General features: G+C 65.7%; 107 protein-coding genes and 1 tRNA gene (1 of these 108 only partly in view). 31 read left to right on the top strand and 77 right to left on the bottom strand.

All coding sequences use genetic code 11. The annotated features are described in order from the left end of the window. Positions 1-555, bottom strand: partial view of a serine/threonine-protein kinase gene (locus ABIB49_RS12375; protein WP_354157123.1) — the beginning only. The gene continues 1,098 nt to the left of window position 1, outside the view; the window shows 555 of its 1,653 coding nt (coding positions 1-555); it begins with the start codon at positions 553-555; its stop codon lies off the left edge, out of view. A gap of 107 nt (positions 556-662) precedes the next feature. Here ABIB49_RS12375 and lipB point away from each other — a divergent pair, with 107 nt between their 5' ends. The 4 genes from lipB (at position 663) to ABIB49_RS12355 (ending at position 3,680) form a co-directional block, all read left to right on the top strand. Beyond that, positions 663-1,331, top strand: coding sequence for a lipoyl(octanoyl) transferase LipB (lipB, locus tag ABIB49_RS12370; RefSeq protein WP_226773304.1), 669 nt, complete (start codon positions 663-665; stop codon positions 1,329-1,331). Next, positions 1,328-2,335 carry a lipoyl synthase gene (gene lipA, locus ABIB49_RS12365; protein ID WP_226773305.1) on the top strand — a complete coding sequence of 336 codons (1,008 nt, stop codon included), beginning with the start codon at positions 1,328-1,330 and terminating at the stop codon, positions 2,333-2,335. Before lipB ends, lipA begins: the two co-directional genes overlap by 4 nt. 89 nt (positions 2,336-2,424) lie before the next feature. After that, complete coding sequence (locus ABIB49_RS12360; RefSeq protein ID WP_354157122.1) at positions 2,425-3,186, top strand: DUF4191 domain-containing protein; 762 nt, start codon at positions 2,425-2,427, stop codon at positions 3,184-3,186. Between the two features lie 131 nt (positions 3,187-3,317). Continuing rightward, entirely contained in the window at positions 3,318-3,680 is a 363-nt protein-coding gene (locus ABIB49_RS12355) for a DUF3817 domain-containing protein (RefSeq protein WP_354157121.1), read from the top strand. Between the two features lie 93 nt (positions 3,681-3,773). Here the strand turns inward: ABIB49_RS12355 and ABIB49_RS12350 are convergent, their stop codons facing one another. Then, a complete protein-coding gene (locus ABIB49_RS12350; RefSeq protein ID WP_283480650.1) occupies positions 3,774-4,211 on the bottom strand; it encodes an RDD family protein in 438 nt (145 codons plus the stop codon). A gap of 297 nt (positions 4,212-4,508) precedes the next feature. On the opposite strand from ABIB49_RS12350, the gene glnA (ABIB49_RS12345) reads away from it, so the two are divergent. Continuing rightward, positions 4,509-5,933, top strand: coding sequence for a type I glutamate--ammonia ligase (gene glnA / locus ABIB49_RS12345; RefSeq protein ID WP_354157120.1), 1,425 nt, complete (start codon positions 4,509-4,511; stop codon positions 5,931-5,933). A 120-nt stretch (positions 5,934-6,053) separates the two neighbouring features. Here glnA (ABIB49_RS12345) and ABIB49_RS12340 read toward each other — a convergent pair whose 3' ends face one another. Beyond that, positions 6,054-7,124 carry a tyrosine-type recombinase/integrase gene (locus ABIB49_RS12340; protein WP_282359858.1) on the bottom strand — a complete coding sequence of 357 codons (1,071 nt, stop codon included), beginning with the start codon at positions 7,122-7,124 and terminating at the stop codon, positions 6,054-6,056. Between the two features lie 2 nt (positions 7,125-7,126). Further along, a complete protein-coding gene (locus ABIB49_RS12335; protein ID WP_282359859.1) occupies positions 7,127-7,618 on the bottom strand; it encodes a helix-turn-helix transcriptional regulator in 492 nt (163 codons plus the stop codon). A 119-nt stretch (positions 7,619-7,737) separates the two neighbouring features. On the opposite strand from ABIB49_RS12335, the gene ABIB49_RS12330 reads away from it, so the two are divergent. The 5 genes from ABIB49_RS12330 (at position 7,738) to ABIB49_RS12310 (ending at position 11,620) form a co-directional block, all read left to right on the top strand. Further along, a complete protein-coding gene (locus ABIB49_RS12330; RefSeq protein ID WP_282359860.1) occupies positions 7,738-7,962 on the top strand; it encodes a helix-turn-helix domain-containing protein in 225 nt (74 codons plus the stop codon). A 130-nt stretch (positions 7,963-8,092) separates the two neighbouring features. Continuing rightward, positions 8,093-8,794, top strand: coding sequence for a hypothetical protein (locus ABIB49_RS12325; RefSeq protein WP_282359861.1), 702 nt, complete (start codon positions 8,093-8,095; stop codon positions 8,792-8,794). Between the two features lie 343 nt (positions 8,795-9,137). Next, complete coding sequence (locus ABIB49_RS12320; RefSeq protein WP_282359862.1) at positions 9,138-9,857, top strand: hypothetical protein; 720 nt, start codon at positions 9,138-9,140, stop codon at positions 9,855-9,857. Continuing rightward, positions 9,854-10,090 carry a hypothetical protein gene (locus tag ABIB49_RS12315; RefSeq protein ID WP_282359863.1) on the top strand — a complete coding sequence of 79 codons (237 nt, stop codon included), beginning with the start codon at positions 9,854-9,856 and terminating at the stop codon, positions 10,088-10,090. Before ABIB49_RS12320 ends, ABIB49_RS12315 begins: the two co-directional genes overlap by 4 nt. A 354-nt stretch (positions 10,091-10,444) precedes the next feature. Further along, positions 10,445-11,620 (top strand): phage major capsid protein, encoded by a 1,176-nt coding sequence (locus ABIB49_RS12310; RefSeq protein WP_282359864.1) that lies wholly within the window; start codon positions 10,445-10,447, stop codon positions 11,618-11,620. A 184-nt stretch (positions 11,621-11,804) separates the two neighbouring features. On the opposite strand, the gene ABIB49_RS12305 is transcribed toward ABIB49_RS12310, so the two are convergent. Then, on the bottom strand, positions 11,805-12,515 hold the full coding sequence (locus tag ABIB49_RS12305) for an HIRAN domain-containing protein (RefSeq protein WP_282359865.1): 711 nt from the start codon (positions 12,513-12,515) through the stop codon (positions 11,805-11,807). 210 nt (positions 12,516-12,725) lie between these two features. Next, positions 12,726-12,968, bottom strand: a complete 243-nt coding sequence (locus ABIB49_RS12300) for a helix-turn-helix domain-containing protein (RefSeq protein ID WP_282359866.1) — start codon at positions 12,966-12,968, stop codon at positions 12,726-12,728. A 172-nt stretch (positions 12,969-13,140) separates the two neighbouring features. On the opposite strand from ABIB49_RS12300, the gene ABIB49_RS12295 reads away from it, so the two are divergent. Further along, positions 13,141-14,028, top strand: a complete 888-nt coding sequence (locus tag ABIB49_RS12295; protein WP_354157119.1) for a hypothetical protein — start codon at positions 13,141-13,143, stop codon at positions 14,026-14,028. Between the two features lie 26 nt (positions 14,029-14,054). Here the strand turns inward: ABIB49_RS12295 and ABIB49_RS12290 are convergent, their stop codons facing one another. The 8 genes from ABIB49_RS12290 to glnA (ABIB49_RS12255) form a co-directional block, all read right to left on the bottom strand. Next, on the bottom strand, positions 14,055-14,846 hold the full coding sequence (locus tag ABIB49_RS12290) for a hypothetical protein (RefSeq protein ID WP_282359868.1): 792 nt from the start codon (positions 14,844-14,846) through the stop codon (positions 14,055-14,057). A gap of 297 nt (positions 14,847-15,143) precedes the next feature. Next, positions 15,144-15,344: a death domain-containing protein gene (locus ABIB49_RS12285; protein ID WP_226773310.1), complete on the bottom strand. Its 201-nt coding sequence runs from the start codon at positions 15,342-15,344 to the stop codon at positions 15,144-15,146. A gap of 74 nt (positions 15,345-15,418) precedes the next feature. Further along, positions 15,419-15,934, bottom strand: coding sequence for a GNAT family N-acetyltransferase (locus tag ABIB49_RS12280; protein WP_226773311.1), 516 nt, complete (start codon positions 15,932-15,934; stop codon positions 15,419-15,421). A 51-nt stretch (positions 15,935-15,985) separates the two neighbouring features. Continuing rightward, positions 15,986-16,402 (bottom strand): VOC family protein, encoded by a 417-nt coding sequence (locus ABIB49_RS12275; RefSeq protein WP_226773312.1) that lies wholly within the window; start codon positions 16,400-16,402, stop codon positions 15,986-15,988. A gap of 64 nt (positions 16,403-16,466) precedes the next feature. Beyond that, the gene (locus ABIB49_RS12270) at positions 16,467-17,216 is read right to left on the bottom strand and encodes an amino acid ABC transporter ATP-binding protein (RefSeq protein WP_226773313.1); all 750 of its coding nucleotides are present in this window, start codon (positions 17,214-17,216) and stop codon (positions 16,467-16,469) included. Then, positions 17,213-18,643 carry an amino acid ABC transporter substrate-binding protein/permease gene (locus tag ABIB49_RS12265; RefSeq protein WP_354157138.1) on the bottom strand — a complete coding sequence of 477 codons (1,431 nt, stop codon included), beginning with the start codon at positions 18,641-18,643 and terminating at the stop codon, positions 17,213-17,215. Before ABIB49_RS12265 ends, ABIB49_RS12270 begins: the two co-directional genes overlap by 4 nt. A 202-nt stretch (positions 18,644-18,845) precedes the next feature. Then, positions 18,846-21,857 carry a bifunctional [glutamine synthetase] adenylyltransferase/[glutamine synthetase]-adenylyl-L-tyrosine phosphorylase gene (locus ABIB49_RS12260; protein ID WP_354157118.1) on the bottom strand — a complete coding sequence of 1,004 codons (3,012 nt, stop codon included), beginning with the start codon at positions 21,855-21,857 and terminating at the stop codon, positions 18,846-18,848. A 9-nt stretch (positions 21,858-21,866) separates the two neighbouring features. Beyond that, positions 21,867-23,207: a type I glutamate--ammonia ligase gene (glnA, locus tag ABIB49_RS12255; RefSeq protein ID WP_226773315.1), complete on the bottom strand. Its 1,341-nt coding sequence runs from the start codon at positions 23,205-23,207 to the stop codon at positions 21,867-21,869. A 253-nt stretch (positions 23,208-23,460) separates the two neighbouring features. Between glnA (ABIB49_RS12255) and panB the strand changes: the two genes are divergently transcribed. Continuing rightward, positions 23,461-24,366 carry a 3-methyl-2-oxobutanoate hydroxymethyltransferase gene (gene panB / locus ABIB49_RS12250; RefSeq protein ID WP_226773316.1) on the top strand — a complete coding sequence of 302 codons (906 nt, stop codon included), beginning with the start codon at positions 23,461-23,463 and terminating at the stop codon, positions 24,364-24,366. Between the two features lie 165 nt (positions 24,367-24,531). Here panB and ABIB49_RS12245 read toward each other — a convergent pair whose 3' ends face one another. Further along, positions 24,532-24,696, bottom strand: coding sequence for an SPOR domain-containing protein (locus tag ABIB49_RS12245; protein ID WP_253033137.1), 165 nt, complete (start codon positions 24,694-24,696; stop codon positions 24,532-24,534). A gap of 74 nt (positions 24,697-24,770) precedes the next feature. Between ABIB49_RS12245 and map the strand changes: the two genes are divergently transcribed. Then, a complete protein-coding gene (gene map, locus ABIB49_RS12240; protein WP_226773318.1) occupies positions 24,771-25,649 on the top strand; it encodes a type I methionyl aminopeptidase in 879 nt (292 codons plus the stop codon). 84 nt (positions 25,650-25,733) lie between these two features. Continuing rightward, positions 25,734-26,537: a polyphosphate--glucose phosphotransferase gene (gene ppgK / locus ABIB49_RS12235; protein WP_283480641.1), complete on the top strand. Its 804-nt coding sequence runs from the start codon at positions 25,734-25,736 to the stop codon at positions 26,535-26,537. Positions 26,538-26,682: 145 nt separating this feature from the next. Here the strand turns inward: ppgK and nrdR are convergent, their stop codons facing one another. The 3 genes from nrdR to ABIB49_RS12220 form a co-directional block, all read right to left on the bottom strand. Further along, positions 26,683-27,174: a transcriptional regulator NrdR gene (gene nrdR / locus ABIB49_RS12230; RefSeq protein WP_226773320.1), complete on the bottom strand. Its 492-nt coding sequence runs from the start codon at positions 27,172-27,174 to the stop codon at positions 26,683-26,685. A gap of 137 nt (positions 27,175-27,311) precedes the next feature. Next, the gene (gene hisD / locus ABIB49_RS12225) at positions 27,312-28,703 is read right to left on the bottom strand and encodes a histidinol dehydrogenase (RefSeq protein WP_283480638.1); all 1,392 of its coding nucleotides are present in this window, start codon (positions 28,701-28,703) and stop codon (positions 27,312-27,314) included. 64 nt (positions 28,704-28,767) lie between these two features. Further along, entirely contained in the window at positions 28,768-29,406 is a 639-nt protein-coding gene (locus tag ABIB49_RS12220) for a hypothetical protein (protein ID WP_283480636.1), read from the bottom strand. A gap of 209 nt (positions 29,407-29,615) precedes the next feature. Here ABIB49_RS12220 and ABIB49_RS12215 point away from each other — a divergent pair, with 209 nt between their 5' ends. Continuing rightward, positions 29,616-30,074 carry a flavin reductase family protein gene (locus ABIB49_RS12215; RefSeq protein ID WP_226773332.1) on the top strand — a complete coding sequence of 153 codons (459 nt, stop codon included), beginning with the start codon at positions 29,616-29,618 and terminating at the stop codon, positions 30,072-30,074. Between the two features lie 27 nt (positions 30,075-30,101). Here the strand turns inward: ABIB49_RS12215 and dnaE are convergent, their stop codons facing one another. From dnaE to dinB, 23 genes are all read right to left on the bottom strand, one after another. Then, positions 30,102-33,659: a DNA polymerase III subunit alpha gene (dnaE, locus tag ABIB49_RS12210; protein ID WP_283480634.1), complete on the bottom strand. Its 3,558-nt coding sequence runs from the start codon at positions 33,657-33,659 to the stop codon at positions 30,102-30,104. Positions 33,660-33,739: 80 nt separating this feature from the next. Beyond that, positions 33,740-34,828 (bottom strand): RluA family pseudouridine synthase, encoded by a 1,089-nt coding sequence (locus ABIB49_RS12205; protein WP_283480633.1) that lies wholly within the window; start codon positions 34,826-34,828, stop codon positions 33,740-33,742. Next, entirely contained in the window at positions 34,818-35,402 is a 585-nt protein-coding gene (gene lspA / locus ABIB49_RS12200) for a signal peptidase II (protein ID WP_283480632.1), read from the bottom strand. Before lspA ends, ABIB49_RS12205 begins: the two co-directional genes overlap by 11 nt. 140 nt (positions 35,403-35,542) lie before the next feature. Then, complete coding sequence (locus ABIB49_RS12195; protein ID WP_283480631.1) at positions 35,543-36,238, bottom strand: DivIVA domain-containing protein; 696 nt, start codon at positions 36,236-36,238, stop codon at positions 35,543-35,545. 137 nt (positions 36,239-36,375) lie between these two features. After that, the gene (locus tag ABIB49_RS12190) at positions 36,376-36,684 is read right to left on the bottom strand and encodes a YggT family protein (protein ID WP_226773327.1); all 309 of its coding nucleotides are present in this window, start codon (positions 36,682-36,684) and stop codon (positions 36,376-36,378) included. Positions 36,685-36,822: 138 nt separating this feature from the next. Further along, positions 36,823-37,353, bottom strand: coding sequence for a cell division protein SepF (locus tag ABIB49_RS12185; RefSeq protein WP_226773328.1), 531 nt, complete (start codon positions 37,351-37,353; stop codon positions 36,823-36,825). 87 nt (positions 37,354-37,440) lie between these two features. Next, positions 37,441-38,223 carry a YggS family pyridoxal phosphate-dependent enzyme gene (locus tag ABIB49_RS12180; protein WP_283480628.1) on the bottom strand — a complete coding sequence of 261 codons (783 nt, stop codon included), beginning with the start codon at positions 38,221-38,223 and terminating at the stop codon, positions 37,441-37,443. After that, positions 38,216-38,956, bottom strand: a complete 741-nt coding sequence (locus tag ABIB49_RS12175) for a purine nucleoside phosphorylase YfiH/LACC1 family protein (RefSeq protein ID WP_226773333.1) — start codon at positions 38,954-38,956, stop codon at positions 38,216-38,218. Before ABIB49_RS12175 ends, ABIB49_RS12180 begins: the two co-directional genes overlap by 8 nt. Before the next feature lie 92 nt (positions 38,957-39,048). Beyond that, entirely contained in the window at positions 39,049-40,269 is a 1,221-nt protein-coding gene (gene ftsZ / locus ABIB49_RS12170) for a cell division protein FtsZ (protein WP_226773330.1), read from the bottom strand. Between the two features lie 195 nt (positions 40,270-40,464). Next, the gene (locus ABIB49_RS12165) at positions 40,465-41,181 is read right to left on the bottom strand and encodes a cell division protein FtsQ/DivIB (protein ID WP_309485665.1); all 717 of its coding nucleotides are present in this window, start codon (positions 41,179-41,181) and stop codon (positions 40,465-40,467) included. A 139-nt stretch (positions 41,182-41,320) separates the two neighbouring features. After that, entirely contained in the window at positions 41,321-42,796 is a 1,476-nt protein-coding gene (gene murC / locus ABIB49_RS12160; RefSeq protein WP_282468114.1) for a UDP-N-acetylmuramate--L-alanine ligase, read from the bottom strand. 59 nt (positions 42,797-42,855) lie between these two features. Further along, the gene (gene murG, locus ABIB49_RS12155; RefSeq protein ID WP_226774310.1) at positions 42,856-43,959 is read right to left on the bottom strand and encodes an undecaprenyldiphospho-muramoylpentapeptide beta-N-acetylglucosaminyltransferase; all 1,104 of its coding nucleotides are present in this window, start codon (positions 43,957-43,959) and stop codon (positions 42,856-42,858) included. 6 nt (positions 43,960-43,965) lie between these two features. Beyond that, the gene (ftsW, locus tag ABIB49_RS12150; protein ID WP_354157117.1) at positions 43,966-45,501 is read right to left on the bottom strand and encodes a putative lipid II flippase FtsW; all 1,536 of its coding nucleotides are present in this window, start codon (positions 45,499-45,501) and stop codon (positions 43,966-43,968) included. A 2-nt stretch (positions 45,502-45,503) separates the two neighbouring features. Next, a complete protein-coding gene (gene murD, locus ABIB49_RS12145; RefSeq protein ID WP_283480625.1) occupies positions 45,504-47,105 on the bottom strand; it encodes a UDP-N-acetylmuramoyl-L-alanine--D-glutamate ligase in 1,602 nt (533 codons plus the stop codon). Further along, entirely contained in the window at positions 47,087-48,196 is a 1,110-nt protein-coding gene (mraY, locus tag ABIB49_RS12140; protein ID WP_253033150.1) for a phospho-N-acetylmuramoyl-pentapeptide-transferase, read from the bottom strand. Before mraY ends, murD begins: the two co-directional genes overlap by 19 nt. Further along, positions 48,193-49,758 (bottom strand): UDP-N-acetylmuramoyl-tripeptide--D-alanyl-D-alanine ligase, encoded by a 1,566-nt coding sequence (locus ABIB49_RS12135; RefSeq protein ID WP_354157116.1) that lies wholly within the window; start codon positions 49,756-49,758, stop codon positions 48,193-48,195. The genes mraY and ABIB49_RS12135 overlap by 4 nt, the downstream gene beginning before the upstream one ends. Positions 49,759-49,764: 6 nt before the next feature. Then, positions 49,765-51,423 (bottom strand): UDP-N-acetylmuramoyl-L-alanyl-D-glutamate--2,6-diaminopimelate ligase, encoded by a 1,659-nt coding sequence (locus ABIB49_RS12130; RefSeq protein ID WP_283480622.1) that lies wholly within the window; start codon positions 51,421-51,423, stop codon positions 49,765-49,767. Between the two features lie 104 nt (positions 51,424-51,527). Next, positions 51,528-53,330, bottom strand: coding sequence for a peptidoglycan D,D-transpeptidase FtsI family protein (locus ABIB49_RS12125; protein ID WP_226774316.1), 1,803 nt, complete (start codon positions 53,328-53,330; stop codon positions 51,528-51,530). Positions 53,331-53,371: 41 nt separating this feature from the next. Beyond that, on the bottom strand, positions 53,372-54,043 hold the full coding sequence (gene ftsL, locus ABIB49_RS12120; RefSeq protein WP_282359873.1) for a cell division protein FtsL: 672 nt from the start codon (positions 54,041-54,043) through the stop codon (positions 53,372-53,374). Continuing rightward, positions 54,040-55,038, bottom strand: a complete 999-nt coding sequence (gene rsmH / locus ABIB49_RS12115) for a 16S rRNA (cytosine(1402)-N(4))-methyltransferase RsmH (protein WP_253033153.1) — start codon at positions 55,036-55,038, stop codon at positions 54,040-54,042. Before rsmH ends, ftsL begins: the two co-directional genes overlap by 4 nt. 196 nt (positions 55,039-55,234) lie before the next feature. Continuing rightward, positions 55,235-55,663, bottom strand: a complete 429-nt coding sequence (gene mraZ / locus ABIB49_RS12110) for a division/cell wall cluster transcriptional repressor MraZ (RefSeq protein WP_226774319.1) — start codon at positions 55,661-55,663, stop codon at positions 55,235-55,237. A 435-nt stretch (positions 55,664-56,098) separates the two neighbouring features. Then, entirely contained in the window at positions 56,099-56,473 is a 375-nt protein-coding gene (locus ABIB49_RS12105) for an SCO2097 family morphological protein (RefSeq protein WP_226774320.1), read from the bottom strand. A gap of 277 nt (positions 56,474-56,750) precedes the next feature. Beyond that, complete coding sequence (gene dinB, locus ABIB49_RS12100; protein WP_354157137.1) at positions 56,751-57,911, bottom strand: DNA polymerase IV; 1,161 nt, start codon at positions 57,909-57,911, stop codon at positions 56,751-56,753. A gap of 176 nt (positions 57,912-58,087) precedes the next feature. Between dinB and ABIB49_RS12095 the strand changes: the two genes are divergently transcribed. Continuing rightward, positions 58,088-58,621 carry a hypothetical protein gene (locus tag ABIB49_RS12095; RefSeq protein WP_226774321.1) on the top strand — a complete coding sequence of 178 codons (534 nt, stop codon included), beginning with the start codon at positions 58,088-58,090 and terminating at the stop codon, positions 58,619-58,621. Then, entirely contained in the window at positions 58,618-59,712 is a 1,095-nt protein-coding gene (locus tag ABIB49_RS12090; protein WP_226774322.1) for a polyprenyl synthetase family protein, read from the top strand. The genes ABIB49_RS12095 and ABIB49_RS12090 overlap by 4 nt, the downstream gene beginning before the upstream one ends. A gap of 116 nt (positions 59,713-59,828) precedes the next feature. On the opposite strand, the gene ABIB49_RS12085 is transcribed toward ABIB49_RS12090, so the two are convergent. Then, positions 59,829-60,182 carry an Rv2175c family DNA-binding protein gene (locus ABIB49_RS12085; protein ID WP_226774323.1) on the bottom strand — a complete coding sequence of 118 codons (354 nt, stop codon included), beginning with the start codon at positions 60,180-60,182 and terminating at the stop codon, positions 59,829-59,831. Between the two features lie 278 nt (positions 60,183-60,460). Here ABIB49_RS12085 and ABIB49_RS12080 point away from each other — a divergent pair, with 278 nt between their 5' ends. Together ABIB49_RS12080 and ABIB49_RS12075 are read left to right on the top strand one after the other, a co-directional pair. Beyond that, a complete protein-coding gene (locus ABIB49_RS12080; RefSeq protein ID WP_282468111.1) occupies positions 60,461-61,852 on the top strand; it encodes a lytic transglycosylase domain-containing protein in 1,392 nt (463 codons plus the stop codon). Between the two features lie 119 nt (positions 61,853-61,971). Beyond that, positions 61,972-64,083 (top strand): Stk1 family PASTA domain-containing Ser/Thr kinase, encoded by a 2,112-nt coding sequence (locus ABIB49_RS12075; protein ID WP_226776013.1) that lies wholly within the window; start codon positions 61,972-61,974, stop codon positions 64,081-64,083. A gap of 129 nt (positions 64,084-64,212) precedes the next feature. Here ABIB49_RS12075 and ABIB49_RS12070 read toward each other — a convergent pair whose 3' ends face one another. Further along, positions 64,213-65,586, bottom strand: a complete 1,374-nt coding sequence (locus tag ABIB49_RS12070; RefSeq protein ID WP_226776017.1) for a class II 3-deoxy-7-phosphoheptulonate synthase — start codon at positions 65,584-65,586, stop codon at positions 64,213-64,215. A 139-nt stretch (positions 65,587-65,725) separates the two neighbouring features. Continuing rightward, positions 65,726-66,469 carry a lysophospholipid acyltransferase family protein gene (locus ABIB49_RS12065; protein WP_226776012.1) on the bottom strand — a complete coding sequence of 248 codons (744 nt, stop codon included), beginning with the start codon at positions 66,467-66,469 and terminating at the stop codon, positions 65,726-65,728. Positions 66,470-66,579: 110 nt separating this feature from the next. On the opposite strand from ABIB49_RS12065, the gene ABIB49_RS12060 reads away from it, so the two are divergent. From ABIB49_RS12060 to ABIB49_RS12050, 3 genes are read left to right on the top strand one after another with little or no spacing between them, the layout of a single operon-like run. Continuing rightward, entirely contained in the window at positions 66,580-67,404 is an 825-nt protein-coding gene (locus ABIB49_RS12060) for an alpha/beta hydrolase (RefSeq protein ID WP_354157115.1), read from the top strand. Further along, a complete protein-coding gene (locus tag ABIB49_RS12055; protein WP_226776010.1) occupies positions 67,401-68,204 on the top strand; it encodes an alpha/beta hydrolase in 804 nt (267 codons plus the stop codon). Before ABIB49_RS12060 ends, ABIB49_RS12055 begins: the two co-directional genes overlap by 4 nt. Next, positions 68,197-68,796 carry a hypothetical protein gene (locus ABIB49_RS12050; protein WP_354157114.1) on the top strand — a complete coding sequence of 200 codons (600 nt, stop codon included), beginning with the start codon at positions 68,197-68,199 and terminating at the stop codon, positions 68,794-68,796. The genes ABIB49_RS12055 and ABIB49_RS12050 overlap by 8 nt, the downstream gene beginning before the upstream one ends. On the opposite strand, the gene ABIB49_RS12045 is transcribed toward ABIB49_RS12050, so the two are convergent. After that, positions 68,793-69,884, bottom strand: coding sequence for an ROK family glucokinase (locus tag ABIB49_RS12045; protein ID WP_226776008.1), 1,092 nt, complete (start codon positions 69,882-69,884; stop codon positions 68,793-68,795). The two genes, ABIB49_RS12050 and ABIB49_RS12045, sit on opposite strands and share 4 nt — an antisense overlap. A gap of 173 nt (positions 69,885-70,057) precedes the next feature. Here ABIB49_RS12045 and ABIB49_RS12040 point away from each other — a divergent pair, with 173 nt between their 5' ends. Beyond that, the gene (locus ABIB49_RS12040) at positions 70,058-71,878 is read left to right on the top strand and encodes an AMP-dependent synthetase/ligase (protein ID WP_282359880.1); all 1,821 of its coding nucleotides are present in this window, start codon (positions 70,058-70,060) and stop codon (positions 71,876-71,878) included. 74 nt (positions 71,879-71,952) lie between these two features. Here ABIB49_RS12040 and ABIB49_RS12035 read toward each other — a convergent pair whose 3' ends face one another. Continuing rightward, positions 71,953-75,348: a pyruvate carboxylase gene (locus ABIB49_RS12035; RefSeq protein ID WP_282359881.1), complete on the bottom strand. Its 3,396-nt coding sequence runs from the start codon at positions 75,346-75,348 to the stop codon at positions 71,953-71,955. A gap of 336 nt (positions 75,349-75,684) precedes the next feature. On the opposite strand from ABIB49_RS12035, the gene ABIB49_RS12030 reads away from it, so the two are divergent. Next, the gene (locus ABIB49_RS12030) at positions 75,685-76,533 is read left to right on the top strand and encodes a ParA family protein (protein WP_226776005.1); all 849 of its coding nucleotides are present in this window, start codon (positions 75,685-75,687) and stop codon (positions 76,531-76,533) included. Between the two features lie 101 nt (positions 76,534-76,634). On the opposite strand, the gene ABIB49_RS12025 is transcribed toward ABIB49_RS12030, so the two are convergent. The 5 genes from ABIB49_RS12025 to gcvH all read right to left on the bottom strand — a co-directional run bounded on the left by ABIB49_RS12025 (position 76,635) and on the right by gcvH (position 79,750). After that, the gene (locus tag ABIB49_RS12025; protein WP_226776004.1) at positions 76,635-77,231 is read right to left on the bottom strand and encodes a MerR family transcriptional regulator; all 597 of its coding nucleotides are present in this window, start codon (positions 77,229-77,231) and stop codon (positions 76,635-76,637) included. 261 nt (positions 77,232-77,492) lie between these two features. Further along, entirely contained in the window at positions 77,493-77,996 is a 504-nt protein-coding gene (locus ABIB49_RS12020) for a bifunctional nuclease family protein (protein ID WP_226776003.1), read from the bottom strand. After that, positions 77,996-78,712, bottom strand: coding sequence for a transcriptional regulator FtsR (ftsR, locus tag ABIB49_RS12015; protein WP_226776002.1), 717 nt, complete (start codon positions 78,710-78,712; stop codon positions 77,996-77,998). The genes ABIB49_RS12020 and ftsR overlap by 1 nt, the downstream gene beginning before the upstream one ends. 23 nt (positions 78,713-78,735) lie before the next feature. Next, complete coding sequence (locus tag ABIB49_RS12010; protein WP_282468110.1) at positions 78,736-79,212, bottom strand: FHA domain-containing protein; 477 nt, start codon at positions 79,210-79,212, stop codon at positions 78,736-78,738. 151 nt (positions 79,213-79,363) lie between these two features. Continuing rightward, positions 79,364-79,750: a glycine cleavage system protein GcvH gene (gene gcvH, locus ABIB49_RS12005; RefSeq protein ID WP_226776001.1), complete on the bottom strand. Its 387-nt coding sequence runs from the start codon at positions 79,748-79,750 to the stop codon at positions 79,364-79,366. A gap of 145 nt (positions 79,751-79,895) precedes the next feature. Here gcvH and ABIB49_RS12000 point away from each other — a divergent pair, with 145 nt between their 5' ends. After that, positions 79,896-80,765, top strand: a complete 870-nt coding sequence (locus ABIB49_RS12000; protein ID WP_226776000.1) for an Fpg/Nei family DNA glycosylase — start codon at positions 79,896-79,898, stop codon at positions 80,763-80,765. Between the two features lie 105 nt (positions 80,766-80,870). On the opposite strand, the gene ABIB49_RS11995 is transcribed toward ABIB49_RS12000, so the two are convergent. The 10 genes from ABIB49_RS11995 to ABIB49_RS11950 form a co-directional block, all read right to left on the bottom strand. Continuing rightward, positions 80,871-80,947 (bottom strand) — tRNA-Pro (locus ABIB49_RS11995). A 140-nt stretch (positions 80,948-81,087) separates the two neighbouring features. Next, entirely contained in the window at positions 81,088-82,638 is a 1,551-nt protein-coding gene (der, locus tag ABIB49_RS11990; protein WP_226775999.1) for a ribosome biogenesis GTPase Der, read from the bottom strand. Next, positions 82,635-83,315, bottom strand: coding sequence for a lysophospholipid acyltransferase family protein (locus tag ABIB49_RS11985; RefSeq protein WP_283480614.1), 681 nt, complete (start codon positions 83,313-83,315; stop codon positions 82,635-82,637). Before ABIB49_RS11985 ends, der begins: the two co-directional genes overlap by 4 nt. A gap of 73 nt (positions 83,316-83,388) precedes the next feature. Further along, positions 83,389-84,117: a (d)CMP kinase gene (gene cmk, locus ABIB49_RS11980; protein WP_283480613.1), complete on the bottom strand. Its 729-nt coding sequence runs from the start codon at positions 84,115-84,117 to the stop codon at positions 83,389-83,391. Further along, positions 84,117-85,226, bottom strand: a complete 1,110-nt coding sequence (locus ABIB49_RS11975) for a prephenate dehydrogenase (RefSeq protein WP_354157113.1) — start codon at positions 85,224-85,226, stop codon at positions 84,117-84,119. The genes cmk and ABIB49_RS11975 overlap by 1 nt, the downstream gene beginning before the upstream one ends. A gap of 1 nt (position 85,227) precedes the next feature. Then, on the bottom strand, positions 85,228-86,448 hold the full coding sequence (locus ABIB49_RS11970; protein ID WP_283480612.1) for a pseudouridine synthase: 1,221 nt from the start codon (positions 86,446-86,448) through the stop codon (positions 85,228-85,230). A 111-nt stretch (positions 86,449-86,559) separates the two neighbouring features. Further along, positions 86,560-87,168 carry an SMC-Scp complex subunit ScpB gene (gene scpB / locus ABIB49_RS11965; protein ID WP_226776015.1) on the bottom strand — a complete coding sequence of 203 codons (609 nt, stop codon included), beginning with the start codon at positions 87,166-87,168 and terminating at the stop codon, positions 86,560-86,562. Between the two features lie 104 nt (positions 87,169-87,272). Beyond that, the gene (locus ABIB49_RS11960) at positions 87,273-88,121 is read right to left on the bottom strand and encodes a segregation and condensation protein A (protein ID WP_226775994.1); all 849 of its coding nucleotides are present in this window, start codon (positions 88,119-88,121) and stop codon (positions 87,273-87,275) included. 8 nt (positions 88,122-88,129) lie between these two features. Then, positions 88,130-89,029: a ParA family protein gene (locus tag ABIB49_RS11955; RefSeq protein WP_226775993.1), complete on the bottom strand. Its 900-nt coding sequence runs from the start codon at positions 89,027-89,029 to the stop codon at positions 88,130-88,132. A gap of 252 nt (positions 89,030-89,281) precedes the next feature. Further along, positions 89,282-90,637 carry a cation:dicarboxylate symporter family transporter gene (locus tag ABIB49_RS11950; RefSeq protein WP_283480611.1) on the bottom strand — a complete coding sequence of 452 codons (1,356 nt, stop codon included), beginning with the start codon at positions 90,635-90,637 and terminating at the stop codon, positions 89,282-89,284. A gap of 138 nt (positions 90,638-90,775) precedes the next feature. Between ABIB49_RS11950 and ABIB49_RS11945 the strand changes: the two genes are divergently transcribed. Together ABIB49_RS11945 and ABIB49_RS11940 are read left to right on the top strand one after the other, a co-directional pair. Then, a complete protein-coding gene (locus ABIB49_RS11945; protein ID WP_354157112.1) occupies positions 90,776-92,464 on the top strand; it encodes a sensor histidine kinase in 1,689 nt (562 codons plus the stop codon). Then, the gene (locus ABIB49_RS11940; RefSeq protein WP_354157111.1) at positions 92,461-93,180 is read left to right on the top strand and encodes a response regulator; all 720 of its coding nucleotides are present in this window, start codon (positions 92,461-92,463) and stop codon (positions 93,178-93,180) included. The genes ABIB49_RS11945 and ABIB49_RS11940 overlap by 4 nt, the downstream gene beginning before the upstream one ends. Positions 93,181-93,209: 29 nt before the next feature. Here ABIB49_RS11940 and ABIB49_RS11935 read toward each other — a convergent pair whose 3' ends face one another. Beyond that, the gene (locus ABIB49_RS11935; RefSeq protein WP_354157110.1) at positions 93,210-95,114 is read right to left on the bottom strand and encodes an AMP-binding protein; all 1,905 of its coding nucleotides are present in this window, start codon (positions 95,112-95,114) and stop codon (positions 93,210-93,212) included. Between the two features lie 174 nt (positions 95,115-95,288). On the opposite strand from ABIB49_RS11935, the gene ABIB49_RS11930 reads away from it, so the two are divergent. The 4 genes from ABIB49_RS11930 (at position 95,289) to ABIB49_RS11915 (ending at position 99,567) form a co-directional block, all read left to right on the top strand. Next, positions 95,289-95,930, top strand: coding sequence for a GntR family transcriptional regulator (locus ABIB49_RS11930; RefSeq protein WP_226775988.1), 642 nt, complete (start codon positions 95,289-95,291; stop codon positions 95,928-95,930). A 12-nt stretch (positions 95,931-95,942) separates the two neighbouring features. After that, a complete protein-coding gene (locus ABIB49_RS11925; protein WP_226775987.1) occupies positions 95,943-97,463 on the top strand; it encodes an MmgE/PrpD family protein in 1,521 nt (506 codons plus the stop codon). Further along, positions 97,463-98,365, top strand: coding sequence for a methylisocitrate lyase (gene prpB / locus ABIB49_RS11920; RefSeq protein ID WP_226775986.1), 903 nt, complete (start codon positions 97,463-97,465; stop codon positions 98,363-98,365). The genes ABIB49_RS11925 and prpB overlap by 1 nt, the downstream gene beginning before the upstream one ends. 62 nt (positions 98,366-98,427) lie before the next feature. Then, positions 98,428-99,567 (top strand): bifunctional 2-methylcitrate synthase/citrate synthase, encoded by a 1,140-nt coding sequence (locus ABIB49_RS11915; protein WP_354157109.1) that lies wholly within the window; start codon positions 98,428-98,430, stop codon positions 99,565-99,567. A gap of 65 nt (positions 99,568-99,632) precedes the next feature. Here ABIB49_RS11915 and ABIB49_RS11910 read toward each other — a convergent pair whose 3' ends face one another. From ABIB49_RS11910 to ABIB49_RS11840, 15 genes are all read right to left on the bottom strand, one after another. Next, positions 99,633-100,505 (bottom strand): hypothetical protein, encoded by an 873-nt coding sequence (locus tag ABIB49_RS11910; RefSeq protein ID WP_226775984.1) that lies wholly within the window; start codon positions 100,503-100,505, stop codon positions 99,633-99,635. A gap of 41 nt (positions 100,506-100,546) precedes the next feature. Beyond that, complete coding sequence (locus ABIB49_RS11905) at positions 100,547-101,065, bottom strand: 8-oxo-dGTP diphosphatase (RefSeq protein WP_226775983.1); 519 nt, start codon at positions 101,063-101,065, stop codon at positions 100,547-100,549. An 88-nt stretch (positions 101,066-101,153) separates the two neighbouring features. Continuing rightward, positions 101,154-102,161 (bottom strand): hypothetical protein, encoded by a 1,008-nt coding sequence (locus tag ABIB49_RS11900; protein WP_282468109.1) that lies wholly within the window; start codon positions 102,159-102,161, stop codon positions 101,154-101,156. Continuing rightward, entirely contained in the window at positions 102,158-102,631 is a 474-nt protein-coding gene (locus ABIB49_RS11895; protein ID WP_226775981.1) for an RNA polymerase sigma factor, read from the bottom strand. The genes ABIB49_RS11900 and ABIB49_RS11895 overlap by 4 nt, the downstream gene beginning before the upstream one ends. Positions 102,632-102,846: 215 nt before the next feature. Then, on the bottom strand, positions 102,847-103,773 hold the full coding sequence (locus ABIB49_RS11890) for a hypothetical protein (RefSeq protein ID WP_354157108.1): 927 nt from the start codon (positions 103,771-103,773) through the stop codon (positions 102,847-102,849). A gap of 1 nt (position 103,774) precedes the next feature. Continuing rightward, positions 103,775-104,311 carry an RNA polymerase sigma factor gene (locus ABIB49_RS11885; protein WP_226775979.1) on the bottom strand — a complete coding sequence of 179 codons (537 nt, stop codon included), beginning with the start codon at positions 104,309-104,311 and terminating at the stop codon, positions 103,775-103,777. Positions 104,312-104,406: 95 nt separating this feature from the next. Continuing rightward, the gene (gene xerD / locus ABIB49_RS11880; protein WP_354157107.1) at positions 104,407-105,468 is read right to left on the bottom strand and encodes a site-specific tyrosine recombinase XerD; all 1,062 of its coding nucleotides are present in this window, start codon (positions 105,466-105,468) and stop codon (positions 104,407-104,409) included. Positions 105,469-105,470: 2 nt separating this feature from the next. Further along, positions 105,471-106,133, bottom strand: a complete 663-nt coding sequence (locus ABIB49_RS11875; protein ID WP_354157106.1) for an NUDIX domain-containing protein — start codon at positions 106,131-106,133, stop codon at positions 105,471-105,473. 27 nt (positions 106,134-106,160) lie between these two features. Continuing rightward, the gene (gene pyrG / locus ABIB49_RS11870) at positions 106,161-107,939 is read right to left on the bottom strand and encodes a CTP synthase (RefSeq protein WP_354157105.1); all 1,779 of its coding nucleotides are present in this window, start codon (positions 107,937-107,939) and stop codon (positions 106,161-106,163) included. A 78-nt stretch (positions 107,940-108,017) separates the two neighbouring features. Next, on the bottom strand, positions 108,018-109,757 hold the full coding sequence (recN, locus tag ABIB49_RS11865; RefSeq protein WP_283480598.1) for a DNA repair protein RecN: 1,740 nt from the start codon (positions 109,755-109,757) through the stop codon (positions 108,018-108,020). 3 nt (positions 109,758-109,760) lie between these two features. Further along, a complete protein-coding gene (locus tag ABIB49_RS11860) occupies positions 109,761-110,813 on the bottom strand; it encodes an NAD kinase (protein WP_283480597.1) in 1,053 nt (350 codons plus the stop codon). 22 nt (positions 110,814-110,835) lie between these two features. After that, positions 110,836-111,648 (bottom strand): TlyA family RNA methyltransferase, encoded by an 813-nt coding sequence (locus tag ABIB49_RS11855; RefSeq protein ID WP_282359895.1) that lies wholly within the window; start codon positions 111,646-111,648, stop codon positions 110,836-110,838. Beyond that, positions 111,645-111,914: a hypothetical protein gene (locus tag ABIB49_RS11850; protein WP_283480596.1), complete on the bottom strand. Its 270-nt coding sequence runs from the start codon at positions 111,912-111,914 to the stop codon at positions 111,645-111,647. Before ABIB49_RS11850 ends, ABIB49_RS11855 begins: the two co-directional genes overlap by 4 nt. 10 nt (positions 111,915-111,924) lie before the next feature. Beyond that, positions 111,925-112,914 carry an HAD-IIA family hydrolase gene (locus ABIB49_RS11845; RefSeq protein WP_283480595.1) on the bottom strand — a complete coding sequence of 330 codons (990 nt, stop codon included), beginning with the start codon at positions 112,912-112,914 and terminating at the stop codon, positions 111,925-111,927. Between the two features lie 6 nt (positions 112,915-112,920). Next, positions 112,921-114,324: hypothetical protein (locus tag ABIB49_RS11840; protein ID WP_354157104.1), on the bottom strand; the 1,404-nt coding region annotated here is incomplete at its 5' end.

Here is a 114,324-nt window from a genome sequence, read left to right as displayed (position 1 = left end):
GCTGAAGCCCGCGGTCCCGGCCCCGGCCACAGCCCTCGCGTCGGCAACCATACGCGCTACCCCCAGATCAGCCAGCAGCGGTTTACCGTGCGCCGTGAACAGCACGTTGCCCGGTGAAACATCACCGTGGGTGAAACCAAGACCGTGCAGGTAGGCGAGGGCCTGGGCAATCGGCGTCAGCACCGTCACAGTCTCCCCCGGCCCCAACGTTCCCCGTCCGGCCACAAGCTGCCCCAGTGAGCCGCCCGCCGCGTAGTCCATCGTCAGCCCCAGGCTGCCGTCCGCCGCGCCGTCCAGCCGGACAACACCGTGTGCCTTCACCAGGTGCCCGTGATCCAGGACGGAGAGTATCCGGATCTCGCGCCGGACCGCGTTCTCCATCTCACTTGGGCCAAGGCCGTCGCCGGCATCAAAGCACTTCAGAGCGAACTCGCGTCCGGTGGACTGTTCATTGACCAGCCACACCGTGGCATTGCCCCCGCGCCCCAGGCAGCGGCCGACGTCGTATCCGGGAACCGCCGGGGCACACGTGCCAGACCAGGTGTGATCTTCCATAGTCTAGGAATAGCGCAGACCGCAGAATCCTGCAGAAGTTATCCACAGGAGCGAGAGATTCGACACAGAATCGGCGCCCGGGGCGGCCGGGGTCTAAGCTGGATGCCATGGCTCTTGAGTTCTCCCGCCTGGGTTTCGCCCCGGAATTCGTCGAATATGCCCGAGGCTGGGACATCCAGCGCAACCTCCATCAGCGGGTCCTCGCCGGAACCGCACCCAGTACGGTCCTGTTGCTTGAACACGCCGCCGTTTATACCGCGGGTAAACGCACCGAAGACCACGAACGCCCGTTTGACGGCACCCCGGTGGTTCCCGTGGACCGTGGCGGCAAGCTCACCTGGCACGGGCCCGGGCAGCTCATCGGCTACCCCGTTATCAAACTCAGGAACAAAGCCGGCATCCGCGATTATGTGGAACGGCTGGAGGCTGTGATCATCGCCGTCCTGGCCGACTACGGAATCAATGCCGTCCGGATCAAGGGCCGCGCCGGGGTCTGGATCGAGCAGGACCGGAACGGACCGGCGCGCAAAATCGCGGCGATCGGCATCCGTGTCCACGAGGGCGTCACGATGCACGGCTTCGCCATCAACTGCAATAACGATCTCGCCCCCTACGGCCAGATCGTTGCCTGCGGCATCAGCGACGCCGGCGTCACCACGATCTCGCAGGAGACGGGCCGGGACGTCTCCCCCGCCGACCTCGTGTCGCGGATCATCGAAGAACTGCGCAACAATGAAGAAGCGCTAGTTGCAACCCATGAAGGAGCTCTACTGTGACCCTGGCACCAGAAGGCCGGAAAATGCTGCGTATCGAGCAGCGCAATGCGGCCACCCCGGTGGAACGCAAGCCGGAATGGATCAAGGCCAAGGTCCAGATGGGCCCGGAGTTTGTGCAGCTCAAGAAGCTCGTCAAAAAGGAAGGCCTCCACACCGTGTGTGAAGAGGCCGGCTGCCCCAACATCTTCGAGTGCTGGGAAGACAAAGAAGCAACTTTCCTGATCGGTGGCTCCGAGTGCACCAGGCGCTGCGACTTCTGCCAGATCGACACCGGCAAGCCCTCCCCTGTGGATGTTTTCGAACCAACCAAGGTGGCCCGCTCGGTCCTGGCGATGCAGCTCCGCTATGCCACCGTCACGGGGGTCGCCCGCGATGACCTCGCCGATGAGGGCGTCTGGCTCTACGCCGAAACGGTCCGCAAGATCCACGAACTCAACCCGGGCACCGGCGTCGAACTCCTGATCCCGGATTTCTCCGGCAAGCCCGAGCACATTGCTGCGATCTGTGACTCCAAGCCAGAGGTGTTTGCCCACAACGTTGAGACCGTCCCGCGGATTTTCAAGCGCATCCGTCCGGCTTTCCGCTACGAACGCTCGCTGGATGTTATCACGCAGGGCCGCAAGCTCGGCATGGTGACGAAGTCCAACCTGATCCTGGGCATGGGCGAGACCCGCGAGGAGATCTCCGAGGCGCTGCGTGACCTGCACGATGCCGGCTGCGACCTGATCACCATCACCCAGTACCTGCGCCCGTCCGAACGGCACCTCCCGGTGGACCGGTGGGTCAAGCCGCAGGAGTTCGTGGACCTGCAGCAGGAGGCCGACGAGATCGGTTTCCTCGGTGTGATGAGTGGACCGCTGGTGCGTTCCTCGTACCGGGCCGGCCGGCTCTGGGCCACCGCGATGCGCAAAAAGGGCTGGGAAATCCCGGCCGCGCTCGCCCACATCGAGAGCTCCGGCAGCACCCGCCAGGAAGCCAGCTCGCTGCTCGCGGCGCATTCCTGAGCCAGCGCCGACGAAGGCCGTTCACGGCCGGCACCGGGGAAATCCGGCGTCCGGCCCTCCGGCGCAGATCACGTAGAATGTAAGGCACTATGGCGAATTCCCCTGATCCCAGCAACTCCACTCCGGCTTCCGACACCCCGAAGCGTGGCCTTTTTTCGCGCAAGCCCAAAGTGGCCAAGGTCAAGAAGCCGAGCCGCCTGAAGCAAATCGGCGAGGTCTTCCAGATGACCCGCCAGCACGATCCGATGGTCCAGTGGCTGATGCTCCTGGCATTCCTCGGCGTCATCGCTGTCAGCTTTTTTGTCGGGTTCCTGCTGGATAACTGGATTACCGGGCTGATCATCGGCATCCCGCTGGGCGTCCTCGCGGCCACCCTCATCCTCTCGCGCCGCGCCGAACGTGCCGCGTTCGCGCGGATCGAAAACCAGCCAGGTGCCTCGGGCGCGGCTATGGGCACGCTCAAGCGCGGCTGGATCGTCGAAGAGCAGCCTGTTGCGGTTAACCCCCGCACCCAGGACGCCGTCTTCCGCGCCATCGGCCGTCCCGGTGTTGTACTCGTCAGCGAGGGCCCCAGCGCCCGCGTCAAGCCCCTGCTCGACGCCGAACGCAAGCGCCTGAGCCGCATCCTGCCCAACGTCACCATCCACGTTATTGAAAGCGGCCGCGGCGAAGGCCAGGTTCCGATCAGCCAGGTCGCCAAGAAGATGACCAAGATGAAGAGCGAACTGACGAAGCTCGAGGTCAGCACGGTCTCCAAGCGCATCTCGTCGCTGGGCAGCCGCCTGCCGATCCCCAAGGGCATTGATCCCTACAAGGCCCGCCCGGACCGCAAGGCATCCCGCGGACGCTAAGCCACACGCCAAAGACCAGGGACGCCCCGGTAACCGCCGTTAAGGCCGGCCGCCGGGGCTTTTCCGTTTTACCAGACTTCCCTGACCAGACTTTCCCCTGTCCCGCCGGGACCGAACCTGGAGATTCCGCCATGAAACTGCCCTCCACTCCTGCCGTGATCCGCCTCTTCCGGGCGCTGGCCATCGCCGAAGCTTTTAGCTGGGCCGCTCTGCTGATAGGCATGTTCCTCAAGTGGGTCACCCGGACCACTGAGCTCGGTGTGGAGATCGCGGGTCCGATCCACGGTGCCTTCTTCATCGGCTACGGAATCTCAGCGCTGACGCTATGGAAGATGCAGCGGTGGCCGTTCCTGGCGGCCCTGTTCGCCGGGTTGTCCGCGGTGTTCCCTTTCGCCACGATCGGCTTTGAGCGCTGGGCCGGACGCCACGGTTACCTGGACGTGCCCGCCGGTAAAGGCACGCCGACGCCGGCACGCCAGACGGCCGGCACGTAGCCTTACTCCCCCGTCCGCTCCGTCGCTCGCGGGTTAGGGGCGTCGAGTCCGCACGGAAGCCGCGAGCCGTCAGCCGCAGCGTCCCGCAGATGGCTACATCCGGACCAGGACTGTGTTCATGGCCTTGTCGTGGAGTCCGCGGTGGTCAGGGTCGAAGATGACAGCCGGGATCACCAGGCACAGGAGGACGCTTCGGGCCAGGGCGGCCAAGGGGCCTGCGGGGCCGCCGCCGAGCCGGATCACATGGATCCCCACGATGCGGTGGCCGATGCTGTAACCAAGGGTGCCCACCAGCAGCGCCTGCTCGATCGCGAAGACGGCAAGCGTAGCCCAGGAATCCCCGGCGAACGCGAAGTTGCTGATCAGCAACGCGATTCCCCAGTCAAGGCAGATGGCCAGAATGCGTCGGCCGGCGCGGGCAATCGACCCCGGTCCGGACTCGGGCAGGCCCAGTCGCTCCCCCGGGTACTTCGAAATGCCGGAGGTGTCCGGCCCGCTGAGCCATGAGCCTATGTCTTTACGATCAACCACGCTCCAAGCCTATCGGCATTGGGCGGCCGCGCCGCTCTGTTCAGAGTGTGGACCTTCCGAGGCCACACTCTGGTCACGGATAGGCCACGTTGTGGACAGCGACTACCGTTTACCTGTCAGGGCATTCTGTAACGTGCCGGAAACAAAGCGGACACCATGGGGAAATCCCGTGTCCTTAGGGTGGTAACAGTTGCCGGCGGCACAGGAGCGGGGCACACCATTGTGTTTTCCCCGCTGCCGGACTGCGCTGGACCACGCGGCCTATGGCCGGATCTTTCACATGCATAAGGAGCATAGATGTTCAAGACTGCGGACGAAGTCCTCAAGTTCATCAAAGACGAAGACGTAAAGTTCGTCGATATTCGCTTCACCGACCTCCCCGGCGTTCAGCAGCACTTTAATGTGCCGGCCAAGAGTGTCGACGCGGACTTCTTCGTCAACGGCCAACTCTTCGACGGTTCGTCGATCCGTGGCTTCCAGGGCATCGCCGAGTCGGACATGCAGCTCATCCCGGACGTTACGACGGCGTTCCTGGACACGTTCCGCATGGAGAAGACTCTTGCGTTGAACTTCTCGATCGTCAACCCACGCACGGGTGACCCGTACCACCGCGATCCCCGCGGCGTGGCTGAGAAAGCCGAGGCCTACCTGGCTTCCACCGGCATCGCCGACACCGCCTTCTTTGCGCCGGAGGCTGAGTTCTTCGTCTTCGACAACGTCCAGTACCAGTCTTCCCCGCAGGGCAGCTTCTACAAGATCGACTCCGAGGAAGCTCACTGGAACACCGGCCGCGAGGAAGAGGGCGGAAACCTCGGGTACAAGACCCCGATCAAGGGCGGCTACTTCCCGGTCTCCCCCACCGACAAGCAGGCCGACCTCCGCGATGCCATGTGCATCGCCCTGGACGAAGCCGGCCTTGAGGTTGAGCGCAGCCACCACGAGGTCGGTTCCGCCGGCCAGGCTGAGATCAACTACAAGTTCACCACCCTGACCCACGCAGCTGATGACCTGCAGAAGTTCAAGTACGTCATCAAAAACACTGCCGATGCCTGGGGCAAGTCGGTCACCTTTATGCCGAAGCCGGTTTTTGGTGACAACGGTTCGGGCATGCACTGCCACCAGTCGCTGTGGACCGATGGCGAGCCGCTGTTCTACGACGAAAAGGGTTATGCGGGACTCTCGGACATGGCGCGCTGGTACATCGGCGGCCTGCTCAAGCACTCCTCTGCCGTGCTCGCGTTCACCAACCCGACGGTGAACTCCTACCGCCGCCTGGTCAAGGGTTTCGAAGCCCCGGTCAACATGGTTTACTCGCAGGGCAACCGCTCCGCCGGTATCCGGATCCCGATCACGGGCTCCAACCCCAAGGCCAAGCGCATCGAGTTCCGCGCACCGGACCCCTCCTCCAACCCGTACCTGGCCTTCGCGGCCCAGCTGATGGCCGGCATCGATGGCATCCGCAACCGCATCGAGCCGCCCGCTCCGATCGACAAGGACCTTTACGAGCTCCCCGCCGAGGAAGCCAAGGACATCCCCAAGGCGCCCGGCACACTCGAAGAGGCCTTGGATGCCCTGGCCGAGGACAACGAGTTCCTCCAGGCCGGCGGCGTCTTCACCCAGGACCTGATCGACACCTGGATCGAATACAAGTACGAGAACGAGATCCGTCCGCTCTCGCTGCGACCGAACCCCTACGAGTTCGAGCTGTACTACGGCGTCTAGCCAGATCACGCGGCAGAAGCGGGCATAGTCCGCGGAGAGTCCGCAAGAATTCGGAAACAGCAAAGGCCGGTCCCAGGTTGCACCACCCCGGGACCGGCCTTTTGTTGTGCCGGGCTCCGCTTAGCCGTGGTGCTCAGTCCGCGAGCTCAGCCGCTCCCCCAGAACTTGGGCGACTGCCGCCCTCGCTGATTCCTCCTTGTCTGGCCACATGTGCCCGTACGTGTCCAGCGTCGTCTTCGCTGATGAGTGCCTGAGGCTCTTCTGCACCACCTTCACGTCAAGGCCCTGGGCAATGAGCAGCGAGGCGAAGTAGTGCCTGAGGTCATGGAACCTGAACCCCTCCGGCAGGCCCTTGACCGTTGCCCGCGCCTCACGGAAATAGTGCTCCAGCCGGTGTGGCGAGATCCCACGCCCCCACTCGTTGGTGACGAGCGTTTCACTGCCCCACTTTGTGTGGTTCATCGACAGCTCGAGGCACATATTCTGAGGGATCGGGATCGGCGTCTTGGATTCTGCAGTCTTGAGTTCCACCCCCGGATACTGGATGGCCGGCGCGATAATGCCGCGCATGAAATCCACGTCCGAAACACGCAGCGCCACAGCTTCCGCGATCCTCAGACCAGCGAACGCCGCCAGAAGAATGGCCGGTCGCAGGCCATCAGGCATGGCGTCATGTAAGCTCCAAACCTGTTCTGTGGTGCCGACGTATGGCCTTTGCTTGCCCGCCTTCGGGGCTGTTCTACGACTTACTGGCGACTTCGCCAGCAAGCCATCATGTACGGCGTCGCTGTAGAGCTGCCCCAGTCGAGAATGAAGTGCGTAGACGGTTGAGTCCGCCAAGCCGTCAGCCCTCAGCTTGGCTGTCCATGCCTTTACCTCGGAAGGCCGCACGCCATTGAGCGCACGGCGACCGAATGCACCGTTGATTCGTTTGATATGAGTCCTCGCCTGCCGGACTGTTGAGGGGCGATTGTTCTCGTAACCGCGGAGCCACACTACAGACCATTGCTCCATGGTCATAAGCGCCGTCTTCGGATCCACATAGGTCCCACTAAGGACGGACGCGGTGACTTCATCAAGCCACTTCTGAGCATCGATCTTCCGCGGGAAGTGCCGGGCATGTTCCTTGCCCGCCCCATCGCGGTACCGTGCCCGCCAGGATCCGTTGTCACGCTTTTGGATGTTTGCCATGGCTAGTCCGTTTCGTCAAAGAAAATTTCGGGGAGTCCCAAGCCGGATTTGGCCCTCGTGACTGCAAGATCGAACGTGGATCTCTCTAGCGTGTCTTTTGCGAGCTTCGTGATCGGCGCGAGGCGATCATCATCCTTCAGGCTGGAGTCCGACGCGCGGTCCTGGAGTAGCTGATGTGAGCTGCGCAATTTCTGAAGTTGCGTCACGGCGGCGTCATGGTCACGCTTCACGTTCAGGACCAGTTCTTTGATTTCCTTCTCAATGCTGAGGATTGCCGGTTCCTGGAACAGATCCATCAGTTCAATGCCGAGAACTTCGGCCAGCTCCTTTGCCTCCCTCACCTTTAGCGGCCGGTCTCCTCGCTCGATGCTCCACATGGTCGCCTGGGACCATTTCCAGCCGCGGAGTCGCATCTCATCGGCAACGGACTTCTGGCTGCGCTCTCCCCGGAGTTGCGCGACTCGCATGCCCATGAGGCCATCTTCATCAACCATAACCAAGACCATACTAGAAAACCCGGTGATCCGTCCACTAGAAACTTGACACCTCACCAAAACCCATGCACATTGAGGAACGTAGTCATCATCCAACTAGAAAATATAGGAAGGAAACTATGCAACCAATAACTGCCGTTCAATGGCCAGATGGCCGGGCGGTGAACCTGCTCACTCTCGATGAATCAGCCGAAATCCTCAGGAAGTCCCCCGCACAGCTTCGCTGGATGATCCACAGCGGCACCGCTCCGCAGTCTGCGCGCATCGGGGGACGCCGAATGTTCCGGAGGTCTGACATCGAGGAATTCATAAGCAAGGCCTTTGACGACCAAAAATCCGCCTGATGCTTCCAATTATGGAGAGGAGGGGCGACATAAGGGCAGAAAAATGGGACCGCTCCGCTGGTAACGGCTCGGGCCCTAAGGTGAAGCATCCTGCCCTGACTCTACGCGACGGCGTGCCGGCCGTGACGGCATGACTGACGTACGGCTCCCGGAACGGTGGCTCAACGACCGCCGGATTCGGAAGCTTTCCGCTGACGAGCTCCGGACGTTCGTTTTCGGGCTGCTCTGGGTAGTAGGCAACAGGACAGATGGCGACATAGATGCCGCGGACCTGGAACTGATCCCGGACGCCGGGCCCGGCCACGCCGTTCGGCTCGTGGACCTGGAGCTCTGGTCCAAAACCAAAACCGGCTGGCGCATCGTGGATTTCGAGCTGACGCAAACGAGCCGCGGCCAACTCGAAGGGCTGGAGCTCCGGAAGCGCCAGGACGCTGACCGGCAGCGTGCCAAACGGGACCGGGACAGGGACGACGAGGACGCGGTTCCTCCTGGGCCGGACGCGGTGGGGGCGCGGGACGGTCACGCTCCGGAATCACGTGACGTCACGCCGGATCCGTCACGTGACGGATCACGTGACGAATCACGTGACGACATAGGCAAGGAAAGGACAGGCAAGGACAGGACAGGAAAGGAATCTCTAGAAGAAGAAGCTTTAAAAGCTTTGTCCGTTTCGTCTAACTTTCGTGATCCGTCGTCTATGGAGCTTTGTCACGGTTGCGGTGTGGAGCTGGACAACTGGTCCACCGGCTCGCTTGCCGGGCACTGCCAGGACTGCTCCGGTGACTGTTCCAACTGCATGGATGTTCCGGACTCCGCGGCGGTGCTGGCATGAGTGAGGACGCGGCCCGGCGGCAGGATCTCGGGCTCCCCGTTCTTCCGGCGTCTGACCAGGTGCCGGTGGCGCATATCTGCCGGGACGGGTGGCTGCAGGATAAAAACGGGCTCCCGGTGCCGTGTCTGCGGTGTAAGCCTCATTTGTCGCGGGGCCGGTCGCCGGATGGTCAGGCCACTTGGAAGGCGAAGCGGTGACGCGGGCCCGGCCCCCGCCGTGGCACCTTGTGGGGGCGTCGGGGACGTTTTGGGGGAACCGGCGGGAGACGGGCCCGGGAGGACGGCAGGACGGCGCATAGGGCGCTGACGGAAGACAAACGCAAAACACAACGAAGGGCAGATCCATGATCCAGGAATCGGAACAGACAGCACTTCAGAACGCGATCAGGGACGCAGTGGACGGGATAGACGACGCCCAAGGGCTCCTGGACCAGTCCTACCCGATCGGCTCAGCTGATGGTGAGACAAAGACCCTCCGGAACTGGACGGGGGATGACTTCCAAACATCCGTCCGGATGGCATACCGGAGATCTGCTGAGGCTGTAACGGCTGCGCGGGAACATGAGGAATGGGTGCAGGAAGCCGTCCAGTCAATGCGGTTCCGTGGTGTTGATCGGTTCGGGGGGAACCGGCGGGGGCCGGGAGGACAGCAGGACGGCGCACAGTGCGCTGACCATGGCGGAAACGCCGACGAAAACCAACGAAGGACGAACAAAATGGACAACGACAACAGGACGGCACTTGAGAACGCGATCCGGGCCGAAGTGGAACGGATAGACGAGGCCCAGGGGCGGAGCGTGAACACGGTTCTCGCCCGGACGATCCGGGGGGAAGCCGCCGATATGGACACCGTCTGCACGATCGGCGACGACCGGCGGAAGTCCTGGCGGCACATGACAGCCGATGACCTGAGCGAAATGTACGACCTCCGGGCCGAGAGCATGAACCGCGAGGACGAGGCGCTGGAACAGTTCCAGGCGGATTATCTGGCGTTCCTTCCGGTCCTCAGGGAATTCGGGACGGTCCAGGAAGCGGTCACGGCGGGCGCGGTGCCGATCAAATGATCCAGCCAGCCAGCACGAAGCAGACAGCGCGTCTCGAAGCGATCGCCGTTACTGAGCTCATCGACGGGGGCGACCTGGACGGGGCCGAGGTCATCCTCAACGGATCAGAGGATCCCCTGCAGCTCGCGGCCGCGGCGTGTGCCCTGGCCGCGTCCATGCTGATCTCGTTGCATCCGGATCGTCGGGGCCAGGTCCTGGATCACTGCCGGCGCACGGCGCTGAACGGGTTCTGACGTTCCCGGGCGCAGCGGCGGGGACGGGATCCTCGCCGCTGCGCCCGAGGGCACGCGAGGTACTCTGAAACCAACGCAGCGGGCCCGTCGCAAACGGGCCCGGCGCAGGGATCATCGGCCAGCGGTCATACCGGATTTCTTTCCGGCTCAATCCGTCCGTCGAACAACGATCCCGCCAGGACAGTGTGCCCGCCAGCCGCGGCACCGGGACCGGGTCAAGACCGAGGACGCCCTTTTGCGGGGCGTCAAGGTCGAGGGCCCAGGACCCGGGCCCGGACCGTGGAGCCCGCCCGGTGTACTCCCTCACTCACTCGTGCCGGGATCCGGCGCACACCTGCCCTGGAGGGCTGACTCATGACGACCACACGAATTGATAATCTGCGGATTTCCGCTGCCACTGAAGCGAAATCCGCCCGGGCCATTGCCGAAAAGGCCATGGCCGCGGGACGGGACCTTTCCGCCGCTGAACAGTCCACGTTCGACGGGCACATGGCGAAAGCCTACGACCACCTGGACTCCTTGAAATCGGCGAAGTCTGACCGGGATATCCTCGCTCAGGCCCGGGCCCTCGCGGACGAAATCGACGGCGGCGGATCCGGACGCCGGAAAACGGGCCGGAGCCCCTGGGCGAAGTCCACGGCTGACCTCATGGACAAGGCCCTGACCGGCGGAATCGACGGGGAAAAGTCCCTGGTCAGTGGTTCAATCGGCGTGGCCGTTCCCCTGGTCACTGACATTGTCGCGCTCTCGGAAGCGCCGCGGACCCTCCTGGACCTGATCCCGGTCAAGCCCCTGGCCGGCGGCTTCGGGACGGGCAACAGCTTTTCCTATCTGAAGCAGACCGTACGGACGAACAACGCGGCCCCCGTCGCGGACAACGCCGTGAAACCAACGTCGGTGTACACGATCGCGGAAGTCGAGGACCGCTGCCGCGTGATCGCACACCTGACCGAACCGACGCCGATCCGGTACTTCGCGGACCACGAGAACCTCGAGCGCTTCCTGGAAACGGAACTCGAGGCCGGGCTGTATCAGGCACTCGAAACGCAGATCGTCTCCGGTGACGGGCTCGGGGAGAACTTCGAGGGCATCCTGGCGACGTCCGGAATCATCACCCAGGCATTCGCCGTCGACGCGCTCACATCGATCCGCAAGGCGATCACGAGCCTGGAAGTCATCGGCGTGATCCCGACGGCGCTGGTCCTGAATCCCACGGACGCCGAGGCGCTGGACCTGCTCCGGGACTCCGGGGCAACGGGCCGGTATCTCCTCGCGGATCCGGCAGGAGACGGCGGACAGAATCTCTGGTCCATCCCGCGGGTCCGGTCGAACGCGGTGGCCGCCGGCACGGCGATCCTCGCTGACTGGACACAGTCCGAGCTGGTCGTCCGTGAGGGCGCGACTCTGGCCGTGGACCGTTCCGGCGTGCTGTTCACCAAGAACCAGGCAATCCTCCGGCTCGAAGGCAGGTTCGGGTTCGCGGCGCACCGGCCCGGGGCACTCGCCGAAATCCACCTGGCCGCAGCCTAGCCAGGGACGGCGTCAACCTCACTCCCGGGGATCAGTCCATGATCCTGGAGAAGGATGGAGAAGCGGGGCCCCCTGGCATGGAGGGCCGTGACGCTCTCCAGCGCCAACCTGATGACGGGCCGGAATGCCTCCTCAAGAAGATCCCGGCCCGTCATCCATCACCTGCGTCCTTCGCTGACAGTATCTAGGGCCGGCGGAGGTGGGCGAGAATTTCCGGCGTGGTCAGCAGAACCCGGGGTGACGCAGCTTTCGATTGAAGGACGATCCCCTCCAGTTTTTGTCCGCTGTCCAGCAGCTGTGCCACCCATTTGGCGCGCTGCTTGTTCACGTAACCGACCTTGGTGGCGGAACGGCCAATCGTGATTGCGACGGCGTTTGCATCGTGCTCGTTGTCCGCTTCACGGCACATCCCGACGCTTTGGCCGTTCCGGAACTTGAACGGTTTGTCCAGATCCTCGTAGTAGGCCATGCCGACGACGCGGAACGCGAAGATCTGGTAGTGGCGCAGCGCAAGATTCTTATAGTCCATGAGCTGTCCGTCGGGAAACGCCAGGTCCAAACCATTATTCGACGACACAAGCCTGAGGGGCGGCAGGCCGTCAGGCCCGGCCTCCAGCTGCGCTTTCGCCTCGGCGTCCGGCATGTACCCGGCGCGGTATCCCTTGACGGTCTGGCCGGCGGCCTTTGCCCGGACCCTCTCAGCGGCATAGAACCTAGCCGTTGCCTCGGACTGCCTGAAGGATTCGGCGGACGGCGCTGGCTCCGCTTCCTGCTGTCTGGCCGGTTCCGGAACCGGCTCCGCGTCGCGGCGAATGGACGGGTCCAGGACCGGCTCCCGCGACTCGGTGGACTTCGTGCTCACTAGTGCCGATTTGAACCGCTCCCATATCCCCATGGCCTGACTATAACCGGAGCACCATCTCCCGACGGGTAAGGGCGCAGGAGGGGCCACCGCTCACGATTTGCGGCCCCCTCCGCCGATAGCAGGCCATATCCCCCCGAAAGGGTAGCCGGGGTCGGGCGCGCGTGCCGGACCCTGCCTAAGTCGTCTAGTCACTATGTACGGCGCGTGACGGGCGCGAGGTGCGCCGGACGCCGTCGTTCCCTAGCCGGCTAGGCGGGCATCTGCCCGTTGCAACAGAACATGCGGAGCAACATCCAGGGATTCAGCGACCTTGAAGAAGGTCGGCAACGGAATGCTGCGGTGGCCCTTCAGATATCGGCTCAGTGTGGCGGCTTCGATGCCGACGGCGTCGGCCAGGTCTTTCTGTTCCATGCCGCGCTCGGTGAGCTCCACTCTGATCTGTCTCGAAAGTGAGGCCTCGAGGCGTTCGGCGTAAGTGTTCATATGACCAAGAACAATACCGCTTTCCCGCACGAGCACCGGCTCTTGCGGGTCTGCGAGATCGCGCCGACCCTCCACTCACAATCCGCCAACGTGGGCCCGGCCAGTTGTCATGATTGGCCGGGCCTTCCCCTTAGGTCTGTCTAACACTGATGCGGCGGCTAGGATCCAAGGCATGGGGATACTCGATCGATTTAAGAAAAGTTCCAATCCGCTGGCGGAAACCGCAACCGCCATATTGGGTTGGGGTAACCAGAAACTCGTTGCTTCTACTACCGGAGGCCCACCTGTTCGCGCCACGGGAAGTAGGACTGAGGCCGTGGAGCTTCCTTACGCGCGCCCAGGAATATCATGCGCGGGGACGGCCTACTTCTTAGACACGGTGGCGAAAATGCCGCTGGGAGAAACGGAAATCACCTTCGAAGTGAGGACGAACTCGAAAGACTTTCATCCTCCGCTGACGAGCGCCCACATCTTCTGGAAGGGCAAGCCCATTGGCTACATGGGTTCGGTCGAAGACGACGCCCTGTCGAAGGTCCTCCAGTCCGCCGGCCCAGTCGGACAGGCTTTCACAGCCAAAGCCTTCGTGGGCACGAGAAAAGTCATGGAACTCAGCGCTGCCAACAGCGAGATTGAAGACCGCAAAACAGTTAGGGCCATGATCCCCGCCCCGGATCTACTACGTGAGTGGTTCAAATCCACGCCACAGCAGCGCGCGCAAATGGAACTCGACAGCCTGCAAGAAAACGTCTCGCTCAAGGAAAAGCAGAAGTATCAGGCCCAATTGTCGGCGCTGTCCCGGAAGTACAGGGAAGGGACTTTTACTGCGGTGATAGATATTGAGCTCGAGCCTTCAGGTAAGTACAAGGGCCAAGAATGCCTGGTGTTCAGCGCCGAAGGTCTCCCATTTGGAAAGATTGGGGCGCGGTACACGGACCAACACGCAAACTTGTTCGACTCCGTCCTACGGCATGGCACCAAGACCTGCTTGGCGCGGGTACTGACAAGCAACTATGAACCCAACGATCTCTATGCCACGGCTTCCATCAAGGTCTTCTCCTGAGGTAGCGCTCGCCGCGTCCCCTGGAACTAAGAGGCCGCGGGGCCCGTAGCTCCTGCGCCCTGGCGTTGCGCCAGCCATGAGCCGTCTGTTGGGATCTGGAGTCGCTCAAGGAACTCGTTTGCCAGTGGGCCCTTGGTGTACACCGGCCTGTACTTGGAGCCTCCACTGACGCCCCATCGGGCCCGATCGTGTGGGGTGAGCTCTTCGTAAGGTATTTCCCGAAGCAATCCGACGGATATCAGCGTGTTCAGAAGGATATTCACTGTTGCGGATAATCCCAGGCGCCCTCGGAGCTCACTCCGGTTCCACAACCGGGCATACCCCTGTCCTGGATATTCGGGATCCATCTCAAAGAGAGCCAGTACCAAGCGGACGTGCGGCGCTTCAATTTGGGAGAACAGATCTATCCAAATGGCAGATTCGTCCACGAGCGCGTCGTCCCTGGCCAAGTCACCAACTGCCCGGCCAAGCGCCTTGATCTTTTCGTCTAGTGCTGTCCTCCGCGCCGCGTCGCATGCGGCCACAAAGCTAAGCAGGCGTTCGGGATCGTTCTCGACGGTTGCAGTGAAGTCTTCGAACTCCATACCTGAAGAAAGGCGAGCCTGACCCATCATCGTGTCGAGGTTTATTTGCTGATGGGCGTAGAGCCGCGGCCCCATAGCCTTGATGAAAGTTGCCCCGCCAGCCACCCAGGGGGCGAGGGGCGGCGCTGCTCCACCGATCGCAGCCGCTACGGTATCGATGGCAGTGTCGACGACTATTTTCGAGATGCCCGTGGTTCCTACCTGGCCGCCCGCACCGGGGTCATGTTCAGTCACCTGCCAAGGATAGCCATCCTTGGAAGACTCCATCGGGAAGCGCGACGAGCTCTGGCTTTGAGTCCGCAGAAAGTCCGCAGGAAGTCCGCAAGAGCCCAGTCTGCACCCATCGCCGACAACCACTAATTCCCCGGAATCTGGCGGATTCCAACGCTTCTCAAGCATGGCCAATAACCGTTGTTTAGTTCGAGCTGTACTACGGCGTCTAGGGCTTCCCGGCTTTCCGCAGTCCAGACGACGGCCCCCACCTTCCGGTGGGGGCCGTCGTTGTTTAATCAATTGCCGCCCGTTTGTCGGTCAGCGCTTGCCGTACTTCCTGTGCACTGCCTGCTTGCTCACGCCAAGGCAGGTTGCTATGGCTTCCCACGAGAGTCCCGCCCGGCGGGCGCGCAATACCGTTTCCGTCTCGGTGCGTGCCACCTCCTTGCGAAGTTCGGCCACAGCGTACAGCGCCTCCGCCGGACCCTTGCCGTCCATTGAACCGATCAGTGTTTCCATCAGACACCTCCTGGCGTCGAAGTTAGTTGACGAAGGCCCAAAAGTCAATGAAAGTTGACAAGAGGCTGCGACCATCAGAACGATCGGTAGAAGGTCCGCTGCGGTCCCGCGTCGCCGCCCAGATACTGGCCGTGGTCCGTGAAACCCGCGTTGCGGTAGGCGGCCCGGCCTGCGGGGTTAGCGTTGTTGACGGACAGCACCACGCCGGCCTGCGCGCCGCCGAGGGTGGCGGTGAGATGAGCTGCCGCCCGGACGGCCGCCGCAGCCGCCGCGGTGCCCAGGCCGCGGCCCTGCCGGTAGCGGTCGATCAGGAAACCGCGCAGCAGCCAAACGGAGTCGTCGTCGGCCCAGCCAGCCAGGGTCGCGGCCCCGCTCTGCAGCGTCAGGACCCCGACGGCGGCTCCGTTCCAGTCAATCGCGTACGGGTGCCGGGAGTCCTCTTCGAGCGCGATCAGCACCATCCGCAGCGGGTCACCAACGAACCTCTGCTGCTCTTCGGTGACGTTCAGTTCGGCGATTTCGCCCAATTTGATGGCGCGCGCGTCGTCGTCGAGGTTCTTCAGTGGCAGCAGCCACACAAGTTCAGGCATACCAAAAGCGTACCCACCCTGGCCGGATAGCAGCCGGGAGCCCGGATCGCCTCAGAGCGCCGCATCCTTGGGCGGCCCGGCCGGGTCCATCCAGAAGACCTCCCAGAGGTGGCCATCCGGGTCCTGGAAGCTGTGGGTGTACATAAAGCCGTAGTCCTGGGCTTCTTCGGACGGGGTTCCGCCGGCAGTCAGGGCGGTCCTGACCAGCTCGTCCACGGCCTCGCGGCTGGCCAGGGAAAAGGACATAATGGCCTCGGTGGCGCTGCGGGCATCAGCGACGGGCTTGGCGGTAAAGGTCTTGAAGTATGCCTCGACGAGCAGCATCACAAAGGCATCGTCGTTGACAATCATGCACGTGGCGTTTTCGTCGGTGAAGTCAGGGTTGAAGGAAAAACCCAGTGCGCTGAAGAATGCGACCGACTTTTCCAGGTCCCTGACGGGGAGGTTGAGGAACATTTGCTTGGCCATGGCCCAAAATTAGCACCGTCACCCGGCGCCTGCCAGCCCCAACGCTCCCCCTCAGGAGCGTGGGTCAGAGCACCTTGGAGAGGAAATCCCGGGTCCGCTGCTGCTGGGGGTTACCGAAGAGCTCCTCCGGGGCCCCCTCTTCACAAATGACACCGTCCGCCATAAAGAGGACCCGGTCCGCTACTTCGCGGGCGAAGCCCATCTCGTGGGTGACAAGCACCATTGTCATGCCCTCGGCCGCCAGGTCCTTGATGACCTGGAGCACTTCGCCGACCATCTCAGGGTCCAAGGCCGAGGTCGCCTCATCGAAGAGCATAATGTCCGGATTCATCGCCAAGGCACGGGCGATTGCCACCCGCTGCTTCTGGCCACCGGAAAGTGACACCGGCCGGGCATCCGCTTTCTCGGCCAGCCCCACACGCTTGAGCAGCTTGACTGCGTTGGCCAGGGCCTCGCCCTTGCCCTGCTTTTTGGATTCCACCGGCGCGAGCATGATGTTCTCAAGCACGGACATGTGCGGGAACAAGTTGAAATGCTGGAAGACCATACCAACGTGCCTGCGGACTTCGTTGATGTCCACCTTGGGGTCCGTGACGTCGAAGCCGTCCACCGTGACCTGGCCGGCGGTGACGTCTTCAAGCTTGTTGAGGCAGCGCAGGAAGGTTGACTTGCCCGAACCCGAGGGTCCGATGACGCAAACGACCTCGCCTTCGCCAACTTCGGCGGTGATGCCTTTGAGGACCTCGTTTGATCCGAAGGACTTCTTCAGCCCGCGGACGGAGATTTTACTGGGTGCAGTGACTGCCGTGCTCATTTGTTGAACCTCTTATCCGCGACGTTGGCCAGCTTGGTCAGCAGCATAATTACCACGAAGTACAGGACCGCCACGATCAGCAGCGTTTCGGTGATCCGGAAATTTCCTGCGTAGATCTGCTGGCCCTGATAGAGAAGTTCGGCGAAGCCGATGGCCAGCAGCAGGGAACTGTCCTTGAGCATGATGATCAGCTGGTTGATCAGTGACGGTGTCATAATCTTGAAGGCCTGCGGGACCACCACCTTTTGCATCGACTTGGCGTAGCCCAGGCCGAGGCTGCGGCTGGCTTCGAGCTGGCCAGGGTCCACGGACTGGATGGATCCCCTGACGATCTCGGTAATGTATGCGCCGGAGTTCAGGCTGAGGGTCAGCACACCGGCGACCCAGATGTCGATCGGCGCACCGGTAAGCTGCGGGATGCCGAAGTAGAAGAAGAAGGCCCAGACCAGCAGCGGCGTGCCGCGAAAAATGCTGACGTAGGTGGTGGCAATACCACGCAACACGAGGCTGGTCGAGATCTTCAGGAAGGCCATCAGCAGGCCGACGACCATGGCGACGGCGAACGAAATTCCGGTGACCAGGACTGTGTTTCCCAACCCCTTCAGCAGTGCCGGGAAGCTGTTGATCAGGAGGTCCCAGAAGCTGGACTCGACGGCCTGGGCCGGGTCCTTGAGGTACTTGTCGAGGATTTCCTGGTACTTGCCGCTCGATTTCAGGTCCGCGAGGCCGGTGTTGAAGGCCTGCAGCAGTTCAGGGTTCTGGCCCTTATTAACGGCGAATCCGTAGGAGCCGCCCTTTTCCTTCTCGGACACCGCCTTAAGGCCGTTGTTCTGGCTGATGCCATAGGCCAGGACCGGGTAGTCATCAAAGACCGCGACGGCGTTGCCGGATTTGACCAGCTCGTACATCGTGGCGGACTGGTCCAGCGACTTGACCGTAAAGCCGTACTGTCCTGCGATGGACTTGGCGAACGTCTCCCCTTCGCTGCCGGTCTTGGCCGTGACGGTCTTGTCCTTAAGGTCTCCGTAGCCCTTAATGTCCGTGTTGGCTTTCGCGACAGCCATCTGGACGCCCGACTCGAAATAGGGTTCGGAAAAGTCGTAGATCTGCTTGCGCTGATCCGTGATGGACATTCCGGCTATGACACCGTCCACCTGGTTGGAGGACAGTGCCTGCAGTGCGGCGTTAAAGCCAAGCGACTTGATCTCGACGGCAAAACCCTGGTTCTTGGCGATCTCCCGGATAATGTCCATGTCGATGCCGGTCAGCTCGCCGCCGGTGTCGCGGAATTCAAACGGGGCGAAGGTGGTGTCCGTGCCGATGACGAATGTCTTTCCGGACAGGCTCGACGGCGTCGCGCCGGCCTGTGCCGCGGCTGGTGCTGCGGAGTCCGGTGCCGCGGCTGCGCCGGCGGCACCGAAGAACATTGCTGCAACTGCGAGCAAGGCTCCGATTACAGCGGTGGTCCGCCCTCTGGCGGCCCCGTTCTGCTGTGTTCTGGGCAAGAGTAACAACCCCTTGTTGATGAGCGGATGGAGTGCACGGCCAGACACGCAAAGCCCGGCCAGACATCCCTAGAGATTACCCGCATTCACCGGTCCGGACAGCGGCTGATCCAGAACGGCGGCGTTACTGGCCGTAGAAGACCCGTTCGAAGACCCCACGCGCCCGGCGGCTCAGCCGCAGGTAGTCCTCCTCGAGGGCTGCGGCGTTCCCCTGCCCGTAGCCGCACCAGCGGGCCACGGCTTCCAAATCCCGGCGCGAGGACGGCAGCACGTCCGAGGCCCTGCCGGTCCAGACCACATTGGCCGACCGGATCCTGCTGGCCAGCCGCCAGGCCCGGAGCAGGATCACCACATCGCCCGCTTCGAGCAGTCCGACGGCGGCAGCTTCCTCGAGTGCCTCGACGGTGGAGGTCGTCCGCAAACCGGGATGTTTCCCGGCGTGCTGCAACTGCAGCAGCTGGGCCAGCCACTCGACGTCGCTGAGGCCGCCGCGGCCCAGTTTCAGGTGCCTGGCGGGGTCCGCGCCGCGGGGCAGCCGCTCAGCTTCCACCCGGGCCTTGACCCGGCGGACCTCACGTGCATCCTGCTCGGAAAGCAGCTCCGGGTAGCGGACCGGGTCGATGAGCGCTACGAAGTCAGCGGCAAGCACGTCGTTGCCGGCCATCGGGCGGGCGCGGAGCAGCGCCTGCGCCTCCCACACCAGTGACCACCGGCGGTAATACTCCGCGTAGGACTCCAGCGACCGCACCATGGGACCGCTTTTGCCTTCGGGCCGCAAATCGGCGTCCACCAGCAGCACGCGTTCGGCGAGGATGGCAGGCTTCAGCGGCTGGGTCAGCAGGCTGGAGAGCCTGCTGACGATCTGCAGCGCCTGGTCCTGGGCCTCTGCCTCGGGGACACCCGGCAGCCCCCGGTGCACATACATCACATCCGCGTCCGAGCCGTAGCCGATCTCCCGGCCGCCCTGCCGGCCCATGGCGACCACCAGCACGTCCGTCTTGAGCGGCGCCCCGGCAGCCACCACGGACTCCGCGACGCGCAGGGCACCCAGGACCGCGGCCCGGTCGGTGTCCGCCAGCGCCGCGCCGACCTGGTCCTGGTCCAGCAGCCCGGCGCTGTCCGCGATCGCAATCCGCAGGATCTCCCGCCGCCGGATCAGCCGGATCAGCCGCATGGCGCTTTCCGGCTCCGCGTGCCGGGACATCTTCGACGCGATCTCAAGCCACTGTGCCGCGAAAGTCAGCGGGACCAGTTCCTTGTCCGAGCCAAGCCACGCCACAGATTCCGGCGACACTTCCAGCAGGTCGGCAATCAGCCGGGAGTTGGAGAGCACGTGGCAGAGCCGCTCGGCGGCCGCCGTTGAATCCCGCAGCATACCGAGGTACCAGTGGGTGGTTCCGAGCGCCTCGCTGACCCTGCGGAAGGCCAGCAGGCCGGCGTCGGGGTCCACGCCCTCCGCGAGCCAGCCGAGCAGGATCGGCAGCAGCTGCCGCTGGAGCGCAGCCCGGCGGCTCACACCGCCGGTGAGTGCCTCGATGTGCCGCATGGCGCCCCTCGGATCGAGGTACCCCAAGGCGGCGAGGCGCCCCTGCGCGGCTTCCGGGCTGAGCCGGGCTTCCTCGCTGCTTAGCGCTGCGGCCGTGTTGAGCAGCGGACGGTAGAAGATGCGTTCGTGCAACTCCCGCACGGAGCGTTTGGTCTTGCGCCAGACCGCGACCAGGGCGTCTGGTTTGGGCCGTTCGCTGGAGAAAGGCCCCAGCATAGCTTTGGCGAGGGCCCGCAGCGAGGCTTCCTTGACAGGCATCAGGTGGGTACGGCGCAGCTGGAAGAGCTGGATCCGGTGTTCAAGCAGCCGGAGGTAGCGGTAGGCGCGATCAAACTCGGCGGCATCGGAGCGCCCGATGTAGCCGCCGGCTGACAAAGCGGCGATAGCCGAAGTGGTGTCCCGGCACCGGAGGGACTCATCGGATTTGCCATGCACTAGCTGCAGCAGCTGGACAGTGAATTCCACGTCCCGCAGCCCTCCCCGGCCCAGCTTGATCTGCCGCTGCTCCTCCTCGGCGGGAATGTTTTCGGTGACCCGTCGGCGCATGGAGCGGACGGACTCTACGAAACCTTCACGGCCGGCGGATGACCAGACCAGCGGGGCAATGGCTGCCTCGTACCGTGCGCCGAGCCCGGCGTCCCCGGCAATGGTCCGGGCTTTGAGCAGGGCCTGGAATTCCCAGCTCTCGGCCCAGCGTGCGTAGTAGCTCTCGTGCGAGGCAAGGGTTCTGACCAGCGGTCCGGATTTGCCCTCCGGACGCAGGTTCGCGTCCACCTCCCACAGCCCGGGTTCCCGGCCCGTGGACATAATGGCCCGGGATATACCGGCCGCCAGGGCCGTGCCGATCGTGTTGGCCCGCGAATCGTCAAGCGAGCCGGACTCGATGACGTAGATGACGTCGACGTCGGAAATGTAGTTCAGTTCCCGGGCGCCGCACTTGCCCATACCGATCACGGCCAGCCCGACGTCGGCCACTTCGGCCGCGCTGAACTGCTCGCCAGCTTCGGCCCGGGAGACCGCCAACGCTGCCTCGATTGCCGCGCCGGCGAGATCGGCGAGTTCGGCGCCGGCGGCCGGCATAAAGTCCAACGGGTCCGCGGCACAGATGTCTTTGACGGCGAGCTCCACCAGGCCGCGCCGGTACTCCGTGCGCAATGCCTCGTAGCCCTCCTGCCCGGTCACCAACGCGACTGGGCGGCTGGATTTCGGATCGGCCCGCACGGAACGCAGCAGCCGATCGCGCAGCACCGCCGTCTCTGCCTCCCGCGGTTCGGGGCCGGCCTTCACGTCGAAGGCGTTCAGGTGCTCCGGATGGCGGATGAGGAACTCGCCGAGCGCCTCGGACGCACCCAAAACCCGGTACATGGGCTCGCTGCGGTCCAGGTCCGCGACTGCCAGCCGGCGCAGATCGTGGTGTTTTTCGATCAGCCTGACCAGTGACTGCAGGGCCGTGTCAGGGTTCGCGGCAAGCTGCAGGCCGGCGAAAAGGATGTCCTGGTCCAGGCCGTCCAGCTCCGGGGCGGCCAGGAACCTTTCGCTCTTCTCCAGATCGCTGAAACCCGCGGCTATCAGGCGTCGTGCCAGACTCACCCGGGGCGCCTAGAGGATGCCGAGGTTGCGCTGCAGTTCGTAGGGCGTGACCTGAAGACGGTAGTCCTGCCACTCGGCCCGCTTGTTGCGCAGGAAGTGCTCGAATACCTGCTCGCCGAGGATCTGGGGCATCAGTTCGGAGTCCTCCATCGACCGGATGGCGTCGTGCAGGCTGGCCGGGAGCGGGTCGTGGCCCATCGCCCGGCGCTCCGCCGAACTCAGCGACCAGATGTCGTCCTCGGCCGCGGGCGGGAGCTGGTAGCCCTCCTCAATGCCCTTCAGCCCGGCACCGAGCAGCACGGCGTAGGCCAGGTAGGGGTTGGCCGCCGAGTCGATGCCGCGGTACTCAATCCGGGCGGACTGGCCCTTGCCTGGTTTGTACAGCGGAACCCGGACCAGCGCGGAGCGGTTGTTGTGTCCCCAGCTGAGGTAGCTGGGGGCTTCTCCGCCGCCCCAGAGCCGCTTGTAGGAGTTCACAAACTGGTTGGTGACAGCGGTGAACTCCGGGGCGTGTTTGAGGATGCCGGCGATGAACTGCCGGGCCGTTTCGGAGAGCTGGAATTCCGCCCCCGCCTCGTAGAACGCGTTGGTGTCGCCTTCGAAGAGCGAAAAGTGCGTGTGCATGCCCGAACCCGGGTGGGCAGTGAAGGGTTTGGGCATAAAGGTGGCGTAGGTGCCCTGCTGCAGCGCTACCTCCTTGATCACCGTGCGGAAGGTCATGATGTTGTCCGCGGTCTGCAGCGCATCCGCATAGCGCAGGTCGATTTCGTTCTGGCCCGGGCCGGCCTCGTGGTGGCTGAATTCAACCGAGATGCCGACGGATTCGAGCATGGTCACGGCGGTGCGGCGGAAGTCCTGCGCCACCCCGCCCGGAACGTGGTCGAAGTAGCCGCCCTCGTCCACGGGGACGGGGGAACCGTCCGGGCCCGGCTGCTGGGACTTGAGCAGGTAGAACTCGATCTCGGGGTGGGTGTAGCAGGTGAAGCCCATGTCCGCGGCCTTGGCCAGGTTGCGCTTGAGGACATTGCGGGGATCAGCAGCCGACGGTTCGCCGTCGGGCGTCAGGATATCGCAGAACATCCGGGACGTTGCCTCGGTCTCGCCGCGCCACGGCAGGATCTGGAACGTGGCAGGGTCCGGCTGGGCCAGCATGTCGGATTCGAAAACCCGGGCGAGGCCCTCGATCGAGGAGCCGTCAAAGCCAAGGCCTTCCTCAAACGCGCCCTCGACTTCAGCCGGGGCCAGCGCCACCGATTTCAGCGAACCGACGACGTCGGTGAACCACAACCGCACGAACCGCACGTCACGCTCTTCGATCGTCCGCAGGACAAACTCTTGCTGGCGGTCCATAGTGGCCTCTTTCCGGTTCTTTCGTCCGTGCCCCAGGCCCGTCATGCATGGATCCCGCAGCTGCTCAGGCTTCACTTTACTAATCATTGCCACCGAATGCTGGCACGGCTGCTGCGCGTAACACAGCGTTAACACCCGGACCCCGAAATTCGCCGCCGCAAGCCGCTGCGGCGAACGCGGTGTGACGTGATTCACCCGGGCGCGGGCCGGAAGCCGGTAGCTAGGACACGCGCTATCGCACTACGCTCGTGCCATGGCCACAAGCAACAACACCGATTCCAGCATGCCCGCAGAACTAGCCGCACCCTACGGCAGCGGCCCGGCGGCGCCTGCCGCGGGCCAGGAGCCGGTCACCCGGAAGCCGGTGGCCCGGGTCCGCACCCACCACCTGCGCCAGGCGAAACTCAACGGTGAACGCTTTGCCATGCTGACCGCCTACGACCAGTACACGGCGGAAATCTTTGACCAGGCCGGCATCGAAGTCCTGCTGGTGGGCGACTCGGCGTCCAACAATGTCTTTGGCAATGAGACGTCCCTGCCCGTCACGGTCGATGAGCTGCTCCCGTTGTGCCGGGCGGTGGCCCGTTCGGCCAAGCGCGCCCTGGTGGTGGCGGATCTTCCCTTTGGCAGCTACGAGGTCTCTGCCCAGCAGGGGGTGGCCACCGGAGTCAGGTTCCTCAAGGAAGGCCTCGCCCACGCGGTCAAGATCGAGGGCGGACAGTTCTATGCCGAAACCGTCCGGGCCATGGTCCAGGCCGGCATTCCGGTGATGGCGCACATCGGTTTTACCCCGCAAAGCGAGCATGCCCTCGGTGGCTACCGGGTGCAGGGCCGCGGCGATGACGCCCAGCGCCTGATCGACGATGCCGTCGCCCTGGCCGACGCCGGGGCGTTCTGCGTGTTGATGGAAATGGTGCCCGCCGCGACAGCGGCAGCCGTGGACGCCGCCGTCGAGGTCCCCACCATCGGCATCGGCGCCGGCAACGCCACCACCGGCCAGGTACTCGTGTGGCAGGATATGGCGGGACTGCGCGGCGGCAAAATGGCCAGGTTCGTCAAGCAGTACGCTGACCTGCGGACTTCACTCAGCGACGCCGCGAAGGCCTACGGCGAGGACGTACGCACCGGCCAGTTCCCCGGCCCCGAGCACTCGTTCTAGCGGACACCCGTTCCGGCGCGCCTTTTCCGGCGCGGCCGTTCCGACGGGCCCCCGTTCCGACGGGCGCCCGTTCCAGCGGGCGCCCGGCCAGGGAGCAGGTGTCCCCGGCGGCGTGCCGGACCCCGGATGCCGGCGCGCAGGACCAGCCTGCTCAGTGTGGGCCGCCTAGTCGTCGTCGCCCTTTTCCCACGATTCGTTGCGGGCTTTGACTTTCTCGAGCGCGTGTTCTGCTTCGTCGCGCGTTGCGTACGGGCCGATCAGCTGGCTCCAGTCGGACATGGCGTCCTCTTCAACCTTATGGGTGGTGACGTTGTACCAGTACTCGGGCATGGATTCTCCTCAGCTGGTGTGGCTTTGTTCGGATTTGTTTCTGCGCCTCCGGCCGCGCCTTATATGATCAATGTATGCCTTCCCTAGCCTCGACTGCACCCATCGGCACGCTGGTCCCGGGAGCTGTCAGTCCTCAGCTTCCCGTTCCGGCCTCGATCCCGCGCCCCGAATACGTGGGCAAACCCGCGCCGGCCAAGTTCACCGGCTCTGAGGTCAAGCAGGCGGAGACGATCGAGAAGATCCGCACCGCCTCCCGGATTGCCGCGCAGGCCATCGTGGAGGTCGGCAGGCACATCGTGCCCGGCGTCACGACCGACCAGCTGGACCGGGTGGGCCACGAATTCCTGCTGGACCACAACGCGTATCCATCGACTTTGGGCTACCGCGGCTTTCCCAAGTCGCTGTGCTCGTCCTTGAACGAAGTCATCTGCCATGGCATCCCGGACAGCACTGTGGTCCGGGACGGTGACATCGTCAACATCGACATCACCGCCTTTATCGGCGGCGTGCACGGCGACACCAACTACACCTTCCTTGCCGGCGACGTGGATGAGGAATCCCGCCTGCTGGTTGAGCGCACGCAGGAATCCCTGAACCGCGCGATTCGTGCGGTGGCCCCGGGCCGCGAAATCAATGTCATCGGCCGAACTATTGAGTCCTACGCCAAGCGCTTCGGCTACGGCGTTGTCCGCGACTTCACCGGCCACGGTGTGGGCGAGGCCTTCCACACCGGCCTGATCATCCCGCACTACGACGCTGCCCCGGCCTACAACACGGTGATTGAGGCCGGCATGGTCTTCACGATTGAACCGATGTTGACGCTGGGCACCGTGGACTGGGACATGTGGGCCGACGACTGGACCGTCGTCACCCGTGACCGCAAACGCACTGCGCAGTTCGAGCACACCCTGCTTGTGACGGAGACCGGTGCCGAAGTGCTGACCCTCCCCTGATTGCCCCACAGAAGATCCCGGTCTTCGCATCTCGGCCCTGCGCCGATCCCTGCTAGCTCCGCCCCTGCCACGAACGGAACCACATTGGCCAAGAAGGACGAGAAGTCGACCAAAAACACCACGCTGATCGGCATCGACATCGGTGGTACCGGGATCAAGGGCGGAATCGTCGACCTGAAAAAGGGCAAGCTGCTCGGGGAGCGCCTGCGTATCCCCACCCCGCAGCCCTCCACCCCCGAATCCGTTGCCGATGTCGTGGCCCAGGTCGTTGCCGATTTGACGGCCCGGCCGGACGCGCCGGCACCGGACTCGCCGGTCGGTGTGACCTTCCCCGGCATCATCCAGCACGGCGTGGTCCACTCCGCCGCCAACGTGGATAAGTCCTGGCTGGAAATGGACATCGATGCCCTGCTGACCGCCCGCCTCGGGCGGCCGGTTGAGGTCATTAACGACGCCGATGCCGCCGGGCTGGCGGAGGCACGCTTCGGCGCCGGCGAGTCCGTCAAAGGAACCGTGCTGGTCATCACGCTCGGCACCGGGATCGGTTCAGCCTTTATCTTCGATGGCAAGCTTGTGCCGAATGCCGAACTCGGCCACCTCGAAATTGACGGATTTGATGCCGAAAGCAAGGCCTCAGCCGTTGCCCGGGAACGGGACGGACTGAGCTGGGAGGAGTACAGCGTTCTGCTGCAGCGCTACTTCTCCCACGTGGAATTCCTCTTCTCCCCCGAATTGTTCATCGTCGGAGGCGGCATCTCGAAGCGCGCCGACGAATACCTGCCGCGGCTGCAGCTGCGCACACCGATTGTGTCGGCCAAGCTGAAGAATGACGCCGGAATCGTCGGGGCGGCGCTCGAAATCGCGCTGCAGCACCAACTGGCCAAGTAGCCGGATGGGCTCTCACTCCGGGTTGTCCTGCGCGCTGGCGACGACCCGGAGTGGTGGGTCTTTTCTTGATTGGTGCCGGTGGTGGCCGCGGCTTCCCCTCCGCTGCCACCACCGGAGTCTGTGAGCCGGCGCTCCTGATACGCCCCTAGAGCGGGCTCTTCTGTTGGCTCTGGCCTTCGCGGGCCTTGCTTTCGGCTTCGTGGCGGAGCAGCGAAATGGCAGCCTCGAAGTCCTCGAGGGACTCGAAGGCCTGGTAGACACTTGCGAAGCGCAGGTAGGCCACCTCATCGAGCCGCTGGAGCGGGTTGAGGATTGCGAGACCCACTTCATGGGCATCGATTTCGGCGGCGCCGGCTGCCCGGATCGTCTCCTCGACTTCCTGGGCCAGCATGGCGAGGTCGTCCTCGGTGACGGGACGGCCCTGGCAGGCCTTGCGGACACCGTTGATGATTTTGCTGCGGCTAAACGGCTCGCCGACTCCGGAGCGCTTGATCACGCTCAGGCTGGTGGTCTCCACGGTGGTAAAACGCCGGCCGCACTCGGGGCACTGCCGGCGGCGGCGAATGGCCGAGCCATCGTCGGCTATCCGGCTGTCGACCACCCGCGAATCAGGGTTCCGGCAAAACGGGCAATACATCTCGTTCCGTCCCCTGTCGCAGACCGATGACCAAACGCGGGCGAACACCCGCGGTTCGGCGGAGCATTTTTGTCTCCACCATCAGTTTACGACTAGATGTAGGCGAATAACAATCCTGTAATTACTACATGTAGTGGTCAGGCGCCGCCGGCAAAGCGGGCGGTGACGGCTTCGCCGTGCGCCGGCAGATCCTCGGCTCCAGCCAGGCTCACGATGTGTCCGCTGACCTCTTCCAAGGCCGCGCGGGTGTAGTTAACCACCTGGATGGCGCGCAGGAAGGTGGTCACGTTCAACCCCGAGGAGAAGGCCGCGGTGCCGCTGGTCGGCAGCACATGGTTTGACCCGGCACAGTAGTCGCCCAGGCTGACCGGGCTGTAGTCGCCCACAAAGATCGCCCCGGCGCTGCGGATCCGGCCCGCGACACTGGCAGCGTCCGCCGTCATAATTTCCAGGTGTTCGGCCGCGTAGGCGTTGCACGCCGCAATGCCCTGGTCGAGGTTGTCCACCAGGACAACGCCGGACTGCGGACCGGAGAGCGCCTCGCGGACCCGGTCCCGGTGTTTGGTCAGGGCCGCCTGACGGTCCAGTTCCACCCGAACCGCGGCGGCGAGCAGCTCGGAATCCGTGACCAGAACTGACGCAGCTTTGGGGTCGTGCTCGGCCTGGCTGATCAGGTCCGCCGCGACGAGGTCCGGCCGGGCCGAATCGTCGGCCAGGATCGCAATTTCCGTTGTGCCGGCCTCGGAATCGATGCCCACAACACCTTTGACGAGGCGTTTGGCAGTGGCGACGAAGACGTTGCCGGGACCGGTGACAACGTCGACCGGGTCCAGTCCGGCGTTCCCCTCCGAGGCGGGGATGCCATAGGCGAACGCGGCGATCGCCTGGGCGCCGCCGATCGCGTAGACCTCGTTAATGCCCAGCAGGCATGCCGCGGCGAGGATCGTGGGGTGCGGGAGTCCGTTGAAGTCCTTTTGCGGCGGCGAAGCCAGGGCGATGGATTCGACGCCGGCCGCGAGGGCAGGAACAACGTTCATAATGACGGAGGACGGGTAGACCGCCAGCCCGCCGGGCACATAGAGTCCCACACGCGCTACCGGGACCCATTTTTGGCTGACCACCGCCCCGTCGCCGAGTTCGACATCGGTGTCGGCCGGCCGCTGGGCATCGGCAAAGCGCCGGGCACGTGAGATGGATTCTTCCAGTGCTGCCCGGACGTCGGGGTCGAGCCCGGCCAAGGCGTCCGTCAGTGCCCCGCCGGGAACCCGGGGGTGTGCTTGCTCGACGTCGTCGAACGTTCGGGCCAGTTCACTCAGCGCCTCGAAGCCCCCGGCGCGGACGGTGGCGATAATGCCCAGGACGGTCTGCTCCGCATCCGCCATGGCGCCGGCTTTTGCGCGGGGTACCGCGGCGCGGAGGCCGGCAAGTGTCAACCGCTGGCCGCGCAGGTCAACGGTACGGAAGGTGAGCCCGGCGGGGGCCGGGGGCGCAGTAGCGGCGGGCACGGAACTGTCAGCTGAAAGGGTCACCCGTTTATTTTACGGGTCCCGCGGGCACGTGCCGCGCCGCTCGTCGCCGGGTGGTTCCGGCTGGCTACTCCAGGGCTTCGGGGTCCGCACCGTGAGCCCCAGGCCCGCTTTCCGGAGCCGGTTTACTCCCGAGGGTGCTCAAAAAGATCGCAAGGGCAGTAGCGGCCGGCCACATTGTCAGGACCGCCACGGACCGCAGCGAAAAGGCGATACTGGCGTTCGCCGACGTGTCCTCGGGCGTTCCCCACCACAGGCCGCACAGCACGCCGGTCCCCCACGCGGCGAGTGCGCCGAGTGCGCCGGCACCCACTGCCACCAGGACCTCCCGGCTGGACGGCCCGTTATGCTTGCTGCCGGAAGCGACGGCACCGGAAATGCAGCCGGCCAGCAGCATCAGGGCCGCCAGGACCAGGTCCCGGGGCAGCCACCCTTCGGTGTTTGCCCCGCTGCGCAACTGCGGATCACCCGAGAGCAGGTTAAGGCCGGACGGGGCCAGGAGCCACCACAGCAGCCCCGCCGGCACACCGGCAGCAGCGATAACGGCAGCTTTACGCCACGTCACAACGCGCACGAGCGGCGGCGGTCCCGGCGCTGCGGCGGGAATACCCTGCCGGGATTCGGGACCCGGCATCCCGGCCGGTCCCTGCAGCGGGTCCTGCCGGGCGTGCTGCGGGAGCTGGCCATTGAGTGCGGGCTGTGTCATGGAACAAACTTTAACAAGCTTTTGGCCGGGCGGGCACACCACGCCGCACTGGGCCCGATGACCGTCCACATGACGCGTCGCGGGCAACAAGTACCGCGGCCGGGCGCTGAGAGAATACGCTGGCGGGGTAGGAATGACACAAATGTGCACCAGGGAGTGGGATTGCAGTGGCCGCAGAGGACCAAGCCTTCGAAAGTACTTTCAAGGAGATGTTCCGCCGGCACGCCGCCGGCGTGGCCATCATCACCGCCAACTTCAACGGCGTCCCCTTCGGCTTTACTGCAACATCTGTGGCCTCGCTCTCCGCGAAACCTCCCCGGTTCACCTTTAATATGGCCCGCACTTCCAGTTCCTGGCCGGCCGTCGCCAATGCGAAGTACATCGGCGTGCACATGCTGGGACTGGAGAACCAGGCGTTGGCCGACCGTTTTGCCAGGACCCGCGACCGCTTCGAGGGGGACCACTGGGTGCCAGGGCCCCATGAGGTGCCGGTCCTCAAGGACGTTGCCGGCTGGTTGATCGGCAAGGTCCAGATGCGGCTCTCCTTCGAGAACAACGCCGTTGTGGTGGTCGAGGTTGTGGGCGGCGAAGTCGGTGCCGACGGCGCCCCGCTGCTCTACCACTCCGGCTCCTACGGCCAGCCCGTGCCGCTCGACTACGAAATCTAGCCCGCCGGAGGCCCGCGCGGGCTGGCCTTAGCCGTCCAGGCAGGTCGGGCCCAGCAGCACCTTCAGATCTCCAAACAGCGACGGGCTGGGGTTGACCCGCAAGTGCACGGGCAGGCCCATAACTTCCACCCTGGCGTCACCTTGCAGGTGCAGCCTGACTTCGGATTTGCCGCGGTGGGTCCGCAGCACGTCGCCGAGCTCGGTCACAACTGCTTCGGTTGCCTTATGCGTCGGCATGGTGATCACCAGCGGGCCGTTGAGGCCCTCGCTGAGGTCCGGGACGGAGAGTTCCATGCAGTTCAATGCCACGGCGCCGTCATCGCGGCGCTGCAGCCGGCCCTTCACAACAACGATCAGGTCCTCTGCCAGCACGGAGGCGATCGGGCCATAGACCTGCCCGAAGAACATAACCTCGACGGAACCGCCGAGATCCTCGATCTCGGCCCGGGCGTAGGCATTACCGCTGGCCTTCGCGATCCGCCGGCTCAGCGAGGTGATCATGCCGGCACTGGTGACGATGGCGCCGTCGTGCGGGCCGTCTTCGGCGATGAGCGAGGTGATGGACTGGTCGGCATGCTGGCTCAGGACCCCTTCAAGGCCCTGCAGCGGGTGGTCCGAGACGTAGAGGCCGAGCATGTCCCGTTCGAAGGAGAGTTTGTCCTTCTTCTCCCATTCGGGGAGGTCCGGAATTTCGATGCTCAACGAGGCCTCGGACTCGGCCTCGTCGATTCCGGCGAACAGGTCGAACTGGCCGATTGCCTCGTTCCGCTTCAGGGTGATGACCGAATCGATGGCTTCTTCATGGATCATGGCCAGGGCGCGCCGGTGGTGGTTCAGCGAATCGAAGGCGCCGGCCTTGATCAGGGACTCGATGGTGCGCTTGTTGCACACCACAGCCGGTACCTTCATCAAGTAGTCCTTGAAGGAGGTGTAGGCCCCTTCTTTTTCGCGGGCCGCCACCATGGCTTCGACGGCGTTGACTCCGACGTTGCGGATGGCTCCCATGCCGAAGCGGATGTCCGTGCCCACCGGGGTGAAGTTCAGCGCCGACTCGTTGACGTCCGGCGGCAGCACCGTGATCCCCATACGGCGGCATTCGTTGAGGTAGATGGCCGACTTGTCCTTGTCATCGCCCACCGAGGTGAGCAGGGCTGCCATGTACTCCGGCGCATAGTGGGCCTTGAGGTAGGCGGTCCAGTAGGAGATCACGCCGTATGCAGCCGAGTGGGCCTTGTTGAAGGCGTAGTCGGAGAATGGCAGGAGGATGTCCCAGAGGGTCTTGACCGCGGCCATCGAGTAGCCGTTGTCCTGCATGCCCTGGGAGAAGCCGGCGAACTGCTTGTCGAGCTCGGATTTCTTCTTTTTGCCCATGGCGCGGCGCAGGATGTCGGCCTGGCCCAGGGTGTACCCGGCAAGCTTTTGCGCCACGGCCATCACCTGCTCCTGGTAGACGATCAGGCCGTAGGTGCCGCCGAGGATCTCGGCGAGCGGTTCCTCGAGCTCGGGGTGGATCGGGATGACGTCCTGGATCTTGTTCTTGCGCAGCGCGTAGTCTGTGTGCGCGTTGGCGCCCATGGGTCCGGGCCGGTAGAGGGCCAGGACGGCGGAGATGTCCTCGAAGTTGTCGGGCTTCATCAGCTTGAGCAGGGAGCGCATGGGCCCGCCGTCGAGCTGGAACACACCAAGGGTGTCGCCGCGGGCGAGCAGCTCGTAGGACGCCACGTCGTCCAGGGCCAGGGACTCCAGATCCAGCTCAATTCCGCGATTCATCGTGATGTTTTCCAGGGCGTCGGAGATGATCGTGAGGTTCCGCAGGCCCAGGAAGTCCATCTTGATCAGGCCCAGGCCCTCGGAGGTCGGGTAGTCGAACTGGGTGATGACCTGGCCGTCCTGGAAGCGGCGCATCACCGGGATCACGTCGATGATCGGGTCCGAGGACATAATGACGCCGGCCGCGTGGACACCCCACTGACGTTTCAGGCCCTCGATGCCGAGCGCCGTTTCGAACACCTTCGCGGCTTCGGGGTCGGTGGCGATCAGCTGCCGGAAGTCGCCGGCCTCGCTATAGCGTTTGGAGTCCTTGTTCTGGATATCTGCAAGCGGAATGTCCTTGGCCATCACCGCCGGCGGCAGCGCCTTGGTCAGCTGTTCACCCATGCTGAAGGGGTAACCCAGCACCCGGGAAGAGTCCTTGAGGGCCTGCTTGGTCTTAATGGTGCCGTAGGTGACGATCATCGCGACACGTTCGTCGCCGTATTTTCGCGTGACGTAGTCGATCACTTCGGAGCGCCGCCGGTCATCGAAGTCGACGTCGAAGTCAGGCATGGAGACCCGGTCCGGGTTGAGGAAGCGCTCGAAAATCAGGCCGTGGTGCAGCGGATCAAGGTCGGTGATGCGCATGGCATAGGCCACCATGGACCCGGCGCCCGAGCCGCGTCCGGGACCCACCCGGATGCCGTTGTTCTTGGCCCAGTTGATGAAGTCCGCCACCACCAGGAAGTAGCCCGGGAAGCCCATCGAGGTGATAACACCCAGCTCGTAGTCGGCCTGGGTGCGCACCTTGTCCGGAATGCCCTGCGGATAGCGGTACTGGAGTCCCTTGTCGACTTCCTTGACCAGCCAGGACGTTTCGTCCTCCCCGTCCGGGCACGGGAACCGGGGCATGTAGTTGGCGCCGGTGTTGAAGGACACTTCACAGCGCTCGGCGATCAGGAGCGTGTTATCGCATGCCTCGGGATGGTCGCGGAACAGCTCCCGCATTTCCTGCGGCGACTTCAGGTAGTAGCCGCTGCCGGAGAAAGCGAAGCGCGAGCCGCCGTTGTCGTACGTCGGCTCCAGAAGGGTGGAACCCGACTGGATGGCCAACAGTGCCTCGTGTGCCTTCGCGTCGTGCTCGTGTGTGTAGTGCAGGTCGTTGGTGGCCACCAGGGGAAGGTTCAGTTCCTTGGCCAGGCGCAGCAGGTCGCCGGTGACGCGGCGCTCGATGTCCAGGCCGTGGTCCATGAGTTCGCAGAAGTAGTTCTCGGCGCCGAAAATGTCGCGGAACTCGGCCGCGGCCTCGACGGCTTCCCGGTACTGGCCAAGCCGGAGCCGCGTCTGGACCTCGCCGGAGGGGCAGCCGGTGGTAGCGATCAGCCCTTCCGAGTAGGTGTTGAGCAGCTCACGGTCCAGCCGCGGCCATTTGCCGAAGACCGAGTCCAGTGAGGCGATCGAGGAGGCCCGGAAAAGGTTGCGCATGCCCACGTTGTTGTAGCTGAGCAGCGTCATGTGGGTATAGGCACCACCGCCGGAGATGTCATCCTTGCGCTGGTTCTCTTCGCCCCAGCGGACGCGGGTCTTGTCGGTGCGCGCGGTCCCGGGCGTCACGTACGCCTCGACGCCGATGATCGGCTTGATGCCCTGGTCCGTGGCCCGCTTCCAGAAGTCGAATGCCCCGAAGAGATAGCCGTGGTCGGTGGTGGCCAGGGCCGGCATGCCCAGCCGCTCGGTTTCGTCGAACAGCTCCCCCAACCGGGCCGCACCGTCCAACATGGAGTATTCGGTGTGGTTGTGGAGGTGCACGAACGAGTTGTTGCTGGAAGTCACCGGTTCATTCTAGTGCCGCGCACCGAGCTTTCGGCACGGAGCTCAGGCCGCACCGGCGGGCAGGCCAGGTGCTGGGCGGCTCAGGCCTGTCCCGACTCCAGGACTTCCAGCGCGTAGCGCAGGTCCTGCGGGTACTCACTGGTAACCGTAACCCGCTCCCCGGTCCGGGGATGATCGAAAGACAGCTGCCGGGCGTGCAGCCACTGCCGGGTCAGCCCCAGGGTGGCAGCCAGGCGCGGGTCCGCGCCGTACGTCAGGTCGCCGGCGCAGGGGTGGCGCAGGGCGGAGAAATGGACGCGGATCTGGTGCGTCCGGCCGGTCTCGAGGTGGACCTCCACAAGCGAGGCCTTTCCAAAGGCTTCAAGAACTTCGTAATGCGTGATGGAGTCCCGGCCGTCCTCGATGACCGCAAAACGCCAGTCGTGGCCTGGGTGACGGCCGATCGGCGCATCGATGGTGCCCGCCAGCGGCTCCGGAAGTCCCTGGACCACCGCGTGGTACACCTTGTCCACGGTGCGCTCCTTAAAGGCCCGCTTGAGCGCCGTGTACGCACGCTCCGTCTTGGCGACCACCATCACGCCCGAGGTCCCGACGTCGAGCCGGTGCACAATGCCCTTGCGTTCCGGCGAGCCTGAGGTGGAAATCCGGTAGCCGAGACCGGCGAGGCCGCCGACCACAGTGGGTCCCACCCAGCCGGGAGAGGGATGGGCGGCTACGCCGACCGGTTTGTCGATGACGACAAATTCGTCATCGTCCAGCAGGATGTCCAGGCCGTCCACTACTTCCTCCACAATTTCCAGGGGGTCCCGGCGTTCCGGGACAACAACGTCGAGCACGGCACCGGCGGCAAGCCTGAGCGACTTCCCCACCGCTTTGCCGTTGCTGCGGACGTGGCCTTCGGCGATTAACGTGGCTGCCTGCGAGCGGGAAATAGCCATCAGGCCCGCAAGTCCGGCATCTATTCGGGCGCCGGCGACGTCCGCCGGGACCACAAAGCGAAGCGCGGACGAGGCGGCCGGCGCGTCCTGCCCGCCGGGTGCGTCGGACCGGTCGGCGTCGTCGAGGTCTTCCGGGAGGATCACTCCCGGGACATGGCCGGCCGGGGCCGTCCACTCCGGAGTCACGGTATCTGGCGTGCCGTCGCCGGGCACGGTGTGATTAGGAGTCATGTTTTACCGTGTCCTTGGTCGGGTGTGAGCCGTCCAGGGCAATCCCGCGCAGCGTCAGCAGGCAGATAATTACCACGGCCGACACAACAGCGGAGTCCGCGATGTTGAAGATCGCAAAGTTGGGGAGCTGGATAAAGTCCACGACGTGGCCCATAGCGAAGGAGGGTTCGCGGAACAGCCGGTCCGTGAGGTTGCCCAGGGCGCCGCCCAGGAGCAGCCCAAGCGCCAGCGCCCACCAGAGCGAGCCCAGCTTGCGCAACTGCAGCAGGATGGCGATCGAGACGGCCGTCATAATGAGGGTAAACACCCAGGTGACGTTCTCACCGATCGAAAAGGCAGCACCGGAGTTCCGGATGTAGTACCAGTGCAGCAGCGGCGGGAGGACGGGGATCCTGTCGCCTTCGATCATGGTGGCCGTAACCCAAAGTTTGGTCAGCTGATCGAAGACATAGGCGAACGCCGCAAGACCGAAGAATACGGATAGCAGCAGGGCGCGCCGCGGCCGGTGGCCGGTGCGGCCTGCGTGGGCGGACGCAGCGTGCTGCGTTGCGTCAGGTGGGGGTGCGTCAGTCATAAGGCTTTCGTTCGCGAGCCAGTGCGGGCACTGGAATCCGGGTGCTTGGTCACGGCCGCGGCCGGAGCCGGCGGTTAATGCCAAAAGCCGGCGGCCGAGGAATCCTCAGCCACCGGCTTTCAGAATACTTGCTAACTGTCCTAGCTGTTGGCTTCCACCTCAGGGGCAGCCACGGAGCCGCGGGCATCGAGGTCACGCAACTGGCCCTCAATGTAGGCCTTCAGGCGTGAACGGTAATCGCGTTCGAAGCCCCGAAGCTGCTCGACCTTGCGCTCCAGGACCGAACGCTGCTGCTCAAGGGCGCCGAGGATCTTGCGGGACTTTTCCTGCGCGTCGTTGACGAGGCTGCTGGCCTCAATCTGCGCTTCAGCGATGATTTTGTCGCGCTGCTGCTCGCCGTCGGCGACGTGCTTGTCGTGCATCTGCTGCGCCATGGCCAGCAGGCCGGCGGCGGACTCCGCAGCGGGGGTTGAGACGGTGCGGGCCGGGGCAGCTGCCTGCTCGGTTTCCTTCTTCTTGGCAACTTCGGCAGCTTCGGCAGCCTTGGCGGCTTCGGCGGCCTTGGCCTCGGCTTCCGCCTTAGCGCCGTCTTCTTTCTCGACCTTGACCGGTGCCGGAACCTTTTCCACGACAGGCGCCGCGGCGGAAGAACTGGCAGGCGTGCCGGCGCCCAGTTCGGCGAGCTTCTTGCGCAGCTCGTCGTTCTCCTGGTTCAGGCGTCGCAGTTCGACGACGATTTCGTCCAGGAAGTCATCAACTTCATCCTGGTCGTAGCCTTCGCGGAACTTGGTCGGCTGAAAGCGCTTGTTGACAACGTCTTCTGGCGTCAAAGCCATCTGGTCACCTCGTTGGTCTAGTTAGTCAGTAGGCCTTTCGGCCGTAAAAACTACGGTACCTAAATATGGTCTGGTTCCTCTAATTCAACACCGCAGTGTCAAACCGGAGTTTCTATCTGTTTCGGGCCACGAACGGGCTAGGCTGCGATCGGCTGGGAGAACACCAGGTACTTGGCAAACGCCATGGCAATGCTGACAGCCACGAAGATCAGCAGGAAACCGAGGTCCAGCGAGATTCCGCCCAGCCGCAACGGCGGGATGAGACGCCGCAGCAGTTTCAACGGACGGTCTGTGACCGAATACACAGCGTGAGCTGCCACAAGAGCCGCGCCGCGGGGCCGCCAGCCCCGTGCGAACATCTGCACCCAGTCGAACACCAGGCGGATGATGAGCGCCACCAGGAACAACAGCAAGGCGATATAGACAAGTCCGAAAACAATTCCCATGAGTTAGCTCATATCTCCATGTTCATTCCGGATACCGCAGTGTCCGCCTGATAGTTCCGCCTCTATTTCAACACGGATCGTGCAGCAAGGATGCCAGACGAGGTGTCCCCGCCTGGCATCCTTCAAAAGAATCCGGAACTAGCTCTGGTTGAAGAAGCTTGCCTGGGTCTCGCTGACCTTTTTGTCGTCGCCAATCACTTCGACGTACGACGGCGAGAGCAGGAAGACTTTGTTCGTCACGCGCTCGATGCTGCCGCGCAGGCCGAACACCAGTCCGGCGGAGAAGTCGACCAGGCGCTTGGCGTCCGCTTCGCCCATGTCGGTGACGTTCATGATGACGGGGATGCCATCACGGAAGCTTTCACCGATGAGTTTGGCGTCGTTGTAGGACCGCGGATGGATCGTAGTGATCTGGCGGAGTCCGGTGTGCTCTTCGCGGCTCGACGCCGCTCGCTTGATGGGTGTCACAGGTGCGCGGTATTCCTCTTCAGCGGCGTAGGGCTCGTCCCTGGGTGCCTCGCGGACGGGCGCCGGTGCACGGCGTTCCTCGCGGTCGTGCTCCATGGAATCGTCCTCATCCTTGTGCGATGTTTGGTGCTCGGACTCATAGTGTTCGTCGCCATCAGCGAGCCCAAGATAGATCATTGTCTTGCGCAGAGCGCCGGCCATGGTCGACTCCTAATCGTGTCCGTCAGCGGGCCGATCAATGACTTAGCAGCCTTGGAATTCCCGCCGTTACCTTCCAATACGTTGAACTTACCGCAACGCCGGACGCGGACCGAGAATATCGGAGCCAACGCGAAGGTGTGTCGCCCCGAACCGGATGGCCGCCTCAAGGTCCTGGCTCATGCCTGCGGAAATACCCGTGGCCCCGGGGTGGACGGCGGTCAGCCGGGCGGAGAGCTCCGCGAGCTTTTCAAATGCCGGGACCGGATCCTCGCCGAAGGGGGCCACTGCCATTACGCCGGCCAGGTGGAGTCCCGCTGCCCCCGCCAGCTGCGCGGCCAACGCCGGGATCTCGGCCGGCAGGGCGCCACCCCGGCGTCCGCCGGCGTCGCCGTCGAGACTGACCTGGATGAAGCACTCCAGCGGCGGGCGCCCCGTCAGTTCCTGCTGTGCGGACATGGCCTTGGCCAGGGCTCCGGCCAGCTGCGGGCGGTCCACTGAGTGCACCGCGTGGGCGTACTTCACGACCGACTTGGCCTTGTTACTCTGCAGCTGGCCGATAAAGTGCCAGCGCAAGTCCAGCCCGGGCAGCGCACCGGACTTCTCCGCTGCTTCCTGGTCCCGGTTCTCCCCGACGTCGGTGATGCCGAGTGTGGCGAGCCGCCGGACATCCTCGGCGGGATGGAACTTGGTGACCACGATCAGCTGGGGCGGGCGCTCCTGCCGTCCGGCGGCCGCAACGGCAGTGTCGATGCGCTGCCGGACGGCGGTGAGCCGCTCCCTGAGCTGTTCCAGCCGGGCATCGGGCAGGCCGCCGTCGGGGTCCTGTTCCGCCAGCGGTTCATCGGCGCCGCCGCGCAGCTGATTATTCATCCGGGACCGCCGCGGCGTGGGTCCACACGAGCCCGGCGAAACGTCCGGTGTCCTGGTCACGGCGGTAGGAGAAAAGCTTTGTGTCCTCCAGGGTGCAGGCGCCGGAGTATTCAACTGTGACTCCGGCATCGCGCAACTGGCTGTGCACGGCAGCCGGCAGGTCCAGTCCAGGGGTGCCGCGGGAAGTGGTGCAACGGGCCGCGGGCACCAGGGAGGCAACGTCGTCGCGCATCCGCGCGGGCACCTCGTAGCACCGCCCGCAGACGGACGGACCGATCCAGGCCCGGAGTGCCGACGCACCCAACTCCCGCATACGTGCGACGGCCACGGGGACAATTCCGGAGGCGACGCCCGGACGGCCCGCGTGGACGACTGCCAGAACGGGGTCCGGGCCACCGGCCCGTTCCCCGACCAGGACGACCGGCACACAATCGGCCACCAGCACGGCGAGCGGGTCCCCGAGGGACACCAGGGCATCGGCCGTCGGGCCACCGGCAGCCGGAGCTCCGCCCGGGCCGCCCGCGGCCGCGCCAACGACGGCGACGTCATTGCCGTGGACCTGGTTCATGTACTGGAAACGCCGGCCGCCGAGTTCCAGCGCCGACTCGAGGGCCCGCCGACGACGGGCCACTTCGGTCGCATCATCACCGACATGGAGCGCCAGGTTGCCGGCAGCGGCGTCGGTGAAGGCCACCCAAACGCCGGGCCGGACTTCCGCCCGCCAGGAGAACACCCAGACCACCGCCCAAACTTGTTTGCAGAACTACGATCCTAAGAGAAAGCACCGTGGCACTGCCATCAGGCAGTGCCACGGTGCTTCAGGACTTACTTGAGGAAGTCAGGGACATCCAGATCATCGGAGTGACGGCCGGACATGTCCGGCTCCACAACTGAAGGAAGGTCGGCGTCGAAGCCGGAGTCGGCCGGGACCGCAGACGGACGCTGCTGCCCCCAGCCGCCGTAACCGGAAGCGCCAACCGTGGCGTGCAGCGGCTGCACGTGGGCCGAGGACGGTGCCTGGACCGGGGCCGCTGCCGGGGCCGCCGGCCGCTGCGGGGCCGACTGCGGAAGCGACTGGTCCATGGACGGTGAGGTGGCCTTGACATCGTCGAAACCGGCGGCGATGACGGTGACACGGGCCTCGTCGCCGAGCGCATCGTCGATGACCGCGCCGAAGATGATGTTCGCTTCCGGGTGGGCAACTTCCTGGACCAGGCGGGCAGCTTCGTTGATTTCGAAGAGGCCAAGATCCGAGCCGCCCTGAATGGACAGCAGGACCCCGTGCGCGCCGTCGATCGATGCTTCAAGCAGCGGCGAGGCGATGGCGAGCTCTGCAGCCTTGACCGCACGGTCTTCGCCGCGCGCCGAACCGATGCCCATCAGCGCGGATCCTGCGCCCTGCATAACGGACTTAACGTCGGCGAAGTCGAGGTTGATCAGGCCCGGGGTGGTGATCAGGTCGGTGATGCCCTGGACACCGGAAAGCAGCACCTGGTCAGCGGAGCGGAACGCGTCAAGGACGGAGACGTTGCGGTCGCTGATGGAGAGCAGGCGGTCGTTCGGGATGACGATCAGCGTGTCCACTTCGTCGCGGAGGGCGTCGATCCCGGCTTCGGCGGAGCCGGCACGGCGGCGGCCTTCGAAGGTGAAGGGCCGGGTGACAACGCCGATGGTCAGCGCGCCGAGCGAGCGGGCGATCCGGGCGACCACGGGCGCACCGCCGGTCCCGGTGCCGCCACCTTCGCCGGCGGTGACGAAGACCATGTCCGCGCCGCGGATGACCTCTTCGATCTCCTCGGCGTGGTCCTCGGCGGCCTGTCGGCCGACATCCGGGTTAGCACCGGCACCCAGGCCTCGGGTCAACTCACGCCCGATGTCGAGCTTGACGTCGGCATCGCTCATCAACAATGCCTGCGCATCGGTGTTGACCGCGATGAATTCGACGCCGCGAAGACCGACTTCGATCATGCGGTTGACTGCGTTCACGCCACCGCCGCCGATGCCGACGACCTTGATGACGGCCAAGTAGTTCTGCGGAGCTGCCACGTTACGTGTCCCTTGTTCGTGTTCTATTGCGAAAACTGGTGGAGTCGGACTTGAAGCTTATAACCTTAACCTTCGAGTTGAAGGTTATAGTTATGTCAAGTAACTCATGCTGTGACGCTATTTCCTATGTAGATGACATTCAATAACCGGCCCCGCGTGTCGCGGTATTAGCGGCGAAATAGCCTCTTTTCCCAGCTACCGGGTGACCGGGTGCCGGGGCGCACTGACGTCGTAGACCCGGACCGGGTTCTTCGGGTCGGCGGGGGCCTTCAGCAGGGCTTCGAGGACCCGCGCCTTTAGCTCCTTCTCCCCCGCATTGCCCCAGACAATCGTCTGTCCGTCCACAAGCTTAAGTTCGACGGCGTCCACGGACTTCGCCGAGGCACTGGAGAGCCGTCCGAGCACGTCGGCCGGCAGCGCCCCGAGGACACCGGTGATGGCCTGGAACAGGTCCTTGGGCAGCGTGCCGTTGCCGCCGTCGATGACAGGAAGCGGGATTGCGGCCGGGTCGGCGGTGTCGCTGAGCTTCACGCCGTCCTCGTCCACGAGCTGGTGGACCTCACCCTGCTTAACGAGGGCAACCGGTACGCGTTCGGTTACCCTGACCTGAAGCGTCGACGGCGGGCGGGCCTGGGTGCTGACGCTCTTAACCTGCACGAGGGGCTGCAGCAGGGCTGTGACGTCGCCGTCGCTGATCTGCGGCAGCGGCTTGCCTTCCAGCGGAGCGAGCGCCGTTCGGATCTGGTCCGCCGTCAGCAGTTTGGTGCCCTCGACGGTGACCGTCCGAACCGCCAGCACCGGAGAGTAGACAGCAATGGCAAGGATCCCGGCGGTCAGAACGGCCAGGATCCCAATGGTAGCCAGCAGGATGCGCAGCCGGCGTTTGGCCTTGGGTTCGGGAAAGGACAGCACGTTATCCGGAGCCGGCCGGGGGGTCGCGGCACGGATTGCTGTCCCGTCCTTAGTAGCCGAGATAGCGTCCTCCGGCGCTGAATCCCCGCGGGTCCCCGGGGCCCGTGGTCCAGCCGCCCGGTAGCCGGGCCTGCGGCTGCTAGGCACCTTGGCCACCGCCGCCCGGCAGTCCCTCGTGCGGGGTGCCCTTGTTCAGGGTGGGGTCGTGCGGGGTGGGGTCGTTCAGGGCTGCGACAATCATCGGCCCGTAGGCGGTAACGTCGCCTGCGCCGACCGTAAGCACAATGTCCCCCGGCGCCGCGGCGGCCAGCACTGACCGCACGGCCTCATCGCCCGGTCCGATGAGCCGGCCGCCGGCACCAAGGTGCGCGGCGATCAGCTGGCTGCTGACGCCCGGGATCGGATCTTCCCGGGCGGGGTAGATATCAAGTACCAGTGCGGTGTCGGCGGCGTTGAGCGCTGCCGCGAACTCTCCGGCGAATTCCCGGGTCCGGGAAAACAGGTGCGGCTGGAAGAGGACGTGGAGTTTGTGGCCGCCCGCCACGGAGCGCGCTGCGGACAGGGCTGCCCGCACTTCGGTGGGGTGGTGGGCATAGTCGTCGTAGACCCTTACACCGCGGCCCGCGCCCTTGAATTCGAAACGCCGGGACGCCCCGGTGAAGTGGGTCAGGGCGGCGGCGGCGCGACCTGGCTCCACGCCGAGTTCCAGCGCAACGGCGAACGCGGCCGCCGCGTTGAGGGCGTTGTGCCGCCCGGGAACGTGCAGATCGAGCGGAAAGCGTCCGGCGTCGGTGGTGATCGACACATCGCCCGGACCGCCGTCGTGGAGCATGATCCCGGCGTCGACGCTGGTGCCGTAAAGCACAACGCGGGTGTTGCCGCGCTCGAGGGTTCGCCGGGCCAGCGCCCGGGCGCCGGCGTCGTCAGCGCAGGCGATCAGCACCCCGTCTGCCGGGAGCAGTGCGGTGAAGCGGTCGAAGGAGGCGTAGACGGCCTCGGCGGTGCCGTAGTAGTCCAGATGGTCCGGTTCAACGTTGGTCACGACTGCGATCTGCGGACGGTAATTCAGGAAGGAACCGTCGGATTCGTCGGCTTCGGCGACGAAGATCGGTGTGCTGCCGCTGGCGGCGTTAACTCCCAGCGCCGGAACGTTCGCACCGATGGCGAAGGACGGGTCCAGGCCTGCGCCCTGCAGGAGAACGGCGATCATCGACGTCGTGGTGGACTTTCCGTGTGTCCCGGCGACGGTCACGGCGGTGTCCTGCGCCATGGCCGCGGCCAGTGCCTCGGAGCGGTGCAGCACAGGCAATCCGGCAGCCCGGGCGGCGGTCAGCTCCGGGTTATCCGGGCGGATCGCCGAGCCGGCGACGACGCTTTGAGCGTCGCCGAGGTTAGCGGCGTGATAGCCGACGCAGATCCTGGCCCCGGCCGCGGCCAGGTCCGCCATCACCGGCAGGTCTTTCGCGTCGGAGCCGCTGACCGGCAGTCCGCGGGCCACCATAATTCGGGCCACAGCCGACATTCCGACGCCGCCGATGCCGATGAAGTGGATGCGGCCAAGGGACTCCCCTGTGCTGGCGGGCCCGGGTACGTGCTGACGTTCTGGCTGGGTCATTCCTCTATCGCTTCCTGCTTTGCTGCTTCGGGATGGCATGGCGCTCCGTGGCATGTCGTTCACGCTGCGGCCGATCCCAGGACGAGATCGGCCATCCGCCGGTCAGCATCCCGAATGCCGAGCTTTTCAGCGCTGGCTGCCATCCGGGCCAGCCGGTCCCGGTCCTGGAGCAGCGGGACGATGTGATCGCGGACCCAGTCAGGGGAGAATGTGCTGTCCGCCACGAGCAGGGCGCCACCGGCGTCCACGAGCCCGGCGGCGTTAAGCGCCTGTTCCCCGTTGCCGATCGGCAGCGGAACAAAAACGGCGGGAAGCCCGACGGCGGCAGCCTCGCTCACCGTCGCGGCACCGGAGCGCGCCAGGAGCAGGTCTGCTGCCGCGTAAACCGTTTCCATGCCGTCCACGTATTCGCGCTGGTGGTACCCGGGGGCAACGAGCGGCCGGCCGTCGGCGTCGTGGACGGCCTTGCCGCGACCGGTGATGTGCAGGGTCTGAATGCCGGCCCCGGCCAGGAGCCCGAGCGAGGCGGCAATGGTGCGGTTGATACTTTGGGCCCCCGAGGAGCCGCCGGTGACAACCAGTGCCGGAAGGTCCGGCTCAAGGCCGAGGGCTACCCGGGCAGCGGTCCTGGCTGCTGACCGGTCCAGCCCGGAAATTTCCTCGCGCATCGGCATGCCAACGTGCTGCGAGGCACCCAGTTTGGTGCCGGCAAACGCCACGGCAACGTGTCCGCCCAGCCGGGCACCCACCCGGTTTGCCAGACCGGGCCGGGTGTTCGCCTCGTGGATCACGATGGGGATCTTCCGGCGCCAGGCGGCGATGTACATCGGGGTGCAGACGTAGCCCCCAACACCGACCAGGACATCGGCACCGGCCGCATCGAGGATGGCGCCGGCCTGCTTCACGGCACCCGCCAGCCGGGCGGGCAGCCGCAACAGCTCCAGTGAGGGCCTGCGCGGGAAAGGAACCCTGCTGATGGTGGCAAGGTCCAGTCCCGCGGCCGGGACCAGCGTGGCTTCCATTCCGCCGGGGGTTCCGACCGCCAGGAGCCGGACTCCGGGGCGGGCCTGCCGCAGTGCGTTGGCGATGGCCAGCAGCGGACTGATGTGCCCTGCTGTTCCGCCGCCGGCGAGGACAACGGACAATAACGACTCGGTGCTCATGGCGGCTTATTTACGCTTTCGTGCGGGATTGCTGGGTGAGGGGATCCTGGTACCGGCTTTTCCGGCGGCAGGAGTCTTTCCGGCGGCAGGTATTGCGGCAGGAGTCTTTCCGGCGGCAGGTATTGCGGCAGGAGTCTTTCCGGTCCGGGAACGATCCGGGACCGGAGTCCGGGCGGCGGGCCGGAGGGTGCGTGCGGCGCCGCCTCGCGCGGCGACCCGCTTCCGCAGGGAGGCCGCCAGCGTGGCGGGGCCGAACCGGAACAGCCGCTCCGGCTGCAGCCCGGGCGCCATCTGCGCGCGGGCCAGGGACAACACAACGCCGATCGCGCACAGTGACATCAGAAGCGCCGAACCGCCGTAGGAAATAAAGGGAAGCGGGATGCCAACGACCGGCGCCAGGCCGGTGACCACAGCCATGTTGACGGTGGCCTGGCCCAGCAGCCAAACCATGATGGTACCGGCCAGGACGCGGTGGAACATGGCCGTCTGGGCGGCAACGACGCGGTAGATGGCGGTGCCGAGAATGGCGAAGAGCACCAGCACCACCAGGGTTCCGACCAGCCCAAGCTCCTCGCCGATGATGGCGAAGATGAAGTCGTTGTGGGCCTCCGGAATCCAGCTGTACTTCTGCCGGCTTTGGCCCAGGCCCACCCCGAACCAGCCTCCGGAGGCAAGCCCGTACAGGCCGTTGGTGGACTGGTAGTTCACATTGGATCCGTCCGCGCACGTCTGCCCGGTCCAGGACAGGATGCGGCAGACACGGTTGGGGCTGGTGATCGCCAGGACAGCGGTGCCGGCGGCGAGGACAACACCGGCGATGCCGAACAGGTAGAGCCGCACTCCGGCGAAGAACAAGGCGGCAGCCGTGATCATCATCACGATCATGGCGGTGCCCAGGTCGTTACCCATCAAAATGAGCCCGATCACTCCGGCGGCGCCGGGAAGCACCACGGGGACGAGGGCGTGCCTGGCCCGGGACAGCAGCTTGGCTTTGCGGTCCAGCACCGTTGCCATCCACAGCGCCAGCGCCAGTTTGGCCGCCTCGGAGGGCTGAAAGGTGAAGGGCCCGACGTCGATCCAGTTCTGGTTACCGAGGGCGCTGCGTCCCACGAGAAGCACCAGCACCAGCAGCACGAGGGCAACAATGATGGCCATCCAGGCTCCGCGTTTGAGCCACACCACGTTTACCCGCGACAGCAGGAACATGGCGAACAGCCCAATTCCGGCGAACAGCCCCTGTTTGAGGGCCGCAGTGTAGGGCGATTCCCCGGCAGCGATCGCCTCGACGCTGGAGGCGGAGAGCACCATCAGGATGCCGATTGCCGTGAGCGCCAGGGTGGAACCGAGGATCAGGTAATACGTGGAGCCGTTGCGCGACTTCCCGGTTCCTTCCAGCGCGGACCAAAACCCCCGGTACCAGCTTCGGACCCTGCGGAGGCCTGATGGCAAGCCTGATTTCCCAGGCTTGTTCGGTGCCTTGGCGGCGGGTTGTTGTCGAGCGGCCGTTGCGGCCGCCGGGTGACGTGTGGGCGTGCTGACCATTGTTACTCCTCGCTGGTCTGAGCCTGCCCTTCCACGAGCTCGCGGACAGCTTCGAGGAAGGCGTCGCCACGGTGAGCGTAGGAAGAGAACTGATCCATGGATGCAGCTGCCGGAGCCAGGAGCACAGTGTCCCCGGAGGTGGCCAGCTGCGCCGCCGATGCTACGGCCTGTGCCATCACAGTCTCGCCGAAAATCGGTGAAGGTCCTGCTGCGGCGTCGGCCGGTCCGGCAGTCTGCACGTCTTCAGTTTCACCCTTCCCGGCGCTGATCACCGGGACATCGGGTGCGTGTCGCCGGAGCGCGGAGCGCAGATCGCTGGAGTCTGCCCCGATCAGAACCACTGCCTTGAGCCGCTTGGCGTGGGCCTGGATCAGCGGTTCATAGTTCACGCCTTTGGAAAGGCCGCCCGCTATCCAGACCACGTTATCGAACGCTGAGAGCGACGCGGCCGCGGCATGCGGGTTGGTGGCCTTAGAGTCATTGACCCAGAGAACTCCGTGGTCCCGGGCGACGAGTTGGATGCGGTGGTCCCCCGGGAGGAAGTTGCGCAGGCCTTCGCGGACGGCCGCAGGCTCGACGCCATAAGCCCGGACCAGCGCTGCCGCGGCCAGGGCATTGGCCACCATGTGCCGCGGAGCCACGGGTCCGAGGTCCGATACGGACGCCAGTTCGGCCGCGCTGTCCTTGCGCTCTGCGATGAAGGCGCGGTCCACGAGGAGTCCTTCGACCACACCGAGCATACTGACCGCCGGCGTGACGGTGGTGAAGGCCACCGCACGGCACCCTTCGACGACGTCGGCGTCCTCGACCATTCGCTCGGTTTCGATCTGCTCGGCATTGTAGATGCAGGCTTTTTGGGTGTTTTCGTAGACTTTGGCCTTGTCCGCCAGGTAGGACGCATAGGAGCCGTGCCAGTCGACGTGGTCCTCGGCGACGTTGAGGCAGACGCTTGCCAGCGGGGAGACGGAGTGGCTCCAGTGCAGCTGGAAGCTGGAAAGTTCAACGGCGAAAACGTCGTAATCGACAGGATCGCGCAGCGCATCCAGGATCGGTGTGCCGACGTTGCCGACGGCGATGGCCTTCAGCCCCGCCGCCTGGAGCATCGACTCGGTCAGCCCGACGGTGGTGGTCTTGCCGTTGGTCCCGGTGATGGTGAGCCAGTCGGCCGTCTTGCGTCCATTGCGCACGCGCAGCCGCCAGGCCAGTTCGACGTCGCCCCAGACCGGGATGTGGGCCCGCGCCGCGGCGGCGAGCAACGCCTGGTCCGGCCGCCAGCCCGGGGAGGTGACAATCAGGTCCGGAGTGGCTCCGTCAATGCGGGGGACGGACTCAACGGCGTCCTCGCCCAGCAGGACATCGGCCGCACCAACGATCCGCAGGGTGTCCGCCTGGGCCCGTGCCGTGGGCCCGGTGGCGGCGTCGACCACCACCACACGGGCGCCGAGTTCTATCAGCGTGTCGGCGGCAGCGAAGCCGGAGACCCCGATGCCCGTGACGACTACGCGCAATCCGGCCCAGGCGGAGTCCCAGCTGACCAGGTCCTGGAGCCGGGGCGAGCTCGTGAGCGGCGCGGGGATCGGACCAGTCACAGCAGTACCACCCATTCGGCGTAGAAGATGCCCAGGCCCGCGGCGACGAAAAGCCCGCAGAGGATCCAGAAGCGGACGACGACCGTGACCTCGGCCCAGCCTTTGAGCTCAAAGTGATGCTGGAGCGGTGCCATCTTGAAGAATCTTTTACCCTTGGTGATTTTGAAGTAGCCGACCTGGATGATCACCGAAAGGGTAATCAGGACGAACAAGCCGCCGATGAAGGCGAGCAGCAGCTCGGTCCGGGACAGGATGGCGAGGCCGGCGACGGCACCGCCGATGGCCAGTGACCCCGTGTCCCCCATAAAGATCTTTGCCGGCGAGGTGTTCCACCACAGGAATCCGACCAGCGCCCCGCTGAGGATGGCGGCAAGCAGGGCCAGGTCCAGCGGGTCCCGGACGCTGTAACAGCCGGCACCGGCCTGCCGTGGCGAGCCGCAGGCCTGATTGCTTTGCCAGATCCCCATCAGCGTGTAGGCACCAAAGACCATAATGGATGCCCCTGCGGCGAGGCCGTCGAGGCCGTCCGTCAGGTTCACGCCGTTGGTGGCGGCGGTGATGATCAGGTTCGACCACAACACAAAGAGAATGGCTCCGACGATCGTACCGGCGAAGGCGAGGTTCAGCCATGGGATATCGCGGACCAGCGAGATCTGGTACGACGCCGGTGTCACGCCGTTTTCGTCCGGGAACTGCAGGGCAAGGACGGCGAAAATGATGCCCACGGCGGCCTGCAGGATGAGTTTGGCCTTGGCATTGAGGCCCAGGCTTCGCTGTTTGGAGATTTTGATGAAGTCATCCAGGAAACCGACGAGCCCCATCCCGACCATCAGGAACAGCAGCAGCAGCGACGACGCGGTGGGTCCCGGCGACGCCGGGTTCATCAGCCACATCACGAGGTGGGTGACGGCGTAGCTCGCAAGCACTGCGAGAACGACGACAGTGCCTCCCATCGTCGGGGTGCCGCGCTTGGTGTGGTGCGAGGTGGGCCCGTCATCTCGGATGAATTGTCCGTAGCTCTTCCGGACCAGGAAACGGATAAACAGCGGGGTTCCCAGGAAGGCAAACAGCAGGGCCAGTCCGGTGCCCATCAGCAGTGCAATCACGGCAGCGCACTCCCTTCAGTGGCGGTTCCGGCAGTATCTCCGGCTGCGCTCACGGCAGCCGATCCCCCAGCCGCACCGGAAACGGTACCGGGGGCCTGAAGAGGCAATGCTATCCGATCCCCCAAGTGTCTCAGGCCGATGCTGTTGGACGACTTGAACAGCACCAGGTCACCGGGCTCCAGCTCGGCCTGCAGCAGTTCGTAGGCCTCGTCGGCTGTTTCGGCAAAAACGCACTCGTTGCCCCAGGACCCCTCATTGACGGCAGAGACGTAGAGCGAACGTGCTTCCCGGCCCACAACGAGCAGGCGGGAGATGTTGAGCCGGACCACCTGCGTGCCGACTGCCATGTGCTCGCGGATCGAATCCGGACCCAGCTCAAGCATGGCACCAAGGACAGCCCAGGTGCGGCGGCCCCGTCCGAGGTCAGCGAGGGTCCGCAGCGCGGCACGCATGGATTCCGGGTTGGCGTTGTAGGCATCGTTGATGACGGTGACGCCGTCGGCCCGCTCGGTGCGTTCCATCCGCCAGCGGCTGGCGGCCGTCTGGGAGCTGAGGGAGGCGGCGATCCGCGCGGCGGGGACACCGGCTGCGTGGGCCGCTGCCGCCGCTGCCAACAGGTTGCCGATGTGGTGCGCCCCGATAAGCTTCGCCGCAATATGATGCGGCGGTGTTCCGCCGGGGAAGAGCACCTCAAACTCGGGACTTCCGCCGGAATTCAACTCGATCCCCTCGGCGCGGACGCATTCTGCCCCGGCAGGCCCGGTCCCGGCTTCGCCTGACAGGCCGGCGCTGGCCGGAGCGGCAGAGAAGCCCAGCACCGCGGCCCGGGTGCGGGCGGCCATGGCGGCAACACGGGCGTCGTCCAGGTTCAGGACTGCGGTGCCGCCGGCCGGCAGGGCCTCGACAAGCTCGCCCTTGGCGATGGCGATGTTTTCCACGCCGCCGAATTCGCCCGCGTGGGCGGTGCCAACACCGAGCACCACGCCGATGTCGGGCCGGACCATCCCGGCGAGGTAGCTGATGTGCCCCACGCCCGTGGCGCCCATCTCGATGACGAGGAAGCGGGTGTCGGGACCGGCTTTGAAGACGGTCAGTGGCACCCCGACTTCGCCGTTGTAGGAACCCTGCGGGGCAACAGTGCTGCCTTCCGCGCCGAGGATACCGGCCAGCAGGTCCTTGGTCGTGGTTTTGCCGGCGGAACCGGTGATGCCAATCACGGTCAGCGGCTCGCCGTTGGCGGCACGGCCTGCACGGATCCGTCGGACGGCCTCCGCGGCGAGGGCACCCATCGCCAGGACCGAGTCCTGGACCACAACGGCGGGGTAGGTGCGCCCGGCGTCGTCCGTGACATCATGCTCGACGAGGGCCAGCACGGCGCCGCGTTCGAAAGCCGCGGCGACGAAGTCGTGGCCGTCGGCAGTCTCCCCCGGTTTGGCCACGTAGAGGGAACCCGGGGTGGCTTCGCGGGAGTCGGTTACGACCGAACCGGGAGTAACGCCCGGTTCGGCGGCTAGCCGGCCGTTGGTTATTTCGGCGATTTCCGCCGCGGTAAATGCAATCATCTCGGTTTAGGACTCTATCCGCTGGTCTTCGAGAACGGTGAATCCCCGGGCTGTCAAGGCGGAGCGGAGCTCCACCCGGTCGTCAAGGGCGAGGTTGACGCCCTTGACCTCCTGCCAAATTTCGTGGCCGCGCCCTGCGACGAGGATTGTGTCCGCCGGACCGGCGAGTTCCACGGCTTTCCGGATGGCGGCCGCGCGGGGGAACACCTCGATGATGCTGCAGCTGAGGCCCTCGTGCTTTTTGGCGTCCAGTGCGCCAGCCATAACGTCGGCGCGGATTGCGGCGGCGTCCTCATCGTGCGGGTCATCGTCGCTGACAATTACCGTGTCGGCAAGGCGTGCGGCGATGGCTCCCATGGCGGGCCGCTTGCTTTGGTCCCGTTGTCCGGTTGCGCCGAACACAACGATCACCCGGGAGCCCGGTTGCGGGGAGCGGACGGCTTCGAGTGCCCGGGCCAGGGCGTCCGGGTTGTGGGCAAAGTCGACCACCGCGGCGGGGGCGGTGGAGACGAGCTGCATGCGGCCGGGAACGGCGACGGTGAAGGGTTCCGCCGCGTCGAGGGCAGCCTGGACGGCGTCGGCACCGTGGCCGCCCGCGAGCACCATAACCGTGGCCAGTGCGGCGTTGGCGACGTTGAAGCTGCCGGGCAGCCCGGTGTGCACACGCAACTGAGTGCCGTCGCGGTGCCGCAGGGTGAAATCGGTGCCGAGTCCGCGCGGTGCCTGGTTGTGGACGGTCCAGTCCGCTTCCGCACGGATCGGGGCCGCCGCGCTGTCAGCCTGCGTGGCCAGGGTGGTGACCGGAATGCCAGCGGTGGCTGCGAGCTTGACGCCCCAGGCGTCGTCAACGGTTACCACTGCGCCGCGGGCCCGTCCGGCCGTAAAGAGCCGGGCTTTGGTCTGGAAGTACTCGTCCATGCTCCCGTGCAGGTCAAGGTGGTCCTGCGTCAGGTTGGTGAAACCGGCCACGTCGAACACAACCCCGTCCACCCGGTGGAACGCCACAGCATGCGAGGAGACTTCCATCGAGGCCGCGTCCAGGCCGCGTTCGCGCATCAGCGCCAGCAGGGCATGGACGTCCGTGGACTCGGGCGTGGTGAGCAGGCTGGGAATCGGCGCGCCGCCGGCCAGGATCTCGATGGTGCCGATCAGTCCCGTCTTCTGTCCAAGGCCCTGCAGCAGGGCATTGAGGAAGTATGTGGTGGTGGTCTTTCCGTTGGTGCCGGTGACGCCGTAGAGGGCGGGAGCGATCGCGTCGTCGGGCCTGCTCCGGTAGATCAGGGCGGACAGTCCGCCGACGAGGCTGCGGGGTTCCTGGGCCAGCAGTACCGGCACGGCGATGTCGTGGGAGAAGGCCAGCAGGCGCGCGCCGGCGTCGTCCGTCAGAACGGCGGCCGCACCGGCCTCCACGGCCTGGGCGACAAAGTCGGCACCGTGGCGGCTCGCGCCGGGCAGTGCCACGTAGAGGTCTCCGGGCTGCACGGTGCGGGAATTCAGCGAGATCCCGGTAACCGGTACGGCCCCCGAAGCTCCGGGGACGTCGACGCCGATCGCTTCGCCAATGGCTGCCAGCGGCACTGCAGCAACCGCGGTGGGCCGGAAGCCGCGGGTGGACCCCGGGCCGGACGGCGCGGCGGAAGCGCCGGGGGCAAACTGATCTGACACGTGGATCTCCGTAGGTGGTGCTGGTGGATCTGGACCTGCTGCGCGGAGGAATCCTCCGGCCACTGGCTGCAGTCCTTGGTTCGGGTGCTGGGTGGCGCTTGGTCCTACTTGGCGTACTGCGGCAACCGGGCGGGCTCCCCGGTGGAGGGCGGAACGTTGAACGTCCGCAGCGTCTGGCTCATCACGGACCGGAACACCGGTCCGTTCGTGATTCCGTAGATGCTGCCCTTGGGCCGTTGCAGGACCACTTCAACAATAAACCGCGGATCGTCCATCGGCGCCATCCCCACCATGGAGGCGGTATAGCCGCAGAAGCCCGATTTGCCGTCGTCGCAGGGAGATTCGGATGTCCCGGTCTTCGCTCCGACCCGGTAGCCGTCAATCGCGGCGTCCTTAATCTCACCTTCGGTCACGGCGCTCTCCAGGATATCGCGGACCTGTTTGGCGGTGTCCGCACTGACGATCTGCCGGGGCGCCTGGGCCGGGACCTTCTCCTCGGTGCCGTCCGGGTTGATGAAGCTGTCGATCAGGCGCGGCTGGAGCATAACGCCGTCATTAGCGATGCTTTGGTAGGCGCGGACTGTCTGCAGGGTTGACTGCGAGACACCCTGGCCGAAAAGGACCGTGTACTGCTGGCGCCCGTCCCACTGCTCAGCGGGGGTCAGGATGCCCGTGGACTCGGCGGGCAGCCCGATGTCCGGCGCTTCGCCGATACCGAACTTTTGCAGCCAGTCGTGACGTTTCTCCTTGCTGAGCCGCTGGCCCACCATCACTGTGCCGGTGTTCATCGAATACCCGACAATGCCGGCGAGGGTCCGCTCTTCAGTACCGTGCACGAAGGAATCGGTGAAAGTCTGGCCATCGACGGTGTAGGTCGGCGGAATCGTAAAGTGGTCCAGCGGGTGGGCCGTGCCTTCTTCGATCGCGGCGGCGGCGGTGATCATCTTTTCCACCGAGCCCGGCTCATAGGCGGCCGTGACGGCACGGACGCCGCGGTCCTTGGCCGCCACCTTGCCGGGATCGTTGGGGTCGGGTGCATCAGTGTCCGCCATCGCGATGATGTTTCCGTTTTTGGCATCGGAGACGATTATCACGCCCCATTCGGCGCTGAGCTTGTCCTTCTGGCTCTGGATCGCCTGCTGGGCGAAGTACTGGAGGTCAGAGTTCAGGGTGAGCTTGATGTCCTTGCCGTTCACGGCCGGCGTCAGCTGGTCCACTCCCACCGGGATGCGCAGTCCGTCTGCACCGATCTCAAACAGCCGCTTGCCCGGGGTGCCCTTGAGGATCTCGTCCTGGGTCTGCTCGAGGCCGGCCTGGCCGGTGCTGCCGTCTTTCAGGAAGCCGACGATCCCGCCAGCCACCGAGCCGTTGGGGTAAACCCGCTTGCTGGTGCCCTCGGTGACGATGCCTGGGATCCGAAGCTTTGAGATCCGGTCCTCGACGTCGGGCTTCAGGTCTTTGGCCACAATGTAGTAGCGCTGTTCACCGGTAAGGGCGTCCTTCACCGTGTCCCTGTCCATGCCCAGCACCGCGGCAAGTTCGGAAATGCCCTGGTCCCGGGAGACTTTGACCAGTTGTTCCTTGCCGTCCATTTGCTCCAGCCGGCGGAAGGATTCGGTTTTGGTATTTACGGTCTGGTCGACCACGATGTTGTAGCGGATCACGCTGCTGGCCAGGACATTGCCGTTGGTGTCCAGAATGCTGCCGCGCTCGGCCGGCAGCTCAATGGGGGTGAGCCGGTTCTGGAGCGCGGCCTCGGCCATCCCCCCGACGTCGAGGCCCTGGACCAGGAAGAGTTTCCCGCCGACGACGAGAAGGAGTGTCAGCATCAGGCCAAGGCCCAGCCGCAGCCGCCGGGTTGTGCTCGGCGCTTTCGCTTTGCCTGCCTTGCCGGTGTTCTGAGCCACGATGTTTCCTTGCTTTTGCCTGGCGGGTGATCCGAGCTGCGTTACTGTCCCGGGATCTTCTGCGCGGGGGCGGGAACGGACCCGCCGTGGAGTTCAGCCGCCGGCGCGGCGGGGACCGGCACGGCAGCGGGCGCGGGTACAGCTGCCGCGGGCACGGCCGGCACCGGGGCGTCCTGCGAAGGCTTACGGTTCGCGAGCGGCTCATTGACTGTGGCCGGCGGGACGACGCTGAGCTGTCCTGCGACGGCCGGAGCGGCGATAACGGCTCCGGGGGCGTCGCCTTTCACCGCAGGTTTGGCCTTGCCGGTGACGGTCAGGGTGGACAGGTCGATCTGGCCCTTGGTGATGGAGGCCACCATGCCCAGCTCGGTGGCCTTGGCAGCCAGGTTCTGCGGGGCGTCAAAGTTCTGCGCCTGCTGGGTGAGGTCCTGGTTCTGCTTCGTCAGGGTGGACTGTTCACCCCGCAGCTGCACCAGCTGGTACTGGGCCGTGGAGACGGAGATGTTCAGGACCAGCACGGCCAGCAGGGCGACCGCAAGGAGGCCAAAGCACAGCACAACGAAGGGTGCGCGGCGTTTCCGCGGGGCCGAACGGACCAGTGAAAGCGGGGTGCGCTCCTTCCTGGCGGGGCCGGTGCCGGGGGAACCCGCGGGCAGTGCCCGGGCCGTTGCGCCTGCGGCAACGGGAAATCTGTTGACAGCGGCGGTGCTCATACGGCTCTCCTGGTTTTGATGCGTTCCACTGCGCGGAGCCGGGCGGACGCGGCGCGTGGGTTTTCGGCGATTTCTGCGGCGGTGGGCACTTCGGTGCCCTTCGTCAGAGTTTTCAGCTCGGCCTTGTGTTCTTCCAGTTCCACCGGGAAACCAAGAGGCGCGGACGATTTGGACCCGGCCTGGAAGAAGCCCTTGACGATTTTGTCTTCCAGCGAGTGGTAGGACATCACCACAACCCGGCCGCCGAGTGCGATCGAGGTGATCGCTGCGGGAACGGCGCGTTCGAGGACATCGAGTTCTTCATTGACCTCGATCCGGAGCGCCTGGAAGGTGCGTTTCGCAGGGTGTCCGCCCGTTTTGGCGGCGCCGGACGGTACAACGTCGCGGATCTGCTCGACGAGTTCCCCGGTCGTTGTAAACGGCTTCGTAGCCCGGACGGTCACGATGCGGTTGGCAATGCGGCCGGCAAATTTCTCCTCGCCCCATTTTCGGATGATCCGGACAAGGTCTTCTTCGCTGTAGGTGTTAACAACGTCGGCGGCGGTCTGGCCGCGGCTCAGGTCCATCCGCATGTCCAGCGGGGCGTCGAAGGAGTACGCAAAACCGCGGTCGCGTTCGTCCAGCTGGAGCGATGAGACCCCCAAGTCCATCAGGACTCCGTGGACTTCCGCGAAGCCGAGGTCTTCCAGGATTTCAGGGATCTCGTCGTAGACGGCGTGCACAAGGTCGATCCGGTCTGCGAAAGCCTTGAGGCGCTCTTCCGCGAGGGCCAGTGCTTCCTCATCGCGGTCGATGCCGATCAGGTGCAAGTCCGGAAAGCGTTGCAGCATCGCCTCGGAATGACCGCCCATGCCCAGGGTCGCGTCGATGACGACGGGGCTCTCGCCGCGGCTGCGTGCCGCGTCGAATCCGGGTGCCAACAAATTGATGCACCGGTCCTTGAGGACCGGTACATGCCGTTCGGACGTAGGCTTCGACTGGTCAGGGTCCGTCATGCCTGCGTCCTTTCGTGGTTGGGCTGATGCCTGGAGTGCGGTTGCTGGCTGTTGGTGCCGCTTCTTGATCCAGATCCCCATCCGCGCCTATCCTGCGTCCGCCTGGCTCCGGGGAAGTGAGCCAGGAAAACAGCAGGATGGGCGGCTGGAGATCTCGGTCAAGAATCGTGCAGTGCTGCTTGGTTCCTGCGGGGATTCACAGAATCCCCGGTATTGCGTCATCGGTCTCCGAGAAGGCCGTTTCCTTTTCAGCGAGGTATTCGCTCCAGGCTTGGGCGTCCCAGATCTCCGCACGGGTGCCTGCGCCGATAACGGCCAGTTCCCTGCCGAGCCCTGCATACTCCCGGAGCGCCGGCGGAATCGTCACGCGCCCCTGCTTGTCAGGCACCTCGTCAGAGGCTCCGGAGAGGAAAACACGGATGTAGTCGCGAGCTTGTTTGCTGGAGATTGGTGCCTCGCGCATTTGCTCGTGAACACGGCCGAATTCCGCCTCACTGAAGACGTAGATGCAGCGTTCCTGGCCCCTTGTGAGAACCAGTCCGCCGGCAAGTTCCTCGCGGAACTTGGCGGGAAGGATAATTCGTCCCTTTTCGTCCAGACGCGGCGAATGTGTGCCGAGAAACACGGCCCACCGCCTGTCTGTTCGTAGGAAGCCCAACGTCCCCCGTGCTGCCACTACCCTCTTACGGCCTCCACATTACTCCACATCCCTCCACAGTCAACGACACACCGCCGGTTTCGGCCGCAATTTGCGCCCGTCGTTCCTTCCGGTCCCCCGCAACTGCAGGGAACTGGGCCCGGTGGTTGGCAGTGGAGGAAAACGCGGTGCCACGGCGGCGGTCCGGGCAACACGGGCTTGGGTGGGGTCTTGCCGGGGCCCTCCCCCGCAGCCCGGCGCGCCGCTGCAACGCCTCAGTTGGGCCCGCTAGTCAGAAGTTAACGAAAAAAGACCCGCCGAAGCGGATCTTTTTTTGCGGCCGGTCCTTCCCGTGGTGGAAAGTGGAGGCAGCTACCGGAGGCTTAACAACGAGCCGACACCGGGACGGGCCCGGCGGCCCCTTCAGGGTTCGCCGCGGTGCCGCTCGTCCCAGCGTTCCTCGAGGCTGCTCATGAATGAACTCCTGGGCTTCCCCGATTTCCGGTCCGCTCCAGCGGCCCTGGCTTTGCCAACGGCGGCTCCCCGCATGGTCGCGTAGTAAACCCCAGCGCCCATAACAACGAATCCAAGGACTCCGACAACGATGACCTGAATCGTTACACCCAAGAGCAGGAGCACAATGCCGGCAAGTGTGGCCAGTACGCCGATCACAAGATGGCGGGTGGACCATGAACGCCCCGCGTCCGAGCCCATCGAGCTGGCGAACTTGGGATCGTCCTCATGCAGCTGCTTCTCTAGTTGCTCCAGCAACTTCTGTTCGTGCTCCGAGAGCGGCATCACGACCTCCTTAAGTCGGCCAACGTCCGGACTGACGCGACCAGTGTCCCTAAAACCACAACGTGCGGGCATCCCGTGTGGTTCCCATTCACCGTCGGTGGTCGAATGGGATCTTCCACGGCCCCTTCCGGGGTGTCCAGCTGGTCCTGCATTAATCCGAACGCTCGATCCAGTCGTTCCAAACCTTCGTATTAATAAGGATAGTTTGTTGTGCCCCGTTCTGAAAGATGCCGAAAGTCCCCCTGGCGTGATGAACAGGACCACGGAACTGCCGGGTTCAGCCCGGGGTATTCCCGAGATCAAGCAGACGGGCCGGAAGTACCGATTTTGTCCCGAATTTACGGGTCACCTGGTCCAGGACCTGCTCGGCGGCGCGCCAGTTATCGTCCCTGCGGTCAAGGCTCAACTGCAGGGGCGCCTGGGCCGCCTCCTCAAGCTGCTCGGCCCGGATCCCCACGAGCCGCACGGTCATGGGGCGGTCCCCGACTGACCCGAGCAACTGGACGGCGACGGCGTACAGCAATTGCGCGCTGTCGATGGGGGTGCTGACCGTCCGGCTGCGGGTGATCGTGGAGAAGTCTGCGTAGCGCAGCTTAAGCGCCACGGTTCGCGCGTGCATGCCGGCGCTGCGGAGCCGTTCCGCTGTCCGGTGCGAGAGGCGCAGCAGTTCGCGGTGCAGTAATGCCTCGTCGGCGGTGTCCACCGCGAAGGTCTCTTCCGCACCGATGCTTTTCTCCAGCCGCACCGGGGTCACCGGGCGCGGATCAATCCCCCACGACAGCCGGTGGACGTGCTCCCCCGAGGCGCCGAGCACTTTGCGCAGGGACGGCAGCGGGGAGGCCGCGACGTCGGCGACGGTTCGGATGCCCATCCGGGCGAGCACCTCCACGGTCTTGGCACCGACGCCCCAAAGAGCGCTGACCGGAAGGCTGTGCAGGTAAGGGACCGTCTCCTCCGGACCGATCAGCAGCAGTCCGTTCGGCTTGCAGCGGGTGGACGCAATCTTCGCCACGAACTTGCTGGCCGCGATCCCAACAGATGCTGTGATGCCCAGTTCGCTGCGGACCCGGGTGCGGACGAGTTCGCCGATCTCGCGGGGCGGACCAAGCCGCCGGATGGCGCCCCCGACGTCGAGAAAGGCCTCGTCCACGCTGAGCGGCTCAACGAGTTCGGTAATGGAACCAAAAATTTCCATGATCTGGCCGGAAACCTCGTAGTACAGCTTGTGCCGGGGCTCGATCACGACGGCGGATGGACACATCCGCATGGCAACCACCATCGGCATCGCGGATTTGACACCGAATTTCCGGGCTTCGTAGGAAGCGGACAGCACAACTGAACGGTCCGCAGGGTAGCCGACGATAACGGGCTTGCCCACCAGTGCGGGCCGGCTGCGAAGTTCCACGGAGACAAAGAACGCATCCATATCCACGTGCATAATGCTGCTCCGCCGGAGCTCCCGCAATTGTGCCTCACCGGGCCGGGAGGGTACGCCACCGGAAGGCTGCTCCCGCTGCTGGTTATCCCGCTCCTGCCCCACGACTTCAATCCTATGCCCGGGGACTGACTAAACTGGAAGCTGCATCCGGCGTCAACACCAGGAGGAAAGTCCCTGTGAAGGAATTTCGAGAGCGCAGACGCGCTGCGGTAGCCGTTGCGGCGGCGGGCACGCTGTTGGCCCTGGCCGCCTGCACGCCCGCCGACCAAGGGGGCACAGCCCCGGGCTCCGCGTCGGCCTCGGCCGCGCCGACCGCCGCCCAGCCCTCCGCCACAGCCTCGACCAGCCCGCCGGCAGCACCCGGCACCTCGGCCACCGTTGGCGCCATGGTTCCCGGGTTCCCGGCGAAGCTCCTGCCGGTGATGCCCGGCGCGAAAGTCGTCTCCAGCAGCTTTGACAAGACCATAACCCCGGCCACGGTCGCCCTGGTCGGAAGCATCTCCGCTCCGTCGGCCGAAGTGCTGGCGTTTTACACAACAGTGCTGGCTGCCCAGGGCTTCCAGGCCGTTCCGGGAGAATCCGTCGGTACCGTCCCGTCGAAGGACTTCCTGCGCAATGACAGCGAAACTGTCAACATTTCGGTGATCGAAGCCGCCGGTATCTCCACGTTCACCATTGGCGCGAATGTCGCCCCCGAGTCCGTCAAGTGACCCTCATTGAACAGTTGCGCCTGGAACAGGCCGCGTATGTCGCCGCCGTTGCCGGGAAACTCACGGATTTCCTGACCACCCGGCAGTCATTGATGTCCTCGATCTCGCCGGACATAGATCCGCTGATGGGATCCATCTCGAACCTTGTCACCGGCGGAAAGCGCCTCCGGGCGCTGATGTGCTACTGGGGCTGGCGGGGTGCCGGCGGCGGCGCCGGATCCTCCGATGTGGTGACGGCCGGTGCGGCGCTGGAGCTTTTCCAGGCCGCGGCCCTGATCCACGATGACATCATTGACCGCTCGGACACCCGCAGGGGCGGTCCCAGCGTGCACCGGCGCTTCAGGGAATTACACGAGACCCAGGGCTGGGCGCTGGACAGCGAACGGTTCGGGCATGCCGCCGCTATTCTGACCGGAGACCTGTGCCTGTCCTTCAGCGAGGAATCGTTTACCGAGATCGGGCAAAGCGCGGCCGCTGGAAGCCGGGCACGGCTGATTTTCAACCTGATGCGCTCCGAGGTGATGGCGGGCCAGTACCTGGACATCCTCGAGGAAGTAGCCGGGCCCAGGCGGGACCGGGCCGGAGCGGTCAGCAGGGCGAAGTCCATCATCCGCTTCAAGTCGGCCAAGTACTCCACGGAACATCCGCTGGCGTTGGGCGGGGCACTGGCCGGCGCTGGAGACGAACTGCTCCGTGGCTATTCGGCGTTTGCCCTCCCGCTGGGCGAGGCCTTCCAGCTTCGCGACGACGTCCTGGGAGTCTTCGGGGATCCGGTGACCACCGGAAAACCGGCCGGAGACGACCTCCGCGAAGGTAAACGGACCGTGTTGATCGCGTTTGCCCTGGATCTGGCCGGCCCGGCCGAATCTGCGTTCATCGACTCGAGGCTCGGCAGCCCCGGACTGGACGAAAACGACGTCGACGAAATCCGCCGTATTATCACGGACAGCGGCGCGCTCCAGGCCACGGAGGTGCTCATCGAGGAATTCGGGCAGGCGGCGTTTGCCGCGTTGGATGTCCTGCAGCTGGAGGAGTTGCCGAAAACTGCGCTCAGGAAACTGGCCGAGGCCGCAGTCAGCCGCGCAGCCTAAGCGCCGGGCTGTCCTGCAACAGCACCAACGACGCGGGCCTTGCACCTCATCTTTGAGGTGCAAGGCCCGCGTCGTTGCTTAACGACAATTGGTGTCCGCGCGGCAGAAACCAGCGGCTACCAGGCCAGGGACTGCGCCCGGCGCCGGATTTCCGTCTTGCGGCCCTCGCGCAGTGCATCGATGGGCCGGCCGCGCAGGGATTCGTCCGGCGTAAACAGCCAGGTAATAAGTTCCTCGTCGGAATAACCGGCGTCAGCCAGAACGACAATTGTTCCCTTAAGGCTCTCGACGGCGTGGCCGTCCTGGATGAATTCTGCAGGAACGCAGCGTATCCGGCGTTCACCGACCCGCAATGCCGCCACTGCACGTTCGTCAAGGAGCGCATGCACCTTGGTAATTGACATATTCAGAAGCTGTGCGACATCGGGCAGGGGCAGCCATTCGCCCACAAGGCTTTCTACATTGCTCACGGATCAAGATTGCCATGCCGGCGGCCTCTGCGCCTAGTCGGCGCCCGCCGGACGATCCCCCGCGGCACCGTTGAACATGTCCGCTGGAGCCGCGGGAGCCCTCGCCGACACTCCAGAATGACTTGTTTGCGGAATATCAAACTGTTCTTGTACTAAATCGCGAGTCGTGAGATATTCACATAGATCACATTTGTAACAGCATTAACATGAGTCACACTGGTAACACCAGTAACGCCGGGTAGACCGCAGCGGTCGCCGCTAAGAAGAGGACCTTTCCTATGACGACGTCACGTTCGCCGAAAACAAACGCGAGGCCCCGCCTGCCGATGATTGCCGCCACGACGGCTGCCCTTCCCGCCGTCGTGCTGTCTTCCCTGGCCATCGCCCAGCCGGCCGCAGCGGAGTCGCGTCCCCGTGTCATCCCGGCCACACTTGCTGCGGCCATTCAAGCCCAGGCCCAGGGACAGACCGTCCGGTCGCTGAGTTCCGCGTTGATCCCTGCCGGTTTTGTGCCGGCGGCCGTGCCCGCAGCGTTCCGGCCGGCCCAGGTTTCCGCCCCGGCGGAGTACACAATTGCCCGCGGTGACACGATCAGCGGAATCGCCGGCAAGTTCGGCCTGGATACCTACGCCATTCTGAAGCTGAACGGGCTGCAGTCGAACACCATCATCTACCCCGGCCAGAAGATCAAGCTCGGCGGCTCGGGCGAGGCTCCCGCCCCCGCAGCACCAGCTGCGCCGGCGCCCTCGGCCGCCGCCGGCAGCGCCTACACGGTGAAGTCCGGCGACACCCTCAGCGCCATTGCAGCCCGCCACGGCGTCAAGCTCTCCGAGGTCCTGGGCTGGAACGGACTGAACATGGGCTCAATTATCTACCCGGGCCAGCAGATCAAGATCGGCGGCGGCGCTGCGGCACCGGCCCCCTCAGCCCCCGCCCCCGCCCCGGCGGCCCCTGCTCCGGCGCCGGCTGCGCCCGCCTCGGCTTCATACACCATCAAATCCGGCGACACGCTCTCCGCCATCGCGGCCAGGAACGGCGTCAAGCTCGCCGATATCCTTTCCGCCAACCGCCTGACGATGAGCAGCATCATCTACCCTGGCCAGAAGCTCGCCCTCACGGGCTCGCCGAGCACGCCGTCCTCCGTCGCCCCGGCTGCCACCCCGCCGGCCGCCACCGTTACGCCCCTCGTCCCGGGCAGCTTTCTCGGCTTCACTTACCCGGCCGCCGTCGTGAGCTCCGCCAACGCGAACAAGGCCCTGCTCAACGCCTCGCCCGTCCCCAGCCGCGAACAGATGAAATCCATCGTGGCCGACACAGCGCGGCGGATGGGCGTCGATCCCTCGCTGGCGATGGCCTTCGCCTTCCAGGAATCCAGCTTCGACCACCGCTCGGTCTCCCCCGCCAATGCCATAGGCACCATGCAGGTCATTCCGTCGTCTGGCGAGTGGGCTTCGGACCTGGTGGGACGCCGGCTCAACCTGTTGGACCCTTACGACAACGCGACGGCCGGCGTCGCCATCATCCGCCAGCTGATCCGTTCGAGCCCGGACCTGGACACGGCCATCGCCGGGTATTACCAGGGCCAGTACTCTGTCAGCAAGTACGGCATGTACGACGACACCAAGCGCTACGTGGCATCCATCAAGTCGCTGCAGAAAACCTTCGGCTAGGAGCCCGGGCATGGCGGGGCCGCGGCATTCAGCCGCTTGGCCCGGCCTCGGGCGGATAACGATACGGGTCCGGATCGCATGTTGATCCGGGCCCGTTTCCGTGCAGCGATTAGGATCGTATGGTGCAGGAATACTCGTCGGACCCGCTAGTTGGCACCCTCGTGGATGGCCGGTACCTGATTCAATCCAGGCTCGCCGGCGGTGGCATGTCCACCGTGTACGTGGCCACCGACCAGCGGCTTGAGCGGGATGTGGCCCTGAAGGTGCTGCACCCCCACCTCGCCGGCGACCCGCAATTCCTCGACCGGTTGGGCCGCGAGGCCAAGGCAGCCGCCCGGCTTTCGCACCCGCACGTTGTGGGCGTCCTGGACCAGGGCGAGGATGACCGGGCGGCCTACCTGGTGATGGAGTACATCAAAGGCCACACCCTGCGCGACGTCCTCAAAACCAAGGGCGCCTTGCCACCGCGCCTCGCCCTCGCGCTGATCGACCCGGTCGTCGAGGGCCTCGGGGCAGCCCACAACGCGGGGCTTCTGCACCGGGATATCAAACCCGAGAATGTGTTGATCGCAGACGATGGCCGAATCAAACTCGGCGACTTCGGACTGGCCCGCGCTATTTCGACGTCGACAAGCACCGGTGCGCTGATTGGAACCGTGGCGTATCTGTCCCCGGAACTTGTCCTCGGCCGTCCGTCCGATGCACGCAGTGACATCTACTCGGTCGGCATCATGCTCTACGAGATGATCACCGGCCAACAACCATTCGACGGCGAGGTGCCGATCCAGGTTGCCTACCAGCACGTGAACTCCGCAGTTGGCGCCCCTTCCGAACTGGTGCCGGGACTCGCTGCCGAAATCGACGAACTGGTGCAGTGGTGCACCGCCAACGACCCCGACAAACGGCCCGTCGATGGAACCGCCCTGCTCTCCGAGCTACGCCACATCCGGCGGAACCTCAGCGACGCCGAACTCGACCTGCAACCCCCTGCGGCACGCCCTGCGATCCCCCTGATAGCAGGCCCTGCCACATCGGGACCCGGCGGCGATCAGCACCATATACCCGGCAACGGCGCCACCGAAGTCATCGGGGCCGGCCAGCACGCCACGGAATTCATCGCCGGCGGCAACCACCCCACCGCTGTAATGTCCGCCTCTCCGCGGCACCCCGGCTACGGTCCGCTCTCCGCCCCGGAGGAAGCTACTTACCCGGAGGATAACAATCCCGAACCGGAGCCACCGGTTCCGGGCAGCAAACGGGCACAGCGCAAGCAGGACCGCGTCGACGATCGGTCACGCCAGCGAGCCGCGGCAACGCCGGTCCGGAGCCTGCGAGCCGGCAACGCCAGCCGCCGCGGCCTGTTGTGGATCGTGCTGCTGGTTCTCGCTGCGCTGCTGGCGGGCGGGGCAGGCTGGTTCTTTGGCATGGGCCCGGGCTCCCCCGGAACGATTCCACAGCTCAAGAACAAGACCGTGGCCGAAGCCCAGCAACTGCTCCGCACGGCCGGCTTCCAGTCCAGCACCAGGGACGTCTTCGATGACGACGTTGCCCCCGGACTGGTGGTCGAATCCGCGCCCACCGCGGGGGAAGTCATCCGTAAGTTCCAGCCGGTTTCACTCGCAGTCTCCAAAGGCGCCGAACTGTTCGCACTGCCCCAGCTGACCGGCAAATCCCTGGAAGAGGCCAAGACCTCCCTCAACGGCGCGGGCATGGCGCTGGGACAGATCGGCGAAACGTACGATGAAACCGCGCCCGCCGGCACTGTCCTGGCACAGGCGCCGCGCAGCGGCAACCCGGTGCGCCACGGCACTCCGGTGGATCTCACCGTCTCCAAGGGGCCGCAGCCCATTCCGGTGCCGGACGTGCGCGGGCAGCAGCAGGGCGACGCGGTCAAGGCCATCGAGGCCGCCGGCCTGAAAGCCGCGGTGGCGCCCGATCCCGTCTTCGATCGGGCAGTGCCAAAGGGCGCCGTGGTGTCGCAGGACCCGCCTTCCGGCAACCTGACCAAGGGCGGGACCGTGACGCTTACCGTTTCCAAGGGCCCCAAGCTGGTCCAGGTACCCAGTTTCATCGGGAAACAGGCCGCGGAAGCCCAAAAAGCCTTGGAGCAGCTTGGCTTTAAGGTCAAGGTTGACAACATCCTCGGCGGGTTCTTCGGCACGGTCCGTGCCCAGGATCCGGTGAACACGGGGGTTCCGGAAGGCTCGACCATTACGCTTACTGTGGTGTGACCCGGGGGCTTGGCCTACGTCAGTGCCGCCGGCTGCGGCCCGAGCTGCAGAAAAGCTCCGCCCGGCTGAACCAGCCGGCGGAGCTTTTCCCACTGAGGAGCGTTCCGGATTAGTGCCGGAACTCCCGGTTTAACGCTTGGACAGGGCTCCGGCCACCAGGAAGGCCATTTCGAGCGACTGCATGTGGTTCAGGCGTGGATCGCAGACCGATTCATACCGGTCTAGGAAGGCCTCCTGGTCGACCGGGTCTGCTCCGCCGAGGCACTCAGCCACGTCGTCGCCGGTCATCTCCACATGCAGGCCGCCAGGGACTGTGCCGAGCGCGTCGTGTACCTCGAAGAAGCCGCGCACCTCATCGATAACGTCATCGAAGTTCCGGGTTTTGTAGCCGTTTGGTGAGGTGACCGTGTTGCCGTGCATCGGATCGGTCACCCAGAGGACCTGTGCGCCGGAAGCGGTGACCCGCTCCACGAGCGGCGGGAGCTTCGCCCGGATGTTGCCGGCGCCCATCCGGGTAATAAAGGTCAGGCGGCCGGGTTCACGGTCCGGGTCCAGCTTATCGATCAGGCGCAGAGCGTCGTCGCCGGAGGTGCCGGGACCAAGCTTCACACCAATCGGGTTCCGCACCCGCGAGAGGAAGTCGACGTGCGCGTTGTCCAGTTCCCGGGTGCGCTCACCGATCCAAAGGAAGTGCGCGGAGGTGTCGTACGGGAATCCGGTGCGGGAGTCGATCCGGGTCAGGGCACGTTCGTAGTCGAGCAACAGCGCTTCGTGGCTGGCGTAGAATTCCACCCGCTTAAGCGCCTCGAAATCCGCGCCGCAGGAGGCCATGAACTTGATGGCACGGTCAATGTCCCGCGCCAGCGACTCGTAGCGGGCATGGGCGGGGTTCTCGGTAAAACCCTTGTTCCACTGGTGCACCAGCCGCAGGTCCGCGAAACCGCCCTGGGTGAACGCCCGGATCAGGTTCAGGGTGGAAGCGGAGGTGTGGTAGGCCTGCAGCATCCGGCCGGCGTTGTGGGCGCGGGATTCCGGCGTGAAATCGTAGCCGTTGACGATGTCGCCCCGGTAGGCCGGCAGCGTGACGCCGTCGCGGGTCTCATCATTGGATGAGCGCGGCTTGGCGAATTGCCCGGCCATCCGGCCCATTTTGATGACCGGCATGGCGGCGCCGTAGGTGAGGACGACTGCCATCTGGAGGATGGTGCGGACGCGGGCACTGATCTTGTCAGCGGTGGCGGCCTCAAACGTTTCGGCGCAGTCGCCGCCTTGGAGCAGGAACGCCTTGCCCTGCGCCGCTGCGGCGAGGCGTTCGCGCAGGATGTCCACTTCGCCCGCGAACACTAGCGGCGGGAGGACGGAGAGTTCCTTGACTGAAGCCTCGAAGACGGCCTGATCCGACCAGCTCGGCTGTTGGGAAACGGGCAGCTCCCGCCAGTGGTCCAGGCCGGGATAGTTGGCGGCACCGCTCTGCGCGGTGCTGGTCAGGGCGGAGCCGGCCAGCGGCGAGCCACTGGCGGAACTGTTCAGGGGAAAGGCCGAAGGCGCAGATAACTCAGTCACCTTCTAAGGATAGTTGCCTCCATGGCCATCCTCGGACCCGGGGCGTCATTGACCGGACCGCTGCCGTCACACGGTCAGGCTACTCGGTCCCGGGCGCGGCCGGGCCGGCGCCGGACGCGCCGTCCTCCGGAGCCCCGGCAGCCTTCCCGGCGAGCCGGAGTTTGACGACGGCGGCGTACTCGTCCACGTATTCCTGTCCGGAGAGCCGCATCAGTTCGTACATAATCTCGTCGGTGACGGACCGCTGAATCAACCGGTCGTCCTCCAGGCCGTAGTACCGGCTGAAATCCATCGGTTCACCGAAGATCATCCCGATGCGCCGGATGTTGGGCATCCGTTTGCCGATCGGCTGGACCTTGTCCGTACCGATCATCGCGACCGGGATCACGGGGACCCGGGCCTGCAGGGCCAGGCGCGCCACTCCGACTTTGCCGCGGTACAGCCGGGAGTCCGGGCTGCGGGTGCCCTCGGGGTAGATGCCCAGGAGCGAACCGTTCTTCAGCACGTCCATGCCGGCATTCAGTGACAACGCTGACGCAGCACCGCCGGAGCGGTCCATCGGGAGCTGGTTGGTGAGCCGGAAGAAGGCAGCCGTCAGCCGGCCTTTGATCCCCTTGCCGGTGAAGTACTCGGATTTCGCCAGGAACACCACCGGGCGGGGCACCATCAGCGGCATAAAGATCGAATCCGAGAAGGACAGATGATTGGAGGCCACAATTGCTGCTCCCGCGGCGGGGACGTTGTCCAGGCCCTTGACCCAGGGCCTGAAAAGCGTCTTGAGGACCGGTCCGAGAACGAACGTTTTCATAAACCAATAAAACACGTGGTGTACCTCTCCGGAAGGCGTCTGGCAGACCCTCCGTCGGACCCGGCGGGACTTCACTGAAACCCTACTCTAGTGAGATTTGTCCGGAACAGTGACACGATGGGCTTATGACCGGAAGCAGCACTCCCCTGGCACCCGCGGCGTTCAGTTATCCCGGCCACGGAGCCAATGCGGGCATCGGCGTGGCCATCTGCCACGGCTTCACCGGGAGTCCGCTGAGCGTCCTTCCCTGGGCCCGGCACCTGGCCCGACAGGGCTTTGCTGTCTCTGTACCGCTGCTGCCCGGACATGGCACGGACTGGCGCGATTTGGCCACCCGCGACTGGCGGGACTGGTATGGGGCTTTTGAGGACGCCTATCTGGAACTCGACGCCGGAACCCGGCACTGCTTCGTTGCCGGACTGTCCATGGGCGGCACCATCGCGCTGCGGACGGCGGCGCGCCACCCCGTGGCCGGGGTCGCCGTCGTGAACCCCGGCTTGGGCTTCTATGACCGCAGGGTGCGCTACATCGGCCTGCTGAAGCACTTCCAGCGCACCACCGTCCCGGTCCAGGAAGCGAATCCCACCGCGCCAGCTACCGAGGACGGCGACTACTCCCTTACCCCACTGGCAGCCGTCCACCAGCTGAGCAGGCTTTTTAGGACAACGGCGCGCGAACTTTCCGCAGTCAGCGCCCCGGCCGTCGTCTTCAAATCCGATACCGATGCTGTGGTTCCGCCCACCTCGGTGCAACTGCTGCGGAAGCGTCTTGGCTCCCGCGCGCTGAATCTGGTCCGCCTGCCCGACAGCGGCCACGTCGCCACGCTCGACGTCGATGCCCCCCTGATTTTCGAGCAGTCCGTTCAGTTTTTCCTGCGCCATGCAGACGCCGCGCCGCAGTCAGCGCCGTCGCCTGCCCCGCCCGCCAGCACATCTCCGGAGACCCCATGAGCATCCCCTTGGACCACACGCCGTTCAGCAGCCCGTTCACCGGGACCGGCACCCGCACCGGCGTTGTGGTCTCGCATGGTTTCACCGGCAGCCCGCACGGTGTCCGGGAATGGGCCAGCTCCCTGGCCGGCGCCGGCTACGCCGTGCGGATGCCGCTGTTGCCCGGGCACGGCACCAGTTGGCAAGAGCTGGCCAGGACACGCTGGCAGGACTGGCACGCCGCTCTCGACGCCGCCTACCTTGAGCTGGCCGGTGAATGTGATCTGGTGGTCGTCGCCGGGCTGTCCATGGGCGGGGCGCTGGCGCTGCGCATTGCCGCGACGCGGCCCGTTGCCGGGGCCGTCCTGGTCAACCCGGGCCTTGTCATCGACGATCCCCGGGCGCCGCTGGCGGGCATCCTGAAGTTTGTCCTGAAGAGTACGCCGGCGATTGCCAACGACATCCGCAAGGAAGGCATCGATGAAGGTGCCTACTCCCGGACACCGGTCGCCGCCGCACACGAGTTGAACAAGATGTTCAAGGACACCGTCAGGCTCCTCCCCCGGATCACCGCCCCGGTGCGGGTGTACCGTTCAGCGGTTGACCATGTGGTTTCCGAATCGAGTATGGTGGCTCTTCGTCGCGGCCTCACGCACGCCCCGTTGGAGGTCATCCGGCTCCAAAACAGCTACCACGTGGCTACGATGGACAACGATGCCCCCGAGATCTTCCGCGGCTCGGCCGAATTTGTCCGGTCGCTGGCTGCGGGAGGCGTCCCGGACCCCGTCCATACCCGCCAAAAGGACACCGCAGATGACTAGACCGGACTCCGGCTCTCCGGATTCCAGCGCCAACCAGGACAACGCCGTCTGGTTGGACCTCGTCGCGCGGCTGGAATCCCCGGACCCTGCGGAAGTCTCCGGGAGTCCGGAGGCCCGGGAAGGTCCGGGCGGCGCGGAACCATCCGATACGCCCACCGGCGCAGCCAGCGACGCGACCCCCCGGCCTTTCAGCGATTTCGACCCACTGGGGCTCTCGGCGGTGGTGCCGGTTGAACTTTCCGCCGAGGAGCGGCAGGCGCGGGGACGGCTTGAGGGGCGGGCCGCTGCCGGCCGGCCGCAGGACGCCGGGGGCCCCCGGGACTATCCCGGGGCCGCGGACGACCCGATGATGCCGGATGAGTTCGTGCCGGAAGAACCGCCAAGCCTTGCCGGAGCCGATCCGATGACGGTCCTGGCGTGGCTGGGGGCGGTCGGTGGGCCGGTGGCGCTTGTGATGTCCGCGATGTTTTGGCGCTCAGCCCCGCTGCTCGCCATCCTCGCAATGGTGGCCGCGTTTGCGGCGTCGGTGGTTTTCCTGATCATGAAGCTGCCGGGCGAAAAGGATGAACACGACGACGGCGCACGCATCTAGCTGTGCATACGGCTGCTGACCCGGGACAGGTCGGCAGCACCAATCAGGCCGGCATCCGGGCCAAGGGCGGCCAACGCGATGTCCGCCGCCGGGCGGAAGCCGCGGCCGGTGAGGTTCCGGGCGAAAGCCTTCCGTGCCGGGCCGACAAGCAATTCTCCGGCATCGCAAAGCCCGCCGCCGATCACAAACTTTCCCGGGTCCAGTGCAGCCGCCAGGTTGGCAAGTCCTAGTCCGAGCCACTCCCCGACGTCCTCGAGCAACTCCCGGGACGTCGCATCCCCGGCCTTGGCAAGTTCGGTGACAATCACCCCGGTGATGAGTTCAACGCGGCCGTCCACTGCTTTGAGCAGCTCCTGCGCCACCGGGGAGTTGGCGGCGGCCAGTTCCCTGGCTTCCCGGCCGAGCGCGTTGCCGGAAGCGTATTGTTCCCAGCAACCGCGGTTGCCGCATTCGCAGCGGTGCCCGCCGGGCATGATGATCTGGTGGCCGAATTCCCCGGCCACCCCGAAGCGCCCGCGTTCGATCCGGCCGTCCATCACCATGGCACCGCCGATTCCGGTGCCCAGCGTGATGCACACCAGGCGGTCCTGGCCCTGCCCGGCGCCGAACCGCCACTCTGCCCAGGCTGCGGCATCGGCGTCGTTGGTCAGCAGTACGGGCCGTCGGAGCAGCCGCTGCAAATTGTCCCGAAGCGGTTCGTTGCGCCAGGCAAGGTGGGGGCTGAACAGCACGGTGCCGCCGTCGAGGTCCATCCAGCCGGCCGCTCCGATTCCTACCGACCAGACCCGGTGGCCCGCGCCCAGTTCCTCGACCAGCTCCACAATCACCTGTTCAACAGCGCGGGGGTCATCGCCGGGGGTGGACCGCTTGGCCCGGGCCAGGATCCGGCCCTCCGCGTCCACCACGCCCGCGGCCACTTTGGTCCCGCCGATGTCCACGCCGATGGCGAGGCCCTTGCGACCCAGCCGCAAGTGCTCACGGAACCCCTGCGCGGCCGGTGCGGCGGCGACACCAGGCAGTGTCCTGCGCCGCCAGGCGGCCGTCCTGCGGTACGGGCCGGGCTGTTGCCCCGGTGTTGGTGTGTGCATGATTCCCTATCCTATTCGCCCCGGCACCCGGGCGCCGTCCCGCGCGGCTTGGCAACGGAGCCGCCAAACCGTAAAGTTACCCGCCAGTAGGTGTGGTGAAAAGCACACGCCGAGGGCCACATACTAGTCTTGGAAGTACCCCTCACGGGTCCATGGAAATCAAAGGAGCTACCGTGCGAGAATTCAGTGTCCCGCCCCTAGTCAACGTCCCGCCGGAAATGAACGCCACGGACCTGGTCCTGCGCCAGGCGGCGAAGGCTTCCGACCCGGCCCTCTTCTCCCGCCTTGACGCGGCCGGAGCGTGGCAGGACGTCCGGGCCACCGACTTCCTCGCCGATGTTTCGCTGCTCGCCAAGGGACTGATGGCCAGCGGCGTCGGGGCCGGCGACAGGGTTGGCATTATGTCGCGCACCCGCTACGAATGGTCCTTGATTGACTTCGCCATTTGGTTCGCGGGCGCCGTCTCCGTCCCGATCTACGAGACCTCCTCGCCCTCCCAGGTTGCGTGGAACCTCGGAGATTCCGGCGCCGTCGCAGCGTTCGGCGAGTCCGACCACCACGAAAACATCATCCGGCAGGCCGCCACGTCCGAGAACCTTACGGCGCTGGCACATGTTTGGCAGCTTGCGGGAAAGGGCCTCGATGAGGTCCGCGCGGCAGGCGCCGCGATCAGCGACGAGGACCTGGAGGCGCGGCGCAGCCTCGCTTCCCTCAAGGACCTCGCCACCATCATTTACACCTCGGGCACCACCGGGCGGCCCAAGGGCTGCGAGCTGACCCACGGCAACTTCGTCGAACTCTCCGAAAACGCGCTGGCGACCTCGTTGAACACGATCGTCCACGAACAGGCAAGGACAATTATGTTCCTGCCCCTCGCCCACGTGTTTGCTCGTTTCATCTCGGTGCTCGCCGTGGCCGCCGGCGTCACGGTGGCGCACACCCCCGACATCAAAAACCTCTTGCCGGACCTGCAGAGCTACAAGCCAACCTTCATCCTCGCGGTGCCGCGGGTCTTTGAGAAGGTCTACAACTCGGCACTGACCAAGGCAGAGGACGGCGGCAAGGGCGCCATCTTCCACCGCGCAGCGGACACCGCCATCGAATTCTCCCGCGCCCGCCAGGTCGGCAGGATCGGGCTGGGCCTCAGGGTCAAGCACGCCGTCTTCGACAAACTCGTTTACGGCAAGCTCCGCGCGGCCATGGGCGGCGAGGTGGCGCACGCCGTCTCCGGCGGCGGACCGCTGGGCGAACGGCTGGGGCACTTCTTCCAGGGCATCGGCATGCAGATCCTGGAGGGCTACGGGCTGACCGAGACCACGGCCCCGGTGACGGTCAACACTCCGAACCTGATCAAGATCGGCACGGTCGGCGCCCCGATTCCCGGGAATGCCGTGAAAATTGCCGACGACGGCGAGATCCTCGCCAAGGGCGTCTGCGTTATGAGCGGCTACTTTAAGCGCGCGGACCTGACTGCGGAGTCGTTTACGGACGGCTGGTTCCGAACCGGTGACATCGGACAGCTCGATGAGCAGGGCTTCCTGACCATCACCGGACGCAAAAAGGAAATTATCGTCACGGCCAGTGGCAAAAACGTTGTGCCCGCGCTGCTGGAGGACCAGATCCGTGCCGACGCCCTCGTCTCCCAAGTACTTGTAGTCGGTGACAACCGCCCCTTTATCGGCGCACTGGTAACCCTCGACGAAGAGGCGCTTCCCGGCTGGCTGCACCGCCACGGACTGCCTGCCGGCACCACCCTCGCCGAAGCGACCGACAACCCGGCGGTCAAAGCCGCCGTCCAGGACCTCATCAACGGTGCCAACCAGTCGGTCTCCAAGGCCGAGGCGATCAAGTCATTTCGGATTGTCGCCGCGGACTTCACTGAGGCTTCCGGGCACCTGACTCCGTCGATGAAGGTCAAGCGCGCCCAGGTGATGAAGGACTACGAGAAAGTCATCGAAGAAATGTACGGCACACCCCGTCCCAGCCAGGTCTAGCCACCACGGCAAAGGGACCCTCCACTTCGGCGGAGGGTCCCTTTGCACGTTCGGCTTGGAGCTGTTCGCTATCGCTACTCGACGACGAGCAGCAAGTCCCCGCCCTGGACCTGTTCAACCGCCCCGACGGCAAGGCGCGAGACAGTGCCGGCGACCGGCGTCGTGATGGATGCTTCCATCTTCATGGCCTCGATCGTGGCGACAGTGTCACCGGCCAGGACGGCCTCGCCGGCCTTGACTGTCAGCGTGACGGCGCCGGCGAACGGTGCGGCCACCTGTCCCGGTTGGGACGTGTCGGCGCGTTCAGCGGCCTTGACGTTGCTGACGACGGAACGGTCACGGACCACCACAGGGCGCGACTGGCCGTTGAGCGTGCACATCACGGTGCGCATGCCCTTCTCGTCAGGTTCGGAGACCGCTTCGAGCGAGGCGATCAAGCGCACACCCTTCTCCAGCTCGATTTCGTGCTCGGCGCCGCGCTGCAGCCCGAACAGGTAGTCGCGGGTGTCGAGCACCGAGAGGTTGCCGTAGGTCTCCACGCTCTTCTGGTAGTCCTTGGAGGGCCCGGCAAAGAGCAGCCGGTTGAGGGTCTGCTGCACGGTCCTGGAATCACCCTTGAGTGCTTCGCTGTCCTCGGCGCTGAGCTCGACGTCGCGGACCTTGAGGGTGCGGCCCTGCAAGGCCTTGGTGCGGAACGGTTCCGGCCAGCCGCCGGGAGGATCGCCGAGCTCACCGGACAGGAAGCCGATCACTGAATCCGGGACGTCATAATTTTGCGGGTTCTCGTTGAAGTCGGCCGGGTCGGCATTGAGCCCCACCAGGTGCAGCGCGAGGTCTCCGACGACCTTGGAGGACGGGGTGACTTTCACCAGCCGGCCAAGGATCCGGTCCGCGGCGGTGTACATGTCCTCGATCGCCTCGAACCGTTCACCGAGTCCTAGCGCAATCGCCTGCTGGCGCAGGTTGGAGAGCTGGCCACCGGGGATTTCATGCCGGTAGACCCTGCCCGTGGGGCCCGGAAGCCCGGACTCAAACGGGGCGTAGACACGGCGGACGGCCTCCCAGTACGGTTCAAGGGCACACACGTTGGCCAGGCTCAAGCCGGTATCGCGCGGCGTGTGGGCCAGCGCGGCGACCAGTGCGGAGGCGGAGGGCTGGCTGGTGGTGCCGGCCAGCGAGGCGGAAGCGACGTCGACGGCGTCCACTCCGGCGTCCACCGCGGCCAGCAGCGTGGCCAGCTGGCCGCCCGCGGTGTCGTGGGTGTGCAGGTGGACCGGGAGGTCAAACTTCTCCCGCAAGGCCGTCACGAGGCGGGCAGCGGCCGCCGGGCGCAGCAGCCCGGCCATGTCCTTGATCGCCAGGATATGCGCGCCGGCGTCGACGATCCGCTGCGCCAGCTCCAGGTAGTAGTCAAGCGTGTAGAGCGTCTCGTCCGGGTCCAGCATGTCAGCGGTGTAGCACAGCGCCACCTCCGCGACGGCAGTGCCGGTCTCGCGGACGGCACGGATGGCCGGGGCCATCTGGTTCACGTCGTTGAGCGCGTCGAAGATCCGGAAGATGTCGATGCCGGTGGCGGCGGCCTCGTTGACAAAAGCCACAGTGACCTCCTCCGGGTACGGGGTGTAGCCGACCGTGTTGCGGCCGCGAAGGAGCATCTGCAGGCAGACGTTCGGCAACGCTTTGCGCAGCGCTGCCAGCCGGTCCCAGGGATCCTCACCGAGGAACCTCAAGGCGACATCGTAGGTGGCACCGCCCCAAGCCTCGACCGAGAGCAGCTCGGGAAGGAGGCTGGACACCGCCGGTCCGGCCGCCACCAGGTCGCGGGTGCGTACGCGGGTGGCGAGCAGGGACTGGTGCGCGTCGCGGAACGTGGTGTCAGTGACGGCTACTGCATCCTGTTCGCGCAGGGCTTTGGCGAACCCTTCAGGCCCCAGCTGCAGCAGCCGCTGCCGGGAACCTTCCCGGGGTGCGGCATCGGTGAGGGCAGGAAGCTTGGCGGCCGGATCGCTGTGGACCGTGAGTTCGCCGTTGGGCTTGTTCACCGTAACTTCGGCGAGCCAGGTCAGCAGCTTCGTGCCGCGGTCCGCTGAGACGCGGGCCTTGAGCAGCTCGGGCCGTTCGTCAATAAAGGACGTGGCCACGTTGCCGGCGATGAAGTCGGGGTCGTCCAGGACGGCCTGCAGGAAAGAGATGTTGGTGGAGACGCCGCGGATGCGGAACTCGGCGAGGGCACGGCGTGCCCTGGCCACCGCTGCCGGATACTCCCGCCCGCGGCAGGTCAGTTTCACCAGCATCGAGTCAAAGTGCGGGCTGATCTCCGCGCCGGAATAGACGGTGCCGCCGTCGAGCCGAACGCCGGCGCCGCCGGCCGAACGGTAGCCGGTGATCTTGCCGACGTCGGGACGGAAACCATTGGCCGGGTCCTCGGTGGTGATGCGGCATTGCAGTGCGGCACCCTTGAGGTGGACGGTCTCCTGCGACAAACCCAGGTCCGCGAGCGTCTCACCGGCGGCGATGCGCAGCTGCGCCTGGACGAGGTCGACGTCGGTAACTTCCTCGGTGACGGTGTGCTCGACCTGGATCCGTGGGTTCATTTCGATAAAGACGTGCTGGCCTGCCCGCTCCCCCACAGTGTCGATAAGGAATTCCACGGTGCCGGCGTTGACGTAATTCAGCGCCTTGGCGAACTTCACGGCGTCGCGGTAGAGCGCCTGCCGGATGCCTTCGTCGAGGTTAGGCGCCGGGGCGATCTCGATGACCTTCTGGTGGCGGCGCTGGATGGAGCAGTCACGTTCGAAGAGGTGCATCACATTGCCCTCCGCATCGGCCAGGATCTGGACCTCGATGTGGCGGGGACGCAGGACGGCCTGCTCCAGGAACATGGTTGGGTCGCCGAAGGCCGCGTCGGCTTCGCGCATGGCGGCCTGCAGTGCTTCGGGAAGGGCATCGCGGGTGTCGACGCGGCGCATGCCGCGGCCGCCGCCGCCGGCGACGGCCTTGGCGAAAATGGGGAAGCCGATCACGTCGGCGGCTGCGATGAGTTCGTCAAGGTCTTTGGAGGGCTGGCTGGATTTCAGCACCGGCACCCCGGCCTTGCGGGCGGCTTCGAGGGCGGCGACCTTGTTGCCGGCAAGTTCCAATACGTCCGCCGGTGGACCCACAAAGGTGATACCGGCTTGCGCGGCGGCCCGGGCCAACCGCGGATTCTCGGAGAGGAATCCGTAGCCGGGGTAGATGGCGTCCGCCCCGGATTCCTTCGCCACCCGTACCACCTCGTCGACGTCGAGGTAGGCCCGGACGGGGTGGCCCTCTTCACCGATCAGATACGCCTCGTCGGCTTTCTGTCGGTGGATGGAGTTGCGGTCCTCATGGGGGAAGACGGCAACGGTCTTGGCGCCCAGCTCGTAGCTGGCGCGGAAGGCCCGGATCGCGATTTCGCCGCGGTTGGCCACAAGAATCTTCGAAAACATACTTCTCCTGCATCATCGCGGGTTTACCGGTAATTGCTCACAGTGTCCAAGACGTGGCCGGATAAACACAAATCTTTGTGGCGACCGTCACAGCGATGCGCGTCACGTATGCCGGTTTTGGCAGGCCTGGTTGGCAGGCAGATCAGGCGGGGTCAGGCGCGGGCCGCCGATTCAGCTTCGCCATGATCTGCCGCCCCGGCATCCGATGACGCAGGATTCGGGCAGCGGGCAACATATGATGAAGGAGTGGGTGGCGTATGTTCGCCCCGGCTCCGGAGAACGCGGGAGCCGGCAGGACCCCGACCCGGCAACCGGCGTTAGGTATTGGTTTTTCAAGTGCAAGTAGTCAGCATCAGCAGCCTCAAAGGCGGCGTCGGCAAAACATCGGTGACCACTGGACTGGCGTCCGCGGCATTGGCCGCCGGCATCCCCACCCTCGTCGTCGACCTTGACCCGCACGCCGATGCGAGCACGGCGCTCGGCGTCCAGCCAGGGGAACGGCTGGACATCGGCCGGATGCTCAAGTCCCCCCGGCGGGCCCGTCTGGCAGAGAACGTGGTCCCCAGCGGCTGGGTGGAACGCGCTGCCGCCGCCGGTGGCGCTCCCGCCGGCCCGGCATTACCGATTCTGGATGTGGCCGTCGGTTCCGCTTACACCGGTATCTACGACCGACCCGATTTGGGTCGACGCGACCTTCGCCGGCTCTCCGCTGTGCTTTCCGGAGCGCAGAAGTACGAACTGGTACTTGTAGACTGCCCGCCCTCGCTGAACGGCCTCACACGGATGGCATGGTCCGCCAGCGACAAAGTCACGCTCGTCGCCGAGCCCGGGCTGTTCTCGGTCGCAGGCACGGAGCGCACCATGCGTGCAATCCAGCTGTTCCGCCAGGAGTTCGCCCCAAACCTCTCCCCCGCAGGCATTGTGGCTAACCGGGTGCGGACCGGTTCCGCCGAACACACATTCCGGCTCGCCGAGATGGACTCCATGTTCGGCCCGCTGCTGCTCTCACCGCATATTCCGGAACAGGCCAACTGGCAGCAGATCCAGGGTGCTGCCCACTCCATCCACCACTGGCCCGGGGACTCGGCGAAAAACGCAGCCGCACTCTTTGATGCCCTGCTGGCGAACCTGTTAACCGCTGACGGTCGGCAAAACGCCGGGGTCCGGGACCGCCGTCAGCGCTGAGCAGAGCGGGCCCGGGCAGACGCAGGCCTCCGAACTTACACACCCACCACTGCAAAGGCCGCCTTCCCTGCGGAAGGCGGCCTTTGTTGTGCTAGCGGAACTTAACTGATCTTGCGGGTGGCCCGCCGCTTGCTGAGTTCGTCGTCGGGGAACGAGAGATCACTGACGTGTTCACTGGGAAGAGCCGCGAGGCTGCCCTCAACTTCGCGCCAGACCCGGCCGACGGCGATCCCGAAGACGCCTTGTCCGCCCTGGACCAGGTCAATGACTTCGTCTGCCGAGGTGCACTCGTACACACTGGCACCGTCGCTCATGAGGGTGATCTGGGCGAGGTCCTCGACGCCGCGCTCCCGGAGATGCTCGACGGCCGAGCGAATCTGCTGGAGAGACACGCCGGTGTCCAGGAGGCGCTTGACGACTTTGAGGACCAGGATGTCACGGAAACCGTATAGGCGCTGGGAACCCGAACCGGCGGCACCGCGGACGGCAGGCTCCACCAGCCCGGTACGCGCCCAGTAGTCCAGTTGACGGTAGGTGATGCCGGCTGCCTTGCAGGCCGTCGGGCCCCGATAGCCCGCATCCTCATCCAGCACTGGAAGATCCTCGGTGAACAGCAGGCCCTGGGAACCGCTGGCGGGCATGGCCGCACCAGCTGCCGGGGGCTGCTTGAGCTCGCCTGCTTCGCCTTTCGGACTCACGTGGATCCTCCTTGTTATGGCTCCCCTGCGGAAATTGCAGCAACAACCGGTTATTCCTACTTGAACATCACACGGACGGATAAAATCCATGAGAGTGATTCTGCCGGGGCCGCACCTCCCAGTGTGAGCCCAGTGGCTGCCTGCGTGCAACGGGAACTTCTACTCCGACGTTAGGCCTGCCGCGGCCCAAGGTCAAAGACGTTCGGGGTATTCCGGGGGCGTGTCGAAACTTTCATCCTCAACTTTAACCTTAGCGTGACATTAGCCCGCAAAATCTTCGGGTTCCACGTCGTCCAGGAACTCCCGGAACCGGCGCAGCTCACCCTCTTCGTCGACGGCAGGACCCGCCTGGGTGTCCTCACCCTCGTCATGTTCGGCAATCCGGACACCGGCCTCTTCCATCACGGCGTCGGCGCACCAGATCCGGCACTTGGCCCGGAGGGCCAATGCCAGGGCATCGGAGGCGCGGGAGCTAACGGTGGTCCCGTTTTCGAACTGAAGCTGCCCGTAGAAGATGTTGTCTTCCACGGCCACAATGTTCACACTGACGATCGTGTGGCCGAGGGATTCGACGACGTCGATCAGCAGGTCATGCGTCATGGGCCGCGGCGGCACAACCCCCTGCTGGGCCAGGGCGATGGCGCTGGCCTCAGGGGTGCCGATCCAGATCGGCACATGCCGCTCCCCGTGGATCTCACGCAGCAGGACGAGGGGCTGGTTGGAGGGAAGCTCAATCCGCACGCCGACAATTTCGACCTCAATCATCAGCTGTCCATCCTCGAAATGCGATCCTGGACCAAGGCCCGGTGCAGCGTCAGACACAATTCGCTGATCTCCCGGGCGGCCTCGGCGGCGCGGGCTTGGGAGGCTGCATCCTTGCGGGAGGTCAAAGTGGACACCGCACGCTCCACCAGCCCGAACTCGCGTTCGGCGGCGGCCTGGAATGGGCGCAGGTGCCGCGGTTCCAGACCGTGTCCCTCGAGCTGGACGCAGGCGCGTGCCACCTGGAGGGCGTGCTCATCGAAGTTACCGTCGACGTGGCCGATCAGGCCAAAGCTCAGGAGCGATTCAAGCAGCGCAACACTGGCACCGGACTCGGCCCGGAGCTGTTCCGCACTAAGCCGACGGACCCGGTTGTGCAGTTCAGCAGCGAGCTCCTCCGAGACAATCCGGGGCGAGACGGTCACCCCTGGCGGCAGATTGTCTGGCCGTTCGCCGCGGTCGATCGCATCCAGGTAATCCTTGATGACCTTCAACGGCAGGTACTGGTCACGCTGCAGGGCCAGCACAAAGCGCAGCCTTTCGACATCACTGTCGGCGTACTGCCGGTAACCGGCCGGGGTGCGCTGGGGGTTGATCAGCCCCTTTTCCTCAAGGAAGCGTATTTTTGACGCGGTCATGCTCGGAAAGTCGTCGCTCAACTGAGCCAGGACTTCCCCGATGTTCAGAACCTGGGGTCCGCGCCGTTCCGGTTGTGCCATGGCCACAGGCAACTACCCCGGAATCAGACGTTGCCTGCTGCGCGGGCAGGGCTCAGGTAGAAGGTGAGTCGGAACTTCCCGATCTGCACTTCGTTGCCGGACTTCAGTTCGACGCTGTCGACTCGGTCGTGGTTCACGTACGTGCCATTCAGGCTCCCGGTATCAACGACCTCGAAGCTGCGCGCCGTTCGGCGGAACTCCACGTGCCGGCGGGAGACTGTGACGTCATCGAGGAAGATGTCGGCGTCCGGGTGCCGGCCCGCCGTAGTGACATCGGAATCGAGCAGGAACCGGGCGCCGGTATTGGGACCGCTGTGCGCAACCAGCAGGGCTGAGCCGTACGGCAGCGCCTCAGCGGCGGTCCGTTCCTCGACCGAGAGATTCGGGGCGACGCTCGGTTCATCGTGGACCGGTGTGAGGTTGATCGACGTGGTATCCGACGCCTTCAGTGCACCCGTGCCGCTGCCGTCACCGGTGGTGTTGCGTTCGTTCCCAAACATTGATTCCTCCATTCGTTGCAGGTGTCCCCCCTGCAAACAACGCATGCCGTCCGGACAGGCCCTGCAAGCCCGGGATTCGGCCCCCGGCGGGCCGTTCAGGGGCTGGCTTCCCAGCAACTGTTCGAACGGCCCGGCCCGAATGGCCTTGGCTTTAGCCTACCTGCTGTTCGTACTCCGATGCACTGAGCAGCGACTCGATCGCGTCGGCGTCCGCAAGCTTGATTTCCAGCAGCCAGCCCTCACCGTACGGATCCGAATTGATCAGGGCGGAATCGGTGTCCAGGGCCTCGTTGCGGGACACTACTTCGCCGGAAACCGGGGCGTAGATGTCACTCACGCTTTTGGTGGACTCAACTTCACCGACGACCTCGTTTGCCTTGACCGCGGCGCCGGCCTCCGGCATCTGGGCATAAACAACGTCCCCCAGGGCGTCCTGGGCAAAATCAGTGATACCGACACGCACAACACCGTCGGCGTTCGGGGCGGAAACCCACTCGTGCTCCGCCGTGTAGGACAGCTCTTCGGGAATGTTGCTCATGATGGGCCTTTCATCGGGTCAAACACCAAAGGCGGCGGCGGTCACGTGAACAGCCCGCCGCTGAAAGTATAGGCATATCCGGCCGGGACCGGCAGGTCTCTGCCATGATGGGGCAATGACGGAACACGCCGGAATCGGCTAGTTAATGCCCGAACTTCCTGAAGTGGCGGCCCTGGCGGACTTCCTGGCCGGGCGCCTGCTCGGCGCTGAAGTCTCGAAGATCCAAATCGCCTCCGTCGCGGTGCTCAAAACCGCAGATCCCCCTGTTTCGGGGCTGGCGGGCCGGACCGTGACGGGGGTCGGCCGCTTCGGAAAGTTCATCAGCCTGGAGGCCGAGGGGCTGTTCTTCGTCTTTCACCTGGCACGCGCCGGCTGGGTCCGCTTCACCGATGCTCCCACCGACGCCCCGCTGAAGATGGGAAAGGGGTACATTGCGGCGCGGCTGTCCTTTTCCGGCGGCACCGGCCCGCTGGCCCTGGACTTGACCGAGGCCGGCAGCAAAAAGGCCCTCGCGGTCTACCTGGTCCGGGATCCGCACGAGGTTCCAGGGATCGCCGCGCTGGGACCGGATCCGTTCAGTCCCGGCTTCGACGTTGATTCTCTGGCGGGCATCCTCAGCTCCAGTTCCCGGCAGATCAAGGGTGTCCTGCGCAGCCAGGGCATCATTGCCGGCATCGGAAATGCCTACAGCGACGAGATTCTGCATGCGGCCCGGACGTCGCCCTTCGCCCTTGCCAGCTCGCTGGACCGGGACGAGGTCCAGCGTCTCTACGACGCCATCCACGGCGTTCTTGGCTCAGCGCTGCGGGAAGCGCGCGGCAAAGCGCCGAACGAACTCAAGGACACCAAACGGAGCCACCTGCGGGTCCATGGCCGGACCGGGGAAACGTGCCCTGTGTGCGGGGATACCGTCCGTGAAGTGTCCTTTGCTGACACTTCCCTGCAGTACTGTCCCGGATGCCAGACGCACGGAAAGGTGCTGGCTGACCGCCGGACGTCGCGTTTCCTGAAGTAGCCCCGCCGGCAGCGGCGCCGCTGCCGGCACCGCCGCCCGGAAGCCCCGGGGAAACAGAAAACCCCGCCGTTCCTTAAGCCTCAGGAACGGCGGGGTACTTTCTGTTGGTCGGGCTGACAGGATTTGAACCTGCGACCCCTTGACCCCCAGTCAAGTGCGCTACCAAGCTGCGCTACAGCCCGCTGATTCCGCCGTTCTCCGCCCTCGACGTCATCTGTGCGATTTCATCTGAGCAGTCCGGCCGAACCACCTCCAAAAGCTTACACGATTCCGGAGGGTGCCCGTGACACTTTGAGAATGTCACGGGCCGGCTGTGTCCCAATTAGCGCTTCTTGCCGCGCTTTTCACGCACCCGCATGTTGACCTCGATCGGTGTGCCCTCGAACCCGAACGTTTCGCGCAGCCGGCGGGTGATAAAGCGGCGGTAGCCGGGGTCCAGGAATCCGGTGGTGAAGAGCACGAACTTCGGCGGACGGCTGGAAGCCTGGGTGCCGAACAGGATCCGGGGCTGCTTGCCGCCGCGGACCGGGTGCGGGTGTGCGGCCACCAGTTCACCCAGGAAAGCGTTGAGCCGGCCGGTCGCGATGCGCTTGTCCCAGCTTTCCAGGGCGGTGTCCAGGGCAGGAACGAGCCTGTCCTTGTGCCAGCCGGTCTTCGCAGAGATGTTGACCCGGGGAGCCCACGCGACGTGCGCCAGGTCTTGTTCTATTTCACGCTCAAGGTAGGTGCGGCGTTCGTCGTCGAGCAGGTCCCACTTGTTGAATGCGAGGACCAGGGCCCGGCCGGACTCGATGGCAAGCTGCAGGATGCGGACATCCTGCTCGCTGAGCACTTCGTCGACGGCGAGGAGCACCACGGCGACCTCCGCTTTTTCGAGGGCGCTCTGGGTCCGCAGCGAGGCGTAGAAGTCGGCGCCCTGTGCCATGTGCTGGCGGCGGCGGATACCGGCGGTATCCACAAAGCGCCAGGTGCGGTCGCCAAGTTCAATGAACTCATCGACCGGGTCCCGGGTGGTGCCTGCGGTGTTGTCCACCACAACGCGCTCGGAACCGGCCAGCTTGTTCAGCAGCGAGGACTTGCCCACGTTGGGCCGGCCAATCAGGGCGATGCGGCGCGGGCCACCGGAGCGCTCCAGGCCTTCGATGGTGGAAAACTCCGGAAGAGTGTCCATCACATGGTCAAGGAGGTCGGCAACACCGCGGCCATGAAGGGCCGAGACCGGATACGGCTCACCGAAGCCCAGGCCCCACAGGGTTGCCGAATCGGCTTCCTGGGCGAAGTCGTCCACCTTGTTGGCCACCATAATGACCGGCTTCTTGGACTTGCGCAGCATTTTCACGACTGCCTCGTCCGTAGCGGTGGCACCAACGGCAGAGTCGACGACGAACAGGACCGCGTCGGCGAGTTCCACGGCCATCTCGGCCTGCTCGGCGACGCGGGCGTGGATGCCCCGCGCGTCGTGCTCCCAGCCGCCGGTGTCGACAACAGTGAAGTTCCGGCCGTTCCAGGTCGCCGAGTACATCACCCGGTCGCGTGTAACGCCGGGGGTGTCTTCCACCACTGCTTCGCGCCGGCCGAGGATACGGTTCACCAGGGTGGACTTGCCCACGTTGGGCCGGCCGATGATGGCCAGGACCGGATCAAGCTTGACCGGGCCGTCGAAGTCCTCGTCGTCGTACTCGCCGCTCAGCAGGGCAGCGTCGTCTTCGTCCAGCTCGTAATCGTCCAGGCCAGCCCGGAGTGAGGCCGCACGCAGCTCTGCTTCGTCGTCGTCCAGGGCGGCAAGGTGCTCGGCCACCTGGTCCGTGCCGGTGGGCGTGTATTCGTCTTCGCCGGCGCCAAATTGGCCGGATGTTTGAGTCGTATCGCTCATTGCACTTTCCTTATGGGGTGATCTGCCGGCGTCCCGGCTACTGCTGTATGGAATTCTTGCGGGGAGTCCGCGTCGGGCAAGGGCTGCCCGGTTTTCTGGATCGTGTCCTGGACGTGGCGCGCCAGCGCGGCGCGGATCTCGCTTCCGGCCCTGTCCATTGAAACACGGCCGGTCTCACCGGGCCTGCGGCTGACATTGAGCGCTCCGCCGAAGCTCACCTGCAGCCGGCGGCGAAACCGCGGAACGGCGTCGAGGTGTTCGCTTCCTGTCCTGGTGCCAAGGATGGCCACCGGGACCACTGTCGCACCGGAATTCAGTGCAAGCCAGGCGACCCCCTTGTTGATGGCGGCCGCTTCTCCGCTCCCCCGGGTGCCTTCCGGAAGGATGCCGATGCACCGTCCGGCGTCCAGCACCTCTTTGGCTGTGAGCAGGGCCGCACGGTCGCCCCCGCGGTCCACGGCCAGCTGGCCGGAGGCAAGGAGCACCCGGCCAAGGAAGCCGCTGAACATTTCCTGCTTGACCAGGATGTGCATGGCACGAGGGGCCGCCCCGAACATCACCGGTCCGTCCAGGAAGCTGATGTGGTTGGCGGCGAAAATCACCGGGCCCGTCGCCGGGACATTCGACCGGCCGCTGACGGAGGTCCGGTAAAGGACGTGGTCCAGAACCCAACCCACGGGCCGGCTCCAGACCGTCGTCCAACGGGCCGGTACCGCTGTTCCGGCGCGGTCCGGCTGCCGCTGCCCGGGCTCAGTCAAGGCGGGGGGCCCGGTGGTTGACAACGCTGTTGACGATGCTGAGGGCGGCCTCGACGGTCTCGGCGAAATCCAGCTCCGAGGAGTCCAGCGTCACCACACCGTCTGCAGCCCGGGTGAAGTTCACCACTGTCGAGTCCTTCTCATCGCGCCGGGTGACCTGGGCGGCGAGCTGTTCGGCGCTCTGGCTGCCGCCGAGCTGGATCCCCCGGCGGCGCAGGCGCGCCTCCTCGCTCGCGGTGAGCAGCATCCGCACTTCGGCATGCGGTGCGACCACGGTAGTGATGTCCCGGCCTTCGACCACCATGCGGCGGTGGTGGGTTTCGATCAGCTCACGCTGCCGGCGGATCAGTTCGGTGCGGGCGCCGAGGGTGGTCGCGACGGTGCTGACGGCGGCGGATATCGCCGGCTCGCGGATTGCGAGCGTAACGTCGGCACCGCCGACCCGGACGTATTCGTCCAGCGGTCCCGTGCTGATTTCCAGCGGAAGGCCCCTGGCGGCAGCCTCGACGGCCGCCCCGTCGTGCAGGTCCGTGCCGTTGTCCAGGCAGAACCAGGTCAGCGCACGGTACATGGCGCCGGTGTCCAGGTAGGCCAGCCGGAGTCGGTGTGCCACCTCTTTGCTGACGCTGGATTTGCCCGACCCGGACGGCCCGTCGATGGCGACGACAAGGCTTTTTCCGGGGCGGAGGACTTCCTCGGTGTTAATGAGTTCTTGGGTCATTACTGGAGTACCCGCCATCCGCGGTCGTTGAGGGCTTCGATAAGCAGTTCGTGTTTGTTCGGCAGAACTGAGATTTCCACCATTCCCACGTTCTGCCCCGAAGAGTGGTCCAGCCGGAGGTCCTCAAGGTTGACGCCGATCTCGCCGATCTCCGTCAGGAGCCGGGCGATCTGTCCGGGGGTGTCGTCCACGAGGACCGTCAGCCAGGAATATGCCTGCGGGGGTCCGCCATGCTTGCCCGGAATGCGGGACTGGCCGGCGTTGCCTTCGCTGATCAATTGGGCAAGATCGAGCCGGGCGCCGGGTGCAGTCGGCTCCTCGAGCGTGCCGATGACCCGGTTGAGGTCCGCACGGACGCCGTGCAGGATCGCCACCACCTTGTCCGCGTTCGCACCGAGAATCTGCACCCAAAGGGTCGGATCACTCGCCGCGATCCGGGTCACGTCCCGCAGTCCGTTGCCGGCGAGGGACAGCGCGTGCAGGGGCGTGCCCTGCAGCCGGCTGGCGACGAGCGAAGCCACTACCTGCGGCACGTGCGAGACCAGGGCAACCGCCTCGTCGTGCTCCTCGGCCCCGAATTCGGACACAACGGCGCCGAGGTCCGATGCCAGCGCACGCGCTGCCTCCAGCGCGTCGGGCTGTGTCTCCGCCGAGGGGCACAGGACCCATGGCATGGAGGTAAAAAGCTCGCCGCGGGCAGCGACGGGACCGGACTTTTCCCGGCCAGCCATCGGGTGGGTGCCCACGTAGCGGCGGAGGTCGGCTCCGCGGCCACGGAGCTCGGACTGGATCCCGGCCTTCACGCTGGCGATGTCCACAACTGTCGCTTCGGGGTAGTCCGTGAGGGCCCGTTCCACCACATCGGCCGTGACATCCGGCGGCGCGGCGACCACCACGAGTTGGGGCTTCGCGCCAGCCAGGCGCGCCAAGGGCAAGCCGGCACCGATGTCCACGGCGACGGCCTGGTTGGTGGGCGACGGGTCGGAGAGGAAAACGGCGACGCCGCGGCCCCTCAGCCCCAGCCCGATGCTGGTGCCCAGGAGTCCGGTGCCCACGACCACCACCGGACCGTTGACGTGGCCGCGGCCGTGGGTGCGAAAGGCGGACATGCTAGAGCCCTACGGATGCCAGCAGGTGGCCGACTTCCTGCTTGCCGAGGTTGCGGATGCTGCCTTGGCGCTGGTCGCCCAGGCCAATCGGGCCAACCTTGACGCGGACCAGCCGGAGCACCGGGAAACCGACGGCGTCGAAGAGGCGCCGAACGATCCGGTTTTTGCCCGAGTGCAGCACAACCTCGATCAGCACGTGGCCCGGGGTGGAGTCCACAAGCTTAAAGGAGTCAACCGACGCGATGCCGTCTTCAAGTTCGACGCCGGCTTTAAGCTCGGCGCCGATGCCCTGCGGGAACGGCCCGCGGACCTGCACAAGGTAGGTCTTGGGGACTTCGTAGGACGGGTGTGTCAGGCGGTTGGCGAGTTCGCCGTCGTTTGTCAGCAGCAACAGGCCCTCGGTAGCCACGTCGAGACGCCCGACGTGGAAGAGCCGTTCGCCATGGTGGTTGCGGACGAAGTCGCTGACGCAGGGACGGCCGTCCGGATCTTCCATCGTGGAGACAACGCCCTTGGGCTTGTTGAACACCATGTAGACCATGTTCTCGTCCAGCTGGATGCGGAGTCCGTCGACGTGGATCACCGCGGTCTTCGGGTCAACGCGGACGCCAAGCTCGGTGACGACCTGCCCGTCGACCTCCACCCGGCCTTCGGCGATCATTTCTTCGCAGACACGCCGTGAGGCGACGCCGGCCGATGCCATAACCTTCTGGAGGCGGGTGCCGTCCTGGTCGTGCACCTCGGACTGGGGAACCTCGGCGCGGGGGCCGCGCTTGCGGGCCGGTTTGCGTACCGGACCGAGGTTCTGGCCGAAGCGTTCGCTGCCGAAAGCACGGGGGCCGGCGAACTTCGCGGCACCGGTGCGCGGCTTGGGCTTCAACGCGCCGGGGCTGCCTGGGGCTTTGCCGGACCCGGGCTTGCGGGCCGCAGCCTTGCGGGCTGCCTCCTTGCCGGACGGCGGCTTGGACTTCCACTCTCCGGAAGCTGCCGGGCGGCTCGCCGCGGGTGTGCCGTCGGGACCTTGCAGGTCCGGATCGATGAAGGCCTCTTCGCGGGGCTTTGGTCGTTTGAAGGGGCGGTCTCCGCCGCCCTTGAAGCCGGCCCCGCCGCTGCGGCCGGCTCCGCCCTGCGCGCCGCGACCGGAGCCCTGCGCGGAATTTTGTCCGGCGCTGTTGCGTCCCGAACTGTTACGTGGTGAACCCTGGCGTCCCGCCTGTGTCATGACCCGTCCTTCGTTTGTTGACCAACGGCCGCTGTCTCCCGACAGCACCCGCCAGCAGGGGCAAAAACCCTCTGCCCCGGTGGATACTCGTGCGCAGGAAGTTGCTCCTGCTTACATTCTTGCTGCGTCGTAAAACTCGTCGATGCCTTCCAGCCCCGGAAGATGCGGGGAAAGTTGCGGCAGTTCCGCCACCGAGCCGATTCCCATCCGCTCCAGGAAATACGACGTCGTACGGTAGAGGATGGCCCCGGATTCGGGATCGGTTCCCGAGTCCCCGATCAGCCCCCGCTGTGTCAGCGTCCGCACAACAGAGTCAACGTTAACTCCTCGAATTGCAGAGACCCGCGCCCGGGAAACAGGCTGGCGGTAAGCAATGACGGCGAGCGTTTCGAGCGCCGCCTGCGTCAGCCTGGCTGTCTGTCCTTCCAGCACAAACCCGCCCACAATGTCGGCGAACTCTGCGCGGGAATAGATCCGCCAGCCTCCGGCGACATTCCGCAATTCAAAACCCCGGGGGGTGGAAGTGAAACCGATGAAACTGGCGTCGTCCACAGCCGGGGCATTAACAGTATAACCGTTGTAGTCCCGCTGCAGCTCCGCCAGCAGTTCCTCGACGACCTCGACGCTCACGTGCAGTCCCGCGGCAAGCTCGGCCGCCGTCGCAGGCTGGTCGATGACCATCAGGATCGCTTCGAGTGCCGCGCGGGCACCGCCGGGCATGCTGCCGAGGTCGGCACCTGCCTCGTCTGCGGTGTCCTTTTCTGCCGGTGTTTCGCCTGCCCCGGCGGATGCCTGTCCGGCTGCTTGTCCCGGTCGGGTCTGGTTCACGGCTGCTCCTCATATTCGTCACTCAGGTTGGTGCTGCTCCAGGCCCCGCCGTCGGCGCTCCAGCGGACCGTCAGGTCCCCCAGCGGGAGCAGCTGTTCAAAAGCCACCGCTTTGTCCCGGAACAGCTCCAGCAACGCCAGGAACCGGGCCACCACCACAAGCGTTGATTCGGCGTCGGCGATCAAGGCCCGGAAGGTAAGCGGGGTGCCGTGTTGCAACCGCCGGCCCAGGAGTTCGGCCTGCTCCTTGACGCTGACGGCTGTGCCGTGGAGGTGGGCGAGGCCCACGACGGAAGGTGCGGCTTCTCTCGGCTTGAACGCGGCCTCCGCAAGGCCGGCAAACTGCTGCGGGGTGTGCCGCCAGAGGAGCTCCGGGAGCAGGGCGGCGAAATGCCCCTCCAGCGCGACCTGCCGCGGATAGCGCCCGGCCTCGAGTGCCAGGGTGGCGCCCATCATTCCGGCCACCTGCTTGAACGCCTTGTACTGCAGGAGCCGGGCGAACAGCAGATCGCGGGCTTCCAGCAATGCAATGTCTTCCTCGTCCTCAACTTCGCCGGCCGGTAATAGCCTCGCCGCCTTCAGGTCGAGCAGCGTGGCGGCGATGACGAGGAATTCACTGGCTTCGTCAAGTGCCCACTCTTCGCCCAGGTTCTGCAGCCGCTTGATGTACTTGATGAACTCATCGGTGACGGTGGAAAGCGCCACCTCGGTAATGTCCAGCTGATGTTTGGAAATCAGCCCCAGGAGCAGATCGAAGGGGCCGGTGAAGTTGGCCAGCCGGACCTCGAACCCCGGCTTCTTCCCGGCCGGCGCGGGCTCCGCCGCCGGAACGCCTGTTTCCGCCACGGTCCTGGCTAGGGTGCGCCGCCGCGCGAGATGAGTTCCTTGGCCAGGTTGCGGTAAGCGTCTGCGCCGATGTGGTTTCCGGCGTAGCTGGTGATGGGCTCGGCGGCGACGGTAGCGTCCGCGAATTTGATGGACCGCTTGATAACCGTCTCGAAGACCTTGTCGCCAAAAGCCTCCACCAGGCGGGAGATCACCTCCCGGCTGTGCAGGGTGCGGGCGTCATACATGGTGGCAAGGACGCCGTCGACCTGGAGCCTGGGATTCAACCGGTCCTGGACCTTGTCGATGGTCTCCACCAGCAGGGCGACGGCACGCAGGGCAAAGAACTCGCAGATCAGCGGGATGATGACCCCGTGGGCGGCCGTCAGCGCGTTAACGGTAAGCAGGCCCAGTGACGGCTGGCAGTCGATCAGCACGATGTCGTAGTCGTCCTCGACCTTCTTCAGGGCCCGGTCCAGCACCTGTTCCCGGGCCACTTCATTAACGAGCTGCACTTCCGCGGCGGAGAGGTCGATGTTGGCCGGGAGCAGGTCCAGGTTGTCGACGCCGGTCTTGTGGATAGCGTCGCGGATGTCCACCTTGCGGTCCATCAAAACGTTGTAGACCGTGAGGTCCAGTTCGTGCGGGTTGATGCCGAGACCGGCGGACAGGGCACCCTGGGGGTCGAAATCCACCACCAGCACCCGGCGGCCGAACTCCGCGAGCGCCGCAGCAAGGTTGATGGTGGAGGTGGTTTTACCCACTCCGCCCTTCTGGTTCACCATGGCGATGACCCGTGCAGGACCGTGGGAAGACAGCGGTGCGGGCTCCGGAAAGTCGCGTTGAGGGCGCCCGGTGGGGCCCATAACGGCGTCTTCCAGATCGAGTTCGGTGCCTTCCAGAGTTGCTGAACCCTGTTCGCTGCTCACGTATCTATCCACACTTTCGATGACGGTGATTGTTGTGCTTGACAATGCTGCCGCTGGACTTCCAGCGCCGGTCCTGTTCCACCCAAGGTTACAGCCACCGACACGGTATTCCGTGGACCTTGACAGCCGCCGTCTTTTGAGCCTCAACCCTCTGGTAGAAGTCGAAGGTTACCGGCGCGACGCAAAAAACCGCCCGGACACCTTGCGGCGTCCGGGCGGTTCCAGCAGGTCACTCGCGGGTTGCGGAACGGCTCAGGCGTTGGCCGGAACAGGCTGGGCCGACGCAGCGGCTTCCTGCGGGGCGCCGTGTCCGGCCAGCATGGTCTGCTCGTTGAAAGGTTCGGTTCCGGAAAGGACCCGCTCAAGCTGTCCGCCGTCGATCTCCTTCACCCAGGTGCCGATCAGCACCGTGGCGACGGCGTTGCCGGTGAAGTTGGTCAGGGCGCGGGCCTCGGACATAAAGCGGTCAATGCCCACGATCATGCCGACGCCGCCCAGCAGTTGCGGCGCATGCGCCTGGAGGCCTGCGGCCAGGGTGGCCAGGCCGGCACCGGTGACGCCGGCTGCGCCCTTGGAGGCGATGATCATAAAGACCAGCAGGGAAATCTGGGCGCCGAGGTCCAGCGGTGTGCCCATGGCGTTGGCGACGAACAGCGACGCCATCGTCAGGTAGATGGCCGTGCCGTCCAGGTTGAAGGAGTAACCGGTCGGGACCGTGACGCCAACGACAGGCTTGGACACCCCGAGGTGTTCCATTTTGGCGATCAGGCGGGGCAGTGCGGCTTCGGAGGATGAGGTGGAGAAGATCAGCAGGTACTCGCGGCCCAGGTACCTCATCAGCCGGAAGATGTTGACGCCGGCGATCACCTGAAGCAGCCCGCCCAGGATGACGACAATGAACAGGGCACAGGTGATGTAGAAGGCAATCATCAACGTAGCCATACCGACAATGGCCTGGACTCCGGTGGCACCGACAACGGCGGCAATCGCACCGAACGCACCCACCGGCGCCACCCACATGATCATGATGAGGATGCGGAAGACCAGGACCTGGCCGTGGCTGATGGCCTTGAGGATCGGGACGCCCTGCGGACCCATCCGCTGGAGGGCGAAGCCGACCAGGATCGCCGCGAAGAGAGTCGGCAGCACGGGAATGTCGGACGGGATGATGCCGAGCAGGAAGTCGACAGTGCTGTCCGTAGCGGCCTTTTTGTTGGGATCATAGGGCGCGAGCTTAAGGCCCTCTCCGGGATGGATCAGGTTGCCGACGACGAGGCCGATGGCGAGCGCAAAGGTGGACATCACCATAAAGTAGCCCAGGGCCAGTCCCCCGACTTTGCCGACGGTGGCGGCCTTGGCGATGGAGCCAATGCCCAGCACGATCGTGCAGAAGATGATCGGCGCAATCATCATCTTGATGAGTTTGATGAACCCGTCACCCAACGGCTTCAAGGACTTGCCGACCTCGGGGAACAACAGCCCGATGAGAGCGCCGAGGACGACGGCCACAATTACCGCCATGTAAAGATAATGGGACTTGTCGAGCCTCTTGCGCTTCTTGACCGGCGTCGCGGTCAACGCCGCCGACTCTCCTCGTTGAGAGGTCATGGTGTTCTCCTTGGATAGGCTGGACGTTGGTGTGGCGCAGGCTGTGGGCCCACCGCGTCCGTTCTGCGTGTTCCACCATCATTGGGGATGCAGTGACGCGCATCACCGTTGCGTTCATATTGGTCATGGAAGGTGTTGATGATCCACCGCTGGAGCATCGCCAGACGGCTGTTTGTGGCCCACTTGCTCTTTATGCTGGCCCTGACGGCCATCGTCGGCACTGCCACCTTCGTTGACGCACGCGATCACGCCTATTACGAGGCGGGCCGGCGGATGGCCGGCGTCGCGACCGCTGTGGCGGACAACCCCCTGGTGCTGGCGGCGGCAGGGGACGCGAATCCCACCGCCCTGTTGCAGCCGTATGCCCTGAAGGTCATGGAGGATGCCCAGGCGGATTTCATCACGATCATGGCACCGGACCGCACCCGGTGGACCCACCCCCGGGCGGAAGAACTCGGGAAGCCCTACATCGGCTCCATCGATCCGGCCCTCGAGGGCCGGATCTTCACCGAAATCACTGCCGGAACCCTGGGACCATCAGTACGCACCATCGTCCCGGTCAAGGACGCGGACGGGACCGTCCGGGCGCTGGTTGCGGCCGGTGTGACCGTCCGGACCGTGGACATCGCCGTCTCCGGCAGGCTTCCGGCGCTGCTGGCGATCGGATTGGCCCTCCTCGCTGGCGGCTCGGTGGCGTCCTGGCTGCTGGGGCGGTATCTGAGGCAGGTCACCCGCGGCTGGGGACCGGAGCAGCTCGCCCAGCTCTTTGCGTACTACGAATCGGTCCTCCACTCGGTCCGGGAAGGCGTCATCCTGATCGATCCCCAAGGCAAGGTCGTGATGTACAACGACCAGGCCGCGGAACTGCTGGGCCTCACCCGCCGGGCGTCCGACGACGAAGGCACGTCCGCCGACGGCGTGCGGCAGGAGGCGCCGTCGCTCGCTGAGCTCCCGCTGGCCCCGAGCCTCGGGGAGCTGTTCGAATCGGGCCGGACCGCGCTGGACGAGATCCACCTGACCGGCTCGCGGGTTCTTGTGGTGAACCAGGGGCCGGCCATCGGTCCGGTTTCTGCCCGGGGACGCACCGGCCCGCCCGTCTATGGCACCGTGGCCACCATCCGCGACCGCACCGAAATCGAATCCCTCGGCAGCGAGCTGGAAACCATGCGCACACTCTCGGATGCCCTGCGGGCCCAGACCCACGAGCACGCCAACCGGCTGCATACGATTGTTTCCCTGATGGAGCTGGGGCGCGGCACCGAAGCCCTGGAATTCGCTACCCAGGACCTCGAACTGAGCCAGCGGCTGACCGATGACGTGGTGAGCTCGATCGATGAGCCCGTGCTCGGCGCCCTCATTATGGGCAAGGCCGCCGAGGCCCATGAGCGGGGCGTCGAATTGGCCCTCACCACAGCGGGGACGGGGACGGGATCATCCGCTGCGACCGGCCTGGCCGTGCAGGACCTCGTGGCGATCCTGGGTAATCTGCTGGACAACGCCATCGATGCGGCGGCCGAGGCGCCGGCCCCGAAACTCGTGGAGCTCACTGTGGCAGCATCAAAAGGGTCCCTTGAAATCACTGTGGAGGACAGTGGGCCCGGAATCGATCCGCAGGCTGTGGAAGACATTTTCCGGCACGGCTTCAGCACCAAAACACCCGGTCCGTTCGGGCGCGGCCTTGGCCTGGCACTGGTCCGCCAGGCGGTGCTGCGGCTCGGCGGTACCATGACGATCACCAGCCCCGCCGGGGCGCTGTTCCACGTCACGCTGCCAGCCGCACCGGCGGCAGCGACGCCGCCACCACTGACCACCGGAGGAAAGCCATGAGCGAAATCCGTGTACTCGTCGTCGAAGACGAGCCCGTCGCGGCAGCCGCCCACGGCGCATATATCGGCAGGCTGGAGGGCTTCACGCTGGCCGGCTCGGCCCCGGACGGACAGTCCGCGCTCCGGCTCATGACGGACTTCGCGGCTGCGGGCACCCCGGTGGAGCTGGTGTTGCTGGACATGAACCTGCCGGACCTGCATGGCCTCGACATCGCGCGGCGCATGCGTGCCGCCGGGCTGTTCGCGGACATCATCGCCATCACCGCGGTGCGGGAACTGAGCATTGTCCGCAGTGCCGTCGCCACCGGTGTGGTCCAGTACCTGATCAAACCGTTCACCTTTGCCACCTTCGCGGACAAGCTCACCAGCTACCGCCACTTCCGGCAGCAGCTGGCCTCCCCCGCCGAGGGACAGACCGGCCCGGGCCCGTCGCAGAGCGACGTGGACCAGGCTTTCGCGAGCTTGCGTGCCCCCTCCGACCTGCCCTTGCCCAAGGGTTTGGCCGTGTCCACCCTGGAAGCGGTGCAGGATTTTATGAAGCAGCAGTCCGGTGCGGTGTCCGCCAGCGAGGTAATGGACGCGCTGGGTATGTCCCGCGTGACCGCGCGGCGCTACCTGGAATACCTCGCCGACGCCGGTACGGTCTCCCGAACGGCACGCTATGGCGCACCGGGCCGGCCGGAGAACGAATACCGCTGGACCCGGCGGGGGGGCTAGCGGACCCGCCCGTACCGCGGCGCCGCCTGCTAAGGCGAGATTGACCGGCCCGGGCGCAGGGTACCGATCAGCTGGTCGATCACGCCGGCGTCCTCAATCGTCGAGGGCACCACGTAGTCTTCGCCGTCGGCGATTTGACGCATGGTCTTGCGCAGGATCTTTCCGGAGCGCGTCTTGGGCAGCGCCTCGACGACTGTGACGTGCTTGAAGTCCGCGACGGCGCCGATGTCGCGCCGGACCAAAGCGATGAGGTCCTTGACCAGAATCTCCGCGGACACCTCAACCCCAGACTTCAGCACCACGTAGCCGCTGGGACGTTGGCCCTTCAGCGGGTCCGCGAGCCCGATTACGGCACACTCGGCGACGGCCGGGTGCTGGCCGATCACCTGTTCCATGGCGCCGGTGGAGAGCCGGTGGCCCGCGACGTTGATGATGTCGTCGGTGCGGCCCATCACGAAGAGGTATCCATCCTCGTCGCGGTAACCGGAGTCCCCGGTGGCGTAGTAGCCCTCGAACGCCTGCAGGTACGAGGAGATGTAGCGCTCGTCATCGCCCCACAGCGTTGTCAGCGTGCCCGGCGGCAGCGGCAGCGACAGCACGATGTTGCCCTCGGTGCCCGCCTCGACGTCCCCGCCCGCGCCGTCCACGATATTCAGCTTGAAGCCCGGCATTGGCACACTGGGCGAGCCTGCCTTGATCGGCAGCCCGTCGAGTCCGCGCGGGTTCGCGCAGATGGCCCAGCCGGTCTCGGTCTGCCACCAGTGGTCCACCACGGGAACGCCCAGGATCCGGGAGGCCCAGTGGAAAGTATCGGTGTCCAGCCGTTCACCGGCGGCAAACAGGGTGCGCAGACTGGAAATGTCGTACCCGGCCAGCAGCTTCGCCTCGGAATCGGCCTTCCGGATGGCCCGCAGCGCGGTGGGCGCGGTGAACAGGACGTTGACCCTGTGGTCCTGGATGACCCGCCAGAACGCGCCGGCGTCGGGTGTGCCCACGGGCTTGCCTTCGTAGAGAACCGTTGTGGCGCCGGCCAGCAGCGGGCCGTAGACGATGTAGGAATGCCCCACCACCCAACCGACGTCGGAGGCGGTCCACATCACGTCGCCGGGGCCGATGTCGTAGATGTTCTCAAGGGTCCAGCACAGCGCCACTGCATGGCCGCCGTTGTCCCGCACCACGCCCTTTGGCGCGCCGGTGGTGCCCGAGGTGTAGAGAATGTACAGCGGATCAGTGGCCCTGACGTCCACCGGCGCGGCGGGCGCGGCGGTCGCCATCTCGGTATCCCAGTCCAGCCAGCCGGCGTGGCCGGCCACCGAGGAAGCGAAGCCTTCCCTGCCCTTGACCACGACCGGAGTGCCCGGCGACCCGGCCAGGCCGAGGGCCTCCTCGACCGCCGGGAGATACTCGATCCGGCGTGAGGGTTCGATGCCGCCGGAGGCCGTGACCACCGCGGCCGGGGCGGCATCGCGGATGCGGGCGGCGAGTTCCTTGGGGGCAAAGCCGCCGAAGACCACTGAGTGCACGGCGCCGAGCCGGGCCGTGGCGAGCATGGCGATGGCCGCCTCGGGGATCATCGGCATGTAGATCACCACACGGTCTCCCCTGCCGACGCCCTGGCGGCGCAAAACGCCGGCGAACCGGGCAACGAGGTCCGTCAGCTCGCTGTAGCTGAAGCGCTGCTGCGTGCCGAGCATGGCGGAGTCGTAGATCAGGGCGTCCTGCCCGCCCCGGCCCGCCGCCACGTGACGGTCCAACGCGTTATAGGAGGTGTTGAGCACTCCGTCGGGGAACCAGTCGTACAGCGGGGCCCGGCCGGAATCGAGGGCACGCTGCGGCGGGACAGTCCAGGAGACTTTCGCTGCGGCTTCCAGCCAGAATGCTTCCGGTGTTGCCAGGCTGGCCTGGTAGCTGTCCTGGTAGTTCTTGGTAACCATAAGAATGTGTCCCGTCCACGACGATGTGATGGTGCTTATGGTAGTCCCGCCGGAGCTGCCCGCACAAGGCTTATGTATACACAGATGGAAACAATGAAACGGATGACCGGCAAAAGCTGGGCAAAATTGGTCTTCCTGTATACACTGGGAGCGTCAGGCAACGAAGGAGTCAGGATGCGCGCAAGCGACAAGGCCTATGCGGCCCTGCGCGAGGACATCATCGAGTGGCGGCTGGCGCCGGGAACGGTACTCGCGGAAGTCGAACAGTCCGAGCGGCTCGGCATCTCCCGCACCCCGCTGCGGGAGGCCTTGAGCCGGCTCACCGCGGAGGGTCTGACCACGACGGCGGGTGGCCGCGGCGTTGTTGTCACCGACATCTCGCTGGAGGACATCGACGAACTTTTTGAACTGCGGGAGACCCTCGAGGGCAAGGCCGCGGCGCTGGCGGCCGAACGCGGCAACGCCGCCACCTTCGAACAGCTGCGCAACGAACTGCGCCGGGCCCCGGCCCTGGTCAGCGGCGAGAATCCCGCCCTGCACGACTACTACGCCTTGGTCGGACGGCTGGACGCAGCCATCGACGCCGCGATCCATAACTCCTACCTCGCCCAGGCAATGCGCAGCCTGCGCGTCCACCTGGTCCGGGTCCGCCGGCTGGCAGCCGACGACGCCGAGCGGCTCACCGCCGCCGCCGCCGAGCATGCCGCCATCGCCGAGGCGATCGCCGCCGGCAACCCCCGGCTGGCCGAGGCTGCCACCACGCTGCACCTGCACCGCAGTCTTACCCACGTCAAAGCCACCCACGTACCCCACTAACTAAGGAGCACCATGGTCAAGGAACACCACGTCCGCGTCTACAAGAGCGAAGAAAACCTGCCCCGCGAGGACCAGCTCGCCTTCAAGATTGCAACGGTGGCCGCGGATCCCGTCGCCGTCACCGCCGAGGTCACCGACATGGTCATCAACCGCGTCATCGACAACGCCTCGGTGGCGATTGCCTCGCTCAACCGCGCACCGATCGTCGCCGCCCGCGCCCAGGCGCTGACCCACGGCCCCACCACCGGCGGCAAGGGTTCGAAGGTCTTTGGCATCGAAGAGCGGGTGGCGCCTGAATGGGCGGCCTGGGCCAACGGGGTCGCCGTCCGTGAACTCGATTACCACGACACGTTCCTGGCCGCGGAGTACTCCCACCCGGGCGACAATATTCCGCCGATCCTCGCCGTTGCCCAGCATGTGGGCTCCAGCGGCCACGACCTGATCCGCGGCATCGCCACCGGCTACGAGATCCAGGTCAACCTGGTCAAGGCCATCTGCCTGCACAAGCACAAGATCGACCACGTCGCACACCTCGGCCCCTCTGCCGCCGCCGGTATCGGGACCCTGCTCGGGCTCGAGGTCGAAACGATTTTCCAGTCCATCGGACAGGCCCTGCACACCACCACCGCCACCCGGCAGTCCCGCAAGGGCGAGATCTCCACCTGGAAAGCCCACGCCCCGGCGTTCGCGGGCAAAATGGCCGTCGAGTCCGCGGACCGTGCCATCCGCGGCCAGACGTCGCCGGTGCCGATCTACGAAGGCGAGGACGGTGTAATCGCCTGGCTGCTGGACGGCCCCGACGCCTCCTACACTGTGCCGCTGCCAACGCCCGGCGAAGCCAAACGCGCCATCATGGACACGTACACTAAAGAACACTCGGCCGAGTACCAGGCCCAGGCCTGGATCGACCTGGCACGCAAACTCCACGGCACCCACCCGCAGGTCACCGACCCGGCCAACGTGGAATCCGTGCTGATCAAGACCAGCCACCACACGCACTATGTCATCGGTTCCGGGGCAAACGACCCGCAGAAGTACAGCCCCACGGCAAGCCGCGAAACGCTGGACCACTCGATCCCGTACATCTTCACGGTCGCCCTGCAGGACGGCTCCTGGCATCACGTCGATTCCTACGCGCCCGATCGCGCCGCGCGTCCGGACACCGTGGAACTCTGGCACAAGGTCACCACCGTGGAGGATCCGGAATGGACCCGCCGCTACCACTCCCTGGACATTGCGGAGAAGGCTTTCGGCGGCACCGTGGTGATCACGCTCAAGGACGGAACTGTCATCACTGACGAGATTGCCGTCGCCGACGCCCACCCGCTGGGCGCCCGGCCGTTCGCGCGGGAACAGTACGTCAACAAGTTCCGCACCCTCGCTGCCGGCCTCGTCGCCGATGCGGAAATCGACCGTTTCCTCGCCGCCGCCGCCCGCCTGCCGGAGCTCGCCGCAGGGGAGCTGGACCAGCTGAACATCAAGGCCGCAGACGGTGTGATCGACCTGGCCGCAGCACCGAAGGGACTCTTCTAATGCTGTACTCGAAGGTCACCCCGGAGCAGAAGCGGATCCGCTTCCGCGAGCTCCTGGCGTCGGGTACGATCCAGCAGTTCCCGGGCGCGTTCAACCCGCTCTCAGCCCGGCTGATCGAGGAGAAGGGCTTTGCCGGGGTTTACATTTCCGGCGCTGTCCTGGCCAATGACCTGGGCCTGCCGGACATCGGGCTGACCACACTCACCGAGGTGGCCACCCGCGCCGGGCAGATCGCGCGGATGACCGATCTGCCCAGCATCGTCGACGCCGACACGGGCTTCGGCGAGCCGATGAACGTCGCCCGCTCGGTCCAGGAGCTTGAGAATGCGGGCCTGGCCGGCCTGCACATCGAGGACCAGTTCAACCCGAAGCGCTGCGGCCACCTCGACGGCAAAAACGTCGTGGACCTGGACACCGCCACGAAACGCATCCGGGCCGCGGCAGATGCCAGGCGCGACCCAAACTTCCTGATCATGGCCCGGACCGATATCCGTGCCACGGATGGCCTGAAGGCCACGCAGGACCGCGCCAAGGCGCTCGTGGAGGCCGGGGCGGACGCCATCTTCCCGGAAGCCATGAAAGACCTCAGCGAATTCCAGGCGATCCGGGACGCCGTCGACGTGCCGATTCTGGCCAACATGACCGAGTTCGGCCAGAGCGCGCTGTTCACCGTGGAGCAGCTCGCCGCCGTCGGGGTCAACATGATCATCTACCCGGTGACGCTGCTCCGTAGTGCCATGGGTGCTGCGGAGCGTACGCTGGAGTCGATTAAGGCTGACGGTACGCAGGAGGCCCAGGTGGGGAACATGCTGACCCGGGCGCGTTTATATGATCTCGTGGACTACGAGGCCTACAACAGCTTTGATACCGGCGTTTTCAACTTCCAGATCCCGGGTCAGTAGGCTCGCATCGGACTTCCGGCCACGGCCGGTTCAACAGGCGACAGGAACAAAGGAGTCTCAGCATGGCTGAACAAGAGATCAAAAAGGGCCTCGCCGGCGTCGTGGTGGATTACACCGCGGTCTCCAAGGTGAACCCGGACAGCAATTCACTGCTCTACCGCGGGTACCCCGTGCAGGAGCTGGCCGCCAAGTGCAGCTTCGAGGAAGTCGCATACCTGCTCTGGAACGGCGAGCTGCCGACGCCGGCGCAACTGGCGGAGTTCACTGCCCGGGAACGCGCCGGGCGGGCGCTGGACCCGGTCGTCAAGCAGGTCATTGATGCGCTGCCGACCAGCTCGCACCCGATGGACGTCTGCCGCACGGCGGCCTCCGTTATGGGTGCCCGGCATCCCCTCGCCGAAGACTCCTCCCGCGAGGCAAACATGGCAAAGGCCGCGGACCTCGTCGCCGCGATGCCGGCGGTGGTCTCCTACGACCAGCGCCGGCGCCATGGCCAGGAGCTGGTGGAGCCCCGCGACGACCTGGGCTACTCAGCCAACTTCCTCTGGATGGCCTTCGGCGAGGAGCCCGTCCAGGAAGTTGTTGAGGCTTTTAACGTCTCAATGATCCTGTACGCGGAGCACTCCTTTAATGCCTCGACGTTCACCGCCCGGGTGATCACCTCGACGCTTTCGGACCTGCATTCGGCTGTGACCGGTGCGATCGGGGCGCTAAAGGGCCCGCTGCACGGCGGGGCGAACGAGGCCGTCATGCACACCTTCGATGAGATTGGAATCCGTCCGGAAGAGTCCCTGGACGAGGCAGCCACCCGCGCGAAGGCGTGGATGGAGGATGCGCTGGCGCAAAAGAAGAAGGTCATGGGCTTCGGCCACCGCGTCTACAAGCAGGGCGACTCCCGGGTGCCCACCATGAAGGCCGCCCTGGACAAGATGATCGCGCACTATGGCCGGCGGGAGCTGCTGGGGCTGTACAACGGTTTGGAGTCGGCGATGGAAGAGGCCAAGGCAATTAAGCCGAACCTCGACTACCCGGCCGGACCCACGTACCACCTGATGGGCTTCGACACCCCGACTTTCACTCCGCTGTTCGTTGCCAGCCGGATCACCGGCTGGACGGCGCACATTATGGAACAGCTGGCTGCCAACTCGCTAATCCGCCCGTTGAGCGAATACAACGGCGTGGAGGAACGGCACCTGAGCTAGATCCCGCAAAACAATGCGGAGCGGCCGGTCACCCCAAGGGTAACCGGCCGTTCCTTGTTGTGCTCCTAGTCCTGCATCTCCAGGCTGAGGATCATGGCCTTGAGCTTGCGGTATTCGGGTGTCGCCAGGTAGTCCCGGGCTTCGGCCATCGAGTTGAAGATGGGGTCATCGTGCCGGGGACTTTGGGCGGCCCGGTTTGCAAAGGAGAGTGTGCCCCGGGGTGCGCCGTTGACGAACGAGTACATCAGGCACCCGTCGGTCAACTCGCCGCTCGCCCTGTCGACCAGTCCAAGTTGGTAGTCGAAGGCACCGCCGTCGGCCCGCAGATCGAGGACCCGGTAGGAAAACCGCACCCCGGCCGCGGTTGCCCACTTATTGTCCAGGGCGGGCGCCGTGTCCAGCTCCGTTATGGGGTAGGGACCAGGACCGCAGGCCCCGCCAACCCCGCTGCCGGCGCCGTGGTAAAGCGCCGCGACTTGCATCCGGTCCTCGTTGAAAACAATGATGCGGGTTCCCGGATAGTCGGCGGACCCGACCGTGGACTCCTCGGCTGTCCAGCCGTCGGGCAGCTCAAAAGACGCTCCGGCCGCAGCGCTAACGTAGCGCCGGTCCGCGGGCCCGGCGACGGGCCCGCCCGTTGCCGGGGCCGTTGACTGCGCGCTCGACGGGGACGCTGAACTGGCGGAAGGGCCCGGGCCCGGTTCCGTACTCGGCGGAGCGGAAGCCGTGGGTGCGGCTACGCTTCCGGCCGTTACGGCAGGCGGCGCGGGGACCAGGTTGCCAGCTATCACCAGACCTGCGGCGACTCCGGCCGCGGCTATGGCAGCGATCGCAACCACCCAGGGCCACCGGCGGCGCGGGACCGGTTCCGCGCCGGAACCCGGCATCACTTCATCGTCGCTGAAGGCACTTCCCGTGGTGTCCTTGATTGATTCCATGTTCGTCCTCCGGTGTGTGCAAGCTGATGATTTTCCCCGGGTTAGTTCCCGGTTGGCCGGCGCCGGGGCCGCGATCCCACGGGCAGTCTATCGACCGTCGCAACTGTTTCGTTGTCAGCATGGAGAACCACGACGACGTCGATGCTTTCGCCTGCCAGCGCCGGCGGCAGCCAGTGCTCCGCATCCTGCCACATACGCTGCAGCGGAAGCGCATCGACGGCGAACCATTCCGGCGCGATTTCGGTGCTCTCGGCGGGCTCCCCTTCCCAACGGCGGGTGGTGAAGAGGCGGCAGTACATGTTCCATTCCGGCCGGGCGGGGAAGATGAACTCGACGTTGCCGGCGTCGGCCAGATCCTCCTGGTGCACCATCAGGCCGGTTTCTTCCCGCACTTCCCGGACAACGGCCTGGGCATCGCTCTCCCCTGCTTCCACATGGCCGCCGATGCCCACGACCTTTCCGGCACCAAAGCCGGTGAGCTTCAGGCCCAGCAGCACCTCGGTTGAACCTGCCTCCGGCTCGCGGAGCAGAAAGCAGAGGGTGACGGGAGTCGACGGCATAGGTCCAAGGGTAGCCGCGCCGAGCCTGCCACGACGTCGGGACCCGCTGCCGGGTCCCCTGGGCCAGTCAACAGTCCCGGCCGGCGGGCTACCCGAGCCGCGCGGACCGGGACGAACCCAACGTCCAGATTTCCGAGGTGTCAGCCGGCAGGGTAAATCGCAGCGACGTAACCATCCGGCGGAGCGTGGCGTATTCGACCGATTTGAGGTACCGGCGGGCGTCGTCCCTGGCAGCGAACATCCTGGCATAGCCGCTTCTGGGGCCGGGACCGCCGGCGGCGCCGGGCAGCAGCAGCTCGTCCCCGAAGCGAAGGAGGAGTCCGCCAGCCGGGGCGGCGAGCGGGTCCGGAACACACGGTGTGTCTCCCGCCGTGGCCCGCACCAGGCCAAAGGTGCTCCGGGGTTCCGGACCGGCCGCGACGGTAAATGAGAAGGCTGCCGCGAGTGCCGGGTCCAGGGTCTCCGCACCGGTGACGATGCTGCGTCGGTCGAGATCCTCCCCGCTTCGGGAAGCCAGTCCACAGCGCTGGAAGCCGGCGTCGGTGGCGGGGGCCGGTCCGAAGTAGAGCATGGCCACCGGGAGCAGGTCCTGGTCGAAGATGTCAGCGTGCAGTCCCGGATATTCAGCAGAGGCGTTTTGCGGGACGGCTGTCCAGCCGAACGGCAGCTCCACAGTTGCGGCGAAGCCCAAGTCCACTGCCGACCATGGCCGGGTCAGCCTGGCGTGCCACCACAAAGCGGGCGCCGCTGAGGACCCGCCTGGTGCTTCCTCCCGCGCGCCTGCCTTGGCCGCCGCCGCACCAGCCACCGGCGCAGCCGAATTTTCCGGGGCACGGCCCGGGGTTAGCAGCCAGGTGCCCGCGACCAGGAGCGCGAGGATGAATCCGAGCCATGCCGGCCGCCGGCTTGCGTCGTCCAAAGCATTTATCCCGGCCCGGAATCGGATCTTCCCCGCATCATCCGCCCGGCCCGGCAGCAGTTGCTCGTGGTTCGGGGCTGCCGTTAGCAGTTGGGCGATCTCCGCCTCCGGGTTAGTCTGCTGCGTCGCCCCAACCGCCGGTGCTGCATCGTGGAGCCGCTGTTCGATCCGGTTCACAGCGGCACCCCGTTCCGTCTCCGGGATGTCTGAGCTCGCCGGTTCTCACGCCGTTGCAGCCGCCTTTCGGCCCTGCGGTAGGCCCGGTCGAGCCGGATACCGGCCTGGGCCATCGAGCAACCGAGGAATTCAGCCAACTCCGCCATGCTGAGTTCGTCCCAGTAGACCATGCGCAGGACTTCGCGGTCCCGCACTCTCAGCGAAGCGATCGCGCCGGCGTCGGAAGGCTGGCGGGCAGCGGCTGCGTCGGCGTCCCGGACTGCTGCTGCGGCGGCGCGCAACGCAAGGGAAAGCAGTGAACAGTAGCCCACCGTCGTGCCAGTTCGATCCTCGGCCCAGGCTGTCCGAAAGACGTCAGCAGTGAGCGTCACCGCGTAGTCAGGGTCGCCAGTGCGTCGGGTGAGCGCGGCTACGATGCGGCGGAAGTCTTCGGCCGGATCATCGCTCAGTCCTGCGAGCTGTGCGGTCATGACCTGTTCTCCGTTCACGGCTGGGACCCGATCCACAAGAATCTTCGGGTAGTCACGTCAATCAGTCCTCTGCTGCCGGCTGCCGGCAGGCTCCCGGACGTTGGATTCTGCCGGCCCGTTTTATGCCTTGACTCGAAAATTCCCCTCTACCCCACTTGTTTCCGGCTCATCCCCGGACCTTACACAGCGGGCGGAAATCATTCCGCCAGCCTGGATTACGGTGCAGTGACAGTTATCGAGCTGAACATTCGCTTGATGTCCTGGTACGTGGACGTCGCCAGAAACGCACGAGCATCCTCCAGCGAGCCAAACTCACGGGACGCCGGGCCGGGGGCATCCGTGACCCAGCCCGGATTTGCACCGGAAAACACGGCATAGCTGGAGAACGCGAAGTAGTAGCCCGGCCGGGCTGCCCGAATCTGGAAGAACTGGCTGCAGGAGTCGATGCTGGCCCCGGCGGGTCGGGTGGTAATGCCGAAGGAGGCCACGAAGCTGTTGCCCGCGCTCTTGACACGATAGACAAACCGTGGCGGTACGGTGCCCGGGGCTGCGGGGTCGTAGGGAATGTTCACAGGGGAACTGTCCAGTTCCGCATAGGACTCCTGCGGCCCGCCGCAGGCACCCGGATCATAGCGCGGTCCCATCGGGCCGTAGTAGATCATAACGGCTGCGCGGGTGAAGTCCGGCCCGTCCGCTGCGCCCGGCACCGGGGCAAAGAGGTAGCCGCCATTAGCCGGATAATCCGGGTCTCCGGCGGTCCAGCCGAACCCCCAGTCCGGCGGAATCGTCAGTCGCACATATGTTTCGCTTCCCGCGTCCGGGGACGCCGGGTAGCCGGTGAGACGCCAGCCGTCCGGCGTCCACGTGGCAGTGCTCGACTGACCTGATACCGGCCGCGCCGGGTGCGGCCAGGTCGTCACGGCAAAGGCGGCCACGACGGCCAGCCCCAGCATTGCCGCGATGGCTACGACGGCCGGCAGAAGACGGCGTCGGCCCGCCTCTGGACGGGTATCCGCGGACCGGTGGCTTTCGTCCGGGCCGGGCAACAGCAACAACCGTAGTTGCCACGCGGGATCGATCGGAGGTTTCGAATCATCCGGCACCGGGTTGGCGCCTCTTAAGAGTCTGTCGATCCGGTCCATGTTAGGTTCCTGCGCTCTCATCGAGGTGCGGTGACAGGGTCGCCGCAAACGCCTTTTTCGCCCGGTGCACGCGCACACTGGCGGCCCCTTCCGAGCAGCCCAGGCACTGTGCGAGCTCCGCTGTGGTGAAGTTGTCCCAGTAGACGAGGATCAGGACCTCACGGTGTCTCGCCGCGATCCGGCCAAGAGCGGCGATCACCGGCTCCGACGTCGGCTCCCCCGTTTCGCCGAATCCTCCGCTGCCCGTTCCTCCCGGCTCAGGGCGCCGCGACGAAAAATCCTTCAGTTTCAACAAAAGTTCCCGCCGACGCTTGCGGCCCCGGTATTCGTTGCCCAGGACGTTTCGAGCCACCGCGCAGAGCCACGGCAAGCCGGCGTCCTCCTGCGCGGCGAACTTCCGCCACGCGATCCGAAAGACGTCGCCGGTGAGTTCCTGTGCGGTCTCCGGATCGCCGATCCGGCGGAGGACGTACTGGTAGACGCGCCGATAGTGAGCCCGGTAAAGGGCTTCAAACTCCGTTTCGCGTTCCAACAGCATGGGACCGCCCCGCTACCCCGATACCCGAAATCCCTCCGGTGTACTCCATGTTTCCGGATAGCAGGCAATTCTTACAGCCGTCCGGAAAAATCCTTCTAGCCCAGCGCCCGGGGGTGCGCGGCGGCGTAGATCTCCCGAAGGGTGTCCGCCGTGACCAGCGTGTAAACCTGCGTGGTGGTCACGGATGCGTGGCCCAGCAGTTCCTGCACCACACGTACGTCGGCGCCGCCCTCGAGCAGGTGCGTGGCGAACGAGTGGCGGAGGGTGTGCGGCGAAACGGCCTTGGTGATGTGGGCTTTCTCAGCCGCGGTCTTGAGGATGGTCCAGGCGCTCTGCCGGCTGATGCGTCCGCCGCGGGCGTTCAGGAACAGTGCCGGGGTGCCCTTGCCCTTGGCCGAGAGCAGCGGACGGCCTCGGACCAGGTAGGCGTCGAGTGCGCGTGCGCCGAACGAACCCAGCGGGACGAGCCGTTCTTTTGACCCCTTGCCGAACAGCCTGACAATCGCGGGCCCGGCGTCGTCCTGTTCGTTCCGCCCTGCTGTGTGCAGCGAAATATCGTCGACGTCGAGGCCCACCGCTTCGCTGATCCGGGCGCCGGTGGAATAGAGGAACTCCAGCAGCGCCCGGTCCCGCAGCCCGGTGGCGGTGTCTGTGCCGACCGCTTCCAGGATCCTGGTGACTTCGTCGACACTGATGGCCTTGGGCAGCCGTTTGCCGGGCATGGGCGGGTGGACATCGCTGGCCGGGTCGGTGGGAGTGACGCCCTCAAGGGCCCAAAACTTATGGAGTCCGCGGACCGCCACCACCGTTCGGGCCGCCGACCGGATGCCCAGTGCAGAGCCGCCGTCGGAGCCGTCGGAGAGCGCCTGGACGAAGCCGGTGACGTCCTGCCGGGTGACCTCGTCCGGACGCTGGCGGCCCGAACGGCAGAGGTGCCTGGCATAGCGGGCCAGGTCGCGCCGATAGGCGGAAAGGGTGTTGGCCGCGAGCCCCCGTTCCACGCCCATGTGCTGGAGGTAATCCGTGATGGCGCGGTCGATTGCCGTCGGCGGCCGCACCGGGGGCTGTGCCGGGACGGGGGCGGGCGCTTCTGCGACCGAGGGCACCGGAGCCGGAAGGTGCGCCGGAGCCGGCGGCTCGGCAGTGAGCGGTTCCATCGTCAGCGCTGGCTGGGGTGCGCCGGCCACGGCGCGTTGCCCGGGCGAAGGCCCGTGAAGTTGCCGGCCCGCGCGGCTGCGGCGGCGAGGAGTCCGACGACGGCGGACGGGTTGTGCAGGCGCCCCTCCAACACCGCCTGGACGGCGTCGTCCAGGGAAATCCAGTGGAGTTCGATTTCTGCTTCCTCGTCGGTGCGGACGTGAAGTTCGTGCCCGGGCACATCGCTCAGGTCCCGGGCGAGGTAGATGCGGATGGCTTCGCTGGAGGAGCCGGGGGAATTGAAGAAGTCCGCCAGCACATTCCACTGCCCGGCGACGAGGTCGGCCTCCTCGGCGAGTTCCCTGGCCGCCCCGACCACGAAGTCCTCGCCTTCTACATCAAGGAGCCCGGCAGGGATTTCCCACAGATCCATCCCGACGGGGTGCCGGTACTGCTTGATCAACAGCACTTCCCCGGCGTCGTTCATCGGCAGGACCGCCACCGCCCCGGGGTGGTCGATGTAGTCGCGGACCAGCGGATCGCCGTCGTCGTTGAGCTGGAAACTGTCACTGACAACGTCCCAGATCCGGCCTTGATAGACCGTACTGGAAGACAAAAGACGGCGCGGGCTCGGCTCATCCGAAACCTGCCGTGCAGCATGGGGGGTTTCAGGCTTACCGGGCATCGCGCCGTCCTTTGATTTAGTTGGTGGTTACTTCGAAGCTGCCGGGGCTGCTTTGGCTGCCGACGGAGCCTTCACAGCAGTCCCTGCTGATACCTCCGCCGGTCCGGCGCCCTTCTGGTGTTCCAGGGCAGCCTTCACAAGTCCCGAGAACAGCGCGTGCGGCCGGGTCGGGCGTGAGCTCAGTTCCGGGTGCGCCTGCGTGGCAACGTAGTACGGGTGGGTTTCGCGGGGCAGCTCGACGTACTCCACCAGCTTGCCGTCGGGTGACGTTCCGGAGAACACCAGCCCCTTGGCCGCGATCTGCTCACGGTATTTGTTGTTGACCTCGTAGCGGTGGCGGTGCCGTTCACTAACCGTGGTGGTGCCGTAGGTCTCGGCGACCACGGACCCCTCGTCCAGTTTGGCCTCGTACAGGCCCAGGCGCATGGTGCCGCCCAGGTCGCCCTTGCCGTCGACGATGTCCAACTGCTCTTCCATCGTGGCGATCACCGGGTACTTTGAATCCGGCTCGAACTCGGACGAGGAAGCGCCCTCGAGGCCCACCACGTTGCGGGCGTATTCGATCACCATGCACTGCAGGCCCAGGCAGAGTCCCAGCACGGGGAGCTTGCTCTCGCGGGCGTACTTCAGCGCGCCGAGTTTGCCTTCGAGGCCCCGGATGCCGAAGCCGCCTGGGACACAGATCGCGTCGACCCCGGCCAGGGACGTGACAGCACCTTCATGGGTTTCGCATTCGTCCGAGGGGACCCAGCGGATCTTGACCTTGGTGTCGTTGGCGAAACCGCCGGCACGCAACGCCTCGGTTACGGACAAGTAGGCGTCCGGCAGGTCGATGTACTTTCCGACCAGGGCGACCTCAACCTCGTGCTTGGGGTTGTGAACCGCGTCCAGGAGTTTATCCCAGCTGGTCCAGTCAACGTCCTTAAACGGCAGGTCGAGGGCGCGGACGATGTAGGAATCCAGGCCCTGGGAGTGCAGGGTCTTCGGGATGTCGTAGATGCTCGGAGCATCGGGGCAGCCGATGACGGCGTCAAGGTCGACGTCGCACATGCGGCCGATCTTGTCGCGCATGGCCTGCGGGACTTCGCGGTCCGACCGGACCACAATCGCCTCCGGCTGGATGCCGATGGAGCGCAATGCGGCAACGGAGTGCTGCGTCGGCTTGGTCTTCAGTTCCTGCGACGGTCCAATGTAGGGCACGAGGGAGACATGCAGGAAAAACACATTTCCGCGGCCGATGTCCTGGCGGACCTGACGGGCGGATTCAAGGAACGGCTGCGACTCGATGTCGCCCACGGTGCCGCCGATTTCGGTGATGATCACGTCGGGGGCGTGCTTGCCCTCGGCCGGAAGCCGCATGCGCCGCTTGATTTCATCGGTAATGTGCGGAATAACCTGGACGGTGTCGCCGAGGTACTCGCCGCGGCGCTCCTTGGCAATGACCGTGGAGTAGACCTGCCCGGTTGTGACGTTGGCCGAGCCTTCGAGGTTCTCATCGAGGAAGCGCTCGTAGTGGCCGATGTCGAGGTCCGTTTCGGCGCCGTCGTCGGTGACGAAGACTTCGCCATGCTGGAAGGGGTTCATCGTGCCCGGATCCACGTTCAGATAGGGATCGAGCTTTTGCATAGTTACAGACAAGCCGCGTGCCCGCAGGAGGTGACCGAGGCTCGAAGCCGTCAGTCCCTTACCGAGCGAGGACGCCACACCACCGGTTACGAAGATGTGTTTGGTCGTCTTGGACGAGCCCGGGAACCGGGAATTTACACGGGAATTTGATCGCTGCACCACGGAGTTCGAGCCTATCATCAATTCGGCCTTCCAAGGTCCTGTCCCCGGGATTCCGCCGTGCTGGTCATCCCGTATACGGGCCGCCGCACGGGGCGCTCAGGCTTGCTGCGGCAGGAGCCGGGCATCGTCCAGCAACTCCTGCGCGTGGGCCTGCGCAGATTCGGAATCCTCCTGCCCGGCGAGCATCCGGGCGAGTTCGCGGACGCGCTCCGCTTCGCCGAGTAGCTGGACGTCACTGGAGGTGAAACCGGCCGCCGTGGAACCGTCGGCGCCGCGCACGGAGGTCTTGGTGACCCGGATGTGCTGATCGGCGAAGGCCGCCACTTGGGGCAGGTGGGTCACAACAAGGACCTGGACGTGCCGGGCGAGCATCGCCAGCCGGCGGCCGATCTCGACGGCGGCACGGCCGCCCACGCCGGCGTCGACCTCGTCGAAAACGAAGGTGGGGACCGGGTCGACGGCGGCCAGCACCACTTCGATGGCGAGCATCACGCGGGACAATTCACCGCCGGATGCGCCCTTGCCCAACGGGCGCGCGGGGGCGCCGGAGTGGGGCTGGAGCAGGAAGGAGATCTCATCCGCTCCGAACGGTCCGGGCTGCCCGGCGGATTCGACGTTGATCACCAGGGTGGCATCCGCCATCGCCAGGGCCTTAAGCTCGGCGCTGACCCGAACGGAGAGGTCTTTGGCGGCCTTTTTACGCAGCTTGCTGAGTCCGGCGGCCTGCTTGGCCAGTTCGGTGCCTGCGCGAACCACCTCGGCCTCCAGCGCCTCGATCCGGAGGGAGTCGTCCTGCAGTTCCAGGAACCGTTTCCGGGATTCTTCAGTCCACACCAGTACTTCATCGATGCTCGGGGCGTATTTGCGCACCAGCGTCGCGAGGGCCGCCCTGCGGTCCTCAATCTCGGCAAGCCGTTCCGGGCCCTCGGTGTCCAGGGTGGCCTGGTAGCTGGCGAGTTCGGTGGCGATATCGTTCAGCAGGAAGCCGACCTCGGCCAGGCGGGCAGCCGCTGAGCCGAGTTCCCCGTCATGTTCGGCGACATGCTCGAGGGTGCGCTTGGCGGAATCCACCAGGGCCGTAGCATCGTTACCCTCGCCGAAGTCCTCGGCGATGAGCGCCTGATGTGCGGTGGTGGCAGCGATCCGGAGTTCCTCGACGTTGGCGAGTTTGACGGCCTCGGCCTTAAGCGATTCGTCTTCGCCGGGCTGCGGGTCGACAGCATCGATCTCGGCCAGCGCAGCTTCCAGGGATTCGGCCTCCCGGAGCCGTTCCCGCGCGGCGCTGCGGAGCTCCGCCAATTCGGCTTGGCTGGACTTCCACCGGGCGTAGAGCTTCTGGTAGCTGGTGCGCGCCGCGGTCAGGCCCTCCCCCGCGAACTTGTCGAGGGCTTCGCGCTGCGCGACGGGGCTCTTGAGCCGGATCTGCCCGGACTGTCCGTGGACCACCACAAGGGTTTCGCCTATTTCGCCGAGCACCCCTACGGGCGCGGCGCGCCCGCCCAGATAGGCTCGGCTGCGGCCGTCTGCACCCACAGTGCGGGCGAGCAGCAACTCAGCACCGCCGTCGAACTCCTCAATCTCTGCCCCGGCCTCGCGGGCGCGCGCCACGGCTGGGTGGCCGGCGTCGAGCGTCACTGTTGCCTCCGCTGAGGCGCTCTTCGCGCCGCTGCGCACGGCCCCGGCGTCGGAGCGTGCGCCGAGCAGCAGCCCGACGGCGGTGACCACCATGGTCTTACCGGCGCCGGTCTCTCCAGTCACGACGCTCAGGCCCGGGCCGAGGGGAAGCGTGGCGTCGGTAATAACGCCGAGGTCGCGGATTCTCAGTTCTTCAAGCATGGTTCACTTCGCAGTCGATGGATCAGGAGTCTCGCCCGGGCCCGCGTGCGGCGGCCCAGCCTGCGGCGGAGTCGGCAGCGGAGTCGGCAGCGGGGGCATCGGCCGGGGCGTGCGGATCACCGGCACCGGGCCGGTGTTGATCGCGGAGGCTGCGGGCGTCGGACCGCGCCAGCCTTGGATGGGCAGTTCAAACTTGCGGACCAGGCGGCCGGAGAACGGCGTCTGGTGCGTTCGGGCGAGGCGGACGGGGGTGGCGGAGCGGGTCACTTCCACGCGCGCTCCGGGCGGGAGGTCCACCGAGCGCCGCCCGTCACACCACAGCACCCCCTGGGCTCCGGTCCGGTTCAGGATTTCGACGGCGAGCCGGGACCGGGGCGAGACCACCAGTGGTTTGGCGAAGAGCGCGTGCGCACTGATCGGCACGATCAGCAGCGCCTCAACCTCGGGCCACACCACCGGGCCGCCGGCGGAGAAGGCGTAAGCGGTGGAGCCGGTGGGAGTGGCCAGGACAACGCCGTCGCAGCCGAAGGAGGTCAGCGGGCGCTCATCCACCTCGGTGACTACCTCGAGCATCCGTTCCCGGTTGCCCTTCTCGATGGCTGCCTCGTTCAAGGCCCAGGTATGCCAGATCTTCTGCCCGCGGACCCAGACCTGGACGTCGATGGTCATCCGCTCTTCCACGGTGTACTCGCGGCTCGCGATCCACTCCACGGTCTGGGCGAGGTCCGCCCGTTCACTCTCGGCCAGGAATCCGACGTGGCCGAGGTTCACGCCGAGCAGCGGCACGTCGACCTCGCGCACCAGTTCCGCGGCACGAAGGATTGTCCCGTCGCCGCCGAGGACCATCACGAGCTCCACTTCCGGCAGCATCACATGGTCATGGAGGATCTCAACAGGCTGGTCGAGTCGTCCGAAGAAGCGGACCATGTCGCCAAGTTCGGATTTCAGCATCACGGGAACGATGCCGGAGTCGTGGAGCCCGGCGCACGCCTCCCAGGCAGCCTTGAGTGACTCCTCACGGCCGGTGTGGGCAAGGATGAGGACGCGCCTGCTCATCGGGTTCCGCCTTCTAGTGCTTCTAGTACTTGGGCCAGATCGTTCCGAGTAACGCAGCAACGGCTGCGTCCCGCTCTTCGATCTTAGGCAGGTCTGTCCTCATCCCGCGCTTTATCCACAGGAAGTACTCGACGTTTCCGTCCTGGCCGGGCAGCGGGCTGCTGGCGAGGCCCTTCAGTTCCAGGCCCGTGTCCACCGCTTCCGCCGCCACTTTGCCCACCGCAAGGCGGCGCTCCCGGTCCGAGGTGACAACACCGGTGCGGCCCAGCCGGTCCTTGCCGATCTCGAACTGCGGCTTCACCATCAGGACCAGGTCCCCGCCAGGCTCCGTGCACGCGGCGAGGGCTGCCAGCACGAGGGTGAGGGAAATGAATGACAGGTCGGCCACCGTCAGCGCTGCCGCCCCGCCGATCTCCTCCGGTGTTATGTAGCGGACATTCAGTCCCTCGTGGACGGAAACGCGGGGGTCATTGCGGATCGCGGGGACCAGTTGGTCGTGGCCCACATCGACGGCCACCACGTGGGCGGCACCGCGTCGCAGCAGAACCTCGGTGAACCCGCCGGTGGAGGCGCCCGCGTCCAGGCAGCGCTTGCCTTCAACCCCGACGGCCGGGAAAGCATCCAGTGCGCCGGCCAGCTTGTGCCCGGCGCGGCTGACGTAGTTGTCCTCATCCGCGGCTGCCACGTCCAGGCTTGCATCGTCCCGGACCTGGAGCGAGGCCTTCGCAAGTACGGCCCCGTTGGAACTGACTTTGCCTTCGGATATCAGTCGCGCTGCGTGGGTGCGGGACCGCGCCAGCCCACGGCCGACGAGGGCCTGGTCAAGCCTGCTCATGTCGTGGCATCCCCTGGTGACGTGGTAGTTACGGACTCATTCAGGGCGGCCAGCAGTTCATCGTGCAGGCTGGCGTACATCTCCGCGTGCCCCGCCACCGGCAGCTCCGGCAGCTTCCTAAGGCCGCCCAGGAGGGCGGCTACCGCCGGGTCCGTTGATACGGGCTGTCCGCCGGCATCGGGCGCATTCTCCGGACGCCTCGGCCAGCTGGCCGGCACTTGCGCCGCAGCGAAGTCCTTTTCGGTGATGTGGTTGAGCTCGGTCATGGTCCCCAGTCTAGTGATCCAGCCATTTAAGGTCCGGCGCCAAGGCAGTGGCGGCCTCAGGGTTGGCCGCCCACCAGGCCGAACAGGCGGCCCGCCATGAATCGAGGTTGCCGGGATCACCGCTGACATGCACTGTCCGTCCTCGCACTTCGGCGGAGGCCGCGCCGCAGCGGTGCTGTCCGGCGTCGACCTCAACCACCGGGTACGGGCGGTAGAGGTCGGTGAGGTCGTTAATAAGATAGTCGGGCCGTTCGAGGGTTCGGGCGGCCAGGATCGATTCGCGCGTGTCGACGCCGGTCAGGACGGCCACCGTGGCATAGCCGGCGTTGTTGCCGCCGAGGATATCGGTGTCCAGACGGTCACCGACAACCAGCGGCCGGTCGGCGGCAAGGCGTTTGGCCGCCGTGTGGAACAGCTGCGCTTCCGGCTTTCCGGCGACGAGGGGCCGCTTTCCGGTGGCGGCGGCCACGGCAGCGACCAGGGTTCCGTTCCCCGGTGCAATGCCTCGTGCCTGCGGTATCGACATGTCCGTGTTGGTGGCCACCCACAAGGCCCCACCGGCAACAACATAGGCGGCTTCCGCGAGGTCTTTCCAGCCGAGATCGGGATGAAAACCCTGAACGACGGCGACGGGGTTCTCCGCCTCGCTGCGGACGGGCACCAGCCCGGCGAGTTCAATCTCCTGCGCCAGTGAGTCGCCGCCCGTGATCAGGACGCGGGCGCCCGCCGGCAGCAGCGAAGCCAACAGCTCACCCGCGGCCTGCGAGGAGCTGACCACCTGATGATCCTCCGCCGGGGCGCCGAGTTCGCGCAGGTGCTGCGCGACCTGCGCGGGCGTCCGGGAGGCGTTGTTTGTGACGTACCCCAGCCCGACGCCGGCCACGGCCAGCCGGCGCAGGGACTCCACGGCACCGGGTATGGCCTGCGGGCCTGCATAGACGACGCCGTCAAGGTCGGCGAGTAGGGCGTCGAAGGTCGAAATCAGCTCGGCTGCAGCCATTTCGGATCAGTCCTCGGAACGTTCCGGCTCGTGCGGGTCGGCGTCGCCGCTACCGGTTTCGCCGGTGTTATCGCCGGCCAGGAGCTCGGAGCGGTCCAGCGTGTCCTTCTCCACGGAGTCCTCATCGGATTCAGCGTCGTCGGATTCCCAGAAGTCGGATTCGGCGTCGTCTGATCCGTCGTCGAGGGCGGTCACAGCCGCCTCACCGGTTTCCTCGAAGCCCGCGACGGCCTCAGCGCTGGCAGCACGCGGCACCTGCGACTGGGCCGCAGCGGCGGACCGCTCGGCAGCCTGATCGGCGAGGAGCCTGCGCTGCTGCTCTTGCTCGCGGGCGTCCTCGTCCTCATCCCAACCCAGGTCGATGATGTCGGGATCCTCCTGGACGTCGAGGCCGAGGGCATTCTCGGCCACGGCGGCCTGGCGTTCCCACTTTTGCGCTTCAGCCGTCCGGCCAACCGCTCCCAGAGCATCGGCGTAGGCACGGAAGAGGCGCGGGCTGTAGGAGAATGCACGGTTGATGTCGAGCTGGGCAATTTCCAGTTCGGAAACCGCAGCGTCTAGTTGACCAAGGTCTGTCCGGGCGCCGGCGGCCACAATGGCGAGCTCTGCCTTGCCGGGCGCGTCGAGGTCCTTGGCTTCCTCGGAGCGGGCCATTTCCAGGGCACGGTCGGCACGTCCGAGTCCACGCTCACAGTCAGCCATAACGGGCAAGTGCATGTTGGAACCGCTGATCCGACGGTAGGTGCGGAACTCGCGCAGGGCTTCACCATAGTGGCCGGCGGCATAGGCGGTCAGGCCCACTGCTTCGCGAACGGCTGCGAGGCGGCCACCGCGGCGGCTTGCCGCGAGGGCATGCTGGAATGCCAGCTCCGGTTCATCGTCGATCAGACGCCCTGCCATCACGAGGTGGCGGGCCACCCACTCGGCGCTGTTGTCCTCGAGTGTCTTGATCTGGTGCTGGGTGGCACGGTCAAGTTCCTTGCCCGTAACATCATCGTCAATCTGCGGCGAGCGTTCGCGGTCGGGGCGGTTGGCGCTGCGCAGGTCCCGGGCGTTGGGGACGCGGGCCGGGCGGTCTTCCGGGCGGTCCCGGCCGAACTGGCGGGGGCCGGAATCACCGCGGTCAAAGCCGCGGGCCGGGCGGTCATCACGGTTGCCGAAGGGCCTGCGGTTCTCGCCGCCGCCGGCACCGAAGCTCCTGCGCTCTGCGCCGCCTTCGCGGGGAGCACGGTCACCATAGGGCTTCCGGTCACGATCTCCGCCGCCGCTGTAGGGGGGCTTCCGGTCGCCGCCGCCGCTGTAGGGGGGCTTCCGGTCGCCGCCGCCGGCACCGAAGCTCCTGCGCTCTGCGCCGCCTTCGCGGGGAGCACGGTCACCATAGGGCTTCCGGTCACGATCTCCGCCGCCGCT

Source organism: Arthrobacter sp. UYCu512 (assembly GCF_040547075.1).
GTDB lineage: Bacteria > Actinomycetota > Actinomycetes > Actinomycetales > Micrococcaceae > Arthrobacter.
This window is presented reverse-complemented; position numbering and strand designations above follow the sequence as displayed.

Bases quoted from the DNA above. Each gene is read 5' to 3' on its own strand.
- lipB (WP_226773304.1), top strand. From the start codon at position 663: ATGGCTCTTGAGTTCTCCCGCCTGGGTTTCGCCCCGGAATTCGTCGAA.
- ABIB49_RS12360 (WP_354157122.1), top strand. From the start codon at position 2,425: ATGGCGAATTCCCCTGATCCCAGCAACTCCACTCCGGCTTCCGACACC.
- ABIB49_RS12355 (WP_354157121.1), top strand. From the start codon at position 3,318: ATGAAACTGCCCTCCACTCCTGCCGTGATCCGCCTCTTCCGGGCGCTG.
- glnA (WP_354157120.1), top strand. From the start codon at position 4,509: ATGTTCAAGACTGCGGACGAAGTCCTCAAGTTCATCAAAGACGAAGAC.
- ABIB49_RS12340 (WP_282359858.1), bottom strand. From the start codon at position 7,124: ATGGCAAACATCCAAAAGCGTGACAACGGATCCTGGCGGGCACGGTAC.
- ABIB49_RS12335 (WP_282359859.1), bottom strand. From the start codon at position 7,618: ATGGTTGATGAAGATGGCCTCATGGGCATGCGAGTCGCGCAACTCCGG.
- ABIB49_RS12330 (WP_282359860.1), top strand. From the start codon at position 7,738: ATGCAACCAATAACTGCCGTTCAATGGCCAGATGGCCGGGCGGTGAAC.
- ABIB49_RS12325 (WP_282359861.1), top strand. From the start codon at position 8,093: ATGACTGACGTACGGCTCCCGGAACGGTGGCTCAACGACCGCCGGATT.
- ABIB49_RS12320 (WP_282359862.1), top strand. From the start codon at position 9,138: ATGATCCAGGAATCGGAACAGACAGCACTTCAGAACGCGATCAGGGAC.
- ABIB49_RS12315 (WP_282359863.1), top strand. From the start codon at position 9,854: ATGATCCAGCCAGCCAGCACGAAGCAGACAGCGCGTCTCGAAGCGATC.
- ABIB49_RS12310 (WP_282359864.1), top strand. From the start codon at position 10,445: ATGACGACCACACGAATTGATAATCTGCGGATTTCCGCTGCCACTGAA.
- ABIB49_RS12305 (WP_282359865.1), bottom strand. From the start codon at position 12,515: ATGGGGATATGGGAGCGGTTCAAATCGGCACTAGTGAGCACGAAGTCC.
- ABIB49_RS12300 (WP_282359866.1), bottom strand. From the start codon at position 12,968: ATGAACACTTACGCCGAACGCCTCGAGGCCTCACTTTCGAGACAGATC.
- ABIB49_RS12295 (WP_354157119.1), top strand. From the start codon at position 13,141: ATGGGGATACTCGATCGATTTAAGAAAAGTTCCAATCCGCTGGCGGAA.
- ABIB49_RS12285 (WP_226773310.1), bottom strand. From the start codon at position 15,344: ATGGAAACACTGATCGGTTCAATGGACGGCAAGGGTCCGGCGGAGGCG.
- ABIB49_RS12280 (WP_226773311.1), bottom strand. From the start codon at position 15,934: ATGCCTGAACTTGTGTGGCTGCTGCCACTGAAGAACCTCGACGACGAC.
- ABIB49_RS12275 (WP_226773312.1), bottom strand. From the start codon at position 16,402: ATGGCCAAGCAAATGTTCCTCAACCTCCCCGTCAGGGACCTGGAAAAG.
- ABIB49_RS12270 (WP_226773313.1), bottom strand. From the start codon at position 17,216: ATGAGCACGGCAGTCACTGCACCCAGTAAAATCTCCGTCCGCGGGCTG.
- ABIB49_RS12265 (WP_354157138.1), bottom strand. From the start codon at position 18,643: ATGTTCTTCGGTGCCGCCGGCGCAGCCGCGGCACCGGACTCCGCAGCA.
- glnA (WP_226773315.1), bottom strand. From the start codon at position 23,207: ATGGACCGCCAGCAAGAGTTTGTCCTGCGGACGATCGAAGAGCGTGAC.
- panB (WP_226773316.1), top strand. From the start codon at position 23,461: ATGGCCACAAGCAACAACACCGATTCCAGCATGCCCGCAGAACTAGCC.
- ABIB49_RS12245 (WP_253033137.1), bottom strand. From the start codon at position 24,696: ATGCCCGAGTACTGGTACAACGTCACCACCCATAAGGTTGAAGAGGAC.
- map (WP_226773318.1), top strand. From the start codon at position 24,771: ATGCCTTCCCTAGCCTCGACTGCACCCATCGGCACGCTGGTCCCGGGA.
- nrdR (WP_226773320.1), bottom strand. From the start codon at position 27,174: ATGTATTGCCCGTTTTGCCGGAACCCTGATTCGCGGGTGGTCGACAGC.
- ABIB49_RS12220 (WP_283480636.1), bottom strand. From the start codon at position 29,406: ATGACACAGCCCGCACTCAATGGCCAGCTCCCGCAGCACGCCCGGCAG.
- ABIB49_RS12215 (WP_226773332.1), top strand. From the start codon at position 29,616: ATGTTCCGCCGGCACGCCGCCGGCGTGGCCATCATCACCGCCAACTTC.
- ABIB49_RS12205 (WP_283480633.1), bottom strand. From the start codon at position 34,828: ATGACTCCTAATCACACCGTGCCCGGCGACGGCACGCCAGATACCGTG.
- lspA (WP_283480632.1), bottom strand. From the start codon at position 35,402: ATGACTGACGCACCCCCACCTGACGCAACGCAGCACGCTGCGTCCGCC.
- ABIB49_RS12195 (WP_283480631.1), bottom strand. From the start codon at position 36,238: ATGGCTTTGACGCCAGAAGACGTTGTCAACAAGCGCTTTCAGCCGACC.
- ABIB49_RS12190 (WP_226773327.1), bottom strand. From the start codon at position 36,684: ATGGGAATTGTTTTCGGACTTGTCTATATCGCCTTGCTGTTGTTCCTG.
- ABIB49_RS12185 (WP_226773328.1), bottom strand. From the start codon at position 37,353: ATGGCCGGCGCTCTGCGCAAGACAATGATCTATCTTGGGCTCGCTGAT.
- ABIB49_RS12180 (WP_283480628.1), bottom strand. From the start codon at position 38,223: ATGAATAATCAGCTGCGCGGCGGCGCCGATGAACCGCTGGCGGAACAG.
- murC (WP_282468114.1), bottom strand. From the start codon at position 42,796: ATGACCCAGCCAGAACGTCAGCACGTACCCGGGCCCGCCAGCACAGGG.
- murG (WP_226774310.1), bottom strand. From the start codon at position 43,959: ATGAGCACCGAGTCGTTATTGTCCGTTGTCCTCGCCGGCGGCGGAACA.
- ftsW (WP_354157117.1), bottom strand. From the start codon at position 45,501: ATGGTCAGCACGCCCACACGTCACCCGGCGGCCGCAACGGCCGCTCGA.
- murD (WP_283480625.1), bottom strand. From the start codon at position 47,105: ATGGGTGGTACTGCTGTGACTGGTCCGATCCCCGCGCCGCTCACGAGC.
- ABIB49_RS12135 (WP_354157116.1), bottom strand. From the start codon at position 49,758: ATGATTGCATTTACCGCGGCGGAAATCGCCGAAATAACCAACGGCCGG.
- ftsL (WP_282359873.1), bottom strand. From the start codon at position 54,043: ATGAGCACCGCCGCTGTCAACAGATTTCCCGTTGCCGCAGGCGCAACG.
- rsmH (WP_253033153.1), bottom strand. From the start codon at position 55,038: ATGACGGACCCTGACCAGTCGAAGCCTACGTCCGAACGGCATGTACCG.
- ABIB49_RS12105 (WP_226774320.1), bottom strand. From the start codon at position 56,473: ATGCCGCTCTCGGAGCACGAACAGAAGTTGCTGGAGCAACTAGAGAAG.
- dinB (WP_354157137.1), bottom strand. From the start codon at position 57,911: ATGCACGTGGATATGGATGCGTTCTTTGTCTCCGTGGAACTTCGCAGC.
- ABIB49_RS12080 (WP_282468111.1), top strand. From the start codon at position 60,461: ATGACGACGTCACGTTCGCCGAAAACAAACGCGAGGCCCCGCCTGCCG.
- ABIB49_RS12075 (WP_226776013.1), top strand. From the start codon at position 61,972: ATGGTGCAGGAATACTCGTCGGACCCGCTAGTTGGCACCCTCGTGGAT.
- ABIB49_RS12060 (WP_354157115.1), top strand. From the start codon at position 66,580: ATGACCGGAAGCAGCACTCCCCTGGCACCCGCGGCGTTCAGTTATCCC.
- ABIB49_RS12055 (WP_226776010.1), top strand. From the start codon at position 67,401: ATGAGCATCCCCTTGGACCACACGCCGTTCAGCAGCCCGTTCACCGGG.
- ABIB49_RS12050 (WP_354157114.1), top strand. From the start codon at position 68,197: ATGACTAGACCGGACTCCGGCTCTCCGGATTCCAGCGCCAACCAGGAC.
- ABIB49_RS12045 (WP_226776008.1), bottom strand. From the start codon at position 69,884: ATGCACACACCAACACCGGGGCAACAGCCCGGCCCGTACCGCAGGACG.
- ABIB49_RS12035 (WP_282359881.1), bottom strand. From the start codon at position 75,348: ATGTTTTCGAAGATTCTTGTGGCCAACCGCGGCGAAATCGCGATCCGG.
- ABIB49_RS12020 (WP_226776003.1), bottom strand. From the start codon at position 77,996: ATGATTGAGGTCGAAATTGTCGGCGTGCGGATTGAGCTTCCCTCCAAC.
- ftsR (WP_226776002.1), bottom strand. From the start codon at position 78,712: ATGGCACAACCGGAACGGCGCGGACCCCAGGTTCTGAACATCGGGGAA.
- ABIB49_RS12010 (WP_282468110.1), bottom strand. From the start codon at position 79,212: ATGTTTGGGAACGAACGCAACACCACCGGTGACGGCAGCGGCACGGGT.
- gcvH (WP_226776001.1), bottom strand. From the start codon at position 79,750: ATGAGCAACATTCCCGAAGAGCTGTCCTACACGGCGGAGCACGAGTGG.
- ABIB49_RS12000 (WP_226776000.1), top strand. From the start codon at position 79,896: ATGCCCGAACTTCCTGAAGTGGCGGCCCTGGCGGACTTCCTGGCCGGG.
- der (WP_226775999.1), bottom strand. From the start codon at position 82,638: ATGAGCGATACGACTCAAACATCCGGCCAATTTGGCGCCGGCGAAGAC.
- cmk (WP_283480613.1), bottom strand. From the start codon at position 84,117: ATGACCCAAGAACTCATTAACACCGAGGAAGTCCTCCGCCCCGGAAAA.
- ABIB49_RS11975 (WP_354157113.1), bottom strand. From the start codon at position 85,226: ATGTCCGCCTTTCGCACCCACGGCCGCGGCCACGTCAACGGTCCGGTG.
- ABIB49_RS11970 (WP_283480612.1), bottom strand. From the start codon at position 86,448: ATGACACAGGCGGGACGCCAGGGTTCACCACGTAACAGTTCGGGACGC.
- scpB (WP_226776015.1), bottom strand. From the start codon at position 87,168: ATGCCCGGCGGTGCCCGCGCGGCACTCGAAGCGATCCTGATGGTCATC.
- ABIB49_RS11950 (WP_283480611.1), bottom strand. From the start codon at position 90,637: ATGACCTCTCAACGAGGAGAGTCGGCGGCGTTGACCGCGACGCCGGTC.
- ABIB49_RS11945 (WP_354157112.1), top strand. From the start codon at position 90,776: ATGATCCACCGCTGGAGCATCGCCAGACGGCTGTTTGTGGCCCACTTG.
- ABIB49_RS11940 (WP_354157111.1), top strand. From the start codon at position 92,461: ATGAGCGAAATCCGTGTACTCGTCGTCGAAGACGAGCCCGTCGCGGCA.
- ABIB49_RS11935 (WP_354157110.1), bottom strand. From the start codon at position 95,114: ATGGTTACCAAGAACTACCAGGACAGCTACCAGGCCAGCCTGGCAACA.
- ABIB49_RS11930 (WP_226775988.1), top strand. From the start codon at position 95,289: ATGCGCGCAAGCGACAAGGCCTATGCGGCCCTGCGCGAGGACATCATC.
- ABIB49_RS11925 (WP_226775987.1), top strand. From the start codon at position 95,943: ATGGTCAAGGAACACCACGTCCGCGTCTACAAGAGCGAAGAAAACCTG.
- prpB (WP_226775986.1), top strand. From the start codon at position 97,463: ATGCTGTACTCGAAGGTCACCCCGGAGCAGAAGCGGATCCGCTTCCGC.
- ABIB49_RS11915 (WP_354157109.1), top strand. From the start codon at position 98,428: ATGGCTGAACAAGAGATCAAAAAGGGCCTCGCCGGCGTCGTGGTGGAT.
- ABIB49_RS11910 (WP_226775984.1), bottom strand. From the start codon at position 100,505: ATGGAATCAATCAAGGACACCACGGGAAGTGCCTTCAGCGACGATGAA.
- ABIB49_RS11905 (WP_226775983.1), bottom strand. From the start codon at position 101,065: ATGCCGTCGACTCCCGTCACCCTCTGCTTTCTGCTCCGCGAGCCGGAG.
- ABIB49_RS11895 (WP_226775981.1), bottom strand. From the start codon at position 102,631: ATGACCGCACAGCTCGCAGGACTGAGCGATGATCCGGCCGAAGACTTC.
- ABIB49_RS11890 (WP_354157108.1), bottom strand. From the start codon at position 103,773: ATGGACCGGATCGACAGACTCTTAAGAGGCGCCAACCCGGTGCCGGAT.
- ABIB49_RS11885 (WP_226775979.1), bottom strand. From the start codon at position 104,311: ATGCTGTTGGAACGCGAAACGGAGTTTGAAGCCCTTTACCGGGCTCAC.
- xerD (WP_354157107.1), bottom strand. From the start codon at position 105,468: ATGGAACCGCTCACTGCCGAGCCGCCGGCTCCGGCGCACCTTCCGGCT.
- ABIB49_RS11875 (WP_354157106.1), bottom strand. From the start codon at position 106,133: ATGCCCGGTAAGCCTGAAACCCCCCATGCTGCACGGCAGGTTTCGGAT.
- pyrG (WP_354157105.1), bottom strand. From the start codon at position 107,939: ATGATAGGCTCGAACTCCGTGGTGCAGCGATCAAATTCCCGTGTAAAT.
- recN (WP_283480598.1), bottom strand. From the start codon at position 109,757: ATGCTTGAAGAACTGAGAATCCGCGACCTCGGCGTTATTACCGACGCC.
- ABIB49_RS11860 (WP_283480597.1), bottom strand. From the start codon at position 110,813: ATGAGCAGGCGCGTCCTCATCCTTGCCCACACCGGCCGTGAGGAGTCA.
- ABIB49_RS11855 (WP_282359895.1), bottom strand. From the start codon at position 111,648: ATGAGCAGGCTTGACCAGGCCCTCGTCGGCCGTGGGCTGGCGCGGTCC.
- ABIB49_RS11850 (WP_283480596.1), bottom strand. From the start codon at position 111,914: ATGACCGAGCTCAACCACATCACCGAAAAGGACTTCGCTGCGGCGCAA.
- ABIB49_RS11845 (WP_283480595.1), bottom strand. From the start codon at position 112,914: ATGGCTGCAGCCGAGCTGATTTCGACCTTCGACGCCCTACTCGCCGAC.